Annotated in this window: 106 protein-coding genes, 1 other RNA gene and 1 other annotated feature (2 of these 108 cut by a window edge); of the genes, 53 read left to right on the top strand and 54 right to left on the bottom strand. The window is 71.3% G+C overall.

Going from position 1 to position 112,479, the window contains the following annotated elements:
- A protein-coding gene (locus Aeryth_RS05350) for a lytic transglycosylase domain-containing protein (protein WP_144433683.1) crosses the window boundary here: on the top strand, positions 1-721 show its 3' portion. It extends 77 nt beyond the left edge of the window; 721 of the gene's 798 nt are visible here — the last part of the coding sequence; its start codon lies off the left edge, out of view; the stop codon is at positions 719-721.
- A gap of 13 nt (positions 722-734) precedes the next feature.
- On the opposite strand, the gene Aeryth_RS05345 is transcribed toward Aeryth_RS05350, so the two are convergent.
- Complete coding sequence (locus tag Aeryth_RS05345; protein ID WP_067855625.1) at positions 735-1,568, bottom strand: helix-turn-helix transcriptional regulator; 834 nt, start codon at positions 1,566-1,568, stop codon at positions 735-737.
- A 129-nt stretch (positions 1,569-1,697) separates the two neighbouring features.
- Between Aeryth_RS05345 and Aeryth_RS05340 the strand changes: the two genes are divergently transcribed.
- Complete coding sequence (locus tag Aeryth_RS05340; RefSeq protein WP_067855622.1) at positions 1,698-2,639, top strand: SDR family oxidoreductase; 942 nt, start codon at positions 1,698-1,700, stop codon at positions 2,637-2,639.
- 184 nt (positions 2,640-2,823) lie between these two features.
- Entirely contained in the window at positions 2,824-2,961 is a 138-nt protein-coding gene (locus Aeryth_RS17860; RefSeq protein ID WP_158509181.1) for a hypothetical protein, read from the top strand.
- A gap of 38 nt (positions 2,962-2,999) precedes the next feature.
- Here Aeryth_RS17860 and Aeryth_RS05335 read toward each other — a convergent pair whose 3' ends face one another.
- Complete coding sequence (locus Aeryth_RS05335) at positions 3,000-5,981, bottom strand: Eco57I restriction-modification methylase domain-containing protein (RefSeq protein ID WP_144433682.1); 2,982 nt, start codon at positions 5,979-5,981, stop codon at positions 3,000-3,002.
- Positions 5,982-6,079: 98 nt separating this feature from the next.
- Between Aeryth_RS05335 and Aeryth_RS05330 the strand changes: the two genes are divergently transcribed.
- From Aeryth_RS05330 to Aeryth_RS05310, 4 genes are all read left to right on the top strand, one after another.
- Positions 6,080-7,684 carry an N-6 DNA methylase gene (locus tag Aeryth_RS05330; protein WP_067861379.1) on the top strand — a complete coding sequence of 535 codons (1,605 nt, stop codon included), beginning with the start codon at positions 6,080-6,082 and terminating at the stop codon, positions 7,682-7,684.
- Between the two features lie 58 nt (positions 7,685-7,742).
- The gene (locus Aeryth_RS05325) at positions 7,743-8,105 is read left to right on the top strand and encodes a hypothetical protein (protein ID WP_067855616.1); all 363 of its coding nucleotides are present in this window, start codon (positions 7,743-7,745) and stop codon (positions 8,103-8,105) included.
- Positions 8,106-8,153: 48 nt separating this feature from the next.
- Positions 8,154-9,391 (top strand): IS3 family transposase gene (locus tag Aeryth_RS05315; protein ID WP_144433681.1). Its coding sequence is split into 2 segments (ribosomal slippage): positions 8,154-8,436 and positions 8,436-9,391, totalling 1,239 coding nucleotides; the frame shifts between segments, so codons are not numbered across the junction.
- Positions 8,435-8,563: a sequence feature (AL1L pseudoknot), on the top strand. It overlaps the preceding gene by 129 nt.
- A 131-nt stretch (positions 9,392-9,522) precedes the next feature.
- Positions 9,523-10,365, top strand: coding sequence for a kinetochore Spc7 family protein (locus Aeryth_RS05310; protein ID WP_067855607.1), 843 nt, complete (start codon positions 9,523-9,525; stop codon positions 10,363-10,365).
- A gap of 66 nt (positions 10,366-10,431) precedes the next feature.
- On the opposite strand, the gene ssrA is transcribed toward Aeryth_RS05310, so the two are convergent.
- The 8 genes from ssrA to ftsE form a co-directional block, all read right to left on the bottom strand.
- Positions 10,432-10,802, bottom strand: a transfer-messenger RNA (tmRNA) gene (gene ssrA, locus Aeryth_RS05305).
- Positions 10,803-10,998: 196 nt separating this feature from the next.
- Entirely contained in the window at positions 10,999-11,811 is an 813-nt protein-coding gene (locus Aeryth_RS05300) for an endonuclease I family protein (RefSeq protein ID WP_193786278.1), read from the bottom strand.
- Positions 11,812-11,886: 75 nt separating this feature from the next.
- On the bottom strand, positions 11,887-13,263 hold the full coding sequence (locus tag Aeryth_RS05295; protein WP_067855604.1) for an MFS transporter: 1,377 nt from the start codon (positions 13,261-13,263) through the stop codon (positions 11,887-11,889).
- The gene (locus Aeryth_RS05290; protein ID WP_144433680.1) at positions 13,260-14,165 is read right to left on the bottom strand and encodes an amidohydrolase family protein; all 906 of its coding nucleotides are present in this window, start codon (positions 14,163-14,165) and stop codon (positions 13,260-13,262) included. The genes Aeryth_RS05295 and Aeryth_RS05290 overlap by 4 nt, the downstream gene beginning before the upstream one ends.
- On the bottom strand, positions 14,166-14,642 hold the full coding sequence (gene smpB / locus Aeryth_RS05285; RefSeq protein ID WP_067855602.1) for an SsrA-binding protein SmpB: 477 nt from the start codon (positions 14,640-14,642) through the stop codon (positions 14,166-14,168).
- A gap of 64 nt (positions 14,643-14,706) precedes the next feature.
- Positions 14,707-15,981 (bottom strand): M23 family metallopeptidase, encoded by a 1,275-nt coding sequence (locus Aeryth_RS05280; protein ID WP_067855599.1) that lies wholly within the window; start codon positions 15,979-15,981, stop codon positions 14,707-14,709.
- A 155-nt stretch (positions 15,982-16,136) separates the two neighbouring features.
- Positions 16,137-17,051 carry a permease-like cell division protein FtsX gene (gene ftsX / locus Aeryth_RS05275; RefSeq protein ID WP_067855597.1) on the bottom strand — a complete coding sequence of 305 codons (915 nt, stop codon included), beginning with the start codon at positions 17,049-17,051 and terminating at the stop codon, positions 16,137-16,139.
- A 9-nt stretch (positions 17,052-17,060) separates the two neighbouring features.
- Positions 17,061-17,750, bottom strand: coding sequence for a cell division ATP-binding protein FtsE (ftsE, locus tag Aeryth_RS05270; RefSeq protein ID WP_067855594.1), 690 nt, complete (start codon positions 17,748-17,750; stop codon positions 17,061-17,063).
- 67 nt (positions 17,751-17,817) lie between these two features.
- On the opposite strand from ftsE, the gene Aeryth_RS05265 reads away from it, so the two are divergent.
- From Aeryth_RS05265 to Aeryth_RS05245, 5 genes are all read left to right on the top strand, one after another.
- Positions 17,818-18,348, top strand: coding sequence for a hypothetical protein (locus tag Aeryth_RS05265; RefSeq protein ID WP_067855591.1), 531 nt, complete (start codon positions 17,818-17,820; stop codon positions 18,346-18,348).
- A gap of 4 nt (positions 18,349-18,352) precedes the next feature.
- Entirely contained in the window at positions 18,353-18,877 is a 525-nt protein-coding gene (locus tag Aeryth_RS05260; RefSeq protein WP_067855588.1) for a DinB family protein, read from the top strand.
- Positions 18,878-18,959: 82 nt separating this feature from the next.
- Complete coding sequence (locus Aeryth_RS05255) at positions 18,960-19,793, top strand: ABC transporter ATP-binding protein (protein ID WP_144433679.1); 834 nt, start codon at positions 18,960-18,962, stop codon at positions 19,791-19,793.
- On the top strand, positions 19,790-20,779 hold the full coding sequence (locus Aeryth_RS05250; protein ID WP_236749824.1) for an ABC transporter substrate-binding protein: 990 nt from the start codon (positions 19,790-19,792) through the stop codon (positions 20,777-20,779). Before Aeryth_RS05255 ends, Aeryth_RS05250 begins: the two co-directional genes overlap by 4 nt.
- An 11-nt stretch (positions 20,780-20,790) precedes the next feature.
- Positions 20,791-22,890 (top strand): iron ABC transporter permease, encoded by a 2,100-nt coding sequence (locus Aeryth_RS05245; RefSeq protein ID WP_067855584.1) that lies wholly within the window; start codon positions 20,791-20,793, stop codon positions 22,888-22,890.
- 28 nt (positions 22,891-22,918) lie between these two features.
- On the opposite strand, the gene prfB is transcribed toward Aeryth_RS05245, so the two are convergent.
- Complete coding sequence (prfB, locus tag Aeryth_RS05240) at positions 22,919-24,034, bottom strand: peptide chain release factor 2 (RefSeq protein WP_067855581.1); 1,116 nt, start codon at positions 24,032-24,034, stop codon at positions 22,919-22,921.
- 37 nt (positions 24,035-24,071) lie between these two features.
- Between prfB and Aeryth_RS05235 the strand changes: the two genes are divergently transcribed.
- Together Aeryth_RS05235 and Aeryth_RS05230 are read left to right on the top strand one after the other, a co-directional pair.
- Positions 24,072-24,482, top strand: coding sequence for an HIT family protein (locus Aeryth_RS05235; protein ID WP_067855578.1), 411 nt, complete (start codon positions 24,072-24,074; stop codon positions 24,480-24,482).
- 54 nt (positions 24,483-24,536) lie between these two features.
- Positions 24,537-25,052 (top strand): hypothetical protein, encoded by a 516-nt coding sequence (locus Aeryth_RS05230; protein WP_067855575.1) that lies wholly within the window; start codon positions 24,537-24,539, stop codon positions 25,050-25,052.
- A 101-nt stretch (positions 25,053-25,153) separates the two neighbouring features.
- On the opposite strand, the gene bla is transcribed toward Aeryth_RS05230, so the two are convergent.
- Positions 25,154-26,083 (bottom strand): class A beta-lactamase, encoded by a 930-nt coding sequence (bla, locus tag Aeryth_RS05225; protein WP_083516272.1) that lies wholly within the window; start codon positions 26,081-26,083, stop codon positions 25,154-25,156.
- 114 nt (positions 26,084-26,197) lie between these two features.
- Between bla and Aeryth_RS05220 the strand changes: the two genes are divergently transcribed.
- The 7 genes from Aeryth_RS05220 to Aeryth_RS05195 all read left to right on the top strand — a co-directional run bounded on the left by Aeryth_RS05220 (position 26,198) and on the right by Aeryth_RS05195 (position 32,088).
- Positions 26,198-27,061: a manganese catalase gene (locus Aeryth_RS05220; RefSeq protein ID WP_067855572.1), complete on the top strand. Its 864-nt coding sequence runs from the start codon at positions 26,198-26,200 to the stop codon at positions 27,059-27,061.
- Positions 27,058-27,189 carry a hypothetical protein gene (locus Aeryth_RS18455; RefSeq protein ID WP_257721385.1) on the top strand — a complete coding sequence of 44 codons (132 nt, stop codon included), beginning with the start codon at positions 27,058-27,060 and terminating at the stop codon, positions 27,187-27,189. The genes Aeryth_RS05220 and Aeryth_RS18455 overlap by 4 nt, the downstream gene beginning before the upstream one ends.
- Positions 27,183-27,929 (top strand): MBL fold metallo-hydrolase, encoded by a 747-nt coding sequence (locus Aeryth_RS05215; protein ID WP_067855569.1) that lies wholly within the window; start codon positions 27,183-27,185, stop codon positions 27,927-27,929. The genes Aeryth_RS18455 and Aeryth_RS05215 overlap by 7 nt, the downstream gene beginning before the upstream one ends.
- Before the next feature lie 56 nt (positions 27,930-27,985).
- Entirely contained in the window at positions 27,986-28,468 is a 483-nt protein-coding gene (locus Aeryth_RS05210; RefSeq protein WP_236749823.1) for a DUF4383 domain-containing protein, read from the top strand.
- Between the two features lie 489 nt (positions 28,469-28,957).
- On the top strand, positions 28,958-29,647 hold the full coding sequence (locus Aeryth_RS05205) for a hypothetical protein (protein WP_144433678.1): 690 nt from the start codon (positions 28,958-28,960) through the stop codon (positions 29,645-29,647).
- A 300-nt stretch (positions 29,648-29,947) separates the two neighbouring features.
- Complete coding sequence (locus tag Aeryth_RS05200; protein WP_067855563.1) at positions 29,948-30,958, top strand: C39 family peptidase; 1,011 nt, start codon at positions 29,948-29,950, stop codon at positions 30,956-30,958.
- Complete coding sequence (locus tag Aeryth_RS05195) at positions 30,955-32,088, top strand: hypothetical protein (RefSeq protein ID WP_067855560.1); 1,134 nt, start codon at positions 30,955-30,957, stop codon at positions 32,086-32,088. The genes Aeryth_RS05200 and Aeryth_RS05195 overlap by 4 nt, the downstream gene beginning before the upstream one ends.
- Positions 32,089-32,331: 243 nt before the next feature.
- On the opposite strand, the gene Aeryth_RS17605 is transcribed toward Aeryth_RS05195, so the two are convergent.
- The 8 genes from Aeryth_RS17605 to Aeryth_RS05160 form a co-directional block, all read right to left on the bottom strand.
- Positions 32,332-32,778, bottom strand: a complete 447-nt coding sequence (locus Aeryth_RS17605; RefSeq protein ID WP_144433677.1) for a hypothetical protein — start codon at positions 32,776-32,778, stop codon at positions 32,332-32,334.
- Between the two features lie 208 nt (positions 32,779-32,986).
- Positions 32,987-33,490, bottom strand: a complete 504-nt coding sequence (locus tag Aeryth_RS05190; RefSeq protein ID WP_067855557.1) for a pilus assembly protein TadG-related protein — start codon at positions 33,488-33,490, stop codon at positions 32,987-32,989.
- Positions 33,487-33,909 (bottom strand): hypothetical protein, encoded by a 423-nt coding sequence (locus tag Aeryth_RS05185; protein ID WP_144433676.1) that lies wholly within the window; start codon positions 33,907-33,909, stop codon positions 33,487-33,489. The genes Aeryth_RS05190 and Aeryth_RS05185 overlap by 4 nt, the downstream gene beginning before the upstream one ends.
- 928 nt (positions 33,910-34,837) lie before the next feature.
- On the bottom strand, positions 34,838-35,710 hold the full coding sequence (locus tag Aeryth_RS05180) for a restriction endonuclease subunit S (RefSeq protein WP_202967708.1): 873 nt from the start codon (positions 35,708-35,710) through the stop codon (positions 34,838-34,840).
- Between the two features lie 136 nt (positions 35,711-35,846).
- Positions 35,847-37,727 (bottom strand): HsdM family class I SAM-dependent methyltransferase, encoded by a 1,881-nt coding sequence (locus tag Aeryth_RS05175; RefSeq protein WP_083516271.1) that lies wholly within the window; start codon positions 37,725-37,727, stop codon positions 35,847-35,849.
- Between the two features lie 4 nt (positions 37,728-37,731).
- A complete protein-coding gene (locus Aeryth_RS05170) occupies positions 37,732-38,019 on the bottom strand; it encodes a hypothetical protein (protein WP_067855545.1) in 288 nt (95 codons plus the stop codon).
- The gene (locus Aeryth_RS05165; RefSeq protein ID WP_067855542.1) at positions 38,016-38,663 is read right to left on the bottom strand and encodes a type II secretion system F family protein; all 648 of its coding nucleotides are present in this window, start codon (positions 38,661-38,663) and stop codon (positions 38,016-38,018) included. The genes Aeryth_RS05170 and Aeryth_RS05165 overlap by 4 nt, the downstream gene beginning before the upstream one ends.
- Positions 38,664-38,710: 47 nt before the next feature.
- A complete protein-coding gene (locus Aeryth_RS05160) occupies positions 38,711-39,274 on the bottom strand; it encodes a hypothetical protein (protein WP_144433675.1) in 564 nt (187 codons plus the stop codon).
- 790 nt (positions 39,275-40,064) lie between these two features.
- On the opposite strand from Aeryth_RS05160, the gene Aeryth_RS05155 reads away from it, so the two are divergent.
- On the top strand, positions 40,065-40,901 hold the full coding sequence (locus Aeryth_RS05155) for a hypothetical protein (protein WP_067855536.1): 837 nt from the start codon (positions 40,065-40,067) through the stop codon (positions 40,899-40,901).
- A 401-nt stretch (positions 40,902-41,302) separates the two neighbouring features.
- Here Aeryth_RS05155 and Aeryth_RS05150 read toward each other — a convergent pair whose 3' ends face one another.
- On the bottom strand, positions 41,303-41,752 hold the full coding sequence (locus Aeryth_RS05150; RefSeq protein WP_158509179.1) for a TlpA family protein disulfide reductase: 450 nt from the start codon (positions 41,750-41,752) through the stop codon (positions 41,303-41,305).
- Between the two features lie 395 nt (positions 41,753-42,147).
- Here Aeryth_RS05150 and Aeryth_RS05145 point away from each other — a divergent pair, with 395 nt between their 5' ends.
- The 8 genes from Aeryth_RS05145 to Aeryth_RS05110 all read left to right on the top strand — a co-directional run bounded on the left by Aeryth_RS05145 (position 42,148) and on the right by Aeryth_RS05110 (position 51,395).
- On the top strand, positions 42,148-42,606 hold the full coding sequence (locus Aeryth_RS05145; RefSeq protein WP_144433674.1) for a hypothetical protein: 459 nt from the start codon (positions 42,148-42,150) through the stop codon (positions 42,604-42,606).
- A gap of 77 nt (positions 42,607-42,683) precedes the next feature.
- A complete protein-coding gene (locus tag Aeryth_RS05140) occupies positions 42,684-43,406 on the top strand; it encodes a response regulator transcription factor (RefSeq protein WP_067855528.1) in 723 nt (240 codons plus the stop codon).
- Positions 43,403-44,836 carry a sensor histidine kinase gene (locus Aeryth_RS05135; protein ID WP_067855525.1) on the top strand — a complete coding sequence of 478 codons (1,434 nt, stop codon included), beginning with the start codon at positions 43,403-43,405 and terminating at the stop codon, positions 44,834-44,836. The genes Aeryth_RS05140 and Aeryth_RS05135 overlap by 4 nt, the downstream gene beginning before the upstream one ends.
- A 75-nt stretch (positions 44,837-44,911) precedes the next feature.
- Positions 44,912-47,086, top strand: a complete 2,175-nt coding sequence (locus Aeryth_RS05130) for a glycosyltransferase family 39 protein (protein ID WP_067855522.1) — start codon at positions 44,912-44,914, stop codon at positions 47,084-47,086.
- 8 nt (positions 47,087-47,094) lie between these two features.
- Complete coding sequence (locus Aeryth_RS05125; protein ID WP_067861367.1) at positions 47,095-48,297, top strand: glycosyltransferase; 1,203 nt, start codon at positions 47,095-47,097, stop codon at positions 48,295-48,297.
- Between the two features lie 62 nt (positions 48,298-48,359).
- On the top strand, positions 48,360-50,075 hold the full coding sequence (locus tag Aeryth_RS05120; RefSeq protein WP_144433673.1) for a TPM domain-containing protein: 1,716 nt from the start codon (positions 48,360-48,362) through the stop codon (positions 50,073-50,075).
- 42 nt (positions 50,076-50,117) lie between these two features.
- On the top strand, positions 50,118-50,885 hold the full coding sequence (locus Aeryth_RS05115) for a PspA/IM30 family protein (protein ID WP_067855516.1): 768 nt from the start codon (positions 50,118-50,120) through the stop codon (positions 50,883-50,885).
- 24 nt (positions 50,886-50,909) lie between these two features.
- Positions 50,910-51,395: a DUF2505 domain-containing protein gene (locus Aeryth_RS05110; protein WP_067855513.1), complete on the top strand. Its 486-nt coding sequence runs from the start codon at positions 50,910-50,912 to the stop codon at positions 51,393-51,395.
- A gap of 83 nt (positions 51,396-51,478) precedes the next feature.
- Here Aeryth_RS05110 and Aeryth_RS05105 read toward each other — a convergent pair whose 3' ends face one another.
- The 4 genes from Aeryth_RS05105 to Aeryth_RS05090 form a co-directional block, all read right to left on the bottom strand.
- Positions 51,479-51,787, bottom strand: coding sequence for a hypothetical protein (locus Aeryth_RS05105; protein WP_144433672.1), 309 nt, complete (start codon positions 51,785-51,787; stop codon positions 51,479-51,481).
- On the bottom strand, positions 51,784-53,184 hold the full coding sequence (locus Aeryth_RS05100; RefSeq protein WP_083516270.1) for a WS/DGAT/MGAT family O-acyltransferase: 1,401 nt from the start codon (positions 53,182-53,184) through the stop codon (positions 51,784-51,786). Before Aeryth_RS05100 ends, Aeryth_RS05105 begins: the two co-directional genes overlap by 4 nt.
- Positions 53,185-53,246: 62 nt before the next feature.
- The gene (locus Aeryth_RS05095) at positions 53,247-54,446 is read right to left on the bottom strand and encodes a CpaE/TadZ family protein (protein ID WP_067855505.1); all 1,200 of its coding nucleotides are present in this window, start codon (positions 54,444-54,446) and stop codon (positions 53,247-53,249) included.
- Positions 54,443-55,144 (bottom strand): hypothetical protein, encoded by a 702-nt coding sequence (locus Aeryth_RS05090; protein WP_144433671.1) that lies wholly within the window; start codon positions 55,142-55,144, stop codon positions 54,443-54,445. Before Aeryth_RS05090 ends, Aeryth_RS05095 begins: the two co-directional genes overlap by 4 nt.
- Before the next feature lie 119 nt (positions 55,145-55,263).
- Between Aeryth_RS05090 and Aeryth_RS05085 the strand changes: the two genes are divergently transcribed.
- Positions 55,264-55,494: a helix-turn-helix domain-containing protein gene (locus tag Aeryth_RS05085; RefSeq protein WP_067855500.1), complete on the top strand. Its 231-nt coding sequence runs from the start codon at positions 55,264-55,266 to the stop codon at positions 55,492-55,494.
- 37 nt (positions 55,495-55,531) lie between these two features.
- Here the strand turns inward: Aeryth_RS05085 and Aeryth_RS05080 are convergent, their stop codons facing one another.
- Entirely contained in the window at positions 55,532-56,029 is a 498-nt protein-coding gene (locus Aeryth_RS05080; protein WP_067855497.1) for a hypothetical protein, read from the bottom strand.
- Between the two features lie 115 nt (positions 56,030-56,144).
- Here Aeryth_RS05080 and Aeryth_RS05075 point away from each other — a divergent pair, with 115 nt between their 5' ends.
- Positions 56,145-56,762: a LysM peptidoglycan-binding domain-containing protein gene (locus tag Aeryth_RS05075; protein WP_067855494.1), complete on the top strand. Its 618-nt coding sequence runs from the start codon at positions 56,145-56,147 to the stop codon at positions 56,760-56,762.
- The gene (locus Aeryth_RS05070) at positions 56,759-57,247 is read left to right on the top strand and encodes an Rv3235 family protein (RefSeq protein WP_067855492.1); all 489 of its coding nucleotides are present in this window, start codon (positions 56,759-56,761) and stop codon (positions 57,245-57,247) included. The genes Aeryth_RS05075 and Aeryth_RS05070 overlap by 4 nt, the downstream gene beginning before the upstream one ends.
- Before the next feature lie 72 nt (positions 57,248-57,319).
- On the opposite strand, the gene secA is transcribed toward Aeryth_RS05070, so the two are convergent.
- The 12 genes from secA to Aeryth_RS05015 form a co-directional block, all read right to left on the bottom strand.
- A complete protein-coding gene (gene secA / locus Aeryth_RS05065) occupies positions 57,320-60,037 on the bottom strand; it encodes a preprotein translocase subunit SecA (protein WP_067855489.1) in 2,718 nt (905 codons plus the stop codon).
- An 88-nt stretch (positions 60,038-60,125) separates the two neighbouring features.
- Complete coding sequence (locus Aeryth_RS05060) at positions 60,126-61,331, bottom strand: winged helix-turn-helix domain-containing protein (protein WP_417864300.1); 1,206 nt, start codon at positions 61,329-61,331, stop codon at positions 60,126-60,128.
- 67 nt (positions 61,332-61,398) lie between these two features.
- Positions 61,399-62,064: a response regulator gene (locus Aeryth_RS05055; protein WP_236749822.1), complete on the bottom strand. Its 666-nt coding sequence runs from the start codon at positions 62,062-62,064 to the stop codon at positions 61,399-61,401.
- A 32-nt stretch (positions 62,065-62,096) separates the two neighbouring features.
- Positions 62,097-62,753 (bottom strand): ribosome hibernation-promoting factor, HPF/YfiA family, encoded by a 657-nt coding sequence (hpf, locus tag Aeryth_RS05050; RefSeq protein WP_067855481.1) that lies wholly within the window; start codon positions 62,751-62,753, stop codon positions 62,097-62,099.
- Positions 62,754-62,853: 100 nt separating this feature from the next.
- A complete protein-coding gene (locus Aeryth_RS05045; RefSeq protein WP_067855478.1) occupies positions 62,854-63,516 on the bottom strand; it encodes a ComF family protein in 663 nt (220 codons plus the stop codon).
- Between the two features lie 83 nt (positions 63,517-63,599).
- Positions 63,600-65,306, bottom strand: coding sequence for an LpqB family beta-propeller domain-containing protein (locus Aeryth_RS05040; protein ID WP_067855475.1), 1,707 nt, complete (start codon positions 65,304-65,306; stop codon positions 63,600-63,602).
- A complete protein-coding gene (gene mtrB / locus Aeryth_RS05035) occupies positions 65,303-66,847 on the bottom strand; it encodes an MtrAB system histidine kinase MtrB (RefSeq protein WP_067855472.1) in 1,545 nt (514 codons plus the stop codon). Before mtrB ends, Aeryth_RS05040 begins: the two co-directional genes overlap by 4 nt.
- Before the next feature lie 13 nt (positions 66,848-66,860).
- Positions 66,861-67,580, bottom strand: a complete 720-nt coding sequence (mtrA, locus tag Aeryth_RS05030; RefSeq protein ID WP_067855469.1) for an MtrAB system response regulator MtrA — start codon at positions 67,578-67,580, stop codon at positions 66,861-66,863.
- Between the two features lie 52 nt (positions 67,581-67,632).
- The gene (gene ahcY, locus Aeryth_RS05025) at positions 67,633-69,075 is read right to left on the bottom strand and encodes an adenosylhomocysteinase (protein ID WP_193786277.1); all 1,443 of its coding nucleotides are present in this window, start codon (positions 69,073-69,075) and stop codon (positions 67,633-67,635) included.
- Positions 69,076-69,117: 42 nt separating this feature from the next.
- Positions 69,118-69,288 carry a Trm112 family protein gene (locus Aeryth_RS17300; RefSeq protein ID WP_083516268.1) on the bottom strand — a complete coding sequence of 57 codons (171 nt, stop codon included), beginning with the start codon at positions 69,286-69,288 and terminating at the stop codon, positions 69,118-69,120.
- A gap of 20 nt (positions 69,289-69,308) precedes the next feature.
- A complete protein-coding gene (locus Aeryth_RS05020; protein ID WP_067855463.1) occupies positions 69,309-70,670 on the bottom strand; it encodes a phosphomannomutase/phosphoglucomutase in 1,362 nt (453 codons plus the stop codon).
- Entirely contained in the window at positions 70,671-71,006 is a 336-nt protein-coding gene (locus Aeryth_RS05015; RefSeq protein WP_067861366.1) for a DUF3499 domain-containing protein, read from the bottom strand. It lies immediately after the preceding gene.
- A 48-nt stretch (positions 71,007-71,054) separates the two neighbouring features.
- On the opposite strand from Aeryth_RS05015, the gene Aeryth_RS05010 reads away from it, so the two are divergent.
- Complete coding sequence (locus Aeryth_RS05010) at positions 71,055-71,504, top strand: metallopeptidase family protein (protein ID WP_144433670.1); 450 nt, start codon at positions 71,055-71,057, stop codon at positions 71,502-71,504.
- A 12-nt stretch (positions 71,505-71,516) separates the two neighbouring features.
- On the opposite strand, the gene Aeryth_RS17855 is transcribed toward Aeryth_RS05010, so the two are convergent.
- The 3 genes from Aeryth_RS17855 to Aeryth_RS04995 are packed head-to-tail and all read right to left on the bottom strand — an operon-like array spanning position 71,517 to position 76,177.
- On the bottom strand, positions 71,517-72,986 hold the full coding sequence (locus tag Aeryth_RS17855; protein ID WP_067855459.1) for a DUF5719 family protein: 1,470 nt from the start codon (positions 72,984-72,986) through the stop codon (positions 71,517-71,519).
- Positions 72,983-75,871, bottom strand: coding sequence for a glycosyltransferase family 2 protein (locus Aeryth_RS05000; RefSeq protein WP_067855455.1), 2,889 nt, complete (start codon positions 75,869-75,871; stop codon positions 72,983-72,985). The genes Aeryth_RS17855 and Aeryth_RS05000 overlap by 4 nt, the downstream gene beginning before the upstream one ends.
- A gap of 51 nt (positions 75,872-75,922) precedes the next feature.
- A complete protein-coding gene (locus tag Aeryth_RS04995) occupies positions 75,923-76,177 on the bottom strand; it encodes a WhiB family transcriptional regulator (RefSeq protein ID WP_067855452.1) in 255 nt (84 codons plus the stop codon).
- Between the two features lie 156 nt (positions 76,178-76,333).
- Between Aeryth_RS04995 and Aeryth_RS04990 the strand changes: the two genes are divergently transcribed.
- From Aeryth_RS04990 to Aeryth_RS04980, 3 genes are all read left to right on the top strand, one after another.
- Positions 76,334-77,005 (top strand): TIGR03089 family protein, encoded by a 672-nt coding sequence (locus Aeryth_RS04990; RefSeq protein ID WP_067855450.1) that lies wholly within the window; start codon positions 76,334-76,336, stop codon positions 77,003-77,005.
- A 77-nt stretch (positions 77,006-77,082) separates the two neighbouring features.
- The gene (locus tag Aeryth_RS04985) at positions 77,083-77,955 is read left to right on the top strand and encodes an ABC transporter permease (protein ID WP_067855448.1); all 873 of its coding nucleotides are present in this window, start codon (positions 77,083-77,085) and stop codon (positions 77,953-77,955) included.
- Positions 77,939-78,733: an ABC transporter ATP-binding protein gene (locus Aeryth_RS04980; protein ID WP_067855445.1), complete on the top strand. Its 795-nt coding sequence runs from the start codon at positions 77,939-77,941 to the stop codon at positions 78,731-78,733. Before Aeryth_RS04985 ends, Aeryth_RS04980 begins: the two co-directional genes overlap by 17 nt.
- A 29-nt stretch (positions 78,734-78,762) precedes the next feature.
- Here the strand turns inward: Aeryth_RS04980 and Aeryth_RS04975 are convergent, their stop codons facing one another.
- Positions 78,763-80,271 carry an LCP family protein gene (locus tag Aeryth_RS04975; protein WP_067855442.1) on the bottom strand — a complete coding sequence of 503 codons (1,509 nt, stop codon included), beginning with the start codon at positions 80,269-80,271 and terminating at the stop codon, positions 78,763-78,765.
- Positions 80,272-80,348: 77 nt separating this feature from the next.
- Entirely contained in the window at positions 80,349-81,848 is a 1,500-nt protein-coding gene (locus Aeryth_RS04970) for an LCP family protein (protein WP_067855439.1), read from the bottom strand.
- Between the two features lie 187 nt (positions 81,849-82,035).
- On the opposite strand from Aeryth_RS04970, the gene Aeryth_RS04965 reads away from it, so the two are divergent.
- Positions 82,036-83,181 carry an LCP family protein gene (locus tag Aeryth_RS04965; protein ID WP_067855436.1) on the top strand — a complete coding sequence of 382 codons (1,146 nt, stop codon included), beginning with the start codon at positions 82,036-82,038 and terminating at the stop codon, positions 83,179-83,181.
- A gap of 25 nt (positions 83,182-83,206) precedes the next feature.
- On the opposite strand, the gene Aeryth_RS04960 is transcribed toward Aeryth_RS04965, so the two are convergent.
- Positions 83,207-83,758 carry a flavin reductase family protein gene (locus Aeryth_RS04960; RefSeq protein WP_202967707.1) on the bottom strand — a complete coding sequence of 184 codons (552 nt, stop codon included), beginning with the start codon at positions 83,756-83,758 and terminating at the stop codon, positions 83,207-83,209.
- Positions 83,759-83,966: 208 nt separating this feature from the next.
- Here Aeryth_RS04960 and Aeryth_RS04955 point away from each other — a divergent pair, with 208 nt between their 5' ends.
- The gene (locus Aeryth_RS04955) at positions 83,967-86,387 is read left to right on the top strand and encodes a hypothetical protein (protein ID WP_067855433.1); all 2,421 of its coding nucleotides are present in this window, start codon (positions 83,967-83,969) and stop codon (positions 86,385-86,387) included.
- Positions 86,388-86,471: 84 nt separating this feature from the next.
- On the opposite strand, the gene Aeryth_RS04950 is transcribed toward Aeryth_RS04955, so the two are convergent.
- Complete coding sequence (locus tag Aeryth_RS04950) at positions 86,472-87,623, bottom strand: acyl-CoA dehydrogenase family protein (RefSeq protein WP_067861363.1); 1,152 nt, start codon at positions 87,621-87,623, stop codon at positions 86,472-86,474.
- 131 nt (positions 87,624-87,754) lie between these two features.
- Here Aeryth_RS04950 and Aeryth_RS04945 point away from each other — a divergent pair, with 131 nt between their 5' ends.
- The 3 genes from Aeryth_RS04945 to Aeryth_RS04935 all read left to right on the top strand — a co-directional run bounded on the left by Aeryth_RS04945 (position 87,755) and on the right by Aeryth_RS04935 (position 90,706).
- On the top strand, positions 87,755-88,345 hold the full coding sequence (locus Aeryth_RS04945; RefSeq protein ID WP_067855430.1) for a hypothetical protein: 591 nt from the start codon (positions 87,755-87,757) through the stop codon (positions 88,343-88,345).
- Between the two features lie 51 nt (positions 88,346-88,396).
- A complete protein-coding gene (locus tag Aeryth_RS04940; protein WP_067861362.1) occupies positions 88,397-89,026 on the top strand; it encodes an MSMEG_1061 family FMN-dependent PPOX-type flavoprotein in 630 nt (209 codons plus the stop codon).
- Between the two features lie 162 nt (positions 89,027-89,188).
- Positions 89,189-90,706, top strand: a complete 1,518-nt coding sequence (locus tag Aeryth_RS04935) for a malate:quinone oxidoreductase (protein ID WP_067855426.1) — start codon at positions 89,189-89,191, stop codon at positions 90,704-90,706.
- Between the two features lie 51 nt (positions 90,707-90,757).
- Here Aeryth_RS04935 and purE read toward each other — a convergent pair whose 3' ends face one another.
- From purE to Aeryth_RS04910, 5 genes are all read right to left on the bottom strand, one after another.
- On the bottom strand, positions 90,758-91,252 hold the full coding sequence (gene purE / locus Aeryth_RS04930; protein WP_067855423.1) for a 5-(carboxyamino)imidazole ribonucleotide mutase: 495 nt from the start codon (positions 91,250-91,252) through the stop codon (positions 90,758-90,760).
- Positions 91,253-92,124: 872 nt separating this feature from the next.
- Positions 92,125-93,270 carry a 5-(carboxyamino)imidazole ribonucleotide synthase gene (locus Aeryth_RS04925; RefSeq protein WP_067855420.1) on the bottom strand — a complete coding sequence of 382 codons (1,146 nt, stop codon included), beginning with the start codon at positions 93,268-93,270 and terminating at the stop codon, positions 92,125-92,127.
- Positions 93,271-93,301: 31 nt separating this feature from the next.
- On the bottom strand, positions 93,302-94,309 hold the full coding sequence (locus tag Aeryth_RS04920; RefSeq protein ID WP_067855418.1) for an adenylate/guanylate cyclase domain-containing protein: 1,008 nt from the start codon (positions 94,307-94,309) through the stop codon (positions 93,302-93,304).
- Entirely contained in the window at positions 94,296-94,802 is a 507-nt protein-coding gene (locus tag Aeryth_RS04915) for a PH domain-containing protein (RefSeq protein WP_067855415.1), read from the bottom strand. Before Aeryth_RS04915 ends, Aeryth_RS04920 begins: the two co-directional genes overlap by 14 nt.
- Positions 94,803-94,874: 72 nt before the next feature.
- Positions 94,875-95,720, bottom strand: coding sequence for a biotin--[acetyl-CoA-carboxylase] ligase (locus tag Aeryth_RS04910; RefSeq protein WP_067855412.1), 846 nt, complete (start codon positions 95,718-95,720; stop codon positions 94,875-94,877).
- Positions 95,721-95,771: 51 nt separating this feature from the next.
- Here Aeryth_RS04910 and Aeryth_RS04905 point away from each other — a divergent pair, with 51 nt between their 5' ends.
- From Aeryth_RS04905 to Aeryth_RS04885, 5 genes are all read left to right on the top strand, one after another.
- Positions 95,772-97,364, top strand: a complete 1,593-nt coding sequence (locus Aeryth_RS04905) for an acyl-CoA carboxylase subunit beta (protein ID WP_067855409.1) — start codon at positions 95,772-95,774, stop codon at positions 97,362-97,364.
- Positions 97,364-97,633: an acyl-CoA carboxylase subunit epsilon gene (locus tag Aeryth_RS04900; RefSeq protein WP_083516265.1), complete on the top strand. Its 270-nt coding sequence runs from the start codon at positions 97,364-97,366 to the stop codon at positions 97,631-97,633. The genes Aeryth_RS04905 and Aeryth_RS04900 overlap by 1 nt, the downstream gene beginning before the upstream one ends.
- A gap of 10 nt (positions 97,634-97,643) precedes the next feature.
- Entirely contained in the window at positions 97,644-98,291 is a 648-nt protein-coding gene (locus tag Aeryth_RS04895) for a hypothetical protein (RefSeq protein ID WP_067855406.1), read from the top strand.
- A gap of 144 nt (positions 98,292-98,435) precedes the next feature.
- Positions 98,436-99,035, top strand: a complete 600-nt coding sequence (locus Aeryth_RS04890; protein WP_067855402.1) for a Maf family protein — start codon at positions 98,436-98,438, stop codon at positions 99,033-99,035.
- Between the two features lie 52 nt (positions 99,036-99,087).
- The gene (locus Aeryth_RS04885; protein ID WP_067855399.1) at positions 99,088-99,300 is read left to right on the top strand and encodes a hypothetical protein; all 213 of its coding nucleotides are present in this window, start codon (positions 99,088-99,090) and stop codon (positions 99,298-99,300) included.
- A gap of 18 nt (positions 99,301-99,318) precedes the next feature.
- Here Aeryth_RS04885 and Aeryth_RS04880 read toward each other — a convergent pair whose 3' ends face one another.
- The gene (locus Aeryth_RS04880) at positions 99,319-100,497 is read right to left on the bottom strand and encodes an acyl-CoA dehydrogenase family protein (protein ID WP_236749821.1); all 1,179 of its coding nucleotides are present in this window, start codon (positions 100,495-100,497) and stop codon (positions 99,319-99,321) included.
- A gap of 154 nt (positions 100,498-100,651) precedes the next feature.
- On the opposite strand from Aeryth_RS04880, the gene Aeryth_RS04875 reads away from it, so the two are divergent.
- Positions 100,652-102,454, top strand: a complete 1,803-nt coding sequence (locus Aeryth_RS04875) for an acetyl/propionyl/methylcrotonyl-CoA carboxylase subunit alpha (protein ID WP_144433669.1) — start codon at positions 100,652-100,654, stop codon at positions 102,452-102,454.
- 101 nt (positions 102,455-102,555) lie between these two features.
- Here Aeryth_RS04875 and Aeryth_RS04870 read toward each other — a convergent pair whose 3' ends face one another.
- From Aeryth_RS04870 to Aeryth_RS04860, 3 genes are all read right to left on the bottom strand, one after another.
- On the bottom strand, positions 102,556-102,942 hold the full coding sequence (locus tag Aeryth_RS04870; RefSeq protein ID WP_067855397.1) for a phage holin family protein: 387 nt from the start codon (positions 102,940-102,942) through the stop codon (positions 102,556-102,558).
- Positions 102,943-103,031: 89 nt separating this feature from the next.
- Entirely contained in the window at positions 103,032-105,965 is a 2,934-nt protein-coding gene (locus Aeryth_RS04865) for a SpoIID/LytB domain-containing protein (protein ID WP_158509178.1), read from the bottom strand.
- Positions 105,966-106,060: 95 nt separating this feature from the next.
- On the bottom strand, positions 106,061-107,449 hold the full coding sequence (locus tag Aeryth_RS04860) for an NAD(P)H-quinone dehydrogenase (protein WP_067855390.1): 1,389 nt from the start codon (positions 107,447-107,449) through the stop codon (positions 106,061-106,063).
- Positions 107,450-107,624: 175 nt separating this feature from the next.
- On the opposite strand from Aeryth_RS04860, the gene Aeryth_RS04855 reads away from it, so the two are divergent.
- The 5 genes in view from Aeryth_RS04855 to Aeryth_RS04835 are tightly spaced (each overlapping or abutting the next) and all read left to right on the top strand, a layout consistent with a single transcriptional unit that may run on beyond the window.
- Positions 107,625-108,779: a heme/hemin ABC transporter substrate-binding protein gene (locus tag Aeryth_RS04855; RefSeq protein ID WP_169795967.1), complete on the top strand. Its 1,155-nt coding sequence runs from the start codon at positions 107,625-107,627 to the stop codon at positions 108,777-108,779.
- Positions 108,776-109,891: a FecCD family ABC transporter permease gene (locus Aeryth_RS04850; RefSeq protein WP_067855384.1), complete on the top strand. Its 1,116-nt coding sequence runs from the start codon at positions 108,776-108,778 to the stop codon at positions 109,889-109,891. Before Aeryth_RS04855 ends, Aeryth_RS04850 begins: the two co-directional genes overlap by 4 nt.
- Positions 109,888-110,673, top strand: coding sequence for a heme ABC transporter ATP-binding protein (locus Aeryth_RS04845; RefSeq protein ID WP_083516264.1), 786 nt, complete (start codon positions 109,888-109,890; stop codon positions 110,671-110,673). Before Aeryth_RS04850 ends, Aeryth_RS04845 begins: the two co-directional genes overlap by 4 nt.
- Positions 110,667-111,842 (top strand): hypothetical protein, encoded by a 1,176-nt coding sequence (locus Aeryth_RS04840; RefSeq protein ID WP_067855381.1) that lies wholly within the window; start codon positions 110,667-110,669, stop codon positions 111,840-111,842. The genes Aeryth_RS04845 and Aeryth_RS04840 overlap by 7 nt, the downstream gene beginning before the upstream one ends.
- Positions 111,823-112,479 carry the 5' portion of a hypothetical protein gene (locus Aeryth_RS04835; protein ID WP_067855378.1) on the top strand. It continues 609 nt past the right edge of the window, so 657 of the gene's 1,266 nt are visible here — the first part of the coding sequence; its start codon is at positions 111,823-111,825; its stop codon lies off the right edge, out of view. Before Aeryth_RS04840 ends, Aeryth_RS04835 begins: the two co-directional genes overlap by 20 nt.

Here is a 112,479-nt window from a genome sequence, read left to right as displayed (position 1 = left end):
CGGGCTGCTCGGCGTCGCGCTGCTGGTCGTCGCGGTCGTCCTGCCCGACGGCAGCGGCTCGCAGGCACCGGCTGCAGCGCGTTCGACGACGTCGGCCGCACCACAGGCGGTGGCGTCGCGGACCGCCGAGCCCGACCCGGCTCAGGTGCCCGTGGCCCAGCTGCCCGACGGCGCCTGGATCGACGCGACGGCCGCGTCGACCGGTGTCGAGGCACGGGTGCTGCGCGCGTACGCCGGTGCAGCCCTGCGCCTGGAGCGTGAGCAGCCCGGCTGCCGACTCGGGTGGAACACGCTCGCGGCAATCGGCGCGGTCGAGTCCGAGCACGGCACCATCGACGGCTCCGTCGTCACCGACGACGGCGTCGCCGACCCGCCGATCGTCGGCGTGGCGCTCGACGGCGGCGACGTGCGCGCCCTCAGGGACACCGACGACGGCGAGGTCGACGGCGACGACCGCTGGGACCGCGCGGTCGGCCCGATGCAGTTCCTGCCCTCGACCTGGGAGCGGTGGGGCGCGGACGGCGACGGCGACGGTCGCGCCGACCCGCAGCACGTCGACGACGCCGCCCTCGCCGCCGCCCGGTACCTGTGCCACGGCGAGCGCGACCTGACCCACGGCCCCGACTGGGTGGCCGCGATCTCCTCCTACAACGAGGGCAGCGAGTACCACGCCCGGGTCCTCGAGCAGGCGCGTTCCTTGGCGTCGCTGGCGGCGCGCTGACGAGCCAGCGACGTCAGCTGCCGGCCCCGACCACCGACAACAGCTGGAGTCGTTCGTAGCTGTCCGAGCCGGGCGCCGCGGTGTAGACGAGCAGCATGTGGCTCTGCTCCGGGTCGAGGAGCGTGTGGCAGTTCAGCTCCAGAAGTCCGACGGTCGGGTGCTGGTAGCGCTTCACGCTGCGGGGTCGGATGCCCACCTGGTGCTCGCTCCACAGCGCACGGAACTCCTCGTTCGAGTCGGTGAGGAGGTCGACCAGCTGCTGGGCGCGCGAGCCGGGACCGCGCAAGGTCGCGATCTCCCGCAGGCCCGAGACGTACATGCGCGAGTAGAAGTCGTGGTCCTCCGGCGGGTGGAGGTCGCGCGCCGCCGGCTCGGTGAACCACCGGTAGCCGATGCTGCGGGCGGGACCCACCCGCTGGCTCAGGTCGCCGACCAGCGCGACGTCGAGCGGCGTCTGCCGCAGCGACTCCCCCAGCTCCGTGACGATCTCGGCGGCGGTGTCGACGAGGCGGTCGAAGATGCGCAGCATCCCTGGGCCGACGTGGTGGCTCTCCGCGCCTCGCAGGGGTGCCCGGTGGCCAGCGAGCCGGAAGAGGTGGTCGCGCTCCTCGAGGGTCAGGTGCAGTCCCTGGGCGATCGAGGCCACCATCTGCTCGGACGGCTGCGGCCCGCGCTCCTGCTCCAGGCGCGCGTAGTAGTCGGTCGACATGTGGCACAGCACGGCGACCTCCTCGCGGCGCAGCCCCCTGGTGCGACGCCGCGGCCCGTGGGGCAGGCCGACGTCCTCCGGCTGCAGCGACTCCCGCCGGAGCCGCAGGAACTCCGCGAGTCCCGACCGATCGATCATGCGTCCATCCTGACCGACCAGGCGCTCCCGATCCACGGACCGACAGTCCCTGGATGTCCGTCGGCGGATGCCGCACGGTGGGGACGTGCCCCGAGACCGGGGCCGCAGGACGCACCGAGGAGCGAGCCCATGCCGCGCAGGACCCCCGATATCACCCTTCCCGACCTCACCGGGCGTCGCGCCGTGGTCACCGGCGCGAGCGACGGCATCGGCCTCGGCATCGCCGGGCGACTGGCCGGCGCCGGCGCCGAGCTGGTCCTCCCGGTCCGCAACGCGGACAAGGGCGAGCGGGCTGCCGAGCGGCTGCGGAGCGAGCACCCCGGCGCGAAGGTGACGACCCACCCCATGGACCTGTCGTCGCTGGCCTCCGTGGCGGACTTCGGCGGGCTGATGCGCGCCCAGGGCGCGCCGGTCCACCTCCTCGTCAACAACGCCGGCGTCATGACCCCGCCGGAGCGCCGGACGACCGCCGACGGCTTCGAGCTCCAGCTCGGCACCAACCACCTCGGCCACGTCGCGCTGACGGCGCACCTGCTGCCGCTGCTCGTGGCCGGCCGGGCCCGCGTGACCTCCCAGACGAGCGTCGTCGCACGCTCCGGCGCCATCCAGTGGGACGACCTGGACGGTGAGCAGGACTACGACGCCATGCAGTTGTACCGGCAGTCGAAGATCGCCGTCGGCCTGTTCGGGCTCGAGCTCGACCGGGTCAGCCGCCGGGAGGGCTGGGGCATCACCAGCACCGTCGCCCATCCCGGCGTCGCCCCGACCAGCCTGCTCGCCGCCCGCCCGGAGATGGGTCGCCCCTCGGACACGCGCGAGGTGCGGCTCATCCGCTGGCTGTCACGACGCGGGGTCCTGGTGGGCACCGTCGACAGCGCCGGCCTCCCCTGCCTCATGGCCGCGACCTCCCCGACCTCCGACGGCGGACACTTCTACGGACCCCAGGGCCTCGGCGGCACCTCCGGCCGCCCGGGCCCCCAGAAGCTCTGGAAGCCGCTCGACGACGCCGAGGCCGCCCGACGTCTGTGGACCTGGTCCGAGGAGGCGGCGAGGGTCACGTTCGCCCCCTGACCGCCGGCGCCCTCGCTCGATACACCCAGGATGGAGCTGCCGTGATCCCTCCGACGGCCGCTCCGCGGCGCAGGGGTCTGCCCCGAGTTTGGTTGACACTCGGGGCAGACCCGAACGTGGCAATGGGTGGCCTGACGCGGATCAATGTTGACGCGTTGCCCGACTGCATCTCGAAAGTGACAAAGTGTTCGACGACGCATGCCGCTACATCGACGGCCACTCTCAGCCGCTCGCAACGCCTGCGGCGGCGCCCACGCTCGACGGCTTGAAAGCCGATTGGGAAACGCTGCAAGCGTGCAAGAAGGATTACGACAAAGCATAGGTCGGTGTATCCCGAATGTCGAAGCAGCCTGAAAGGCCTCAGTCGCCCTCGATGGCTGCAACATCTTCCGCAGCGAGCCCGTACGCCGCAGAGATGGCGTCGTTGACCTTGGTGCGCAGCACCTCGAATCGTCCTGTGAGTGTGGTCAGGATCGCCGCATCTTGCTCGGTGCGGCGCTGCACCACGATGTCTTGCATCTCGGTGACGGCCGTCTCGATTTCCTGCTGCTCGGTGGTATCCAGGTCGGGCACGGGGACAGCCTCCATAAATGCCTTGCGGTGCACCACATAGGACCCGCGATACAACCGGCCCCTCGAAGCCACGAAGGCATCGACTGCTGGATGCGACAGGATCGCTTGCACAACATGGATCGAGTACGGACAGGCCGCGTCTGGACGAGCGAGGTAATAGGGTCCGCCGTCGCCGCCACCTGGGGTGACCAGCCCATCGGTGTCGAGCATGTACTGCGGCGCCAGCGACAGCACGCGCACGACGAGCTTGGGCTCATCGAGCTTCCACAATGACTGCGATCGGCCATACGCCCAGAAGTTGGGACCGGGGTCAGGAGTCACAGAGCGACCTTGAAGGGCTGCGCGATGCGTCGTGAGGTAGTCGAGCGCTTTCGGGAAGCGTGCTCGCATCGTCGCCTCGTCATAGACGTGGGCAGTTCCTCGCTTGTGTCCCTGCGCGGGTGGCTGCACGTCATACGGGAAGATCGCGAAGGCATCCGGCACGGGAGCACGCCCATATGGCTCAAGCGTCCGGTCGCGGACGGCCGGGCGAAGGATCGACTGCTCGACCTCATGCAACACGCCAGTGGAATCGGTGAAGCGCGCTACCAGATTGTCCGAGCGGTTCGGGTCTGGCTTTACGAAGAAGACGTCATCGGCCGAGGTCTGCACGCCGACGAAGAAACTGATCCAGCCGTCGTCGCCCAGCTTGGCAATGCCAGCGGCCACCATCTTCTCGAACACCTTGGTGCGGGCCTCGTTCGCAATGGGCCAAGCCTCACCGGTTAAATCAGCGCGGTCGACGTGGACCACGGATGACGCGCCTGTCTCGCGCCAAGCAGCCAGATTGTTCACGATTTCGAACTCGGCGGGATCTGTCGACGCAGGTCCTGCGACGACCAGCGCCGTGTACGTCTGGCGACCCTCGAATACCTGCTGCTCACCGAAGTGCACCAGCCGGCCGAGGCGCGGCCCGAGCACTCGCCGCATGGTCGTGGCCGGGAGCAGATTCGTGAACCGGTTGGGCACGATGTATGCGAGATAGCCGTCGGCCGACAGGAACTGGAACGCCCGCTCGACAAACAACTGGTAGACATCGAAGTTGTGCGATTGAGCCGACTCGAAGTGGCTCCGTCCATCCTGGAAGTACGCAAGCTGGTCGGGCATGAACTCGGAGAGGACCTGGATGCGCACGTAGGGCGGGTTGCCGACGATGAGGTTGAAGCCGCCCTCTTGGATGACTCTGGCGAAGGTCCGAGCCAGATCAAGCGGAGCGACGGCTGCACGACGCTCAGGAATCGCGGCCGCTACGGGAACGACAGAGTCGAAGTTCGACTCCACCAGGGAATTCCCAACCAGCAGGTTGTTCGACAGGTCGGGCAGCAAATTGCGCGCTCTGGAGGTGTCGATCACCTCGTCGCCGAGGACGGCCAATAAGAGGCTGAGCTTGGCGACCTCGACCGCTGCGCCATCGATGTCGACGCCATGCAGGTGTGCCTTCACCAGGGCTGCCCGCTCGGCTAGTCCGACCGTCCGACCCGCGCGCTCTTCGACCTCGATGAGGCGTTCCAAGACCTCAATGAGGAATGGACCTGAGCCCATCGAGAGATCCAGCACTCGGAAGTCATCGGGCACTGGTTGACCAGTAACGAGTTGCGGCTCAAGTCCGCCAGCCACCAGGTTGGTGACGACCCAACCAGGAGTCGGCACGATGCCGCCAGCGTGAGTCAGTTCTGGCTTTGGCCTGAGCGCAGCTCTCCGAGCGCCATCCACCTCGACACGATCTGCGAGGTACTGCTCGTAGACCGCCGCAAGGATGTCGGGCCGAAGTACACCGAAGGCGAACTGGCTCCGGGGCCAGTACATCTCGCGGACTACGGTTCGGAGAACCGAAGAGGTCAGCGTGGTGGACGTCAGCACATCGAAAAGACCCGCATTGAACGATCGGTCGGCTGCACGGAAGGCATCCAAGAGCTTGTCGTCTTCTGCGGACTTCAGCAGGGCTTCGTACTGCCCGATGTTGCGGTCCTCGCAAACACGGAGGAAGAGCAGCGCGTTCAGGAGGCGCTGCGTCCGACGACCAACCTCAGCTTCTGGGAGGGCAGGGTTCTGTGACGCGATGTTACTTGCCAGCAAGAGGCGCCACCTCTTGAACTGGGCCAGGAAAGCGTTGTCGAACGGCGACGTGCCACGAGGGGGCTCGGTGTAGGAGTACAGGTCGAAGTACGTCGCGCTGGTAACTGACTCGTAGGACAGGCGCTCCCAGAGGTCGTCGAAGCGCGCGACGTAATCATTGACGGTGAATCGACCACCCGGGACGACCGCGACATCCGGTCCGTCTCCGTCCATCGGAGCCACGGTCGTGTCGAAGACCACCGTCTGGGCGACGTTGGTGAGCACTGCTGCAGGCAGCGACAACGACCAGCCATAGGACCGGGCCTGCCGGGCTGGACCTGTCGCAGTGGACAACCTGACCGATGGCTTCTTCGCTTCGACCGGCAGTCGATCGCGTCCGCTCACCCTGAGCCGGTAGTCAGGGCGGCCGCCTTCATCGCTTTCGCTCAGCTCGCGTTCGAGGACCACGTCCCGGAGCACCTGAGGCTGGCTGTCCTCATTGCCGACGTCCCAGCCGAGGATACGCAGGAAGCGGTCGATGTACTCGCTTCGTGCCTCCAGCTCGGTGTAGGGCGAGTTTGACGCCTCAAGGTCCGCTGCGTGCCGCTGGTAGTCCGCGACGAAGATGGTCATCGCGAGACGGGCTTCTTGTTTCGTGAAACGGACGAACGGCACGGTCCAACCCTAGGGTTGGTGACCGACAGTTCTTTCCCGGGCGCGCCATGCGGCCCCGTTGTTCGCTCTTGTCGGTCCCGTGAGCGAAGATGGGCCGCATGGCGAAGTTTGCAGCGAAGGCGGCCCCCGAGGGCGACAAACTTCGAGGCGGCTACTACACCCCGCAGCCCATTGCCCGATTCGTTGCCGAGTGGGCTGCACAGGCCGGGCCGCGGATTCTGGAGCCGTCGTGTGGGGACGGAGCCATCCTGCAGGAGCTGGCCTCCGTGGTGTCGTCAGATGCTCTGACCGCTGTCGAACTGCTTCGGGTAGAGGCCGCCAAGGCATCGAAGCGGTCGGGCGTGAAGGTGCGGGTTTCGGACTTCTTCGGCTGGTTCACTCCCAAGCAACAGGGCACCTTCGATGCGGTGGCCGGGAACCCGCCATACATCCGATTCGGATCATGGGACGAGGCGTCGCGTGAGCCTGCTCTCGACCTGATGCGTCAACAAGGGATGCGTCCGACGAAGCTGACCAACGCCTGGGTCCCGTTCGTCGTAGCGTCAGTGCTGGCGGTGCGTCCTGGTGGTCGCGTGGCACTCGTACTTCCGGCTGAATTACTCCAGGTTGGCTACGCGGCTGCACTCCGCTCATATCTGGTGGACAACTGCTCGTCGGTGACCATCGTCTCGTTCCAGCGACTCGTCTTTCCGGGCATCCTGCAGGAGGTCGTCCTGCTGCTCGCCGAGCGCGGCCAAGGACCGGCCGAGATCCGTACCGTTGAGGTTTCCAACGCTTCGCACCTCGATGCGTTTCACTCGGCTGATGCCCCGGCTGCCCGGGCGCGTCTACATGAATCGGAGAAGTGGACCAAGTACTACCTCGATACGGACACCATCGCGCTCCTACGAAAGGTCCGCACCGACGGTCGGCTGCTTCCGATGGAGCGCTTTGCAGGAGTCGACGTCGGCGTCGTGACGGGTCGCAACTCCTTCTTCTGTCTCACGGCCAGCGAGGCTCGCGACAGGAAACTCACGCCATTCACCATGCCGCTCGTGTCACGGAGCATGCAGGTGCCGGCCCTGAGCTTCACCCCAGATGACCTTGAGAAGCAAGAGGTCACGGAGGCTCGAACTCGGCTGTTGGCAGTGTCGTCAGACGTCGACCCACGGCGCAAGAAGGCTCTCGCCAGTTACCTGTCCGAGGGTGAGGCTGACGGTGTCCCTGACGGCTACAAGTGCCGCATCCGGCGCAATTGGTGGGAGGTGCCCTCGACCTGGGTGCCGGATGGCTTCATGTTGCGTCAGATCAGCACACACCCCAGGCTCATGTCCAACTCGGCAGGGGCGACCAGCACAGACACTGTCCACCGGGTGCGAGTGGAGCCCGGCGTGGATATGGAGCGACTCGCCGCGGGCGCCTTCAACTCGGTGACGTTCGCGCTAGCTGAGATCCTTGGTCGCAGTTACGGCGGGGGAATCCTCGAACTTGAGCCAAGCGAGGCCGGCCACCTCCCGATGCCCGACCCAGCTCTGGTACCCGGCACTCTCCATCGCAAAGTGGATGAACTGGTGCGTGAGCGTCGCGTCGAGGACGCGCTTGACCTCGTTGACCGCGTGGTTCTGATGGAAACCCTCGGCTTCACGGAGGACGACGTCCTCACCCTCCGCGGCGCCTGGATGAAACTGCGTGACCGCCGCACAGGGCGTTCCAGGCGGAAGTAGTCCGGCGGCACCACAATTGTTCCCGTCGTCGTCGGAGGATGCCTCTAGATTCAGTCACATGCCCAGTGTCCGGATCAGCGCTGCCAGGTTTGCGAGCCTGCTCGCGAATCGGAACATGATGCCCGACACCGTCTTGCAGCGAGTTACCACCGTCGTGCGGCCACATGACCTCGTCGCCTCCGATCAGGAGATTGACTTTGCAGACCTTCTGAAACTGGACAAAGTGTTCTCGCATCCGTGGTCGTCGTTGCTCATCGATGAGCCGGAGGTGCTGCGACGCGGTAGCGACAACCGCACCTTCGTCAACCAGAGAGTCGATTTTTCGCCGCAGCTCATCGCGGAGCTGCGGCTTGCGGACCTCATGCTCGAATCAGCGGCTGAGTTGTTCCCGGGTGGCGGCTACGAGATCCCGTCCGTCTGAACCGCCCCGGGATGTCCGGAGAGCTGATTCGTTGGAAGGATCACTCTCATGGCACGACCGAGCGAGTACCCGACCGAGCTGCGTGAGCGCGCGGTGCGGATGGTGATCGAGTGCAGGCAGGACTACCCGCACGAGTCGGCCGCGATCAGGTCGGTGGCGTCCAAGCTGGGCATCACCTCGACGGAGTCGCTGCGCAAGTGGCTGCGTCAGGCTGAGATCGACGGCGGCATCGGGGCAGGCAAGACCAGCGAGGAGATCGCCGAGATCAGGGCATTGAAGAAGAAAGTCGCGGAGTTGCGCAGGGCGAACGAGATCCTGAAGAGCGCGTCGGCTTTCTTCACGGCGGAGCTCGACCGCCCCTACCGGTCCTGATCGACTACATCCAGACCCACCAGCAGGAGTTCGGGGTCGAGCCGATCTGCCGCGTCCTGAGCGACGCTGGCGTCAAGATCGCTCCGAGCACCTACTCCGAGGCCCGGAATCGGCGCCCGTCCAAACGCGCTGAACGCGATGGGCAGATCGTCGCGTTGATCGAGGCCGAGCACGAGCGGCAGAAGCTGACGCGCAGGTTCGGTGCTCGCAAGATGTGGCTCCACCTGCGCCGGCAGAGACACGACGTCGCCCGATGCACGATCGAGCGACTCTTCCGCGAGCAGGGCTGGGAAGGCGCCCGCAGGCGCAAGAAGTTCCGCGTCGCCGCCGGTGACGGGACCGATCGCCCGAACGATCTAGTCGACCGCCAGTTCTGGGCCTCGCGCCCGGACCAACTGTGGGTCGCTGACTTCACCTACGTCGCGACCTGGTCCGGGATGGTCTACGTCGCCTTCATCTTCGACGTCTTCTCCCGGCGCATCGTGGGCTGGCGGGCAGCGACCCAGATGACGACCGACCTCGTGCTCGACACCCTCGAGCACGCGATCTGGACCCGCTCGGTCGAGGGCGTGACAGACCTCGCCGGCCTGGTCCATCACACCGACGCAGGCTCTCAATACGTCAGCTTCGCCTTCACCGAACGCCTCATCGAGGCCGGCGTCGACGCCTCAGTCGGCTCCGTCGGAGACGCCTACGACAACGCCCTGGCCGAGTCCCAGATCGGCCTGTTCAAGACGGAGGTCATCCGCACCGAAGGCCCCTGGCGCGGCGTCGAGCACGTCGAGCTCGAGACCCTCAACTGGGTCACCTGGTTCAACCACGAGCGCCCCCACGAAGCCCTGGACGACCTCACGCCCGTCGCCGCCGAAGAACTTCACTACGCTGCAAGAAACGAGCTCACGCCAACCGGCTGAGCCAACAAACAAGGCCTCCGGAAACTCCGGGGCGGTTCAATCAACAACTCTTCGACGGTGTCCAAGACGTTCTCGAGGCCCACTCGAATCGGGGTGTTCATCACCAAGAGCACCATCACTACCTCAAAGGGTTGCTCTTCTGCTCGCGCTGCCACGACGCGGGCCGCACACGTCGGCTCATCTACACCGAAGCCAAAGGACGGAATGGAAACCTCTACCCCTTCTACGTATGCCGTGGCCGCCAACTCGATGGCTGCAACCTGCCGCACCTGCGCGCAGAGACCCTCGAGCGGAAGATCGAGGACCACTACTCGACGCTCAGCCTGACCCCAGCACACGCCGACCAGCTCAACACCGCCTTCCAGCAAGCAATCACCAACGAGCTGCAGCTCATACATGACCTCGCCGCCGAGCTTAGGAGGGAGCTGGCCAAGCTCGACGAGCAAGAGAACCGCCTCCTCGACGTCCTGAGCGACGGGGACTTCCCGCGAGAGAAGATTCGTGAACGACTCAGCACCATCACACGTCGGAGCGCCGCTGTCGCAGAACGACTCGCCAACAACCGGACTGAACTCGGCTCCGGCCTGGCTGCGCTCACCGACCTCATCGATTCCATGACGAGCCTGCAGGACTTCTATCGCTGGGCGACAAACGACGCCAGGCAGAGGATCAACCAGTCCCTCCTCGATACCGCCTTCGTCGACGAAACCTCGACCGTCATCAGGACGCAGGGCACAGCAGCTCTTGAACTCCTTCGAGACGTCGAGGGGGCCGTCCAGCCCGACACCACCTCGGTTCAGGCGATCCTGGACCGCCCAACCCGCCACGCACCCGAAGACGACGAAACCCCCGGCCAAAAAATGGCCGGGGGTTCGAAGACTCACCTTCTGGTGGAGCTGCCGGGATCCCTCCGACAGCCGCTCCGCGGCACAGGGTGGGGCCCACTCGATTCACAGTGTCTAATTCACCCATGAACGAGGACCCCGCACAGACGACGAGGACCCCGCACCTTCACTAGAAGGTATGGGGTCCTCGTGCATGGGTGGAGCTGCCGGGAATCGAACCCGGGTCCTCTGGCGCTGAGTCAGGACTTCTCCGGGTGCAGTGCGTCATGTCGCTTTTCTCAGCCCCGGTGCTCGGACGAACACGTCACCGACAGGCTCAGTCACGAAAAAGTCCCGACCGCGTCACGTGACGCTACGCGGCCAGCAAGTCCCCTAGATGAGACAGACGATCCGGGACGGGGACGCTCCCGGGTCTGCCCTTCACCAGTCGCTGTCAGGCAGCGAGAGCGAAGTCAGTGCGCTTGGAATCGGCACTTATGGGTTGCGACGAACGTTAAAGAGATGACGTCGCGTTCTCTACCCGCTTCTCCTGAGTCGAACGACCAAAGTCGAAACCGATCAGCCCCTCTTGAGTTGTCAACCACGCCCACCCTCGCGGGCACGGCGTCTCACCACTGTACAACCCACGGCCCCCGTCGAAGATTCCCGACGCCCGACGTCGGTGGCCAGGCACCCGCAGCAGCGCCGCTCAGGATGCCCAGCCACCGACACGCCGTCCCAGCGGCGCTGAGGTTGCCCAGCCACCGATGGAGGGCGGGACGGTCAGCCGAACACCGACTGCGCCCACTCCGGGTGGTCGATGAACGGGTTGCGGTTGCCCTGGTACTGGGAGTCGATGATGTCGTTGCGACGCTGCTCGGCCGCCGACGGCGGGTCCTGCGCGTGCCACTGCAGCAGCACCGAGATCTTCCCCAGGTACGGCGTGCTGCCGTTGACCTGGTTGTTGGCCTCCAGGTCGGCGAAGCCGTCGCCGCCCTCGTAGCGCACCGCCATGTACATGACCATCCGCGCGACGTCGCCCTTCACCGCGTTCGGCGGCTCGAAGGAGTCACCGTCGGTCAGGCAGGACGAGCAGTTGCTCACCGTCGACCCGCCGGTGTCGAAGTCCTTGTTGCTGCGCGTGCCGTTGACCTGCACGTCCTCCGGTCGCAGGTGGTGCAGGTCGGTGCCCGGCCCGGCGGAGGTGCCGAAGTTGCCGTGCGACTGCGGCCACACGTGCTCGCGGTTCCACTGGCCGGTGTTGCCGCCGTTCGCGGACTTCGCGCGCGAGACCTGCGAGTAGAACAGCCGCACGTTGCTGCTGTTGTTCGGGTCCTGGTCGGTCACCTTGAGCGCCTCCCAGACGGCGGAGTAGGAGATCGTCCGCTGCACCGAGATGATGTCGTGCAGCTCGTCCTTCAACGCCTCCCCGCTGAGCCCCTGGGCGCTGTCGTAGTAGCCGTCCCGCGGTGCGGCGTCCGCGGCGCGCGGCACCACGGTCAGGACGAGCGTGAGCATGATGGTCAGGCCGGCGTACCGGGTCGTGCGCCGGCTCGTGGCCGCGCACCCCCGTCCGGCTCCCCCGAGTCGGTTCATGGGCACACCCCACACCATCGGCGACACGACGCGCCAGAGGGCGCGCCGGAGTTCACCGGATGGTCACACAAGCCGTCACGGCGTGGCCGGGGCCTGCTCCGGGTCGGCCGAGCGTCCGTGCACGAGGGCGGCCGCACACGCCGCCGCGACGACCAGCAGCCCGACGCACATCAGCGTGCCGGTCCGGAACCCCGGCCCGAACACGTCCGGCGACGCGAAGTCGGCGCCGGCGATGCCGGCCAGCGGCGGGATCGCCGCCACCGCGAGCAGGCCGGCCGTGCGCGAGACCGCGTTGTTGATGCCCGACGCGATCCCGGCCTGCTCGTCCGGTGCCGCTGCGAGGACGGCGGTCGTCAGCGGCGCCACGAGGAGCGTGATCCCCAGACCCAGCAGCGTCGCGCCCGGCAGCACGTCGACCCAGAAGCTCGCGTCGGCGCCGACCCGCAGGAGCAGCAGCAGCCCGGCCGCCGACACGAGCGGCCCGACGGTCATCGGGATCCGCGGTCCGAGCCGCTGGCCGAGCGCGCCTGCCCGCGACGACAGCAGCAGCATGAGCACCGTCAGCGGCAGCGTCGCGAGACCCGCCTCGAGCGGCGTGTAGCCGGCCACGTACTGCAGCTGCAGCACCAGCAGGAACATCGTGCCGCTCAACGCCGCGTAGATCGCGAACGTGCAGATGTTGGCGGCCGTGAAGACCCGGTCGGCGAACAGCGACAGCGGGACGAGCGCGTGCGGCGAGCGCGCCTGGTGCACGACGAACGCCACGAGCAGCACCACGCCGAACAGCGCCGGCCACCAGGTCTGCTCGACCAGCCCGTAGGTGAGGAACGCGAGCGTGCCCACGGTGAGTGCAGCCCCCTCGACGTCGAGCCGGGTCTGCGCGCCCCGTGACTCCGGCACGTGCCGCACCGTCACCCACACCACCGCCACGGCGAGCGGCACGTTGATCCAGAACACCGAGCGCCAGCCGACCGCGTCGACGAGCGTGCCGCCGACGAGCGGGCCCAGCGCGGTCGTGACGCCCGCCAGGCCCGACCACAGCCCGATCGCCCGACCGCGGTCCTCCGGACGGATCGACGCCGAGATGATCGCCAGGCTCCCCGGCGTCAGCAGCGCTCCCCCGACCCCCTGCAACCCGCGCGCCGCCACCAGGACCTCGATCGTGGGGGCCACCGCGCAGAGCACCGACGCCGTGCCGAACCAGACGACCCCGATCACGAACATCCGTCGTCGGCCGTAGCGGTCGCCCAGGGACCCGCCCACGAGGATGAGCGCGGCGAGCGCGAGCGTGTAGGCGTTGACGGTCCACTGCAGCCCGGCGACACCGGCCTGCAGGTCGTCGTCGACCGCCGGCAGCGCCAGGGTGACGATCGACCCGTCGAGGAACGCCATGCCCGTGCCCAGCACCATCGCCGCCACGAGCCAGCGACCCGCCGCGGAGTCGAGCCTCACGACTCCCGCCCGAACAGCGCGGCCCCGTTGTGCCACAGCACCCGGCGCAGCCAGTCGTCGCCGAGGTCGAGCCGCTGCAGCACCTCCACCTGGTGCGCGTAGGCGTAGGGGATGTTCGGGTAGTCGGTGCCGAACAGCACGCGGTCGCCGAGGTCTGCCAGACGGGGTCGTAGCGCCGTCGCGAGCTCGTGCGAGCCCTCCCAGAAGTCGACGAGCACCATGGTGGTGTCGAGGCGGACCTCGGCGAAGCGGTCGGCGAGGTCGAGGAACGCCTCGTACTCCGGCATCCCGAGGTGGGCGACCACGATCCGCAGCCCCGGGAAGCGCTCGAGCACACGCGCGACGCCGTCCGGACCAGTGTGCGTGCCGGGCGCCGGACCCGACCCGGCGTGCAGCACGACAGGCGTGCCGCTCTCGGCGAGCGTGCCCCACACCGGGTCGAGCAGCGGGTCGTCGGCAGCGAAGTCGCCCACCTGCAGGTGCGCCTTGAACACCTCAACCCCCGACGCCACCAGCGCCGGCACGTAGGTCGCGGCCTCCGGCTCGGGGTAGAACGTCGCCGAGCGCAGCGCCTCGGGCACGCGTCGGGCGAAGTCGAGCGTCCAGTCGTTCATGAACGTCGCGACGCCAGGGCGGTGGGCGTACGAGAGCGCCGAGAAGTGCCGGACGCCCATGTCGCGCAGGTGCGCGACGCGTTCTTCGTCGCTGCCGCGGTACGTGATCGGCCAGGGACGGCCCAGCAGCGGGCCAGCGGAGTCGAAGTAGGTCCAGACCTTCGCCAGCACCTTCGGGTGCATGAAGTGCACGTGCACGTCGAACAGTCCGGGAAGGTCGAGCGACGCCGTGAGCGACGGCAGGTCGGCGTCGGCCAGCCCGGGGCGGTCGGCGTCCGCCGAGGTCATCTAGCGGATGCCCTTGATCTTGCGACCGATCTCGCGCTGCGCGTCGGCCTTGGCCTGGCGCTCGGCGATGGCGTGCCGCTTGTCGTACTGCTTCTTGCCGCGGGCGAGCGCGATCTCGACCTTCGCGCGACCGTCCTTGAAGTACAGCGCGAGCGGCACGATCGTCAGGCCCTTGGCCTGGATGCGCTGCTCGATCTTGTCGATCTCCTGGCGGTTCAGCAGCATCTTGCGACGCCGCCGCGTCTCGTGGTTCGTCCACGTGCCCTGGCTGTACTCGGGGATGTGCACCTGAATCAGCCAGGCCTCGCCGTTCGCGATCTCGCCGAAGCCGTCGACCAGGGACGCCCGACCGGCACGCAACGACTTCACCTCGGTGCCCGTGAGGACCAGGCCGGCCTCGTAGGTGTCCTCGATGTGGTAGTCGTGGCGCGCCTTCTTGTTCTGCGCGATGAGCTTGCGCCCGGTCTCCTTGGCCACCGATCCATCCTAGTGCGTCGAGCCACGCGGGCCCGGGCCGGACCGGCCGGTCGCGGCCGTCTCGTCAGAGCCAGCCCATCGGGTTCACGGTGACGCCGTTGGCGATGACCATGAAGTGCAGGTGGCAGCCGGTGGAGTAGCCCGTGCTGCCGACGTAGCCGATCACCTCGCCGCGCGAGACCCGGGCGCCGGCGCTGCGGGCGAACCCGGACAGGTGGTTGTACGTCGTCACGATGCTCTGGCCGCGCTTGATCCCGTTCGCGAGGATGACGCGGTTGCCGTAGCCAGCGTTGTAGTACTGCTGGATGATCGTGCCGCTCGCGGCGGCGTGGATCGGGGTACCGCAGCCGACGCCGAAGTCGGTGCCGTCGTGCAGCTTGTACACGCCGGTGACGGGGTGCACGCGCATGCCGTAGGGCGACGTGATCGGGCCGTTGACGGGGTAGGACAGCGCACCGTTGTCGTCGCCGCCGGAGAGGCCGCCGTTGTTGCCGCTGCCCCCACGACCGGCGCGCTCGCGGGCGCGCTGGCGCTCCAGCTCGCGACGGGCGAGCTCGGCGAGCTCGTTGTTGAGGCGGTTCCGCTCGGCCTCGTAGGCGGCGAGCAGACGCTCGTCCTCGACCTTCGCGGCGCGCGCCTTGCCGCTGGCGTCGGCGCGGGCGTCGACGAGCTTGCCGACCTCGGCGGTCTGCGCCTCGGCGGCGGCCTCGAGCTCGGTCATCTTCTGCAGGTTGGCGGCGGCGGCCTGGCGGGCCACGGCGACCTGGTCGCGCAGCTTCTCGACCTTGTCGCGGTTGAGGCGCAGGATGACCTTGGCGGCCGCGAGCTTCTGCATGCGCGAGACCTGCGCGTCGCCGACGGAGGCGTTGAGGCTCATCCGGTCGGTGAACGTCGAGGGGCTCTCGCCGCCGAGCAGCTCACCGAACGCCTTCATCCCGCGGTCGCCCTCCTGCACGGTCTGGACGGTGAACGCCTTCACCTCGTCCTCGGACGCCTTGAGCCGCCGCTCCCCCTTCTTCAGGTCGGCGACGGCCTTGTCGAGGGCGGCCTGGCTGCGGTCGAGCTCGGCCTGCATGCGGGCGTCCTCGGCCTGCGACACGGCCAGCTGGCCGCGGGTTCTGCCGAGCGTCGCACGCGCCGACGAGAGCTTGGCCTGCGCGGCGTCGAGCGCCTTCGCGGCCTTCGCGTAGGCGGCGCTGGAGGAGTCGAGCGACTTCTGGGCGCCGTCGATCTTGCCGTTGACCCCCTGGCGCTGACGCTGGAGGTCGTCCTTCTTGTCGGCCAGGACCGGGTTGGTCAGCCCGACCACGAGCGCGCAGGTCGCGAGGAGCGCGAGCACGCCCCGCCCCGCGTGACGACGCGTGGCGGTTCGATGCGGACGGGACGACGTGCGGTGGGACATGGGACCTCGGCCTTGGGGAAGGAGAACTGCGAGGCGACCCGCCGCGAGGCGGGTGGTGCAGGTGTTACTGGTGTGACTCTAAGCCATCACGGTCACACGTCAAGGTACTTGCGGGTCATCACGAGTGTCGGGACGAGCGCGAGGAGCATGGCGAGGACGGTCGTGTAGCCCATGACGGCAGCCGCCTCCTGCCACCTAATCCAGGTGGTCAGCTCCCCCAGCTGCGTGCGCAGGTAGCCGTAGACGACGAACGACATGAACGCGGCCAGGCCTCCTGCCGCCAATGCCGCCGACACCAGCGCCGCGAGCAGCGACTCGAGCACGAACGGCAGCTGGATGTGCCAGCTGGAGGCGCCGACCAGACGCATGATGCCGATCTCGCGACGCCGGGCGTAGGCCGTCATGCGGATGGTGTTCGACACCTGCAGGATCGCCGCGACGATGAGCAGCAGCGACGTGGCCAGCGCGGCCCACCGCATCTTGTCGAGGATCTCGAACAGCGGTCCGAGCAGCTTCTTCAGCGACTGCACGTTGCCGACGCCGTCCATGCCCGAGACCTGGCTGACGAGACCGTCGAACTGCTGCGGATCCTTCAGGGTGACGAAGTAGGACTCGGGGAAGTCCGACGGCTCGACGGTGTCGAGCTGGGCCTTGCCGGAGTCGGTCTGGCCGAGCAGCTCACGGGCCTTGTCGTAGTTCTCCTGCGGGCTGCGGACGTCGTAGGACTTGACCTCGGGGTTCGTCGACAGCGCCTCACGGACGGCTGCGGTCTGGTCCTTCGTCGCGGCACCGCCGACGCACGTGGGCGCCGTGGAGTTGTCGGTGCACAGGTTGACCTGCACCTGCAGCCGGTCGCCGTAGAACTGCTCGGTGCGGTCGGCCTGGCTCTGCAGCAGCAGGCCGAGCGCCGCCAGCAGCAGCGAGACGGTCATCGTGACGACCAACGAGATGGTCATGGACGTGTTGCGGGACAGGCTCGCGCGGAGCTCGCTCAGGATGGTGCGCACAGGATCGCCTCAGGACTGGTAGCCGTAGATGCCGCGGGCCTCGTCGCGCACGACGCGCCCCTCGTCGAGCTCGATGACGCGCTTGCGCATCTGGTCGACGATCGAGGAGTCGTGGGTGGCCATGACGACGGTGGTGTCGGTGCGGTTGATGCGGTCGAGCAGCTTCATGATGCCGACGCTGGTGGTGGGGTCGAGGTTGCCGGTGGGCTCGTCGGCGATGAGGATCATCGGCCGGTTGACGAACGCGCGGGCGATGGCGACGCGCTGCTGCTCGCCGCCGGACAGCTCGTCGGGCATGCGGTGGCCCTTGCCCTCCAGCCCCACCATCTCGAGCGTCTCGGGCACCAGCTGGTCGATCTCGGAGCGCGAGCGGCCGATGACCTGCAGCGCGAACGCGACGTTCTCGTGGACGGTCTTGTTGGGCAGGAGGCGGAAGTCCTGGAAGACCGTGCCCACCTGGCGGCGCAGCTTCGGCACCTTCCAGGACGAGAGCTTGTTGATCTCCTTGCCGGCCACGTGCACGCGCCCTGACGTCGGCCGCGCCTCGCGCAGGACGAGACGCAGGAACGTCGACTTGCCCGACCCCGAGGATCCGACGAGGAAGACGAACTCCCCCTTCTCGATCTCCAGGTCGACGGCGTCCAGCGCAGGACGCTTCTGGCCCGGGTAGGTCTTGGTGACCTTGTCGAAGCGAATCACCCGACGAGTCTAGGCACGCGGGTCCACGTCCCCGTGCAGACTCGCCCGCGCTCGGTAGCGTGACGGCATGCTCCCCCGCCTGCCCGACCCGCGCCGTCTGCCGGACCTGGTCGAGGCGGCCGCCTCGCTGCTGCCGCGGGCCGTGGGACTGCTCGACTCGGCCGAGGACCTGGTGCGCCGCGCGCACCGGCTGGTCGACGACATCGACGCCACCCGCAAGGCGGCGGACGCCGTCGTCGTGCGCACCGCGGGCACGGTGGCCAGCGTCGAGCCGACCCTCGCGCGGGCGCAGGGCCTGCTCGACACGTTCGGACCGATCCTCGACGACCTCGGTCCGTCGATCGAGCGGCTGGCCCCCACGCTGCAGCGCATCTCCGAGACCACGTCGCCCGACGAGATCGAGGCGCTGGTGGGCCTCATCGACCACCTGCCGATGCTCGTGGAGAAGCTCGAGACCGACATCGTCCCGATCCTGGAGGACATGAAGAACGTCGGACCCGACATCCACGCGCTCCTCGACACCGCGACGGACCTCGCGGGCATGCTCGAGAAGGTGCCCGGCCTGAACCGACGTCGCAGCAAGACTCGACCCGACTGACGCGCTGCGCTGGAAGGTGGAGGGTCTCGACGAGCTCGACGCCCGCCGCAGCCTCACACCCACCGGCCTGAGCCTGCTCGGGCTGGTGCACCACACAGCCGTGTGCGCGTGCGAGTACTTCGGGGTGGTGTTCGACCGTCCGTTCCCCGAGCCGACGCCCGACGTCGACGCCGACCCCCACGCCGACTTCGTGGTGCCGGCCGAGGTCAGCCTCGCGGAGGCGCTCGGCTACGTGGACCGCGCGTGGGCGCACGCCGACGCGACGATCGACGCGCTCGACCTCGACGCGACCGGGGTCGTGCCATGGTGGACCGCCCCGCGCGACGTGGTGACGCTGCGGCGCGTGCTGGTGCACATGGTCGCCGAGGCGCACCGACACGCCGGTCACGCCGACGTGCTCCGCGAGCGCCTCGACGGTCTGGCCGGGCTGCGGCCCGACGCCACGAACCTGCCCGACGACGTCACCTGGCACCATCACGTGGCGCGCGTCGACCGTACGGCACGCGAGGCCGCCGAACGATCCGCCTGAGGCGCGAGACCTCCTGGACCGCGGGGCGTCACGACGCACCCGCCGGGGGACGAGAAGGTAGGTATGCCTTACCTTGATCGCCATGGTCGATCCCTCCGCCCCGCAGCTGCGCGGCACCGGCGTCGTCGCCGGGTACCGACGCGCGACGGTGGTGCACGGCGTCGACGTGACGTTGCGCGCCGGGTGCGTCACCGCCCTGATCGGCCCGAACGGGTCCGGCAAGTCGACGCTGCTGCGTTCCCTGGCACATCTGCACACCCCCGCAGCGGGTCATGTCGAGCTCGGTGACGGCACCCGCCTCGCCGACCTCTCCGGCCGCGAGGTGGCGCAGCGACTGACGCTGCTGTCCCAGTCGCGCAGCGTGCCCGGCGGCGTGTCGGTGCGCGAGGTCGTCGAGTACGGCCGGCACCCGCACCGCGGACGCTGGGGTGCGGGCGACCCCGACGGACCCGCCGTCGTGGAGCGCGTGATGGCCCTGTGCGGCGTCGACGAGCTCGCCGACCGCGCCGTCGACACCCTCTCCGGCGGACAGCTGCAGCGCGTCTGGCTCGCCAGCTGCCTCGCCCAGGACACACCGGTGCTCCTGCTCGATGAACCCACCACGTTCCTCGACCTGCGCTACCAGGTCGAGCTGCTCGACACCGTGCGTGACCTGGCCGACCAGCACGGCATCGCGGTCGGCATCGTCCTGCACGACCTCGACCAGGCCGCCGCCATCGCCGACGAGGTCGTGCTGCTCGTCGACGGTCGCGTCGCCGCCTCCGGCCCCCCGGCCGAGGTGCTCACCGCCGAGCGGCTCACCACCGCCTACGGCATCCGGGTCGACGTCCACGTCGACCCGTCCACCGGCCACGTCCGCACCCGCGCCGTCGCCCGCCACCACTCCCGCACCCTCACCCCCCAGGAGATCCCGTGACGTCCATCCGCCTGCCCCTCGTGGCAGCCACTGCGATCCTCGCTACCGCCCTCGCCGCCTGCGGCACCACCGAGGAGGCGTCCGACGGCTCTTCGGAGTCGACCGGCGCGACCATCACCCTCACCGACTCGCGCGGCAAGGAGATCACCCTCGACGGTCCGGCCAAGCGCGTCGCCGCGACCGAGTGGAACGCCGCCGAGTACCTCGTCTCCCTCGGCGTCGAGCCGGTCGGCGTCGCCGACGTGAAGGGCTTCGAGACCTGGGACAGCGCCGTGGAGCTGCCCGAGGACGTCACCGACATCGGCACGCGCGGCGAGCCGAGCCTCGACACGCTCGCGTCGCTCGACCTCGACGCGCTGATCGTCACCGACGGCCTCACCGGCGACGCCGTGAAGCAGATCGAGAAGACGATCCCCGTCATCGTGCTGCCCGGCGGCAAGGCCGGCGAGCAGATCGACCAGATGTTCGCCAACGTCGACCTCGTCGCGAAGGCCACCGGCACCGAGGACGAGGCCAAGAAGCTCCGCGAGGACTTCGACGACAAGCTCGCCGAGACCAAGGAGGCCGTGGCCGACTCCGACCTCGCCGGCACCACCGTCGCGCTCGCCGACGCCTACGAGAACGGTGGCTCGGTGACGGTCCGCCCGTACACGCCGACGTCGCAGCTCGGCACCATCGTGGGCGAGCTCGGCCTCAAGAACGCGTGGGCCGACGTGCAGGGGCTGGAGCCCGACGCCGCCTACGGCCTCGCGCAGACCGACGTCGAGGGTCTCACGAAGCTGCCCGACGACGTGCGCTTCTGGTACTTCTCCAACGACACCGAGACCGACCCCTTCCGCGTCACGCTGAAGGACAACACGGTCTGGACGTCGCTGCCGTTCGTCGAGGGCGGCGACGTCACCCGTCTGCCCGACCGCATCTGGATGTTCGGCGGACCGGCCTCGATGGACCAGTTCCTCGACGCCGTGCAGGACCTGGCCGGCTGACCCCCGCCCACATGACCCTCACCACCGAGCGTCCCGGCGTCGAGGAGCAGGGCTCCTCGGCGCCGGTGGCGGCACCGATGTCCGCGGTGCGGCTCACCGCCGTCAGCGCGACGCTGCTGCTCCTCATCGCCCTCGTGGCGGCGGTGCACGTGGTGCAGGGCACAGCCGCCGTGGGCCCGGCCGAGCTGTGGGGCTGGCTGACCGGGTCGACCGACGGCCAGGCCGCCGCCGTGGTCGTCGAGTCGCGGCTTCCTCGGCTCGCGGCGGGTGTCGTCGTCGGGCTGAGCCTCGGCGTGGCCGGAGCGGTCATGCAGTCCGTGGCCCGCAACGTGCTGGCCTCACCCGACACCCTCGCGGTGAACTCCGGGGCGTTCCTCGCGGTCACCGTGGGCGCGACCGTCGGCCTGCCGTCGGCGCTCGGCGGCGACCTCGTGCTCGCGTTCGTCGGCGGGCTGCTCGCCGCGCTGCTCGTGTTCGCGCTGGCCGGCACCGAGTACGGCACGGTGCGCCTGGTGCTCGCCGGCACCGTCATCTCGATGGGCCTCGCGTCGATCTCGACGATGCTCATCATCCTCAACCCGATCGAGGGCGTCGGGCTCCAGGCGTGGGAGGCCGGAACCCTCACGCAGAACGGCCTCAGCACGGTGCGCCTGATGACGCCGCTCGTGGCCGTCGTGCTGGCGCTGGTGCTGCTGCACGCGCGGCGACTCGACCTCATGGCCCTCGGCGACGACGAGGCGCGCTCCCTCGGCGTGCCGGTGCGGCGCACCCAGCTGACGGTGCTGCTGCTCGCCGTGCTGCTGTCCGCGGTGGCCGTGACCCTCGTCGGCCCGATCGGGTTCGTGGGTCTCGTGGCACCCGCGCTGGTGCGCCTCGGCACGTCCCGCGTCGCCGGTCTGCACCGCCACCGGGCCCTCGTCCCGCTCTCGGGGCTCACTGGTGTGCTCGTGGTGCTCGGCGCCGACGTGGCAGTGCGTGCCGTGATGGGCTCTCAGCGGGCCGTACAGGTGCCCACCGGCGTGGCGACGACGCTGCTCGGTGCCGCCGTGCTGCTGGGCTTCGCACTGCGGCTGCGCGCCTCGCGACTCGACGAGGGCGGCAACGCGCTCGACGTCCGCGGTCTCGGCGTGCGCCGCCCGCTGCTGCTCGTCGGCGCGCTGGTCGTGATGCTGGCCGTGGTCGCCGGTGCGTCGATGCTCGTCGGCGACCGGATGTTCCTCGTGGGCGACCTGATCAACTGGCTTGCCGGGCGCGGCGGCCCGGTGACGTCGAGCGTCATGGACGCCCGCGCACCGCGCGTGCTGGCCGCTGCCCTCGCCGGGGTCGCGCTCGCCGTGTCCGGCGCGATCATCCAGGGCGTCACCCGCAACCCCCTCGCCGACCCGACGCTGCTCGGGGTCTCCGGCGGCGCCTCCGTCGGCGCCGTGCTGGTGGTCACCGCTGCGCCGGCGGCGAGCTACTGGGCCATCTCCGGCGCCAGCGCCGTCGGTGCGGTCGTGGCGGCGACGCTCGTGTTCGGACTCGCTGCGCGCAGCGGGTTCGCGACCGACCGGCTGGTGCTGCTCGGCGTGGGGGTGGCGTATGGAGCGATCGCCCTGGTGACCGTGCTCATCGTCGCGACCGACCCGTTCAACGCTTCCAAGGCCCTCACCTGGCTGTCGGGCTCCACCTACGGCCGGGCGTACGAGCACCTCGTGCCGCTCGTCGTCGCCTGCGCCGTGCTGCTGCCGGTGTGCGTCGCCGGCGCACGGCGCCTCGACCTGCTCTCCGTCGACGAGGACACGCCGCGCGTGCTGGGCGTCGACCCCGCCCGCTCCCGCCTGCTGCTGCTCGGCTGCGGCACGCTGCTCGCCGCCGCGGCGGTCTCGGTGATCGGCGTGGTCGGGTTCGTCGGGCTGGTGGCACCGCACGCGGCCCGCGCCCTCGTGGGCCGGCGGCACCGCCTGGTGCTGCCGGTCGCGGCCCTGCTCGGTGCCGTGCTGCTGAGCCTGTCAGACCTGCTGGGACGCACGGTCATCGCCCCGACGCAGCTGTCGGCCAGCCTGCTCACGGCCGCCATCGGCACGCCGTACTTCCTGTACCTGCTGCACCGCTCGCGCCGCAGCGGATGAACCGGCCTGGCCGACCCGTCAGGGTCGGTCAGGCGGTGGCCTCGGCCTCCTGGCCGCGGCGCCAGCGGATGCCCGCCTCGATGAAGTCGTCGATCTCGCCGTCGAGCACGGCCTGGGTCTGGCCCGTCTCGTGCTCGGTGCGCAGGTCCTTGACCATCTGGTACGGGTTGAGCACGTAGTTGCGCATCTGGTCGCCCCACGTGGCCTGCACGTCGCCGCGCAGCGAGTCGAGGTGGGCGCGCTCCTCGGCCTTCTTGAGGGCGAGCAGCTTGGCCTTGAGGATCACCATGGCGCTGGCCTTGTTCTGCAGCTGGCTCTTCTCGTTCTGGCAGCTGACCACGACGCCCGTCGGGATGTGCGTCAGTCGCACGGCGGAGTCGGTCGTGTTGACGCTCTGGCCGCCGGGACCCGACGAGCGGTACACGTCGACGCGGATCTCCTCGTCGGGCACGTCGATCTCGTCGGTCTGCTCCAGCACGGGCACGACCTCGATCGCCGCGAACGACGTCTGGCGCCGGCCCTGGTTGTCGAACGGGGAGATGCGCACGAGGCGGTGGGTACCCGACTCCACCGACAGCGTGCCGTAGGCGTAGGGCGCCTTGACGGCAAACGTCGTCGACTTGATGCCGGCCTCCTCGGCGTAGGAGGTGTCGTAGACCTCCACTGGGTAGCCGTGGCGCTCGGCCCAGCGCGTGTACATGCGCTGCAGCATCATCGCGAAGTCGGCCGCGTCGACGCCGCCGGCACCGGAGCGGATGGTCACGAGGGCCTCGCGCTCGTCGTACTCGCCCGACAGCAGCGTGCGGACCTCGAGCGACTCGACGGCCTGCTGCAGCTTGGTCAGCTCGGACTCCGCCTCGGCGAGGGAGTCGGCGTCGCCCTCCTCCTGTGCGAGCTCGACGAGGACCTCGAGGTCCTCGATCCGGCCGCGCAGCCCCTGCACGCGCTCCAGCTGCGCCTGCAGCGTCGACAGACGACCGGTGACGCGCTGCGCGTTCGCCTGATCGTCCCAGAGGTCCGGCGCGCCGACCTGCTCCTGGAGCTCGTCGATCTCGCGCTGCATCGCGTCGAGGTCGAGCACCTTCTCGATGGAGGTCAGGGTCGCGCCGAGCTCCTTGATCTGCTCGGGGAAGTCGGTGGCCACCTGTCGAGGTTACCGGCCCTGTGGTGGGATCGAGACCGTGGCGTGCCTGTTCTGCAAGATCGTCGCCGGCGACGAGCCGGCCGAGGTGGTGCTGGAGGACGAGCACGTGCTCGGCTTCCTCGACGTGCGGCCCGTGTTCAAGGGGCACACGCTGCTCGTGCCGCGCGAGCACGTGGACACCCTGCTCGAGCTGCCGGAGCCGATGACCGTGCCGCTGTTCGCGGCGGCCCGCCGGGCTGCCGCCGCGATGTCGAGCGAGCTGGGCGCGCAGGGCACGTTCGTGGCGATGAACAACGTGGTCTCCCAGAGCGTGCCGCACCTGCACGTGCACGTCGTGCCGCGCACGAAGGGCGACGGCCTGCGCGGCTTCTTCTGGCCGCGCACCCGCTACGCCGACGGCGAGGCGCGCGAGTACCGCGACCGCCTGCGTCACGCGCTCGTCGACTGATCGTCACCGCCGGGGGCTTGCGTCACGACGCCGACTCGGGTTGGCATGGGACCCATGAACACATCGGGGAACCAGAAAGCACCTGTCCTGCGACGGCTCGTCGTCCTCCTGACCGGCGCCCTGCTCGGGCTCGGCAGCGTGGTCGGCGTCGCGTCGTCCGCCTCGGCCGTGACCCAGGCGCAGGCCGAGTCGGCCTTCCGCTCCGCCGGCATCACGTGGTCGTCGTCGGGAGGCTGCACCACCCGCAGCAACCCGTCGTGCACGTCGTTCGAGGGCCTGCGCCAGACCAGCGTCGACGGTGCACGCACGCTCAAGTCGGCCAGCGGCTGCGCGCTCAACATCACGGGCGGCACCGAGGTCGGCCACGCGTCCGGGACGTACTCGCACTACAACGGCTACAAGCTCGACTTCAGCCTGTCGAGCTGCCTCACGTCGTACGTGACGAACACGTTCACGTACGTCGGCACCCGCAGCGACGGCGCGCAGCTGTACCGCTCCGCCTCGGGCAACGAGTACGCGAAGGAAGGCAGCCACTGGGACGTCACCTTCTTCACCTGCGGCGGCTGCTGACGTCGCACCGACCCGTCCACCTCACGACGACGCCCACCCCGAGGTCGGGGTGGGCGTCGTCGTGTCTGCGTCGGTCGGTCGCCGGGGCCCGGTCGACGAGCTCAGTCGTTCGAGACGCCGAACCCGGCGACGGCGACGCGCGTGGCGTCGGCGACGAGGTCGTCGTCGGCCTCGGCGTCCTGGTCGTCCTTGGACGACATGATGGCGATGACGATCGGGGCGCCCTCCGCGCGGCGCAGGATCGCGATGTCGTTGCGGGTGCCGTACTTGGCCGCCCCGGTCTTGTCGGCGACCTCCCACGTGTCGGGGACGCCCGCGCGGATGAGGTCGTCGCCGGTGGTGTTGCGCACCATGAGGTCGGTGAGGAAGGCGCGCGCGTAGCCGTCGTTCACGTCCTTCTCGCCGTCGGCCGCCGGGAGCGTGAGCCGGCGCAGGTCGGTGGCGAGCGCCTCGGGCGTGGTGGTGTCGCGGTCGTCGCCGGGCGTGGCCTCGTTGAGGTCGGGCTCGATGCGCGACACCTTCGTCGTGCGGTCGCCGATCTCGCGCAGCACGCCCTGCAGCTCCTCAGGACCGCCGAGCAGGTCGAACAGCAGGTTGCCGGCGGTGTTGTCGCTGTACCGGACGGCCGCGTCGGCGACCTCGCGCACGGTGAGCTCGGTCTGCCCGGCCTCGAGCGCCTTCTCGACCTGCGGGGAGAAGTCGACGAGGTCGTCCTCGCTGATCTGCACGGTCTGGTCGAGCACGGAGCGGGGCTTCTCGTGCATGAGCGCGCCGACCGCGATCGCCTTGATCGTCGACGCGTACGCGAACCGCTCCCCCGCCCGGTGCTCCACGACCTGGCCGGTGCCGGTGTCGATCGCGTAGACGCCGAGCCGCGCGTCGTACTCCTGCTCCAGGTCGGCGAAGTCGGCCGAGAAGGTGGGCGACGCGGTGGGCGTGGAGGTGGCGCCGGGGTCGGCGCTGCTCCCTCCGCCGGTGCACCCGGCGAGCAGCAGGGCGGTGGCGACCACGGGCAGCAGCAGGCGACGCATGGCCCCTATTCGACCATCCCCGTCCACACGGAGGTGTCTGGGTGGCCCGCGGCGGGTACGCCTCCGGCCACCACGACGTGCGGCACCGCGCGTCGGGACCCACGAGGAGCCGCCATGTTCACCCACCAGAAGCCGTTGCAGTTCACGGCCCGCCCCGACGCACCCGATCCCGCGTTCGCCCGCCGCTTCCAGGAGGTGCTGGGCGGCAAGTGGGGCGAGATGACCGTCGCCATGCAGTACCTCTACCAGGGCTGGAACTGTCGGCTGCCCGGCAAGTACAAGGACATGCTGATGTCGATCGGCACCGAGGAGCTGAGCCACGTCGAGATGATCACGACGATGATCGACCAGCTGCTCGACAAGGCGCCGCCGATGGCGCCGGACGACACGACGGGCTCGACGCAGGCGAGCGAGTTCGGGCAGCAGAACCCGCAGCAGACGATCGTCAACGGCGGCGGCGCCTACCCGCACGACAGCAACGGCGTGCCGTGGTCGGGTGCGTTCGTCACGGCGAGCGGCAACCTGATGGCCGACTTCCACCTGAACGTGACGGCCGAGATGCAGGGTCGCCTGCAGGTGGCGCGCCTGTTCCACATGACCGACGACCAGGGCGTGAAGGACCTGATCCGCTTCCTGGTGACGCGCGACCACATGCACCAGATGCAGTGGCTCTCGGCGATCGAGGAGCTGAAGGCCGACGGGCTCGACGGCGTGCCGACACCCGAGGCGTTCCCGCTGGAGGAGGAGTTCGACGAGTTCTCGCACACCTTCATCCAGGCGAGCGACGGCGAGGCGGCGACGGAGGGGTCGTGGGCCTCGGGTCCTGCACCCGACGGTCGGGGCGACTTCCGCTCAGCGCTGATCGAGGCGCACGGGCAGATCCCCGAGCTGGCTCCGGGCGACCCGCGTCTGTACGGGACGCAGGAGCTGCAGGAGACGAAGGGGCTCATCGACAAGGCGAAGGACGCGCTGTCGTGAGCCCGGTCGCGTACGCACGGCAGGTGCCGACCGCGCCCGCGGTGTCGCGCGGCGTCGCCCGCCTCGTCGTCTTCGTGGCGGCGTGGTGGGCGGTGCTGGCGGTCACGGCGGCGGGAGGTCGATGGTGATCACGCTCGACGTCGCACCCGGTGTCCACCGGGTGGAGCACGCGTCGACCTGCTGCTACCTCGTCGAGGACGACACCCACCGGGGTGGCGTCCTCGTCGACGGCGGCCTGCCCGGGTGCCGGCCGCTGGTCGAGCAGCTGCTCTGGCAGCGCAGGATGAGCTGGGAGTCGCTGGAGGCCGTGGTGCTCACGCACGCGCACTTCGACCACCTGGGCGTGTGCGCCGCGGCCGAGCGGCGCGGCGTGCACACGTGGGTGCACACGGGTGACGGGCCGATCGCGCAGCGCCCGTACCGCTACCGCCCGGGGAGGCCGCGGCTGCTCTACCCGGTGCTGCACCCCGGCTCGTGGCGCCACCTGGCCGCGATGGTGCGGGCGGGTGCCCTGAACGTCGAGGGGCTCGACAGTCCTGTGCTCGTCCAGGACGAGCACACGCTGCTCCCGGGCGGTCTGTGCGCGGTGCCCACGCCGGGCCACACCGACGGCCACGTGGCCTTCCACCTGCCCGACCGTGGCGTCGTGCTCACCGGCGACGCCCTGGTGACCCTCGACCCGTACACCGGACGTCGCGGGCCGCGCGTCGTCGCGCGCGCCGGCACCCGTGACCGCGACCGTGCGCTCGCCTCGCTCGACGCCATCGCCGAGACCGACGCCGACGTCGTGCTGCCCGGCCACGGCGAGCCCTTCGTCGACGGCGCCCGCGCCGCGGCCTCGATGGCCCGCATCGCCGGTGCCGCCTGACCCGCACGCCCTGACCTGCCCTGTCCTGCCCCTGACCAGCACCGAGAGGTACCACCGTGTCCGAGAACCACCATCTGTCCAGCACCGGCCCGCGCCCCGACGAGGACCCCGTCGTCCTCGCCCGCGGGGCAGCCCTCCTCTTCGGTGCCGTGTTCCTCCTCGTCGGCGTCCTGGGCTTCGTCCCGGGCGTCACGACCGACCTCGACCAGCTGAGCGGCAGCGGCCACCACAGCGGCGCGGAGCTGTTCGGTGTGTTCCAGGTGTCGGTGCTGCACAACCTCGTGCACGTGCTGTTCGGCCTGCTCGGCCTCGCGGCGGCCCTCCGCCCCCGCCTCGCTCCCGCCTACCTCGTGGGCAGCGGCATCGTCTACGCCGCGTTGACGGTCTACGGCCTCATGGTCGACCACACGTCCGACGCCAACGTCGTCCCGCTCGACACCGCCGACACCTGGCTGCACGCCATCCTCGCCGCCGCCCTGCTGCTCATCGGCTTCGCCGTCGGCTCGGCGCTGCGGCGGAAGGGGCAGTACACGCGCTGAGAGCCGTCAGCGTCTGACTTTCGACGCCCCTCCCCCTCACCACGCGTTCATGTCGAGGTGAGGTCGAGGTGGGACCCAGCGTCTCTGCCTCGTCGGACATCCACCGGTGCGCACGACGAAGTGCTCGGACGGAGTCGGGGATGTACCGGCGCGTCGCCCGGCTCTCGTCCGTCCGTATGGCCGCAGCGCGGAATCACGCGGTGCCTCGACGTGGCGTCCTTCCCTACCTCTAGCGTGCACAACACGAGACCCGGACGCATCGCGACTACGGCAGCATCAGCTCGGCTGGCGGCGATGCGGGCGTCTGGTCCGCAGCACGAGAGGTCCAGACCGCTTCGAAGGGCACGGCGCATGCATGGATGGGGATCGGACCCACGATCTGAAGGCGCCAGGCGTGGAGGCCCAGCCCCACGGATCTCATCCACACCTTTCCGGACGACTCGCATTCGCCTTCGCCTCCAGCGACTCGATCATCGACAGGGCCGTGGCGTGAGAGTGATCCTGACTGCGGGCACCTTGCTGCTCGCGTCCATGGCGCTCGCGTCGTGCACGAACGCCAGGTCTCCCACCACTTCTGACGGAGCCAGCGCCTCGAGGAGCTCCCAGACACGTCCCGAGCTCGGAGCAGCCGAACCGCTCAGCAAGCCGATCACGTCGACTCAGGTGTCAAAGGCGCTCTTCGGAACCGCGTCCAGGGAGAAGGTCGAACGTGCCGCGAGGACCGCTAGCAACGACCACGTCTCCGCCGAAGAATTCGCCCTGGCGCTGAGCCAGTCCGTCATGGACGTGCGTGACGCCGTGGACATGCGTTCCCTTCTCGCAGACGTCGGATGCGACGCGTTGAGTGTGCGGACGCGTAGCGCCCTGATCGGCGAGGTCGAGGAGCAACAACGGTCCGGCCTCGGTCGCTACTGGTCAACCGATCAGACCATGTGGGTCAGGAGCCAGGCCGAGGATCCGGGTTTCGCAGTGGAGATCGCCGGCGTCGTGCACATCGCCGACGGTTCGTACACAGGCTGGAACACGTACCGCGTGGACGTCGAGCGATCGCCCGGGGGATGGTGCGTGTCGGAGGTCTCCGCGCAGCCCATCTTGCCGAAATACCCGGCTGCGCCCCGGGAGAAAGCCGATCTGAGGGAAGCGCTGGTGGGCGACGGCTGGCGAGCCGTTCGGCCATGACGTGACGTTCTCACCTGAAAGTCATGCTCCTCAGCGTTCTCACCGCCTACCTGCAAGTCGCGCATCCGTGACGTGCTGAGCACGCTCCAGCTCCGTCTCGCTCGGACCCGGTCGATGGCACAGGTGCGCCCGACCATCTGGACTGTTGGAGAGCGGTACACCGAAGCGCCGCTGTCTCGGCTCACCTCAGCGGCCGGATGTCAAGCCGTCTTCAGAAGATCGTTCGAACGCTTCTGCCCGCGGCTCCTCCCATGGGTTGATCGACGCACACACCGTCGACGCTCCCAGGGGGGACACATCATGTTCAGTTCGCGACGCCGCCGCAGGCAACGCACCACCACCGGTCTCGGCCTCGCCGCTCTGTCAGCCGTCACGATCGCCGCGCTGCTCGCGGCGGCTCCGGCGTCCGCCGCGGACGAGCCGGCCACGCCCGAGGGTCGGGGCATCGCGTTGCCCAACGGGTACGAGTCGCTCGGGGACCTGCCGTCGGTGCAGGCCGAGAAGCCGCTCAACGACGCCCTCGACGCCCTGCACGCGCTCTACGCCGAGAAGTACCTCGCCGGTGGAGCCGGCGCCGCGACCGCGCGGGCGGACGGTGAGCCGTCGCTCGACGAGCGGATCGTCGCGGCACGCGCGGAGGTCGAGCGCGTCGCCGGGCGCCCGTACTCGGAGATCGAGCCCGAGCCCGACTTCTCCGCCGACGCGTCGACCACGTCCGACTCCGGTGCCAGCGTGATGGCAGCGGCGACGCAGAAGGCGCTCCCCGTGCGCCACTCCACCCAGCGCACCTCCTACTACTGCGGGCCGGCGTCCGTCGCGATGGCGATCCGCGCGTCGTGCAGCGCCTGCGAGCGGAGCCGCTACAACTCCTCCGACACCATCTCCCAGACGACGCTGGCCTCGTCCCGCTACCTCGCGACCACCACGAGCGGCACGAACATGTCGCGCATCCCGCTCACGCTCAACCGGTGGGCCGGCTTCGCGTCCCGCCTCGTCTCGAGCCCGTCAGCGGCCTCGATCAAGAGCGGCGTCGTGAACTCGATCGGCGTCTACAACCGCGCCGTCGTGTACGGGACGCGGGAGCTGGCCGGGGCGGGCAACCCGCACTACAACTACCACTACACGACCTTCACGATCGACCACCTGATCATGGGCTACGGCTACTCCGGCTCGGGCGACAGGCTCGCCTACGCGGACCCGGTCGCAGGCCGGTGGACGAACACAGGCCAGTCGAAGGCTCCGCAGAAGACCAACGCGATGCGGAACACGAGCATGCGCATCTTCACCCAGCCGTGGGGCGTCGTCCTGTGACCTCTGCGCGCAAGGCCGCCGCCATCGCCTCGGCGATGGCGGCGGTCGTACTCGGCACGACGTCCTGCACGACGACGAAGGAGCCCGAGCCCCAGCGTCAGTTCGCGCTCTCTCCCGCGCCACCGTCGTTCACGGAGGGCGACGACTACACCGTGAGCTCGCGCATCCCGACGGTCCTGGACGGACAGCAGGTTGTCTACTTCGACCGCACCGATGGTCGGCTGATCATGTCCCTCTCGGGAACCTCCAAGTCGGGTCAGCCCTCCGAGGACGACCCTCGCGGAGGTGCACTGATATCCGTCGACCCAAAGACCAACGAGGTCACAGAGCTTGCCCGTCACGGGAAGCCGGGGGCCCCGCGCTACATCGTCGACGTCGCCGTTGCCGGCAAGACCGTGGTCTGGGTCGAGACCACGCAGGGAAACTATGACGCCATGCCGTGGCGGTTGTACGCGCTGAATCTCGAGACGGGAGAGGAGAAGGAGCTCGCGTCCTACCAGCAGCTCGGCATCAAGGACCCGCCCTGGCCGTCACCCGACGCCATCCGGCCGCAGGTCGTGGGCGACGACGTCTACGTCGTCGCGGTCGATCGGGTGGACGACCAGCAGAACGTCGTCCAGACCTCCGCCTACCGCGTCCCGCTGACGGGCGGCAGGCTCGAGAAGGTCGTGCCGAAGGCGACCGGTGCCTGGGCCGCGGGACGCCAGCTCGACGTCCTCCTCGACAGCACGCTCGCACGCTGGGACCCGGACCGTGGATCCTCCGGAGAGGTCACCGACGCAGGGATGCCGGCGGACTGCGGCGCCTTCGCCACGAAGGGTGTCCGCGTCGCCTGCACGACGGCCGACGGCCGCCGCCGTCTGACGGTCGAGTCGACCGAGCACGGTCGCTTCACCGTGAACCTCGGCAAGAACACGGTCGGCTACCTCAACGGCACCAGCGACTGGATCAGCTTCTCCACCGGCGACCGCGCCTTCCTCCTCGACCTGCGACGCGGGAAGCTGTTCTCCCTCCCGGGCAGCAACGACACCGGCTCGAACCGTCTCAGTGGCAGCAGCTTCATCTACGTCAAGCAGACGTCCAGCCCGGACGCCATGCGGCTGGTGACGCTCGTGAACGGAGACCGTTAAATGGGTTTCGACCTCTTGACGCACCCTCAGGAGCGCAGGCAACCGAGCGCAGACGCAGCCGCGGTGGTCTTCTTCCCATGCAAAGACAAGGCCGACGTATCCCTCCGCTGCAGTACGGCGGGCGCCGTCGTGCCATTGATTCACTCGAGGTTGTGACTCTCGCGCGGAAGGCGGAGACCTGAGAAACGGCGAGCGGCGGGCACCATCTATCGATATCCCGCCGCTCACCGTTTCGAGTACCTGTCACTCGGGCGCAACAGCCGGGATTCCTTCCCAGATGTACTTCGTGCTCGACCGACTAGCGGAGTAGAGCCGCTTCTTGAAGGTGGCTGAGACGACGACCTTCAACTTGGCGTTGCCGTACTTCCTGGGAATCGACCAGCGCCAGACGTTCTCAGTCGTGTTTCTCGCCGTGATGGTCCGAGAGTAGATCTGGGAGTACTTGTTGGCCCCTGTCTGCGCCAGGACTCTCCCGGTCGCGGTGATGGTTCGCATCTGAGAGTTGGACTTTGCGGCGAAGGTGATGCTCTTCGCGTAGTTCGTGCACGCCGGTGGGGTGTAGCACTTCTGGGCACGCGTGTGGCTCGAATTTGTCCATGTTTTGATAGCTGCTTCAGCGGGAACTGTGGTCCCTACAGCAAGGAGGATCGAAGCCAACGCAATCACGCAGAACTTGAATGTCTTACTCATACCTCGACGTTAAGCACAGGTCCCGAGCCTCGACAAGAGTCAGGTGCGACTCTTCGGAGGCATGAACCACATCGCCACCGCACCCGCAGCGCACACGCCCGCTATTGATGCTTCCCTCTGCGCTACAGCGATGACGGCGCCGACGATGCACATGCCTATGACGATACGCCGCACGCGCGCCGCGTCCCAGGTCTTCACGAAGTCCACACTAACTGAGCAGACATCGATTTTTCCGCTGCTGACTGAGCTCGGTGGTGCGTTCACGCCAGCCTGACAGAGGTCGCCGCTTGAACGCTGTTCGATCCCACTCCGCCAACTCGCGCACCTGCGACGACGCCTCCGCCGACACGCGCGTGCGGGCGGGCCAGCCGGGTGGGGTGAGGGGAAGGGCGACGACGCGCTCCAGGCGCACCGTGACCGTCCCGTCCACGACACCCACCTGCACGGCGGACACCTCCTCGCCTGCCAGATAGTCACCGACCAGCGCCCGCGCCGACGCCGCGTCGAGCTCGACCCGCTGCTCGGCGTAGAAGGCAGCCTCGTCGAGACCGTCGGCTGCGGCCAGCGCAGCACCGTCAGCCAGGTTCGCCACCTCCTGACGCTGCAGGTAGGCCGCCGTCGCATTCACCACCACCGCCAGCAGCAGCGCGACCAGCACCAGGAACCCGATCGTCATCACCGTCACGCTGCCCCGCTCGTCCGCACGCGTCATCGACCCTCCCGGAACGACCCGTACGGCTCGACGTGGGAGGACTCGACCGCGACCCCACCCACCTGGTCCCCCAGCACCGACGGCGTCAGCGGCAGCGGCTGCACCGTGCTCACCGAGACCCGCACCGACGAACCCGGCTGCAGGCACGACGACGGCGTTGGCAGGCACACCACCTCCACGTCGGCACGGACCCGCTGGTCGCCCAACGCCACGGCTGCCGCGCGCTGCGCCCGCTGAGCCGCCGTCACCGTGTCCGGCGCCTGCACGTACGCCCGCGCCGCCGCCTTGCTCGCCGACGACACCGCGTACGCGGCCCGCTGCGCGTCGGACACCGCGATCATCACGTACACGAACGGCACCAGCAGCAGAATCGTCAGCCACACCAGCTCCACCGGCGCCGACCCCCGCTCGTCCCTCACGGCTCCGCCTGCACCAGCGCCCGCCCGCGCATGTCGAGCGGCGGCCCCGAGTGCCGTCGAAGTGGCGCGTTGGACGCCGGGCGGCGCTTCGCCTGGACCACGTTCTATCGACAGATGCGACCTCGCACGAACAGCGATCGACGCGGGCGAGGCGTATCCGATAGCGCACCCGACAGTGATCCGCGGTGCCTTGCGCGGCTCCGCTCGGTTGTGTGGATGCTCTTCTCCCCCGACTCTTCGCTCGAGCGCCAGCAGCGCGGTCTTCGGGCCGGACACGAGTCGCACAGGCGCTACGCGCAGTATCTCAACTCCGGGCCGCCCGGTGCGGACGCTGTCACGCTCGCGATTGCCTTAACGGAGATGACAAGCCGCCGCGACGCGATCCACGCTCAATGGCGGGCGACGGTCGACATGACGGCTCGTGAGGTTCCTTCGGAAACGAAGATCGTCGACTCGGCCATCGACTACACGTTCGGCGACCCAGCGAAGATCGAGTCCGCCAAGGCCATCTGGCGAACCCATAGTGGCGACGCACACGGACTAGCCTGGCCGATGTTCCCTCGGCTGTCCACAACGACTCTCTCCATCGGAAAAGTTGTAGGCGCTCTCCCGGACCGATGGCCGGAAACACATCGGGAGGCGACCTATAGGAGGTGGCTGAGTCATACATCGCTTGCTACCAACTGCTCCGCCGTGGATGGAGTCGTTTCGATCAACGAGCCGAAGCGCCTTAATGACCGGAAACAATTCGACCACCCCTGTGCAGCCAGACCAGCTCAGTACGAATTCTCACGAAGAGCCTCTCGGCGAAGGCCACCCCGAGGAACTCCGCGAGTTCGCAAGCTCGGTCCAGCTCGTCCAGTCGAGATAACGTCCGGCCACGTGCGCGCTAGCCGGCAACGGCTAGCGCGCACGCGGCCGGCACCAATCAGCTGGCAGACTTTTCGACATCCGCGTTGACTAATTCATGAACGGTCATCTCCGGGCGTAGTGCCGCCGAGAATTGCAGCCCCTGCACGTAGCGCTCCATGAAATCCCAGTCAGGCTCGCCGCCAGTAGCCACGGGCAACCGAATCACGGTCCGCTTCATACGGGCCAAGGTCCACTTGTATCCATAAGTGAAGCGGCTGCGCTGATGCTTGATGATGCTCGCGACGAAGAGTTGCACCCACCGGTTCATCGGCACCTTGGGATAAAGCACGTTCACGTCGTCTGACGCAACAAACGGCTCCGGCTGGTAGAAGGCATAACCCACACTGTTTCCGTTGTATACCACCGTCATGACTCCGGCCGGGTGCAAAGGGTCAAGGTCGCAGTAGTCAGTGATGCCGTTGTTTTTTTCAGACGCGCCGACGAACGGCGTATCTCCGGGCACCCGGGAAGCCTTCGTGAAGCGCTTCCCCTTTTTCACATCAAAAAGCGCATCAAGTCGAAAATCAGCCCAGCCGGTGCCAGTCGGGTCCGTAAGAGTTACCGACGCACCCGCAGCCCTCGCCAAACCTTCGTGCGTTGGCACCTTCAACGTGTGCACCCAATCTGGCAGCGTGGCCGGGACCTCAAGACTTGCGAGCGTTCGGTTCGCCTGCCTGCCGTAGGAGAATCGGTAACGGTTCTCCCAGATACAGCGCGCCCACCAGAGTTTCTCAACTGTACTCATGGCCGCGTCCTTCGGCGACAGAATCATGACGTGGAAGCCGGTCACGAATTCTTCGGGCTGGACGAAGGTTGAGAGGACGCCGTTTCCTGAGAGTGCGACAGTCAACTCCCCCACTTTGCCGAGGTCATTGCCCGCATAGGCCACGCGAGCAGTAACCCCATTGTTCCCCATGGCCCGCGATACGAAATTGACTCCCTCGGGGGAATGGACGTGCTTTAGACCATTCAACTCGAGAGAATGTCCATACCGCATGTCAAAAATGTTGTCGAGTCGCTGAGTGCTAATCGTCATCGGCGGTTTCCGCGGGCTGAGAGCCCTTGAGTACGAAGAGAGCGTGGTCAAGCAGAACGCGCTCGAGGTCGCGCTGACTAAGGTTCGAGTAGTCCGTCTCCATGAATGCCTCGGCCACCCACTCATCTTTCGCCGTGACCGTCGCCGTTACGGACTCTCCTGGGTGCACTTCACGATTTCGCCAGGAACTAATCCAGCGGTCACGAATACCCGGCCACGTGTGATGGCGGTCGACTCGACCCAAGTTCTTGATTTTAACAAACCCGTCTTCTCGCCAGTAGCCAAACCAGGATTTCTTGTTAGCGACGTTGTGCGGCACTCCGGCGGTGAATACCATGATGCACGCAATGGCACCGACCGGCGTGAACAATTCGGGTGGCATCGACATTACGGCTTCAAGCGTGTGCTTGTTCAGAATGGTTTGTTTCTCGACCGACGCAGCCGTCGCACAGGAGACCGGCACGATCGCGACACCTGTCCCACCCTTCTCCAACATGTCCAGCATGTTGTCAACGAAGCGAAGTTCGGACAGGTCGGCCTTGGACTTCGCGTATGGCGGATTGATTAGACCGACATTCGGACGAAGAATCCTCCCGGATGAATCCTTGTGCTTCTTTACGGCGTTTATGTTGGGCGTGTCGAAACACGAGCCCTGATAGAGATTTGCCTTCCCGTCGCCTCGAAGAATCATATTCGAGACAGCCAGAGCGTACATGCTCGGACGCTGCTCAATACCAATGAGACGGTCCTTCTTGATGGAGGTGATCTCCGCCTCCGTCGTCGCGGTTTTCGTCATCTGCATCATCGCCGAGATGAGAAACGAGCCAGTTCCTGCGCACGGGTCAACTACGACCGAGTTCTTGTTGACGTTGGCGATGAGAGCAAATAGTTCGGCAACGTGCTTTGGCGTCAGCACAATGCCGAGTTTCCCGTCACCACCGCTATACTTCAGGAATTCCCCATAAAACCGACCGACAACGTCGTAGTCGTGATACACGGTCATGAATGGAAGGACGCGGTCGGCCAAGAGACGAACGATCTCCGACAACAAGCCCTTAGGATATGCGTGCGTGGACTTGGAGAGTTCGGGCTGTACCTCAATTGCCGTGAATGGCTGAGTCATATTGTTGACTTTGGACACCGGAATCTTCGCCTTCGATACTTCATCCTTAATGGTCCGCATCCAGAAATCGGGCAGGTCCCTGGCCGGGTAAGCATCGTATGTCCTCGCAAACACATCGTTGCTGAGCGCGATGAGAGTGCCAGCGACGGCGAGCGGCTTCTCTTGCTCGCTCATCTCGGCCTCGTTGCGCATGAACTCATGCATCTGTTGGGAGAAAAGGATGAGGTCGCGCTCGCGTCGCTGATGAACCATCGGGTCGAACGATGCCGCGCGAATGAGGTCGTCCATGGGGATGAGCGAGTCGACCTCTGCGCCGGACGGAGCTACGAGCACCTTGGGCTGGGTCTCTCCCTTGGGCATCAGGAAGAAGGACCACAAGTTGCTGCTGCGAGTGCCCGAGACGGCGATCGCAATAACCGTGTAGCGGGGAGACAGAAAACGGGCGTAGTGCAGGACGCCGTCGACAGCGAAATCGACGGGCTTGTCACGGTTGGCGGACTCGTGCTTGGCGGTGTCGGCCTTGCACTCGACAAGAACGACGATGTCCGGCGTGTCGGGAGAGGTAACGATGAACTCCGGGTATCCGGCCCGTCCCTTCCCGGTCTTTGACGCCTTGGACAGAGCCTCCCGGATAGCCTTCACGACGGACTGCTGCTTCTCGACAACGATCGCGTCTTCGTCGTCGTAGTAGCCGAGCGCCCGCATTGCCGCATCGACCATGTCCTCTGTAACCCGCTCATTCGCCACTCGCTTACCTTTTCACGCGTCCGCCGGACGCTGCAGGCTGCCCCGCCGGTCTCCCGCCGCCAGACAAAGCCTCCTGTTTGGGCCGGGCAGGACGAGGGAGATGACGGGGATCCTGAATGATGATCTCCTTGCGACCGCCGGACTTCAGCAGCTGGCGGCGGGCGGACGCCCCCACGTCCGCAGCCTGCGCGCGCAGCACGCGCAGCACCCGATCGAGCCCGGCCACGACGACCAGCAGCAGCCCGACCGCCGCCGCGGCTCCCGCTGCCGCTCCGAGGAGAGTGGCCGTCATGCCAGCACCCGCCGTTCCTCCGGCAGCCGACCGAGCCACAGCATGAGCCGGTAGGCCACGACGCACACCACCGCGCCGCCCACCAGCACGAGCGCGCCCGTGCCCGTCGCGTACCGCGCGACGACCTCCGGCTGCAGACTCATCGCGGCCAGCACCACCCACGGGGCCGCGACGGCGAGGCGGGCTGCGTTGACCGTCCACGACTGGCGCGCCTCCAGCTCGCCCCGCGTCCGACCCTCCTCGCGCAGGAAGCCGGACAGCGCGCGCAGCATCCGGCCGAGGTCGCCACCGCCCACGTCGCGAGCGATCCGCAACGCCTCCACGACGCGGTCGCCGGTGGGATCGGCCAGACGCTGCTTCAACCGGTCGAGCGCGATGTCGAAGCGCCCCGTCGACTGGTAGTCGCGGCCGAACCGCGCGAACGGCTCGCGCAGACCCTCCGGCCCCCGCTCCCCCAGCTGCACGACCGCCTCGGGCAGCGAGAGCCCCGCCCGCACGGCCGACGCGAGGTTGTCGACGGCGTCGGGCCACAGGTCGGCGTGCTCGCGTGCCCGACGTCGGGCGCGTCCCCGCAGCGTCGCCACGGGCAGCAGCGCCGCGAGCGTCCCGAGGACGAGACCGATGACCAGTACCCGCATCACCATCTACCCCATCGGTCCGGGCAACGCCCGCGCTTACGACCCAGAATCCGTCACGATCGCATGCGATTCTCGCTGACCGCATACTCGTCTTCGGTCTCCGAATCGAACGCAACTTCGTCGGGGAACTCAAAGCCGGGCTCGAGCGCGGGATACCTCTCCAAGAAGTCGAATGGAGCGGTCTTCGATTGGCGTGCCGCGTCCATGGCGTCGATCGTCGGGGACGTAACCTCTTTGGCTACTAGCGCTCCCCACGTCTTCTGCGAAGATTCAGCGATCCGCCGGAAGCCGTCGCGAGCCAGAAAGGGCGGCAACACGAGCAAGGTCAGCGCCAGAGGGGACCAGTTCCAACCAAGCAGGGCGATGAAGAGAGTCAGCGGCCAAAAGATCGAGAGACGGAACTCGCCCTCCACCTTCAGGCGGTCAATCTCCGCGTAAAGCTCGGGGTGCCGCATCTGGATTCGCGTCTCCACCGCCGGTTGTTCCCGCAGCACTTCGTTTACGAACGCTTCGGCCAGCATGTTCACGGTCTCATTGCCTTCGTAGAGACTCGGAGTGCGCCCGTCGCCCGCGATCGAGCTCGCGAGACAGTAACCCTCGAAGCCGGTCGGCGTCATGCAACCACCCAGGAAGGAGCGCATGACCGGCGCTCGGCCGCGCTCCATCTCAGACTGGAACTCGTTCCGCAACCACCCCTCAACTGCACTTGGGAATTCTTGACCCGCGACGCACCGATGGATGGTCGCCTTGAACCATGAAGGACACAGCCGCCACAGGATCCAAATTGGCCGATGCCGCCACCTTGCCGGCTTTGTTGAGACTTGGACGCGTTCCAGCTTGGACTTCAGCCACTTGTGAATCAACTCACCGCGTCGTCCGAAGGGGGACGTCCTGACCAGGAGCAAACTGCCTAGAAGATAGGCGACCAGAGTGGCCGCGCCAACCCAGATAGAAGGAGGCAACTCCAACTCCCCCAGGCCGAGATCAGAGACGAACTCCCGCGTGGACTGGCTCTCCAAAACGGAGCTTCCGAACAGGAGCCACGCGCACGCGGCGTACAGCAGACCAGTGACCAAGGGCGTTCGGAACTCACGAACACCAGGTAGGAGAGCTGAAAGCACGGCACCACACTATCCGCCGCGACTGACAGCACGTCGAGCTAGAACCCGTCCTCGTGAACAGGACGGATCACATTCATCTACGCGCTATCGGAGTGCGGCGAGGTAGTCGTCCCGCAGAGCTGAGGGCGCTCGGGAAGAAGGCTCGGATGCCAAGTCACTTCGTCTGTCTGGCCGACGTGGCAATGGCCAACCGCAAACTCTACGATCCCGAATCGATCCAACTACGCTTGGCAAGAATAGGAGTTAAAACCCCGTCACGGGCCCCGCACCCGCCCTACAATCTGGCATGGCGTCTCTGACACAAAAGCAGATGGAGAGCGCGGCCAACAAGTTCGTCGACGACAGTCAACCGGCGCGCACGGTGGCAAGCAGCATCACCAGCAGCGATGCCGATCGATCGGAAAAGTGTCGCGAAGCGCAGAACGCTCTGAGGTCGGCGGTACAGTCAGCCGACAGCGCGCTGCTCACCGGTGCCGTCATCAACCGTCTGAACAAGGTCTCCCAGGGCAAACGGGTAACCGGCGTCTGGGCTACAGAAGCGCAAGACAGCCTTCGCGCGTCTGTCCTTTTCGGGGGCGCAGGGCTGGACAGAGCGTTGAAGGGACTTGTCGAGGACACTATCCCGGAACTGATGACCTTCGACCCTGCGGTGAGCAAGAAGCTCCGAGACCACAGTGCGAATTCGATCACTGTCGGCCAGTCCGTGGATCCTAACCAGTTGATCGATCTGCTCCTCCACGAAGGCACCTCCCCCCGTGACGTGCTGATGAAGGGATGGATTTCCTCCCTAACCTCCTCAAGCGCTCAGTCTGCGGAGCGGGTCGAAGAACTAGCCAGCGCTCTCGGCGTTACTGACGCGACTCTTCGCCAACGCATCGCGCCTGCGAAGAAGGGTGGCCGTAAGACTCCACTGCAACTCGCTTTTGCCGCGCGCAACCAGATCGCTCACGAACTGGACATCACTCAGCCCGAGGCCGAGATCCGCAGACCCCTAGAACAGATCCGGAGACGCCGCGCCGGTGCGGAGATGACCGACCACGTGATCGAGATGCTCGACGTCGCTCAATTGATAATCAACGACGTCGCGACCCGCCTCTCGAAACACACAGGTGCGGTGACCTGAGTCCTCGCGGAGGCCAAGGCGATCACATCGCACCAACTTTCTCGCTGATCGTCTCGACCCACCTCGGACTTGTCTTCGTCGTGATTTCGTACGAAACTCCTCGACCTTCGGGTCGTCGAGGCACCGCTGCAACGATCCAAGCCCGGCCACGTCGGCCACGATCCCGCCGACCACCCGGTCGGGCTCCTCCAACGAGCGCACCGCACCAGTCAGCGACCGTCGCTCGTGCTCGGCCACCACCTCGTGCGCCACCTCGCGCACCGCGTCGACGTCCGTCTGCGGGTCGAGCCGCCGAGAAGTCGCGTCGATGACCAGGACCATGACAAGAACGGAGCGATCTGTGCCGGGGCCGCCCGCCGAAACTGTGGACAAGTGGGACGGATGGACGGTCGCAACCCGCGTCAGGAGCCCCGCACCTCGTCGACGACGTCGCGGAGCAACGTCGGGGTGACCTCGGCCGACGCGATCCGCGCGGCCAGCCGTCCGCGGGTGTCGAGCACCCACGTACCCGGGACGGCCTGGACAGGGAGCACCTGGCTGAACCGCAGGGCAAGACGACTGTCGCGGTCGACCAAGGTCGGGTACCGGACCCCGAAACGCTCGTTGAAGGCTCGCGCAGCGGCAGGCGAGTCCCGCGCGAGAAGACCGATGAAGGCCACGTCCGACGGCGCCTCATCGGACACTCTTGCGAAGACCGGGGCCTCCTTGCGACAAGGAGCGCACCACGAGCCCCACCAGTTCACGACGACGACCTTGCCGCGGTAGCTGTCCAGGTCGACCGGTGCACCGTCGAGCGACTTCCCCTCGACGCCGTGGAGCACCTCGCGCTCGCTCGGGCGGAGGATGGTCACCCCCGCGCTCGCATCCCCGCTCTCAGCGCCCGCACAGCCCGACAGGAGCAGCGCGCACGCCATCACCGCCACGACACTCGCCTTCACCTGCAACCTCCAGAAGGACGTCGACCCTGCTCCGCACGTTCGCTCACCGTCACAGGGACTCTGCCAGCGAAGACTGCACGGCGACACACACCGCTCGCGAGGTGGTGTGTCCGCCCCAGGAGCGGATCGTGCTTCGGACGCTGATGCCGGCGCCGCCCCGGTCGTCACGTCGTGCAATCACGGCTGGTCAAGCGTGTCATCGCTCACGTACAGTGGAAGTCGGACTGCGAAAATGACCCGTTCGGGCTAGAGCGCAGGTGATCGCGGTCCGGGAGCATGTCCTCTGGGAGTGGGGAGAAGTGGAAGACATGGTGACGACCACACGCGTGGTGCAGCCGTCGTTCGACGACGACGCCCTCGTTCCGCACGCCTACCTGCGCAGCCTCCTCAGCGAGGCCGCCACCCTCGCCCCGCGCGAAGGCCTCGCCGACGTGCTCACGCTCGTCACCGCAGCCGTCGAGGACTGCGCGCTCACGCCCGACGTCGCGTTCTCGCTCGGCCAGCAGCTGCGCCTCGTCATCGGCGCCCACCCCGCCGACGGCGACCTCGACGCCCACCTGCTGCTCCACGCCCTGCTCTCGGAGCTGATCGAGGTCACCAGCCTCGTCGACGGCGTGCACCTCGACGACCTCGAGCCGCTCGTGCAGCACCTCGTCTCCATCGGCGACCTCGCCGAGGCGCAGCGCACCACCCGCCTCGCCGACGCCACGCGCGCCCGCGTCCGCGCGCTCGAGAGCAGCATCGCCGCCGACCTCGGCGCCGCCTGACCCGCACGCAGCCCGCTCACAGGAACCACACAGGTTCCGCACGGACAGGCGACGGACAGGCCCTCCACACTGGACCCATGACCGCGCCCCTCACCCGCGCCGACGGCACGCCCCTGCGCGTCCTCGTCGTCGACGACGAGCCCAACATCGCCGAGCTGCTCATGATGGCGCTGCGCTACGAGGGCTGGGACGTGCGCACCGCCGCCACCGGACGCGACGCCGTGTCCACCGCCCGCGAGCATGCCCCCGACGTGATCGTCCTCGACTGGATGCTGCCCGACGTCGACGGCCTCGAGGTCCTGCGACGCGTCCGCCAGCACGACGACCGCGTCCCCGTCCTCTTCCTCACCGCGCGCGACGCCGTCGAGGACCGCGTGGCCGGGCTCACCGCCGGCGGCGACGACTACGTGACCAAGCCGTTCAGCCTCGAGGAGGTCGTCGCCCGCGTCCGCGCCCTCGTGCGACGCACCGGCGTGCTCGAGCAGCGCTCCGACCACGTCGTCACCGTCGGCGACCTCACCCTCGACGAGGACAGCCGCGACGTCACCCGCGCCGGCACCCCCATCGAGCTCACCGCGACCGAGTTCGAGCTGCTGCGCTACCTCATGCGCAACCAGCGTCGCGTGCTCAGCAAGGCGCAGATCCTCGACCGCGTGTGGAACTACGACTTCGGCGGCCAGGCCAACGTCGTCGAGCTCTACATCTCCTACCTGCGCAAGAAGATCGATGCCGGCCGCGAGCCGATGATCCACACCAAGCGCGGCGCCGGCTACGTGCTCAAGCCCGCCGAGACCTCATGAGCCTCACCCGGCGGCTCGTCCTCACCGTCGTGGTGCTCGTGGCCACCGCGAGCCTGCTGGTCGCCGCGGCCGCGACGCTGCTCATGCGCAGCTCGCTCACCGACCGCCTCGACGCCCAGCTCGCGCAAGCCATGGACCGCGCCAGTACCGAGGCGCGCGGCAACCCGCTCGGACCCGGCGGCGGGACGGGTGGGCCCGGCGGACGCGTCGACGTCGTGTGCGGCGAACGTCCCCGACCACCCCTCGGGCAGGCCGCCGGCAGCCTCACCGCCGTGTACACCGCCGACTGCGCCAGCGGTGTACAGATCACGTCGAGCGGGAGCCTGCGCGGGCTCTCCACCACCGCGCTGCAGCGCCTCGGCGGCGTCGACGCCGACGAGACGCCCCGCACCGTCGACCTCCCCGGCCTCGGGTCGGTGCGCGTCGCCGCCACCACCACGCCCGACGGCACCGTCGTCGTGCAGGGGCTGCCCACCGACGACGTCGACCAGACCCTCACCCAGCTGCTGTGGTGGGAGGTGCTGCTCACCGTCGCCGGCGCCGCCGTCGCCGCCGGGGTCGGGGCGGCCCTCGTGCGCCGCCAGCTGCGCCCGCTGCGCGACGTCGCCGCCACCGCCCACGAGGTCTCGGCACTCCCCCTCGACTCCGGCGAGGTCGGCCGCACCGCCCGGGTGCCAGACGCCCTCACCGACCCCGGCACGGAGGTCGGTCAGGTCGGCGAGGCGCTCAACCGGCTGCTCGGGCACGTCGAGGGCGCGCTCGACGCGCGGCACGAGAGCGAGCAGCAGGTGCGCCAGTTCCTCGCCGACGCGTCGCACGAGCTGCGCACCCCGCTCGCCACCATCCGCGGCTACGCCGAGCTCGGTCGACGCACCGGCACCGACCAGCTCGCCAAGGTCGAGGAGGAGGCCCAGCGCATGTCGACCCTCGTCGACGACATGCTGCTGCTCGCCCGCCTCGACGCCGGACGCCCGCTGGAGCGGGAGCCGGTCGACGTGAGCCGGCTCGTCGCCGAGGCCGTCGCCGACGCGCAGGTCGTCGACCGCGAGCGACGCTGGCGGCTCGCGCTGCCCGACGTCGCCGTGGAGGTGCCCGGCGACGCCATGCGGCTGCACCAGGCCGTCACGAACCTGCTGCGCAACGCCACCCGGCACACCCCGCCCGGCACCGAGGTGACCGCACGGGTCGACGTCGACGACGCCACCGTGCGGATCGAGGTGCACGACGACGGTCCTGGCCTCTCCCCCGACCTGCTGCCCGTGGTGTTCGAGCGGTTCACGCGCGGCGACTCCTCGCGAACCCGCGCGTCCGGCGGCGCCGGCCTCGGGACGTCGCTCGTCCGGGCGATCGCGGAGGCCCACGGCGGCGGGGTCGAGGTCGAGAGCCGCCCCGGCAGCACCACGTTCCGCATCACGCTGCCTCGCTCCTGAGTCGCGACACCACTCACAGACGACCCACAGCGCGACGAGACGAGCACCCCAGCGGGGCCGCCCAGCATCGACGTCATGCACCCGACGACGACGCTCCGCGCGGCATCACGACCCGCCGAGCCACCCCACGCCCCTACCCAGCGCGACACCGCCACCCGGCCCCTCACCCGCCTCTGGCGCGGACGCCCGGAGGACCACCCCGCGGCCCGCCCCGCCCTGCTGCTCCTGCTCGCAGCGACGGCAGCGCTCTACCTGTGGGGCCTCGGCGCCTCCGGGTGGGCCAACTCGTTCTACTCCGCCGCCGCGCAGGCCGGCTCCGCGTCGTGGAAGGCGATGTTCTTCGCCTCCTCCGACGCCGCCAGCTCGATCACGGTCGACAAGACACCGATGTCGCTGTGGGTGATGGCCCTGTCGGTGCGCCTCTTCGGCCTGTCGTCGTGGAGCATCCTCGTGCCCCAGGCGCTCATGGGTGTCGCGACGGTGTGGCTGCTGCACGGGACGGTGCGCCGGACCACCGGCAACGCCTGGGCCGGTCTCGCCGCCGGTCTCGTCCTCGCCCTCACCCCGGTCGCGACGCTGATGTTCCGCTTCAACAACCCCGACGCCCTGCTCGTGCTCCTCCTCGTGGGCGCGACGGCCGCGACGCTGCGCGCCCTGCAGGACCCGGCCCGCGCGGTGCGCTGGCTCGTGCTCGCAGGCGCCCTCGTCGGGTTCGGCTTCCTGACGAAGATGCTGCAGGCCTTCCTCGTCCTGCCGGCGCTCGGCGGCGTCTACCTGCTCGCGGCCACTGTGCCGTTCTGGCGTCGCGTCGGGCACCTGCTCGTCGCGTTCGCGTCGATGGTCGTCGCGGGCGGCTGGTGGGTGCTGGCCGTCGAGCTGTGGCCCGCGTCGAGCCGACCGTGGATCGGCGGCTCGCAGCACAACTCGATCCTCGAGCTGACGCTCGGCTACAACGGCCTCGGACGGCTGAACGGCGACGAGGTCGGCTCCGTCGGCGGCGGCGGTGGTGGCGCCGGCGGTGGCATGTGGGGCCAGACCGGCCTCACGCGGCTGTTCGACGCCGAGATCGGCGGCCAGGTGGCGTGGCTGCTGCCGGCAGCGCTGCTGCTGCTCGGGCTCGGCCTCTGGTTCACGGTGCGCTCCGGCCGGGGCTGGCGGTCCGCGCCCCACACGGCGGGCCTCGTCGCCTGGGGTCTCTGGCTGCTGGTCACGGGCCTGACGTTCAGCCTCATGGCCGGCATCTTCCACGCCTACTACACGGTGGCCCTGGCTCCCGCGATCGGCGCGGTCATCGGCATCGGCGGTCACCTGCTCTGGCGCCACCGCACCGAGCTGGTGGCGGTCGTCGGCGCCGCGGTCGTGCTCCTCGCGACCACGGCCATGGCGGTCGTCCTGCTGCGCCGTGCCGACGGGTTCCTGCCATGGCTCGCGCCCACCGTCGCGGTCGCCGGCGTGCTCGTCACCGGCGCGCTCGTCGCGCTGCCGGTCGTCCGGCGTCGACTCCCCTACCGCGCCGCACGGCGCCTCGGTCTCGGCCTGGCGGGCGCCGCCGTCGTGACCATGCTCGCCGGACCTGCCGTCTACGCGGTCGACACCGCCGCCTCGCCGCACACCGGCTCGATCCCGACCGCCGGCCCCGACACCGGTCGCGGTGGACCTGGCGGCTTCGGCGGCGGACGTCCTCCGGGCGGCTTCCCCGGAGGTCGCCCCGGCGCGACCGGCAAGCAGGGTGCGCCGCAGGGCGCGCCGCAAGGACAGGGCTTCCCCCAGGGTCAGGGCTTCCCGCAGGGCCAGGGCACCACCCAGGGACAGAGCTCGGCGCAGGGCCAGACCGGCACCGGGCAGAACGGCCCGACCGGCGGAGCGGGCGCCGGTGGCCTGCTCGAGGGCTCGACCTCGTCGGCCGAGGTCGACGCGCTGCTCACCCAGGACGCCGACTCCTACACCTGGGTCGCCGCCGCCGTGGGCTCCAACAGCGCCGCCGGCTTCCAGCTGTCCACCGAGGAACCCGTCATGGCGATCGGCGGCTTCAACGGCTCCGACCCGTCGCCCACGCTGAGCGAGTTCAAGCAGCTCGTGGCCGACGGGGAGATCCACTGGTTCATCGCCGGCGGCGGCGGTGGCGGACGTGGCGGGCCGGGCGCGAGCGGCAGCACGAGCACCGAGATCCAGGAGTGGGTCGAGGCGACGTTCACCGCCACCACCGTCGACAACACCACGCTGTACGACCTGTCGGGCGGCGTGCAGTGAGCGCCGTGATGGAGCCGACCACGTCGCCGGCGCGTCGGCTCGGCACGCTCGACGTGGTGATCCCGGTGTTCAACGAGGAGCGCAGCCTCGTGGCGTCGGTCGAGGCGGTCGTCGCGCACCTGGATGACCTGCCCCTCGTCTCGACGGTGACGGTGGCCGACAACGCCAGCACCGACCGCACCGGCACGCTCGCCGACCAGCTGGCCACCCGGCACCCCGGCGTGCGGGTCGTGCACCTGGAGGAGAAGGGGCGGGGTCGCGCGCTGAAGGCGGCGTGGTCGAGCTCGGACGCCGACGTCCTCGTCTACATGGACGTCGACCTCTCGACCGACCTGAACGCGCTGCTGCCCCTCGTGGCGCCGCTGCTCACCGGCCACTCCGACCTGGCCATCGGCAGTCGGCTCGCCCGGACGTCGCGCACGGTGCGCGGACCTCGGCGCGAGATCGTCTCGCGCGGGTACAACTACCTGCTGCGCGGTGCGATGCGGGCCCGGTTCAGCGACGCGCAGTGCGGCTTCAAGGCGATCCGTCGCGACGTCGCCGACCGGCTCCTGCCCCTCGTGCACGACGACGCCTGGTTCTTCGACACCGAGCTCCTCGTGGTCGCCGAGCGGTCGGGGCTGCGCATCCACGAGGTGCCGGTCGACTGGGTCGACGACCCCGACAGCAGCGTCGACGTGCTCCGCACCGCGCTCGACGACCTGCGTGGCATGGCACGGCTCGGCTGGTCGCTCGTCCGCGGCCGCGTGCCCGTGGGCGAGGTCGCCGCAGAGCTCGGCCGCGTCTCGCGCCAGGGTGCGGCCGGCGGGCTCTCCGCCCAGCTGGCCGGGTTCGCGGTGGTCGGCGTCCTCTCGACCCTCGCCTTCGCCGTCCTCTATCTCGGGCTGCGCGGACCCCTCGGCGCACAGGGCGCCAACGTGGTGGCCCTGCTGCTCACGACGGTCGCGAACACCGCCGCGAACCGGCGCTTCACGTTCGGCGTCCGTGGTCCGGGCGGTGCCGCCGTCCACCAGCTGCAGGGCCTGGTGGTGCTCGGAGCCGGTATCGCCGTCACGAGCGGCGCCTTGGCGCTGCTGCACCAGCTGGCCGGCACGCAGCACCGTGGGCTCGAGGTGGTGGTGCTCACCGCGGCGAACCTGCTCGTCACCGTGGGCCGGTTCGTGCTCATGCGCGGGTGGATGTTCCGGCGAGGCGCGGCCAGGACCGGGTGAGCCGACACGCCCCGGCGCGCGCGGTTGTCCCGCAACCAGCGATCCGCAAGGATCGACGTGTGATGCCGCGCTTCGTCCGCCGTGCCCTGGCCGTGACCTCGGCCCTGCTCGCTCTCGGGGTCGTGGGCGTCGTCGGGGTCGAGCCGGCCGCCGCGGAGGAGCCCGTCGACGTCAGCGGCCAGATCACCGACCGTGCCGACGCCCTCGGCGCCGACCGTCCGCAGGTCCAGGCCGCGCTCGACCGCTACTACCGCGACACCGGCCGTCAGCTGTTCGTCGTGTACGTGCGCACGTTCGACGGGCTGACGGGCGCGGAGTGGGCGACGCGCACCGCCGAGCGGTCGGGCCTCGGCCGCACCGACGTGCTGCTGGCCGTCGCGCTGGAGTCGCGGTCCTACGGCTACGACGCCGACAGCGACGAGCTCTCCGACGCCGACCTGGAGAAGGTCGACCGCGAGTACATCCTCCCGGCCCTGCGGCAGGACGACTGGGCCGGTGCAGCCACCGGCGCCGCCCGGGGGCTCACCGACGTGGACCGCGACACCGGCATCCCGTGGGGCTGGGTCGTCGGCGGCACGGCTGTCGTGGCCGCCGGTGCTGCTTACGGGGTCCACCGCTCCCGTCGACGCTTCGACCACACGCACCCGGTGGTCGACGAGCACGGCCAGCCGGTCGACCCGGCGGCGATCCTCGACGACGACGAGCTCGAGGCCGCCGTCGCGGAGGCGCTCGTGGTGGTCGACGATGCGCTGCAGACCGCCGACCAGGAGGTCGGCTTCGCCGAAGCCCAGTTCGGCGAGGCCGCCGCAGCCGACTTCCGGCGCACGGTCGTGGAGGGGCGGGCCACGTTGCGCGAGGCGTTCACGCTGCGCCAACGGCTCGACGACGCCGAGCCCGAGACCGACGCCGAACGTCGCGTGCTGCTGTCACGGGTGCTGCACCTCTGCGACACGGTCGACGACGCGCTCGATGCCCAGGTCGAGCGCCTCGACGCGCTGCGCGACCTGCAGACCCGCGCGCCCGAGGTGGCCGACACGCTGCAGCAGCGCCTCGATGCCGTCGTCGCGCGGCTGGCGCCCACCGCCGAGACTCTCCGCGCGCTCCAGTCCGAGCACGCCGGCAGTGCGCTCGCCGCCGTCTCCGGCAACGTCATCCGCGCGGAGTCGCTCACGCGCAGCGCCACCGAGCAGCTCAGCCAGGCCCGCGCGGCGCTCGGCGGGTCCGACCACGCGACCGCGGCCGTGCGGCTGCGCACCGCTGAGGAGGCCACGGGCCAGGCCGTCGCCCTGCTCGACGCGGTCGACACCGCACGCGACGACCTCGCCCACGCCGCCGACGCGGCCGACGACCTGCTGGCCCAGGTGACGGCCACCGTCTCCGCGGTCTCCACCTACGTCGAGACGCACCGTGGCGCCGTCGGCAGCACCGCCCGCACGCGGCTCTCGGAGGCAGGCCGCCTGCTCGATGCCGGACGCCAGGCCGTCGACAGCGACCCCGAGGAGGCGACGCGCACGCTGGAGCGCGCCGCCGGGCTCGTGAAGGAGGCGCAGACGAGTGCCGAGGCCGACGTGGCCGCCTGGCGCGCGTCGTCGGCGCCGAGCGACGACCTCTCCCTGGGCGGGATCCTCGGCGGCCTGGCCATGGGGTCGGGCAGCCGTGGACGCGTCCGACGCTCCGGCCGGACGACCCGCTCGAGCCGCCGCACCGCCAGCCGCCGCACCCGCAGTCCCCGCTCCACCAGCAGACGGAGCCGTCGCAGCGGCGGCGGACGGTTCTGACCCCCGACCCCACCCGCACGTCCCACCGGAAGAGAGAGCACCATGGCCCAGAAGCAGTCGATCCTCGGTCGTATCGCCCAGCTGACCCGCGCGAACGTGAACGCGATGCTGGACAAGGCCGAGGACCCCGAGAAGATGCTGGACCAGCTGGTCCGCGACTACACCAACAGCATCGCCGAGGCCGAGGACACCGTGGCCCAGACCATCGGCAACCTGCGGCTCGCCGAGGCCGACCACGCCGAGGACGTCGCCGCCGCCAAGGAGTGGGGCGCGAAGGCGATCGCCGCGTCGCAGAAGGCCGACGCCCTGCGCACCGCCGGCCAGCCGTCGGAGGCCGACCGCTTCGACCAGCTCGCCAAGGTCGCGCTCGGCAAGCAGATCGGCTTCGAGAACGAGGCCAAGACGGCCGCCCCCGCGATCGCCCAGCAGAACGAGACGGTCGAGAAGCTCAAGACCGGGCTCGTCACCATGCGCAGCCGGCTCGACGACCTCAAGACCCGTCGCGACCAGCTCGTCGCACGACAGAAGACGGCCGCCGCGCAGGCCCAGGTGCAGCAGGCCGTCGGCTCCATCAACGTCCTCGACCCCACGAGCGAGCTGTCCCGCTTCGAGGAGAAGGTGCGCCGCGAGGAGGCCCGCGTGGCCGGGCACGCCGAGCTGCAGGCCTCGAGCCTCGACGCGCAGTTCGAGGAGCTGGAGGCCGACACCACCCAGCTCGAGATCGAGGCGCGGCTCGCGGAGCTCAAGGGCCAGCTCGGCACGTCGTCGGCGCCCCAGGTCGAGTCCGCGCCCGAACAGCCCGCCTCCTGAGCGCAGAACTGCAAGGATGACGCCATGAAGATCAACGAGACCCACTCCTACGGCGACGCCGACGTCGAGGCCGTGTTCGGCCTCATCTCCAGCGAGGCGTTCCGCACCGAGGCTGCCGAGGACGCCGGCGCGAGCGACATCGACGTCGACGTCACCGAGTCCGGCGGGGCCGTGACGATCACGATCGTGCGCACCCAGCCCGCCGAGATGCCCGACTTCGTCAAGAAGCTCACCGGCGACACCGTGAAGGTCAAGCAGACCGAGAAGTGGAGCCCGCCGGAGTCCGACGGCAGCCGCAAGGCCGACGTGAAGGTCAGCATCATCGGCCAGCCCGCCGAGATGCTGGGCACGGCCGTCCTGGAGGCCAAGGGTGGTGGCACCTCGTTCACCGTCGCCGGCGACGTGACGGTGAAGATCCCGTTCATCGGCAAGAAGATCGAGCCCGAGGTCGCCAAGGCGATCAAGGGGTCGCTCAAGCACGAGGTCGAGCTGGGCAAGACCCGCCTCTGACCCCCGCGGGACCGCCCCGCCCGCGGTCCACGCACGAGGGCCCCCGACCGTGCAGGTCGGGGCCCTGCTGCGTGGTGCGCGGCTCAGCCGAGCAGGCCGAGGACCGTCTCGAGCTCCTGCGGGGCGTACCAGGCGAGGTTGCCGCTGCCGTCGGCGTCGACGTGCAGGGCCTCGACGTCGGCGAGGGTCACGTCGGCGGTCGACCCGTCGGCCGACTGCGCCACCTCGGCCACGACCACGACCGGACCGTCCTCCGCCGCGGCCTCCAGCGCCTCGAGCTCGTGCTGCTCGTCGTCGGACTCCGCCGCGACGACCTCACCGTCGAGCGGGCTGCCGTCGCGCAGGGCGCGCAGCCGCTCGGCGTCCACCCCGACCCACACCCGAACGCTCATGCCTTCCTCGGCTTCTGCCGGCCCCGCGGGGCCCGACCCCGCCGGGGTCCGACGGTCTCCACCAGCTCCTCCAGGGCCTCCTCGATGCACTGCCCCAGGACGTCGACGTCGGGCACGGCCTCGCGGTCGGCGACGATCCCGAAGAACACGCCCCCGTGGTACGACGTGACACCGATGGACACGACGCGCTGGTCGATGAGCGGGATCGCCGGGTACACCTCGGCCACCTGCTCCCCCGCCATGTAGACGGGCTCCTGCGGGCCGGGCACGTTGGTGATCGTCAGGTGGTGCCCGCGCGACGTCTCGGTCGCGGCGACGCGTGCGCCGACCGCGTGGAACGTCGACGTGGCGAAGCCCGGCAGGCTCGCCAGCTGGTTGGCGGCGACGGCGGAGCCGGTCTCGCGGTGGTCCTTCAGCGCGTACGACACCTGGTGCAGGCGCACGACCGGGTTCGTCTCGCCCACCGGGAGCGAGAGCAGGTGCCCGCGCACCTTCGAGCCGAGCGAGGTCGGCAGGCCGTCGTCGGCCGCGACCGACATCGGCACCATCGCGCGGAAGCTCGTCTTCGCGGTGACCGGCTCGGCGCGCGTCAGCATCCAGCCGCGGATGCCGCCGGTGATGACGGCGAGCACGACGTCGTTGACCGTGCCACCGTGCTGGTCGCGCACCCGGCGGTACTCCTCGAGGCAGGTCGAGACGGTCGTGAACCGGCGGTGGCGCGACAGCGTGCCCGAGAGGACGCCGCGCTGCGACGGCGCGCCCGCACCGATGACCGGCAGGTGGCGCGCGACGCGTCCGACGTTCATCTCGGCGATCCGCAACGCCTCGCCCGGGTGGCGCACGTTGCGCTCCAGCGTGGCGGCGACGACGCCGAGCGGACCCGGCCGCGGGTGCGGGTTCCAGTCCTCGTGCGGGATGTCGCGGACCCGGTCGGTCTCCTCCAGCAGCACCTGCGCGAGGTCGATCGTCTCCGAGCCGTCGACGAGCGCCTGGTGCGCCTTGAACAGCAGCGCCACGCTGCCGTCCTCCAGGCCCTCGATGAGGTAGAGCTCCCAGAGCGGGCGGTCGAGGTCGAGGCGACGGGCCACGAGCCGACCGACCAGCTCGTGGAGCGCGTCGCGCGTGCCCGGGCGGGGCAGCGCGGACCGGCGGACGTGCAGGGAGATGTCGAAGTCCTCGTCGTCGGTCCACAGGGGCGTGCCGAGCGCGCCCGGGACCTTGCGCGGCACCTGGCGGTAGCGCGGGACGATGTCGAGCCGTTCGTTGATGACGCCGATGAGTCGGTCGTAGGTGAGCGAGCCCCCGGGCTCCAGGATCGCCAGCGAGGCGATCTGGCGGGGCACGTCCGGGCTGTCCAGGTTCAGGAACATCGCGTCCAGAGGACTCAGGCGCTGCATCTCACTCCTCGCAGATCCCGACGAACCTACCACCGGTATCGACGTCCGGCGTGCGGCGTGGTTCACGTCGTGGGTGCGGCGAGCGTCACGGGACGGACGCGGGTCACGAGCGTCGCCAGCGTCTGGACGGAGGCGACCAGCGCCGACCTCGGGTCGACCTCGGCAAGGGTCGCCCCGCGCAGCGCGGCGGTGTCGACCGTGGGCCCGTCCTGCGGCAGCGCGGCGAGCGGGCGGACGCCGGCGAGCCGGTGGACCGTCGAGGCCAGCTGCTCCACGCTCCACCCGATCGAGTCACGCACCTGGTTGAGCACCACGACCGGCTCGTCGGGCACCAGGTCGCGCAGGTCGTGCAGTCCCCGGACCAGACGGGTGAGCCCGACGGGGTCGGCCCGACCCACCACGACGACGACGTCGGCGACCTGGAGCGCGGTGACGGTGGCCTGGTCGCGACCACCGCCCGGCCCATCGGGCGCCTCGAGGCAGGACGCGACGTCGACGACGACCGCGTCGTGCGTGTCAGCCAGCCGTCGCAGCACGCGCTCGAGGGGCGCCGCCCGCACGTGCACCCACATGTCGGGGCGAGGCAGCCCGGTGAGCACGGCGAAGCCGTCCCGGACGACCTGCAGGTGCTCCTCGACCTGCTCCTCGTGGCCCTGGTTCGCCACGCGACAGGCCGCCATGAGGCCCGACACCTCGTCGAGCAGCCCGAGCTGCTGCGCCTGGGCGCCGCCGCTGGTGTCGGCGTCGACGAGCACGCAGCGCCGGCCGGTGCGCGCCATCGCGTCGGCCAGCGCGAGGGCCACGGTGCTGCGCCCGGGCGCGCCCTGCGGCCCCCACACGGCCACGACCAGGCCGTCACGCGGCGGCTCCGCCGCGTCGCGCGTCCCTCCGGGCGGCTCGTCCGCGGCGGGTCCGTCGTCGGCGCGCAGCCGGACCGTCCGCAGCGCCGAGACGACGTCGTCGCTCGCGCCCACGGCGTCGGCGCCCAGGGCCGACGCGCGGTCGGCGGGTCCGAGCCCGACGACCCGCACGCCGGCGGCGCGGACGGCGCGCACGGTCTCGACGTCGAGCCCCGGCACCGACAGGTCGACCGCGGCCACGGCGACGTCGCCCGTCTGCGCCACCGCGACGAGCTCCGCGACGTCGACGCACCGACGCACGAGCTGCAGGTCGGGCGCGGCCTCGACGGCCCGTACCGCTGCCGCCTCCCAGCCTGCACCGGCGGCCGCCAGCACGACCCGTCGCGGCGGGGAGGAGGTCACGAGCGCCGCACGATCGTCACGTGGCCGGACGTCAACCGGGCCAGCGTGGCGCCGTCGAGGTCGGGGCCGACGTCGACGAGCACGGTGCGCGCACCCCCGGACGCCCCGACGGCCCCGGCCCGCACGACGGCGACGCCCTCGAGCAGCAGCCGCGCCGGACCGGAGTCGGTCGCGACGGGGTCGCCGTCGGGCGACGGACCGACCCAGACGTCGACCCGCTCCCCCGCGCGCAGGTCGTCGGGCGCAGCCCCGAGCGCGACGGACAGCGGCAGCTCGGCGGTGGCCGTCGCGCCGTCGGCGACGAGGTCGGCACGGCCGACGAGGGCACCCTCGGCACCGGCCCGCGACCACTGCAGCGCCTCGAGCCGACCCGGAAGCGCCTGGTCGGTGCGCAGCAGAGCACCGGCGGCGTCGCCGTCGACCCGGGCGCGGGTCTCGACGAGGTCGCCGCGCCGGACCGGGTCGCCCGCCTCCACGTCACGGGCCAGCGCCCAGTACGCCTCGGTGTCGTCGGCGGCCGCGACCACGGACGCGCCGAGCACCGTCGCGCCGAGCACGAGCAGCACCCCGAGGACCAGCCGCGGGTCCGTCCAGGGCTGCTGCCTCAGCCGCGCGGCGGGCCCGCCCGACGCCCCCACCGGTACCGCACCGCTCCTGCTGCCGTCGCCACCTGGCCGTGGCCCCCGCCCGATCGCCATGGCCCGTTTCTACTGCGATGGCAGCGATGTCGTCCAGCACGGGGGTGTGGATCGGGACGTCCGTCCACAGCCCCGAGACGGTCACGGCCGGTGACACCAGGCCGTGGGAGCATGGGCCCATGTCCGATGCGACTCCTCGGTTCCTCACCCTCGCCGACGTGGCCGAGGTGCTGAACGTGACGGTGCGCCAGGTGTACGCGTTGGTGCGCTCGGGCGAGCTGAAGGGCATCCAGATCGGCGGACGGAACCAGTGGCGGGTCGAGAACGACCAGCTCGAGGACTACATCCGCCGCCAGTACGCCCGCGCCGAGCAGGCCGTCGCCGACCAGCCCGACGACGTCACGCGCTGACGGCGACCAGCCCCGGCAGGCTCATCGGCCCACCAGCTCACCGGCCCAGCGTGACCACGGCGAGGGCGCGCAGGGGCACGAGCAGGTCACGCTCGGCCGTGCGCAGCACGACGCCACCGTCGACGACCCGCACCACCTGCGCGCGCAGCGTCGCGCCGTCGGTCCTGACCACCCGGACCTCGTCGCCGTCGTCGCGCAGCCGGCGGAGCACGTGCGGCCAGCCCAGCCGGGCGTCGACCGTGGACGGTGCCGGAGCGCGGCCGTCGGTGCGCACGCCGGTCACCGCGTCGATCGCGACCACGTGCTCGACGCTGCCGGCGTCGAGGCGCACGAGCCGGTCGTTCGCGAACCGGACCTCGCCGGCCAGCCGACCGGCGCCCAGCAGCTCCAGCTCCACGTGACCGCCGAGCAGCGAGCGCCACGGCGTCCGTGACCACTCCTCGTCGCGCAGCTCCGCGACCAGGGCGTCGCGCTCGAGGAGGGCGTCGTCGTCGAGCGACGCCTCGAGCTCGGCGAACAGACGCTCCCAGCGCATGCCAGCACCGTACCCCCGTCCCATCCCCGGCCTCACCTGTGCACGAGGCCTTGACCTCATGCGTCTTCCGACCTTCGATGTCATCAAACGTCGTCAAACGTCAGGAAACAGCATCATGCGTCTTCGGTGGTCCGGTCACCTGTGCTGGCTCGTCTCGGTCCTGGTGCTCCTCGTGCGGGTTCCGTCCGTGGAGCGCACCGTCGCGGGCCTGGGAGCATCGTCGTTCCCGACGGCGCTCACCTCCCTGCTCGAGCTCGTCCTCCTCACGATCGCGGCCTGGGCCGCCGTCGCGCTCGGCCTCGGTCTCGTCGGCGGCCGCGCGGCGGTCGTCGCGGCGCGGCTGCTGCCCCGTGCCGTCCGCGGCGCGCTGGTCGCCGGCGTCGTCACCACGCTGTCGGTCGGCACGGCGCACGCCGCTACGTCGCCGTCGCCCGACCCGAGTCCCGCCGCATCGACGCTCGACGGCCTCGTGCTCCCCGACCGCCCCGCGTCGGAGGTCCACGACACCCCGCCGGTGGGACCGCCGACGCAGCCGGCCCCCGACACCGTGGTGGTGGCTCCAGGCGACTCGCTCTGGAACATCGCCGCGTCACGTTCAGGCCCCCGCGCGAGCGTCGCCGACGTGGCCACGTCGACGGAGCAGTGGCACCAGGAGAACCGCGAGGTGGTCGGGCCCGACCCGGACCTGCTCCAGCCAGGACAACGCCTCACGGCACCGCGGGAGCCGGCATGAGGACGTCGACGGAGCTCCGCTCCCCCGCCCGGTTCGTCACCGACGAGGACGCCCTGCCGGCGCAGCTCCCGCTGCCGCTGCCCGGCTCGCCCACCTCGGTCGTGCCGGTGCCGCAGACCCGCGACGGGGAGGAGCTGGCCCGACAGCTGCGAGCACCGCTGGCCCGGTTCATGCAGGGCGTGACCGAGGTGCTGTGCGGCGGACGTCCCGCCCGGCAGCTGTCGGCGTGGATGACGCCCGACGCGTACCGCGCGCTGGTGACGGCGCTCGTGCGGCAGGGTCGCGTCCCGACGCGTCAGGACCGTCGACCCGCGGGCGGTCGACTCGCGTCGGTGCACCTGTCGGTCGTGAGCGAGCGCGCCGTCGAGGTCACGGGCCGCATGGTGCACCGCGGACGTTCGCACGCGATCGCCGTCCGGCTCGAGCTCGTCACCTCGCCGCGCGGTCGCGCGGTGTGGACCTGCACCGCGCTCGAGTGGGCCTGACCCCACCGGGCGACACGACGAAGGGCCCGCACCGTCGAGACGGTGCGGGCCCTTCCACGTCGGCGAGGCCGGTCAGCGGTTGCGCTTGCGCGACTGGCGCGCCGCCTTCGACTTCTGCCGTGCCTTCGACTTCTGGTTGGCCTGGCGCTGCTTGTCGCCGGCCGGCTCCTCGGTGTCGCTGTGCACCTCGACGTCGCCGTCCTCCGACGGGGCGGAGTAGGACAGCTTCTGCTCGCCCTTCGGCTCCAGGCCCTTGGCCTGCAGGTGCGGGTGCTCCTCGTCGTCGGCCGGGGTCTCCTCGACCTGGACGTCGAGGTTGAACAGGAAGCCGACGGACTCCTCGGCGATGCCGTCCATCATGGCGCTGAACAGCTCGTAGCCCTCGCGCTGGTACTCCACGAGCGGGTCGCGCTGGGAGTAGGCGCGCAGGCCGATGCCCTCGCGCAGGTAGTCCATCTCGTAGAGGTGCTCACGCCACTTGCGGTCGAGGACGCTGAGCACCACACGACGCTCCAGCTCGCGGGTGACCGGGGCGCCGAGCTCCTCCTCGCGACGGTCGTACGCCGTCAGCGCGTCGGCGGTGATCGTCTCGACGAGCGACTCGCGCGAGAGCGCCTCACGGCCGCCCGCCTCGTCCTCGACCTCCTCGATCGTCAACGACACCGGGTAGAGCGTGCGCAGCGCGGTCCACAGCTGCTCGAGGTCCCACTGCTCGGGGAAGCCCTCGGTGGCACCGTTCACGTAGCCCGTGACGGTGTCGGTGATCATCGTGCGCACCTGGTCCTCCAGGTCGGCGCCCTCGAGCACCTTGCGCCGCTCGCCGTAGATGACCTCGCGCTGGCGGCTCATCACGTCGTCGTACTTGAGGATGTTCTTGCGGGTCTCGAAGTTCTGCGCCTCGACCTGCGTCTGGGCCGACGCGATCGCGTTCGTGACGCGCTTGTTCTCGATCGGGACGTCGTCGGGGATCTTCATCGTCTGCAGGACCCAGTTGACCCAGTCGGCCTTGAACAGGCGCATGAGGTCGTCCTCGAGCGACAGGTAGAAGCGGGTCTCGCCCGGGTCACCCTGACGGCCGGACCGACCACGCAGCTGGTTGTCGATGCGGCGCGACTCGTGGCGCTCGGTGCCGATGACGGCGAGGCCGCCGGCTGCCTGCACCGCCTCCTTCTCCTCGGCGACCTGCGCCTCGATGCGCTCCAGCGTCGCCGGCCAGGCCGCCGAGTACTCCTCGGCGTTCTCGAGCGGGTCGAGACCCTGCTTGCGCAGCTCGGCGTCGGCCAGGAACTCGACGCTGCCGCCGAGCATGATGTCGGTGCCTCGACCGGCCATGTTGGTGGCGACGGTGACGGCGCCGCGGTGACCGGCGACGGCGACGATCGCGGCCTCGCGCTCGTGCTGCTTGGCGTTGAGCACCTCGTGCGGGATGCCGCGCTTCTTCAGCAGCTTGGACAGCCGCTCGCTCTTCTCGACGCTCGTGGTGCCGACGAGGATCGGCTGGCCCGTGGCGTGGCGCTCCTCGATGTCGGCGACGACGGCGTCGAACTTGGCGGCCTCCGTGCGGTAGACGAGGTCGGGCTGGTCGATGCGCGAGACCGGCTTGTTGGTCGGGATCGGGACGACGCCGAGCTTGTAGGTCTTGTCGAACTCGCTCGCCTCGGTCATGGCCGTACCGGTCATGCCGCCGAGCTTGTCGTAGAGGCGGAAGTAGTTCTGCAGCGTGATGGTGGCGAGCGTCTGGTACTCCTCGCGGATGCGCACGCCCTCCTTGGCCTCGATCGCCTGGTGCAGGCCCTCGTTGTAGCGACGTCCGTCGAGGATGCGTCCGGTGTGCTCGTCGACGATGATCACGTTGCCGTCGATGACGACGTAGTCCTTGTCGCGCTTGAACAGCTCCTTGGCCTTGATGGCGTTGTTGAGGAAGCTGATCAGCGGGGTGTTGACCGCGTCGTAGAGGTTGTCGATGCCGAGCTGGTCCTCGACCTTGTCGATGCCCTCCTCGGTGACGGAGACGGTGCGCTTCTTCTCGTCGACCTCGTAGTGGGTGTCGATGCTCATCGCGCCGACGATCCGCGCGAACTCGCCGTACCACTTGACCTCGTCCTCGGTGGGGCCCGAGATGATGAGCGGCGTGCGCGCCTCGTCGATGAGGATGGAGTCGACCTCGTCGACGATGGCGAAGTTGTGGCCGCGCTGGACGCAGGCCGCGATGTCGTCGGCCATGTTGTCGCGCAGGTAGTCGAAGCCGAACTCGTTGTTCGTGCCGTAGGTGATGTCGCACGCGTAGGCGTCGCGACGCTCTGGCGGCGTCATGTTCGGCAGGATCATGCCGACGCTGAGGCCGAGGTAGGTGTAGACGCGGCCCATCCACTCCGCGTGGTAGCGCGCCAGGTAGTCGTTGACGGTGATGACGTGGACGCCCTTGCCCGACAGTGCGTTGAGGTAGCTGGGCAGGGTCGCGACGAGGGTCTTGCCCTCACCGGTCTTCATCTCGGCGATGTTCCCGAGGTGCAGCGCGGCACCGCCCTGGACCTGCACGTCGAAGTGCCGCTGGCCGAGCACGCGGCTGGCCGCCTCGCGCACCGTCGCGAACGCCTCGGGCATGAGGTCGTCGAGGGTCTCGCCCTGGTCGAGCCGCTCCCGGAACTCGGCGGTCATGCCGCGGAGCTCGTCCTCGCTCATGGCGCGGAACTCGTCCTCGAGGGCGTTGACCTGCTTCGAGATCGCGGCGAGCTGACGAAGGATCTTGCCTTCGCCGGCGCGGAGGATCTTGTCGATGACCTTGGGCACGGTGGACGCACTCCTGAGTTGGTGAGACGGACCTCTCGCAGTGTATGCCGCGGGACCAGCACCGCGGGCACGGGTGGCGCGCTGGGGGCTACACGAGCGTGCGGACGTCCGCCGCGAGGTCGCCCCGCTCGCCGACCTCGATGGCGCCGAGCGCCAGCCAGCGTGCCATGGTCCGCAGCTCCTCGGCCAGCTCGACCGCGGTGTCGGCCGGGGCGCCGGGCTCGGACCAGGCCCCGTGGACGACGAGCGTGCCGCGGGCGCGGTCCGCCTTGAGGTCGACCCGCGCGACGATCGCGTCGCCGAGCAGGAACGGCAGCACGTAGTAGCCGTACTCGCGCTGCGCCTCGGGGACGTAGATCTCGATGCGGTAGCGGAAGCCGAAGAGGCGCTCGGTGCGCTCGCGCTCGAAGACGAGCGGGTCGAAGGGGCTGAGGAGCGTCCGGGCGCGCACGGCGCGGGGGCGCGCGGCCTCGTGGTGCAGCCACGCCGGTCGGTCCCAGCCCTGCACGCGCACGGGCAGCAGCACACCCGCGTCGGCGAGGTCCTCGACGGCGGCCCGGGTCGGCTCCGGAGCCGAGCGGAAGTAGTCGCGCAGGCACGGGAGGGTCGCGACGCCGTGCGCCCGGGCGGCGTGCTCGACCATCACGCGGTGCGCCTCGGCCTCGTCGAGGGCGGGGCGCGCGAGGACGTCGGCGGGGATGACCCGTTCGGGGAGGTCGTACTCGCGCTCGAACTGCGCCGTGCGGCGCGCCGACGTCAGGCGTCCACCGTGGAACAGGAACTCGAGGGCGTTCTTCGTGGCCGTCCAGTTCCAGCCCCAGTGCGAGCGGTCGCGCTCGCGCTCCTCCCCGAGCGCCGCGTCGACCTGGCGCGCGGTGAGCGGACCGTGCTCGGCGACGTGCGCCAGCACGGCGTCGACGAGCTCCGGCTGCTCCCGGGCGATGCGGTCGGGCCCGCCCCACAGCCCGCGCCGGGACGCCATCCGGTGCTGCATGGCGGGCCACAGGTCGACGTCGACGAAGGTGGCCACGTGCGCCCAGTACTCGAACATGAGCCGCGGCGACCGGCCGGCCGCCCGGTGGAACAGCTCGAGGTCGTAGGGTCCGCACCGCGAGTACAGCGGCAGGTGGTGGGCCCGCTGGAGCACGTTGACCGAGTCGATCTGGAAGAAGCCGAGGCGGCGCAGCGTGCTGCGCAGGTGGGGCCTTCCGACGGTGGTCGGTCGGGCGCGGGTGAACCCCTGCGCAGCGAGCGCGACCCGACGGGCCTGCAGCGTGGTGAGACGTTCGGTCACGTCGAGCATCCTGCCGGGCGGCACCGACACCGGCGCCGCGGCCCCGCGCGAGGAGGCTGGGGCGCGCTCAGACCGGGTCGTCGAGCAGGTTGCTGCGCACGGCGTACATGGCGGCCTCCATGCGCGACTTCATCTGCAGCTTCTCGAGCATGTTGCGGATGTGGTTCTTGACCGTGTTCTCGCTGATGAACAGCTCCTCGGCGATCTCGCGGTTGCTGAGCCCCTTGGCGACGAGCCGCAGGACCTGCAGCTCGCGGGCGGTCAGCTGCGCGGTGGCCGGGGCCGGGCTGCGCGACATCTGCACGAACTCGTCGAGGAGCTTCGTGGCCATGCTCGGGCTGATCAGCGACTGGCCGGCCGCCACGAGGCGCACGGCCTCGGCGACCTGGTCGTAGGTCGAGCCGTCCTTCAACAGGTAGCCGGACGCACCGCTGCGGATCGACTCGTAGAGGTCGGACTCCTCGTCGCTCGCGGTGAGCATGATGATGCCCGTCGACGGCGAGATCGACTTGATGGTCTTGCAGACCTCGACGCCGGAGCGCCCCGGCATCCGCACGTCGAGGAGCACCACGTCGGCGGGTGTCTCCTCGACGGCCGCGATGGCCTGGTCGCCGTCACCGACCTCGACGAGCTCGAGGTCGGCATCGGCGCCCAGGACCATCGACACGCCGCGCCGGAAGAGCTCCTGGTCGTCGACGAGCAGCACGCGGATGCGGGGCGCCCGAGAAGTCACCCGTGCATCATGCCACGCACGAGCGGCATCCGTCAGGGGGCGACGTCGCCCGACAGGTCGCCGGACTCGTCGACGTCGAGGTGGATGACTCCGTAGTCGTAGCCCTTGCGGAGGTACACGACGCTGGGTCGCATCGAGTCCTTCTCGAGGAACAGGTAGAAGTCGTGACCGACGAGCTCCATCTCGTAGAGCGCCTGCTCGAGGGTCATGGGGACGCCCTGGTGGGTCTTCTCGCGCACCACGAGCGGGCAGTCGCCCTGCACCTGCACGCCGGCGATCGTGGTCGTCTCGACGTCGGTGTCGTCGCCGGACCCGTCGAGCAGGCCCAAGGGCACCTCGGCGGGCATCTCCGCGATGGAGACGGGCCGGCGCTTGCCGTGGCTGATGCGCTTGCGGTCGGCGGCGCGACGCAGCCGGGCCTCGAGCTTGTCGATGGCCGCGTCGAGCGCGGAGTGCTGGTCGGTCGAGCTGGCCTCGGCCCGGACCGCCGGGCCTCGTGACCGGAGGGTCATCTCCACGCGCGCGGCCTGCTCGTGCTGCCGCGGGTTCTTCTCGTGGGTGACCTCGACCTCGACGCGGTTGATCTTCTGGCGCTGGTCGTACTTCTCGACCCGGTGCAGCTTCTCCTCGACGTGCTGGCGGAACCGGTCGGAGATCTCGCTGTTGCGGCCGTTGACGACGATTTCCATGGGGGCCTCCCTGCGCTCGGTCGTGCGATGTTTACATGCCACCGAACTTAGACCGACCGGCGCGCGGACACCAGAGGAACACGGAGTTCCTCGACGACCTTCAGGAACGAGCCGTCGTGGGGGCGGGTCGCGCGGCGGCGACGGCCGCGCCGAGGACGCTGGTGCCAGCGGCCGCGAGCACCCGCACCGCCTCGGCGAGCGTCGCGCCGGTGGTGACGACGTCGTCGACGAGCACGACGTCGTCGGTCCCCGGCACCGCGCGGCGCGACCGACGCAGCGCGCCGTCGAGGTTGGCCCGACGGTCGCGCGCGCCCAGCCCCACCTGGTCGCGCGGCTGCCGCTCGATGGCGAGGGCGGGCACGACCACGGCAGGCAGGCCGACGTCGCCCAGCACCTGCGCGGCGTGCCGGGCCGCCTGGCCGACGAGGTCGCCCCCGCGCCGCCGACGGCTGCGCCGGGTGGTCGGCACGGGCACGAGGACGACGCGGTCGCCCGGGCCGAGCGCGCACACGGACGCGGCGAGGAGCGCCCCGAGCACGGGGGTCAGCCGCGTGTGACCCCGTCGCTTCCAGGCGAGCACGACCTCGCGCAGCACGCCGTCGTGCTCGCCCGCCGCCACGACGGGCACCGGCGCGCCGACGACGCGTCGCGGGTCGGGCCGCAGCGCCGCGCGGCACCGGGGACACAGGTCGAGCGCGACCCGCCCGCACCCGGCGCACGCGGCCCCGAGGGCGAGGTCGGCCGCGGCGAGCCAGGAGTCCATGCGGCCAGGGTGGACCGCTCGGCGCACGGTCCGCCGACCCTGTCACGTGCCTGTGGACGCGGCCGTGGTGGAGCCGGTGCCGCTCAGCCGCCTGGGGACAGCGACGCGACCCGGGTGATGCCGAGCCGGGTCCAGGTCGAGTCCGGGCCGAGGTACCAGAGCCGGTCGCGCCGGTCGACCGCCCAGCGACGCTCCCCCTCCACGACGAGCGTCCGCGGTGCGACGTCGGGCAGGATCGGCGCCCCGCCGGCGGCGCCTCCCTCGAGGGACGTGCCGTCGACGAGGCCCTCGAAGACCTGGCGCCCCAGCTCGGTGTCGCCGAAGAACGCGAGCCGCACGCCGTCGACGAACCCGACCGACGACGGCCGCCCCACCTGCCAGGGCAGGGCGCGGCTGGGCCCGAGCCCGACCAGGGCGTCGTCGCCCGAGCGCCGGACCGCACCCACCCGCACACGACCGTCGACGCCGCCCGTGGTCACCGCGTACCGGGCGCCGTCGGGAGAGATCGCGAAGGAGGTGACGTCAAGGCCCGCCAGGCCCCCGAGCGGGAGCATGCGCGTGGCCTGCGGCTCGACGACCCGGACCCGCGGACCGCCGCCGGGGCGGTCGACGACGACGAGGGTGTCGCCGGTGGTCCACCAGGCCGAGACGAGCCGGTCGACGGCCACCTCGACGCGGTCGGTCCCCGTCGTGCGGCGCACGAGCAGCCGCTCACGGTCGCGCGAGAGGGTCGCGAGTCGCTGCGGTCCGACCACCAGCTCGGCGGTCTCGTCGGGGTCGACGTCCCAGACGGCAGGCAGGTCACGCAGACGGCGGCCGTCGAGCTCGGCCGCCTCGCGACGTCGTCCGTCGACCACGACGTACGGCTCGCCCTGCTCGCGGGGGCCGTAGCGCGACCACGAGCCCATCGACTGCACGGCACCGCCGGTCGGGGTCAGGGTGGTCGTGCCGGCGCCGACCCGCACGCCCTTGACGTCGGACACCTGGCGCAACGTCCAGACCAGCTGGGCCGACAGCCGTCCCTGGTCGAGGGGCGAGAGGTCGGCGGCGGAGGCACCGAGGTCGACCTCGGCCACGCCGTCGCGGTCGACCGGCACCGCAGGGCGCAGGTCGCCCAGCCCGGGCAGGTAGGTGCGCTGCTGCGCCCCGGGGTCGGAGGGTCCGCGGGCGAGGGAGGCGACGAGGGCGGTGGCCAGCTGCTCCCCCGCCGGGAGGTGGACGGCCGACGCCACGAGCCGCGAGCCCGTCGGGTCGAAGAAGTACACCTGGAAGGCCCGGTAGTAGTCGGTGTAGAACTTCTCGGTCACCAGCAGGCCGGGCGGCGGCTCGGAGATCCGCCACTCGCCGTCGACCCGCTGCAGGGCGAGGTCCCAGCTCGCCGGGCCGGCCCCGTCGGCGACCCGCCCCGACGGGTTCAGCCGCAGCTCGCGCTGCGTCGTGAGCCGGACCCGCGCCGACGTGCTGCCCGTCCGCAGCTCCGCGACCGAGGGGTCGCGGTACACCTGCGTGCCGGCAGCGGGGTTCCAGCGCCGCGCCGCGTCCTCCGTCAGGTACCGCTCGGCGACACCGGTGGAGGGCGGGAACGCCAGCATCGCGTCGAGGTAGCCCGCCACGACCTGCTGCGGCGTGGCACCCGGGCTCGGCGGCGCGGGCGCGTAGAGCGCCGTGCTCTGCTCGAAGCCCTCGTTCTCGCGCACCTGCCGCACGGGTCCGCCGGTGGGGATCGCCGAGCACGCGGACACGACCGCGAGCAGCGCCACGACGACGGTGGTGCGGACGGCGCGCGTCACGCGAACACCCGCTGGACGACCGGGGCGGGCGCCGTGCTGCGGCGGGCGGGGTCGACGACGCGCGGCAGCGTCAGCACGAACTCGCTGCCCTCCCCGGGGCGCCCCCACGCCTGCAGCGTGCCTCCGTGCAGCACCGCGTCCTCGCGCGCGATCGCCAGCCCGAGCCCGGTGCCACCCTGGGTGCGGGCCGGGTCGGCGCGCCAGAACCGGTCGAAGACCCGCAGGTTCTCGTCGCCGCGCAGACCGACGCCGAAGTCGCGCACCGCGATGGACACGGCGAAGCCGTCCTGGGCCACCTCGATCTCCACCACGTCGGAGCCGCTGTACTTCACCGCGTTCGCGAGGAGGTTGCGCACCACCCGGTCGATGCGGCGGATGTCGGCCTGCACGACCGCCGGACGGTCGGCCCCGACCGTGCGGCCGATGATGCCGGCGCGCTCCAGCAGCGGGTCGGCCGCCGCCGCCCGCGCCACGCGCGCCAGGTCGACGTCGGCGAGGTCGAGCCGCGCGGCTCCCGCGTCGAAGCGGCTCAGGTCGAGCAGCTGGGTGAGCAGCTCCTCGAAGCGGTCGAGCTCACGCTTGAGCAGCTCGGCCGAGCGCGCGCTCTGCGGGTCGAACCGGTCGCGCGCGTCGAAGAGCAGCTCGCTGGCCATCTGCACCGTCGTGAGCGGGGTCCGGAGCTCGTGGGACACGTCGGACACGAACCGCTGCTGCAGCCGCGAGAGGTCCTCCAGGCGCCGGATCTGGCTCTGCAGGCTCGCCGCCATCTGGTTGAACGACGTGGAGAGCCGCGCGATGTCGTCCTCGCCGCTCACGTGCATGCGCTGCTCGAGGCTGCCGGCGGCGTAGCGCTCGGCGATGCGGCGGGCCAGCCGCACGGGCGTCAGCACCTGGCGCGACACGATGAACGCCACGCCGCCGACCATGACCACCATCGCCAGCCCGCCGACCAGGAGGGCGTTGCGCACCAGGCTGAGGGTCTGCTGCTGCTCGGTGAGCGGGAAGAGGTAGAAGAGCGCGTAGGTGTCGCCGGTGCCGGGCGCCCGCAGCCGGCTGCCGACGACCACGGCGGGACGCGAGCCCGACCCGATGAGCGAGAGCTCGGAGTAGCGCCAGAAGACCCCCGGTCGCTCGATCACCTGGCTGCGCAGGTCCGGCGGCAGCGAGCCGGGCGCGAGCCGCCCGGACGCGCGGACCGGCGGCGCGCCGCTGCCCGAGCGGAGCGGTCCCTCGAGCACCAGCTCGTAGGACCGGCTGCCGCTGTCGGTCTCGGTGACCGCGTCGACGAGCTGGGTCAGGGTGGCGGCCTGGGCCTGCGGCTGGGTCTCGACCGCGACGTCGAGCTCGGCCTGCGCCTTCTCGAACCCGCTGCGCGCCTCGGCGACCGCGCTCGCCGTGCGGCTGCTCGTGAGCCCGTCGGCGATCTGCTGCAGCAGCGCCCAGCCGACGAGCCCGACGACGATGGCCACGAGCAGCACGGTGCTCGTGACCACCCGGGCCTGCAGTGAACGACGCCACAGCCCGGTGACCCGCCGGATCACGCCGGCCGGCCCGTCATGGGGCCGGTTCGTCGACGAGTGGCGTGGGCGCGATGGCCTGGTAGCCGACGCCGCGCACCGTCCGGATCACCTGCGGCGACTCGGCGTCGTCCTCGATCTTGGAGCGCAGACGGGTCATGTGCACGTTCACGAGCTTGGTGTCGCCGGGGTGGTGGTAGCCCCAGACCCGCTGCAGCAGCACCTCGCGCGTGAACACCTGGTCGGGGTTGGACAGCAGGCAGGCGAGCAGGTCGAACTCCAGCGGCGTCAGGTCGAGCGCCCGCCCCGCGCGGCTGACCGTGTGCGCCCCGGGGTCGAGCTCGATGTCGCCGAAGACGAGCGGCTCGCCGACGGCGTCGTTGCGCCGCAACCGGGCCCGCACCCGCGCCACGAGCTCGGTGTTCTTGAAGGGCTTCGTGATGTAGTCGTCGGCCCCGGCCTCCAGGCCGCGCACCACGTCGAGGGTGTCCGACTTCGCGGTGAGCATGATGATCGGCACCCCCGACGTCGCGCGGATGCGACGGCAGACCTTCATGCCGTCCTGCCCGGGGAGCATGAGGTCGAGCAGCACGACGTCGGGCTTGAAGGACGTGAACACGTCCATGACCTCATCGCCCGTGCGGCAGACCGAGGTGGTGAGCCCCTCGGCCTGGAGCACGATGGTCAGCATCTCGGCGAGCGAGGCGTCGTCGTCGACGACGAGGACGCGGTCGCGCTTGCTGCGTCGGTAGCTCATCGCGACCCGCCCCTCACCTGGTGCCGGACCATCGTGCTCCGCCCGGTCGTGCTCAGTAGCGGTAGTGGTCCGACTTGTACGGACCGGCGACGTCGACGCCGAGGTAGGCGGCCTGCTCCTTGCTGAGCTCGGTCAGCTCGACGCCGAGGGCGTCGAGGTGCAGGCGGGCGACCTCCTCGTCGAGGTGCTTCGGCAGCACGTGGACGCCGAGCTCGTACTGGTCGGCCTTCGTGAACAGCTCGACCTGCGCCAGCACCTGGTTGGTGAAGGAGTTGCTCATGACGAACGACGGGTGACCGGTCGCGTTGCCGAGGTTCATGAGGCGGCCCTCGGAGAGCACGATGATCTTCTTGCCCGGCTGGCCGTCCTCGCCCGGGAAGATCCACTGGTGGACCTGGGGCTTGATCTCGTCCTTGACGATGCCGGGGATCTTGGCCAGGCCGGCCATGTTGATCTCGTTGTCGAAGTGGCCGATGTTGGCGACGATCGCCTGGTTCTTCATCGCCTCGAAGTGCTCGACGCGGATGATGTCGAAGTTGCCGGTCGTAGTGATGAAGATGTCGGCGTAGTCGACGACGCTCTCGAGGCGCTTGACCTCGTAGCCGTCCATGGCGGCCTGCAGGGCGCAGATCGGGTCGATCTCGGTGATGATGACACGGGCACCCTGGCCGCGCAGCGACTCCGCCGAGCCCTTGCCGACGTCGCCGTAGCCGCAGACCACGGCGACCTTGCCGCCGATCATGACGTCGGTGGCGCGGTTCAGGCCGTCGACGAGGGAGTGGCGGCAGCCGTACTTGTTGTCGAACTTGCTCTTGGTGACGGAGTCGTTGACGTTGATCGCGGGGAACAGCAGCGTGTTCTCCTTGAAGCGCTCGTACAGACGCAGCACGCCGGTGGTGGTCTCCTCCGAGACGCCCTTGATCATCGGGGCACGCTTCGTCCAGCGCTGCGGGTCGGCCTCGAGCGAGCGGGCCAGCACGCGCAGCACCTCCTTGAACTCCTCGTTGTCCGTGGAGTCCAGCGGCGGCACGGCGCCGACCTTCTCGTACTCGACGCCCAGGTGCAGCAGCATGGTGATGTCGCCACCGTCGTCGAGGAGCATGTTCGGGCCGCCCTCGGCAAAATCGAAGACCTTCTCGGCCTCGTCCCAGTACTCGGCGAGCGTCTCGCCCTTCCAGGCGAACACCGGGACGCCCTGCGGGTCCTCGGGGGTGCCGTGCGGGCCGACGACGACGGCCGCGGCGGCGTGGTCCTGGGTGGAGAAGATGTTGCAGGTCGCCCAGCGGATGTCGGCACCGAGCGCCGCGAGCGTCTCGATCAGCACGGCCGTCTGCACCGTCATGTGCAGCGAACCGGCGATGCGGGCGCCCTTCAGGGGCTGGTCGGCGCCGAAACGCTCGCGCATGGCCATGAGGCCGGGCATCTCGTGCTCGGCGAGCTCGATCTCCTTGCGCCCGAACTCGGCGAGCGACAGGTCAGCGACGTTGAAATCCATGGCCCCCATGCTACCCGGCCCGACGAGGGGTCGGGGACCGAGTCACGCCAACGCGCGCGCCTCCTCGACGAGCATCACCGGGATGCCGTCGCGCACCGGGTAGGCGAGCCGGCAGGCCTGGCACACGAGCTCGGACGCGTCCTGGTCGACGAACAGCGACGACCGGCACTGCGGGCAGACGAGGATCTCCAGGAGCGCGGGGTCGAGGAACATGCTGCGCAGTCTACGGCCGGTCAGGCTCGCACGACCGCCAGCACCTCGTCGCGCACGCGCTCCATGGTGGCGTCGTCGGCGCCCTCGACGTTCAGCCGCAGGAGGGGCTCGGTGTTGGAGGCCCGCACGTTGAACCACCAGTCGTCGGTGGTGACGGTCAGGCCGTCGAGCCGGTCCTGGTGGTGGTCGGCGTACTGGCGCGAGAGCCGTTCGAGGACGGCGTCGGTGTCGTCGACGCGGCTGTTGATCTCGCCGGAGGCGCTGTAGCGCGAGTACTCCTCCATGAGGGCGCTGACGGTGGTCTCGGTCTCCGCGAGCGCGGCGAGCACGTGCAGCGCGGCGAGCATGCCGGAGTCGGCGAGGTAGAACTCGCGGAAGTAGAAGTGTCCGGAGTGCTCGCCGCCGAAGACCGCGCCGGTCCGGGCCATCTCGGCCTTGATGAGCGAGTGCCCGACGGGGGTCCGCACCGGCACGCCGCCGCGCTCGCTGACGATCTCGGGGACGGCGCGCGAGCAGATGACGTTGTGCAGGATCGTCGCGCCGGGCTCCTGGAGCAGGTGCCGGGCGGCCACCAGCGCCGTGATCGTCGACGGCGCCACCACGTCGCCGTGCTCGTCGACGACGAAGCAGCGGTCGGCGTCGCCGTCGAAGGCGAGCCCGAGGTCGGCACCGTGCTCGCGCACGGCGGCCTGCAGGTCCACCAGCGTGCTGTGGTCGAGCGGGTTGGCCTCGTGGTTCGGGAAGGTGCCGTCGAGCTCGAGGTAGAGCCCGATCACCTCGAGGTCGAGGCGGCCGAGCACGGCGGGCACGGTGTGGCCGGCCATGCCGTTGCCGGCGTCGACGACGACCTTCAGGCGACGTCCCTCGACGGGCGCGAGGCCGAGCAGCGTGTCGGCGTAGGTCTGCAGGAACTCCAGGGACTCCAGGGTGCCGGTGGGCTCCGGCACGTCGGCGGGGTCGCGGTCGAGCAGCGGGCTGGCCGCCTCTGCCATGGCGGCCAGGCCGGACGACAGCCCGATCGGGCGCGCGCCGGCTCGGCAGAGCTTGAGCCCGTTGTCGGCGGCCGGGTTGTGGCTGGCCGTGACCATCACGCCGGGCACGTCGAGCACGCCGGAGGCGCAGTAGAGCATGTCGGTGGAGGCGAGGCCGATCTCGACGACGTCGCCGCCGCGCGCGCGGATGCCGTCGGCGACGGCTCCTGCGACCTCCGGCGACGACGCGCGCATGTCGCGGCCGACGACGGCCCGACCACGGCCCTCGGAGATGCCGACCTCGTCGGCGAACGCCTCCCCGAGCGCCCGCGCGATCGCCGGGTCGAGCTGGTCGGGCACCCGACCGCGGACGTCGTAGGCCTTGACGACAGGGCGCAGCCGTGCGTGCATTCAGTCTTCCTTCGGTGGTGGGACGAGCGTGAGTCCGGGAGGTCCTGCTGCGGGGCGAGGACGACGACGTCCGACCTCGCGCACCGCGTCGGCGAGGGCGAGGAGGTCGTCGTGGCTCGGGCGCACCGTCGACGGGTCGGGCGCGAGCCGCAGCACGCTCCACCCGTTCGGCGCGGACAGCCGGCGGCTGTGCTCCTCGCAGAGGTCGTAGGTGTGCGGCTCGGCCGCGGTGGCCAGCGGGCCGAGCACGGCCGTCTGGTCGGCGTAGACGTACGTCAGCGTCGCCACGGCCGGCTGGGAGCACGCGGACCGCGTGCAGCGTCGAACAGCACCCACGGGCCGAGCGTAGCCCGCCGAGGGGTGCGGTGCGGTTAGGCTCACCGCGTGACCCGACGTCTGCAGCACCTCGACGGGACCGTGAGCGGGCCCCGGCCCGGACGGATGCGGACCCGCCGGCGCGACGCACGCGGTCCGCTGGCGCTGCCGGGGCCCTTGTCGCCGCGCAGCGTGCCGGCGCACCGGACGCCGCGCGAGGCGTTCGACCACCTCGTCGCGGGCGTGCTCGCTCCGCTGGCGAAGCACTTCGACGCCGAGCCCGACCAGGTCGAGGTCGTCGTCGAGGACGTGCCGCTGCTGCCGCCGGAGTGGTCCGAGGACGTGCCGCTCAGCAGCGTCGCGCGTCGCGGCGACGTGACGCTCGTGGTGCTCTACCGACGGCCGCTGACCGAGCGGTCCGGCGGGCGGGTCGACCTCGAGGAGCAGGTGTGGGACGTCGTGCTCCACCGGCTCGCCGAGGTCTGGCAGGTCTCCCCCGACGACCTCGACCCGCGCTAGCCGTTCGCCCTGTCAGGGAGCGGGCCGCACGCGGGGCGTGAGCACGTCGACCGGCGCGGCCTGCAGCGCGAGGCTCGCCTGGCGTCCCCCGGCCGTGTACTGCGCCGCGCCGACGACACCGCCGTCGGAGCGGACCAGCACCGAGGACACGCCGTCGAGGTCGAGCACGCGGCCGAGGTCGACCCGCACGGTCGAGCCCGCCGGCACGGACACCTCGGCGCGGTCACGGCGGGCGAGGTCGGGGCCACGGCCCTCCACCACGACGGTGCGGCCGGCGTCGCCGGGCGCCGTGAGGAGGAGGTCGGGCTCGCCGACCGCGCCGCCGACCGGGACGAGCGCCCCGCCCGTCCAGTCGCCGACGTCCTCGAGCACCGAGAGGTCGCCGTCGGACGCGACCGACGCCGACGCCACGACCGGCTCGTCGGAGACGACGCGCAGCGCCGCAGGGCCGTCGCCGACGCTGCCCGGCAGGCTCACCCGCGTGACGCTGCCGGGCCGCACCCGGACCTCGTCGAGACCCTCCGGCGCGAACGTCCCGTCGGGCCCCAGCACCTCCACGCGAGCGCGTGCCGTCGTCTCCCCCGGGTTGAGCACGCTGAGCGTCCGGGTGCCGCGGCCCACGAGGCCGGCGAGCACCACGCGACGCGAGGGCGAGGCCATGGGGCTGACCAGCTCCGAGCCCTGGGCGCTGCCCGTCGAGGTGTCGAGCGCGGCGACCGCGACGGCGCCGCGACGCCGCGCCACGTGCACGCCGAGGACGTCCTCGCCGGCGGCGAGGTCGGAGAGCCGGACGGTGCGGGTCGAGCCGGCCTCGACGACGAGACCCTCGCCCCCCACGGCGTCGACCGGACCCTCGGGCGACCAGAGCGTGACGTCGAGGACGGCGGGCGTCTGCGACAGGTTGGTCAGGACGAGGACGCCGAGGTGACGCTGCGCGGACCCGAGTCCGGCGTACCAGGCGTCGTCGACGACCCCCGGACAACGTCCGACGACCAGTCCGTCGCCGCGGGCCGCCCCGAGGACGCCGGTGACGAACCCGACCCCGCCGGAACCCTCGCCGCGCTGGGTCACGACGAGCGACCGGTCGCCCCGGCCGAGGGCCCGGGCGAGGTCCGAGCGGACCCAGCGGGCCGGGTCGACGACGTCGGCGACCTCGTCGCCGCCGGGCGACAGCCTGGCGGACGCGGAGCGGCCGGCCTCGACCTGTCCCGTGACGAGTCCGGGGCCTCCGGCACACGCGTACCGCGTCTCCTGCACGGGCACGGCGCGGGGGGCCTCGCCGGGGTCGTCGGAGGTGCCGACCAGCGCGGCCAGCAGCACCAGGAGCGCGGCGAGCGCGGGCAGCAGGGCGGGCAGCCCGGACCGTCGACCGCCCGTGCGCGGACGGCGGCGGGCGGCGTCCCCGGCGGCACTGGACCTGCGGCCGGGCGCTCGGCGGGGCCCGCGGCTGGGCTGGCGCTCGACGCGCCTTCCCCCGCTCACGAGCCCACCTCGTCCGTGCGGACACGACGACCGCCGCCGGACGTCACGTCACCGGAGGGCGTGTCGTCCGGGGTCGACGGTCGGCGGCGCACCGGCGCGGTCAGCACGACGGCGACGAGCCAGAGCAGCACCTGGCCCGCGGCCAGGAACGGCCGCCACGCCGGCGCCTCGGGGCGCGCCGGCTGCGTCGGCTCGGCGAGCGTCCAGACCCGCGACGTGGGCGACTCGCTGCCCGACGGCTCGAGCCCGGGCGCGGCGTCGAGGGCGCGCGCGACCTCGGTGTCGACGTCGGGCGCGTAGACGGCGCCGACGCCGAGGTCGGACAGGCTGCTCACGGCCTGCGTGCCCGGCGCCGACACCAGTCGCTCCACGGCGTCGACCAGGGCACGACGCGACGCCTCGGGCGGACGCAGGCCCTCGGCGCCGACGAGCGGCCCCTCGCCGCGCACGACCTCGACCTCGAGGCCGCGTCCGGTCGTGCCGGTGACGACGACGGTGTCGGCGCCCCGGTCGGTCAGGAACGCCGGCACGGTGTCGGGCCGGCCGCGCTCGAGCGGGTCGTCGACGCCGCGCACGACCCACCAGGCGGCCGTGCCGACCGGCAGCAGCAGGGCCAGGACCAAGGCCGACCCCACCCAGGCGCGTCCTCGTCCCTCGACGAGCGGTGGCACGCCGACGAGTGCAGCGGTCCCGAGCGCGAGCGCGACGGCACCGGCCGGGACGCCCACCCACGCGCGCACGTCGACGGACGTCCCCGGGACGCCGCCCGGCAGCACGACGCCGAGCACGGCGACGCCGAGGGCGAGGAGGGCGAGGGTCCAGCAGACGACCACGACGGCGCGCGCGGCGCGGGACGCCAGGGCGAGCACGGCGAGCACCACGAGACCGACGCCGAGCCAGACCGGGGCCTGCTCGGGCACGCCTGCGCGACCGACGACGAGACCCAGGGCGGTCCGCCAGCCCGGGTCGCCCCCGGCGAGCGGCGACCCGCTCTCCCACCACCACAGCCCCGGGTGGAGGAGGCGGCCGACCACCCACGGACCGAGCAGCAGGACGGCCACGGCGACACCGAGGAGGAGCCGGCGGACGAGGCGGGGGTCGAGCGCCGCGACCACGAGCGCACCGAGGAGCGCGAGCGGCAGGACGACGGGCGCGAAGGCGGCGCCGACGGCCACCCACACCCCCCACCGCACGGCGGTCCGCCACGAGGCGCGCTGCGAGAGCGGGTCGACACCCGCGACCTGCAGCGTGGTCACGACGACGACGGGCAGCACGACGAGGGCGACGACCGTGCCGAGCCGGCCCTGGGCCACCGCACCGGAGGCGGCGACGGTGAGGCCGTACCCGACGGCCCAGACGATCCGCAGCCGACGGTGGTCGGTCAGCCTGCGACCGAGGCGGTGGGCCGTCAGCGCGGCGAGCGGCACCGAGAGCAGGAGCAGCACGGCCACCAGCAGACCAGGCGACGGCCAGATCGGTGTGGCCGCCACGGCCAGCAGGAGCACCGCCGGGGACACGAGGCCGGTGCCGCCGAGACCGATCTCGTGGGACCGCTCGAACCACAGGCGCCACCAGTCGCCGGCCGAGCCGGGCGTGACGCCCAGGGCGCCGCCGGTCAGGATGCTGTCGCCCGCCCCGGTCAGCAGCGAGCGCCCGGCCACGAGCGAGAGCACGACGAGCACCCCCACGGTGACCAGCCAGGGTCGACGCACCCAGAGGGGCGGCCCGTCGTCCAGCGTGACGACGGCGTCGCCGTCGTCGTCGAGGGTCGACCGTCGGCCCGTGGTCTCGACCGCCTCGGGCCGCACCAGGGCGGCGGCGACGTCGCGTGCGGTGTCGAAGCCGTGCCGGTACGGCAGCCAGAACGGTGCGAACAGGTGACGGACGGCGCGGTCGTCGCGCCGGGCCGTGGCCGCCCGCCGGCGTCGTGCCGCGCGGAGCCGGCCCGGCCGTCCGTAGACCGACGCGACGGCCTGCAGCTGGTCACCGGCCGCCTCGGGGTGGGCGGAGAGCACGAGCCCCAGGGTCCGCAGCAGCGAGCCGACGAGCAGCCGCACGTACTGCCACCAGAAGCGGGGGCCCGAGGTGTTGGCGAGCATCGTGTGCAGCGCGGCGCGCCGCTGCTCGGCGGGCTCGACGTCGCCGGCCGCACGTCGGCGGATCCCGCGGCGCGAGGCCTCGGCGTGGAAGATCACCGCACGCGGGGCGATCCGGGTGCGGTACCCGGCCCGCGCCACGCGCCAGCCGAGGTCGATGTCGTCGAAGTACAACGGCAGGTCCGGGGACAGCCCGTCGAGCTCGTCCCACACGTCGCGGCGCACGAGCATGCCCGCCGTGTCGACGGCGAGCACGTCCTTCGGCCAGTCGTGCTGGCCCGCGTCGGGCTCCCCCGTCTCCAGGCCGGTCTCGCGGACACCGGTCGAGGTGACCGTCAGCCCGACCTCGAGCAGGCGCCGCAGCGACGGCCACTCACGGATCTTGGGGCCGGCCACGGCGACGTCGTCGGCCGCGGTGGCCTCGTCGAGGAGGGCGGCCAGCGCCCCCGGCTCGACGATCGCGTCGTCGTGCAGCAGCCACAGCCAGTCGGTGCGGGGCATCGTGTCGACCGCGAGCCGCACGGCGGCACCGAAGCCCGTGCCGGCCGGGGCGTAGGTCACGCGGTCGGGGCCGAACGCCTCGCGCACGAGCTCGGGGCCGTCGTCGGTCGAGCTGACGTCGACCACGCGCCAGCTGGTGGGGGCGTGCTCCAGCGCCGAGAACGACGCGAGCACCTGCGGCAGCCAGCGTCCGCCGTCGTGGGTCACGAGGACCGCGCCCACCGTGGGCGGCGCCGAGCGCCAGGCCGGGAGGGCGGGTGCGTCCTCGTCGGTCACGCGCTCGTCCATGCCCGCCAACCTAGCGGGGCGCGAAAGGGCCCGCCGTCCCGGCGGGGCGGCTCAGGCGCGCTTCTTCAGCTTGCGCCGCTCACGCTCGGAGAGACCGCCCCAGATGCCGAACCGCTCGTCGTGGGCGAGGGCGTAGTCGAGGCACTCGCCGCGCACGTCGCACGTCAGGCAGACCCGCTTCGCCTCGCGCGTGGACCCGCCCTTCTCGGGGAAGAAGGCCTCCGGGTCGGTCTGGGCACAGAGCGCACGCTCCTGCCACATGAGCTCCTCTTCGGGGGACAGTGGCAGACCCAGATCGAATGACATGTCCGTAATTACACGCCTGGCGCTGCCATACGTCAAGCCGAATTGCACGATCCGCGCCGTCTCCGGCGTGTCGCGCCGCGTGGCAGGGGTCCGGACGGCACGCCAGGGGCCGGGACGGGGCACTCGACCGGCGGCGGTCCCTGCGAGGATGGCGCCGTGACGACCCTCGCCGACCTCCTCCCCGCCGTGCGCGAGCCCGGCCGCCCGCTCCTCACCTGGGACGACCGCGGCACCGGCGAACGGGTGGAGCTCAGCGCCACCACGACGGCCAACTGGGTCGCGAAGACGTCGTCGCTGCTGGTCGACGAGCTCGACGTCGAGCCGGGGACGCGGGTGCGCGTGGGCCTGCCGACGCACTGGCTGCGCTTCGTCTGGCTGCTGTCGTGCTGGAGCGTCGGCGCGGTCGTCGTGGAGCACGACGCCGCGGTCGGCGTGAGCGGCCCGGAGCTCCAGGGCGACGAGCCCGTCCGGCTGGCGGCGTCGCTGCGTCCGCTCGGCGGACGGTTCCTCGAGCCGCCCGTCGGCTTCGTCGACCTCGCCACGGTCGTGCCGGGCCAGCCCGACGTCTTCGTGCCGCTCGACCCGCCGACGCCCTCCTCCCCCGCCGTCGACCTCGCGGCCACGGGCGCGCTCGACCACGCCGCCCTCCTCGCCACGAGCCCGCCCGACCCACGGCGCCTGGCGGTGCGGCCCGGGTCGCTCGAGCGCGACGTGAGAGTGCTCGTCTCCGCTCTGCGCGGCGGGGGCTCGGTCGTGGTCGTCGCCGGAGCCGACGACGACGTGCTGGCCCGCGTGGCGGAGCAGGAGCGCGCCGAGGTCGTCGCCTGAGCGGATCCTCTACACTTTCGACGGCCGCTCGCAGGTCCCCTCCCCGCTGCCAGACCACAGGAAGGCCCTCCGCCCGGATGAGCCGACAGCGCGTGAACACCAGCCCGCCCTCCGCCGTCCCCGGGCTCACCAAGGTCGGCGGCCGCCCGCCCCTCGGCGCCTACCTCGCCGACGTCCTGCGCCACCGCGAGTTCATCCAGGCGCTGGCCCGCTTCCGGATCGAGGCCGACAACGGCCGGAACCGGCTCGGCATGGCGTGGGTGGTCCTGCGCCCGCTGCTCAACGCCGGCGTCTACGGGCTCGTGTTCGGGTTCGTGCTCCAGACCAGCCGCGGTGTCGAGGACTTCGTCGCGTTCCTCGTCATCGGCGTCCTGATGTTCGAGTACTTCTCGACCTCCTTCTCGACCGGGGCGAAGTCGATCACCACCAACGCGGCCCTCGTGCAGAGCCTGGCCTTCCCCCGCATGGCGCTGCCCCTGGCGCTGGTGGCCGAGCGGTTCCTGCAGTTCGTGCCGATGGTCGGCGTCATGGCCGCCTTCGCCATCGGCTACGGCAACCTCCCCGACCTGGAGTGGCTGCTGCTGGTCCCCCTGGTCGCGCTGTTCACGGTCTTCAACACGGGTCTGGCGCTGATCACGGCGCGGCTCACCGTGCACTTCCGCGACCTGACCAACCTGCTGCCGTTCATCTCGCGGATGTTCTTCTACACCTCGGGCATCTTCTACAGCATCGACCAGCGCTTCGACCCCGGGACGACGTTCCGCACCGTGGCCGACGCGCAGCCCATCCACGAGTTCCTCTCGCTGGGCCGGGCCGTGCTGCTGGACGGCCCCGACTACGCGATGCCGTGGCACTTCTGGGGCTACGCCGCGGCGTGGTCGGTGGCGGTGCTGGTCCTCGGCACGATCTTCTTCTGGGCGGCGGAGGAGCGGTATGGCCGGACCGACTGAGTCCCCTCTCGACGACCAGCCCGGAGCCGCGGAGCCGCGCCGTCCGGTCGTGGTCGTCGACGACGTGCACGTGGAGTACAAGGTGCTCTCCACCGGCAAGCGCGCCGGGCCCGCGGAGACCGGACGCCGTCTGCTGCAGCGCACCGGCGGCACCCGGACCGTCCACGCGCTGAAGGGCGTGTCGTTCACGGCGTACGAGAACGACAGCATCGGCGTCATCGGCTCGAACGGCTCCGGCAAGTCGACGCTCATGCGCGCCATCACCGGCCTGACGCCCACGTCGCAGGGCAGCATCCACGCGGCGTCACGACCCAGCATGCTGGGCGTCGGAGCAGCCCTGATCAAGGACCTGTCGGGCGAGCGCAACGTCATCCTCGGCGGTCTCGCCCTCGGGCTCAGCCGGGCCGAGATCGAGGCGAAGTACGAGGAGATCGTCGACTTCTCCGGCATCCGCGACTTCATCGATCTGCCCATGCGGACCTACTCCTCGGGCATGACGGCACGGCTGAAGTTCGCCATCGCCACGGCCCGCGACCACGAGATCCTCATCGTCGACGAGGCGCTGGCCGTCGGCGACCAGGCGTTCCGCGAGCGCAGCGAGGCCCGCATCCGCGCGATCCGTGACGACGCAGGCACCGTGTTCCTCGTCAGCCACTCGATGCGCTCGATCCGCGACACGTGCAACCGGGTGCTGTGGATCGACCGCGGCGTGCTGGTCATGGACGGCCCCACGGACGAGGTCGTCGACGCCTACGAGCAGTCGCGCGCGACGCCGTAGTCCCCGTAGCCCCGTCGTCCCCGCCCAGCTCAGCAGGCTGCTGCGAGGTCCTCGACGTTGTTCGCCTGCGCGCCGCTCTCGTCGGGCGTGGCGGTGGGGCTCGGCGTCGGGACCGACGGCGTCGTGGGCGTGGGCGTCGTGGGGCTCGCGCCCGGCGTCGGCGTCGTGGCGTCGGCGCTGGGGCTGGAACTGGGGCTGGGGCTGGGCGAGGCGCCGACCGAGCGCTCGCTGGCCCGGATCGCGTTCTTGATCAGCCCGTGGATCTGGGCGTAGTCGGGGTCGACGACCGAGATCAGCGGCGGCACGAGCGAGACGGTGCGGATCTTGGTCGACCGCGCCTTGAGCGCGAGGTCGGCGAACTCGCCCAGCTCCTCCGACGGCATGTTCGTGGAGATGAGCTGCGCACCCGACTTCGCGAGGTCGGTGGCGTTGAGCAGCACCTTCTGCGGGCTGAGCTGGTCGAGCATGGCGCTCATGAGGCACTTCTGGCGGCCCATGCGCGTGAAGTCGTCGGACTGGACCCGGCTGCGCGCGTACCAGAGCGCCTCGTTGCCGTCGAGACGTTGCAGCCCCGGCTCGATGTAGCGCTGCTGGTCGAGGTCGTCGTGGCCGAACATCGCCAGCCGCGTCCTGACGTCGATCTCGACCCCGCCGACGGCGTCGACGAGGGAGCTGAAGCCGCGCAGGTTGATCATGACGTAGTAGTTGATCGGCAGGTCGGTCACGCCCTCGACGGCGTCGATCGTCGCCTCCAGACCCGGGTCCTTGGCGCCCGGGTAGAGGTCGGTGCGGCCCTCGGCCTCGGTGTGCACCGCGTTGAGCAGGCACTCCGAGCCGCAGTTGTAGCCGTACGGGTAGAGCTGACGCATGGGCGAGCCTTCGCGGAAGGGCACGTCCTCCAGGTTGCGCGGCAGGGACACCAGGACGGTGCTGCCGGTCGAGGCGTCGATGCTGACGACCGTCATCGAGTCCGGACGGATGCCCGTGCGGCCCTTCCCGGAGTCCGAGCCGATCAGCAGGATGTTGTAGCGACCTTGCAACGGCGGGCTCGTCGTCGTGGCGGTGAACACCTCCTGCACGGCCTGCCGGCCGGCGTTGCTGACCTGCGACGCGTAGAGCGCGACGCCGAGCACCCCGGCCACGAGGGCCGTGTTGACCACGAGCACGACCGCCGCCCGCGCCCGGGTCAGCTGCAACGGTCGCGCCAGGCGCCAGGCGTCGACGAAGAGAGCCGTCCACGCGACCGCCACCGCGGCGACGCCGAAGCGGAACACCTGGAGGACGTCGGGGTCGGTGACCAGGCCGATCAGGCCCGCCCGGTCGTCGCGGTAGGACAGTGCGAGCCATCCGAGGGCGACGAGCCCGAGCGCGTAGAGACCGAGCGCGACCCGTCCCACCCACCGGTTGCCGACGGCGAGCTGCGCGGAGCCGGGCGCGACGGCGGACAGCAGGCACAGGCGCAGTGCTCGACGGAACCGGGCCCTGGGGGGAAGCTCGTCGGTGCTCGTGCTGAGCACCTTCGCTCGACGACGGGTCATGGTTCCTCGCGGCTGGGGGTCCTGGCGAAGACCCATGATCCCCCACGGGTCCAAGCCCTACCGATCAGCACGTCGGCTCAGCAGGTCGCGTCGACGTCGTCGGTCTGGTTCGCCCGCGTCGGGTCCTTGGCCGGGGCGCCGGTCCCGGTCCCGGCCGAGGTCGCGGTGGAGCTCGCGGCGGGCGCCTGCGGCGTCAGGGTCGTGAGCGACGCGGCGAGGATGCCGTCGGTCGCCGGGCGTCCGCCGTGTCCCTCGGAGGTGGCGATGGCCCGGCTGATGAGCGTGCGGACCTTGTCGTAGTCGGGGTTGCCGGTGTAGATCACCGGCGGCACGAGCGAGACCGAGGAGACCGGCTGCGACTTCGCCTTCAGCGCGAGCTCCATGAACACGTTGAGGTCGCGTGCCGGGATGTCGGTGTCGAGCAGCGTCTTGCTGGAGTCAGCGATCTTCTCGACGTTCATGAGCACCTTGCGCGGGCTGAGCTCGCGCAGCATGGCGGTCATGACGCACTTCTGGCGTCCCATGCGGGAGAAGTCGTTGTTCAGCACGCGGCTGCGGGCGTACCAGAGCGCCTGCTCGCCGTTGAGCTTGCGGCGTCCGGCCTCCACGTACTGCTGCTTCCAGGCGTCGTCGTGGCCGAACATCGGCGTGCGCTCCTGGACGTCGACCGTGACCCCGCCGACGGCGTCGACGAGCTTGGCGAAGCCGGCCATGTTGACCAGGGCGTAGTAGTTGAGCCGCAGCCCGGTGATCTCCTCGACGGCGTCGATCGTCGCCTGGATGCCGGGCGTGCGCTCGCCGACCTTCTTCACGCCGAGCTCCTGCGCGTGGTCCTCGGCCCAGGTGTTGACGGCGTTGAGGTAGCAGCCCTCGCAGTCGAAGGTCTTCGGGAACTCCTTCTTCATGAAGGAGTCCGACGGGAACGGGACGTCCTCGAGGTTGCGGGGCAGCCCGATGATCACGGTCCGGCCGGTCTTGGCGTCGATGCTGGCCACGTTGAGCGAGTCCGGACGCATGCCGGTGCGGTCGGCGCCAGAGTCCGAGCCCATGAGCAGCACGTTGTAGCGGCCGTCGGCCGGCTTCGACGTGGTGGTGGCGGCGAAGACGGTGTCGATCACGCCGGTGCTCACGCTGACGAGGTGCGCCGCGAACACGAGCGCCCCGGCCGTGACCAGGCAGAGCGCGCCGTTGAGGCCCGCGACCCACGGGCGGTGGCGACGCGCGAGCCGCAGCGGCTGGCCGAGCCGCCAGGCGTCCACGATGAGCACCGCCCAGAAGACGGCGCCGGCGAGCAGCAGGAAGCGCAGCAGGGTCAGCAGGCGGGCGTCGGTCATGAGCCCCATGAGGCTGGTGCGCGCGAAGAGCGCGAGGAGAAGAAGCACAGCGCCGGCGACGAGGCAGGCGATCCACACGCGCAGCGCCACCCGACCGAGTCGCTTGTTCCCGGCCGCCACCTGGGCCGAGCCGGGCACGACGAGCGTCATCAGCGTGAGCGTCAGCGCCCGGCGCAGCTGGATGCGCTCGGACGCGGTCCGGGTCGTCGAGGTACGGGATGAGGTCGGGCGGTCGTCGTGCATGTCGTCCTCGGGGTCGCTGCCAGGGGGAAGAGCAGGGCGAGCAGGTCCCGACGATGGTCACACAAAGTCTCGACCTCGAGTCGAGGGCGCGCCGAGCGATCTGCGTTTCCCGAGCCGCACCTGCTTTTCGGCTGAGGATCGGCGTGAACACGTCGTGCGCGGTCCCCGCTCGGCTAGGTTCTGTGCCATGGCACAGGAGCGTCCGGAGGACCGTTACGACTGGCTCTACGGTTCCGACGGCGGCCGCGGGGAGCCCGCACCCACGCGGCAGCAGCCCGCGGCGTCGCGACGCCGGGGCGACGACCTGCCGCCGCCCAACCTGCCGCCGCCGGGCGGCGGACGGACCGAGCGCGGACGTGACCGCTCGGGCGGCGGGCGACGGCGCGGCAAGGCGCGATGGGTGCTCCTGCTACTGGTGGCGTGGCTCGTCTTCCTCGTGGGCACGCCGCTGTACGCGTACTCGACGTCGACGAAGGTGCCCTTCGAGCCCGAGGGCGACCGACCCGGCGAGCAGCCCGGCACGACGTTCCTGCTGGTGGGCTCCGACAGTCGCGCCGGCCTGAGCGCCCAGGAGCAGCGCGAGCTCGCGACGGGCGGCGACGGCGGCGGACGGGGTCGCACCGACACGATCATGCTGCTGCACACGGGGGCCGGACCGTCGACGCTCGTCTCCATCCCGCGCGACTCGATGGTGCAGGTGCCGGGCTACGGCACCACGAAGATCAACGCCGCCTACGCCTACGGCGGGCCGGCCCTGCTGACGCAGACGATCGAGCAGAACACCGGCATCCGGGTCGACGACTACGTCGAGATCGGGTTCGGCGGCCTGGTCAAGGTCGTGGACGCCCTCGGCGGTGTCGAGATCTGCCCGAAGGAGGCGATCAAGGACCGCGACTCCGGGCTGAACGTGAAGGCGGGCTGCCAGGAGGCCGACGGGCGGACCGCCCTCGCGTACTCCCGCAACCGGCACAGCTACGCGACGCAGGACATCCAGCGGGTACAGAGCCAGCGCGAGGTCATCGCCGGCATCGCGAGCAAGGCCGCGTCGCCGTGGACGGTCGTCAACCCGGTCCGCTACTGGGGCGTGAGCACCGGCGCCGCGTCGGCCGTGCAGATCGGCGAGGGAACCGGCCCGTACGCGTTGCTCAAGTTCGCCCTCGGGCTGCGCTCGGCGATGGGCGACGGCGGCCAGAGCTGCACGGTGCCGCTCGCGGACTTCTCGGTGCGCTGGGACCCCGAGCGCAGCAAGCAGCTCTTCGACCTGATCGCCGCCGATCGCACGGGCAGCATCGGCAGGCTCTGCACGCCCGACGGGCTGCCCCCGAAGAGCTGACGACGGCGCCGGGGTCGAGCGCGGCTCAGACCTCTCGGCCCACCGTGCGGTAGGTGCGGTCGTGGTAGACGAGCGGCTCCCCGACGGGCCCGAGGCGCACGTCGCGCACCTCGGCGACGACGACCACGGCCTCCCCCACCGGGACGGTCGTGATCGGGACGCAGCGCAGCGACGCGACGGCCCCCGGCAGCGTCGTCCCGTCCTCGTCGACCACCCAGCCCTGCGCCGGGGTAAAGCGCTCCCCTGCCGACCGCCCGTAGGCGTCGGCGACGTCGACCAGGTCGGCGGGCAGCAGGTGCACGTCGATCACGTCGGCGGCGGCGACCACCTGGGCGGTCCGGCTGCTGGTGAGCACCGAGAACGAGAGGGCCGGCGGGTGGGCGGACACGGAGGCCACGCTCGAGGCCGTGAGCCCGACGGGACCGTCCGGTCCGAGTGCCGTCACGACGGCCACGCCGGTCGCGTGCCGTCGGAACGCGGCCTTCAGCAGCTCCGCCCGGCCGTCGCCGTCGGTGCTGCTGGTCACCGAGCGGCCGTCGGCGGCGTCGGGGCGTCGTGCTGCGTCTCGCGTGTCCACGCTCTCGACGATAGGACCTCGAGCGCACTCGAGGTCAATCGAGGACGCCCCATCCACTCCCGCGCGATGTCGTCGGCTGCCCGGCGACCCTGGCCGGAAGGGGCCACGCGACCTAGTCCTTCGGGATGATCTTCGGCGCGTCCACCGCCGGAGGGTCCGCGGGCTCGTTGAACAAGTTCCGCGCACCTTCACCCCGTAGAGGACCACCATGCCCCTGCACCTCCGACGGCCGACCGCGGCCCTCGCCGCCCTGGTCCTGCCAGGTCTCCTCGCCCTGGCTGCACCAGCGACCGCCGCCCCTGCACCACAGGCCACCGGCCAGCTCGTCGGGGAGCTTGCCACCGGCCGGACGCTGACGGTCGACCCGTCGGCCGCGCCGGCGCCCGCCGGTGACGCGCCCGTGTACCGCGGGGTGTTCCGCTTCAGCTCGAGCACCTGCTCGGGCGGCGGCGAGCGCCGCGCCGCCGCCGACGCGACGACCGTGACGGTGCCGCAGGACGCGCTGTTCACGTCCGACGTGGGCGCCTACTACGCCCTCAGCTGGGACGTCGCGGGGTCGCCGGTCTCCGGCCAGTGCTACGGCCCGGTGCAGCGCGGCTTCTCCTCCCTGAGTGTCGACTACTCCCCCGCGCAGCCCGCGCAGGGCGTCGAGCTGACCGCGACGGGCTCCGTCAGCCCCGACACCGACCTGAACGGGACGACGAGGCGCAGCTACGCCTGGTTCCTCGACGGCCGCCAGGCCGGTACCGGGCCCACGTTCACGCCGACCGCCGACGCGGCCGGCCAGGAGCTGGTGCTGACCGTCACCGCGACGCGCTCCGGCTACGCGGACCAGACCGCCTCGACCGAGCCCCGTCGGGTCCCCCAGAGGGTCATCGGCGCCCCGGCGCCGACGATCGACGACACGACGCCGGCCGTCGGGCAGCTGCTGACGGCCTCCGACGGCTTCGGCGCGGCACCCCGTCCCGACGGCCTGTCGACCACCTACCGCTGGGGCACCGTCGCCGACGACGCCACCTGCACGGTCGCGGGCGCCGCGTCGCCCACCCACCGGGTCGTGCGCGCCGAGCTCGGCCGCCGCCTGTGCGTCGTCTCCTCGCTGAGCGCACCGGGTCACGACCCGGAGTCGCACACCTCGGCGCCCACCGAGGCGGTCGCCGCCGGCACCTTCACCGTCCGCCCGACCATCGACGACACGACGCCGGTGGTCGGCCAGAAGCTCACCGCGAGCCCCGGCACGGACGACGCGGGCGTGAGCGTCACCTACCGCTGGGGTCGCGACGACGCTGGCGAGTGCAACCTCCTCGACGACGGCTCCGCCGGCGCCACCTACACCGTGCGGGCCGCCGACCTCGCCAGCCGGCTCTGCGTGCGCGGCTCCTACAGCTCGACCGGCTACGAGCCGGCCACGCGCACCTCGGACCCGACGGCAGCGGTCGCCCGAGGCACCCTCGTCCCCGCGACCCCGACCATCGACGACACGACGCCGACGTTCGGCGACGTGCTGACCGCCACCCAGCCGCGTGACGGCCTGCCCGCCGAGGCTCAGGCCTCGTTCCGCTGGGGCACCGTGTCGGACACGGGCGCGTCGGCCACCTGCACGACGGCGGGCGACCCGGGCGTCCAGCACACCGTCACGGCCGGCGAGGTCGGAGCGCGCCTGTGCGTCGTCTCCACCGTGTCCGCCGACGGCTACACGTCGGGCACCGCGACGTCGGCGCCGACGTCGGTGGCCGTCGAGGCCTCCCTCGACGCGCCGACGCCGACCGTCGTCAACACGTCCCGCACGAACGGCGCACCGCGGATCGACGACGTCCTCGAGGCGCGCACCGACACGACGGGTCTCCCGGCGGGCACCCGCGTCGACCTCGCGTGGGGTCGCCTGACCGGCACCGGCGCGAACGCCACCTGCACGCCGACGAGCGCGGCCGGGTCGACCGGCGCGAAGTACACCGTGACCGCCGCCGACGGCGGGTCGTCCGTGTGCGTGGTCGCGACCGCGAGCCGCACGGGCCACACCACCGACCGCGCGTCGTCCGCCGGCACCCCCGTCGTGCTGAAGCGCGTCGGCGCCCTGACCACCCCGATGGTCACCGGCGGCTCGAGCGCGCCGCGTCCGGGCGAGCTCCTGCAGGTCGCGCGACCGGCGACGGCCCCGCAGGACGCGACCGTCACCGTCGCCTGGGGCCGGGTGCGCGGCGGCGCGTGCGTGGCCAACGGGGCCACCGGCTCGAGCTACCGGGTCACGGTCGCCGACCTCGGCAGGTCGCTGTGCGCGACGACGACGGTCGGCGGACCGGCGTACGAGAAGGACGTCAGCGTCGTCTCGACCCGCCAGGCGCTCGTGACCGAGCGGGCGCGGCTCGCCGTCGACGACCGCACCGTCGTCGGACGCCAGAAGGTCGCGGTGCGCGGCTACGGCCTGCGTCCCGGCCAGACCTACCGGCTGCTCGCCCTCGGCCGCGTCGTCGAGCGGGGCACGGTCGCGGCGAACGGCCGCTACGTCGGGACCTACCGGTTCCCGTCGAGCACCACGAGCCACCCGGGCCGTGCGATCCGGCTCGTCGTCTCCGACGCGTCCGGTCGCCGGACGTTCGACGCGACGGTGAAGGTCACCTACCGCCGCTGAGCACGACGAGGGGGCGTCCACCGCACAGTGGGCGCCCCCTCGGCACGTCCCGGTCCGGGCGTCGGCCCGGCCGCGGAGCCCGAGTCAGAGCGTCGACTGCACGCCCGCGAGGAGCTGGCGGGCCATGACGATCCGCTGGACCTGGTTCGTGCCCTCGTAGATCTGGGTGATCTTCGCGTCGCGCATCATCCGCTCGACGGGGTAGTCGCGCGTGTACCCGTAGCCGCCGAGCAGCTGCACGGCGTCGAGGGTCACCTGCATGGCGGTGTCGGACGCGAACGCCTTGGCGGCGGCACCGAAGAAGGTCAGGTCGTCGTCGCCGCGCTCGGAGCGGCCCGCCGCCGCGTACGTGAGCTGACGGGCGGCCTCGACCTTCATGCCCATGTCGGCGAGCATGAACTGCACGCCCTGGAAGTCGCTGATCGGCTTGCCGAACTGCTGGCGCTCCTGCACGTACCCGAGCGCGTAGTCGAGCGCACCCTGCGCGACGCCGACCGCCTGCGCGGCGATCGTGATGCGGGTGTGGTCGAGCGTCTGCATCGCGAGCGCGAAGCCCTGGCCGACGTCGCCGATGATGCGGTCCTCGGGGATGCGCACGGCGTCGAGGTAGACCTCGCGGGTGGGCGATCCCTTGATGCCGAGCTTCTTCTCGGGCGCCCCGAAGGAGACGCCCTCGTCGGTCGCCTCGACGACGAAGGCGGTGATGCCCTTGCTGCGCTGGGCCGGGTCGACCTGCGCGAGGACCGTGTAGAACGCCGACTCGCCGGCGTTGCTGATCCACCGCTTGGTGCCGTCGAGCACCCAGTGGTCGCCGTCGCGGACGGCACGGGTCTTCTGGTTGGCGGCGTCGGAGCCCGCGTCGGGCTCGGACAGGCAGTAGCTGAAGCCCTCACCGGCCGCGAGCCGCGACAGGTAGTTCTTCTTGAGGGTCTCGTCGCCGCCGAGGATGACCGGCAGCGAGCCGAGCTTGTTCACGGCGGGGATCAGCGAGCTCGAGACGCAGACCCGCGCGACCTCCTCGATGACGAGGACGGTGGCGAGCGCGTCGGCGCCGGCTCCCCCGTACTCCTCGGGCACGTGCGGGGCGTGGAAGTCCGCGGCGACGAGCGCGTCGTGCGCCTCGCGCGGGTAGCGGGCCTCCTCGTCGACCTGCGCGGCGTACGGCGCGACCTTCGCCTCGGCGACGGCGCGGACGGCCTCGCGGATGGCCTGGTGCTCCTCGGACAGCACGAACATGTCGGTCACGGCTACGGCTCCGAATCCCTGGGTGAGACAACGCTCATGTTTAGTTGGACGACCTACTAATCGTACGTCGGCGTGCCACGACCCAGGCTGCCGGGTCCGGTGGGGTCGCCCACACTGGTGCCGTGACCACCCAGCGCTTCGACGGACACATCACCGGCCTCGGCACCGCGAGCGGCACCCGCGTCGTCGTGGGCATCTGGGACCACAGCCCCTACGGTGCCTTCGCCGACGCGATGGTCGAGCGGCCCGACGGCCACCGCGTCCTGCTCGCGCCGGACGAACGGATCGCCGACCTCGTCTCGGCCACCTACACCTTCGACGACGTCCGGATCGTGCCCGTCGCCGTCGACGGCTGGGGCATCCTCGCCGGTCCGCTGGAGGCGCACTGGACCCCGGGCGTGCGCGCGCCCATCGGCTGGCTCCTGCAGGCCGTGCCCGGGCCGCTCGGACGGCTCGAGGCGTGGGCCCGGCTCTGCGACCCGATCGCCCGGCGGGTCATGCCGGGCGTGCGCACCCACGGCACCGCGGGCCAGGGCCGGACGGAGTGGTACGCCGCCTCCGACGCGTGGCGCGTCGAGGCCGCGACGATCACCTGGGACGGCAAGGACCTCGGCCCGCTCGCCCCCGTCGACCCGCCGGTCCGCTTCGGCTTCGGCTCGGCGCCCCGCACGCCCACGCTCACCCGCGTCACGTCCTTCATCCGCGACCACTGAGTCGCGCGAGCGGCTCCTGGACCGGCCCCCGGTCGTCCTAGGGTGGCCGGCATGGGACGCATCCACGACGTCGACGAGCTGCGCGCCGTTCTCGGCGCACCGATGCCGCGCGCGGCCGCGAAGGACCGCCAGCGGCTCCACCCCGAGCACGTCGCCTGGCTGGAGGCGTCGCCGTTCTGCCTGCTCGCGACCTCCGGCGCCGACGGCACCTGCGACGTCTCGCCCAAGGGCGACCCCGCCGGGTCGCTGGTGCACGTCGTCGACAAGCACACCCTGGCGATCGCGGAGCGACCTGGGAACCGCCGGGCCGACGGGTACGTGAACGTGCTCGCGAACCCGCACGTCGGGCTGCTGTCGGTCGTGCCGGGACGCGGCGACACGCTGCGCGTCAACGGCACCGCCCGGCTGCTGCGCACCGACGACGACCCGCCGGCCTACGTCGACGCCCTCGTCGTGCGCGGGCACCGGCCGGTGCTGGTCTGCGAGGTCAGCGTCGAGCAGGTGTTCTTCCACTGCTCGAAGGCGTTCCTGCGCTCCCACCTCTGGGAGCCGGACACCTGGCACCCCGACGCCGTGCCGTCGCGCTCGGAGATCGCGCACGCGCTCGAGCGCTCGGACCAGACGCTCGAGGAGGTCCGCGCCTACTACGAGGGTCCCGGCTACCAGGCGCAGCTCTACTGACACCTCCGCCGCACCACGCGGACCGCGGGAGCGACGAAGATCACACCCGATCACGACCATGTCACACCGTTTCGACTCGCCCCGTACCCCCGGTACGAGAGACCCTGGAAGGCGCTGCAGACGTCGACCACGTCGGTGCCCCTGACACCAGGAGACCTTGCGTTGAACTCGCCCACCCCCGCCACCCGCCCGTCCGCCACCCCCGAGCGCATCACGACCGACGTGCTCCTCGTGGGCGCCGGGATCATGAGCGCCACGCTCGGCTCGCTGCTGAAGTCGCTGCAGCCCGACTGGTCGATGACGCTGCTAGAGCGGCTGGACCAGCCCGGCCTGGAGAGCTCCGGCCCGTGGAACAACGCCGGCACCGGCCACTCCGCGCTCTGCGAGCTCAACTACACGCCGAAGACCGCCGACGGCGGCGTCGACGTCTCCAAGGCCATCACGGTCAACGAGCAGTTCCAGCTCTCGCGCCAGTTCTGGGCCCACGGGGTCGACAACGGTCTGCTCAAGGACCCGTCGTCGTTCATCAACCCCGTCCCCCACGTCAGCTTCGTGCGCGGCACGGAGAACGTCGACTACCTGCGCAAGCGCTACGACGCACTCGCCGGCCACCCGCTCTTCGCGGGCCTGGAGTGGGTGCACGACCACGACGAGTTCGCCCGCCGCCTCCCGCTGATGGCCGAGGGTCGCGACCCGTCCGAGGACGTCGCGGTCAGCTGGACCGACCACGGCACCGACGTCGACTTCGGCTCGCTCACCGCGCAGCTGCTCGGGAACCTGTCGAGCCAGGGCGCGGACATCCGCTACCGCCACCAGGTCAAGGGCCTCAAGCGCGACACCGACGGCACGTGGCGCGTCAAGGTCAAGGACCTCGACGACGGTCGCACGATCTGGATCTCGGCGAAGTTCGTCTTCGTCGGCGCCGGCGGTGGCGCCATCCAGCTGCTGCAGAAGGCGGGCATCGAGGAGATCAAGGGCTTCGCCGGCTTCCCCGTCAGCGGCGAGTTCATCCGCTGCCTCGACGAGACGGTCACCGCCAAGCACGAGGCGAAGGTCTACGGCATGGCCGCCGTCGGCGCGCCGCCGATGTCGGTGCCGCACCTCGACACGCGCGTGATCGGCGGGCAGCGCTCGCTGTTGTTCGGCCCGTACGCCGGCTGGACGCCCAAGTTCCTCAAGGAGGGCTCCTTCACCGACCTTCCGCTGTCGGTGCGCCCGCACAACCTGATGCCGATGGCCGCCGTCGGCGTGACGTCGTGGGGCCTCATCAAGTACCTGGTGCTCGAGCTCGCGAAGTCGCGCGGTCGCAAGGTCCAGGACCTGCAGGTCTTCGCCCCGCTCGCCGAGGAGGGCGACTGGGAGCTGATCACGGCCGGCCAGCGCGTGCAGGTGGTCCGCAAGAAGGGTCGCTTCGGCGGCTCGCTCGAGTTCGGCACGACGGTCGTCAACGCCTCCGACGGCACCATTGCGGGTCTGCTGGGTGCATCGCCCGGCGCGTCGACCGCCGTCGCGGCCATGCTCGACGTGCTCGAGCGCTGCTTCCCCGGCCAGATCGACGGCTGGCGCCCGCAGCTCAAGGAGATCGTGCCGTCGTACGGGGTGTCGCTGGGCGACAACCCGACGCTCTACTCGGACCTGAAGACCTGGACGGACCGCTCGCTGGGCCTCGCCCAGGCCTGAGCCCCTCCGGCCGTCCCCGCGTCTCATGACGAGACGGGGGGACGAGCCGGGTCAGCGGTCGCGGATGGCGGCACCCTTGGCGCGCGCGGCCTCCGCGAGGGCGTCCTGGAAGTCGAGCACGCGCTGCGTGAGCTCGGGGTCGCCGACCGCGAGGATACGTGCGGCCAGCAGGCCCGCGTTGCGGGCGTTGCCGATCGAGACGGTCGCGACGGGCACGCCGGCGGGCATCTGGACGATCGACAGCAGGGAGTCCATGCCGTCGAGGTAGCGCAGCGGCACCGGGACGCCGATGACGGGCAGCGGCGTGACGGCGGCCAGCATGCCGGGCAGGTGCGCGGCGCCGCCGGCACCGGCCACGATCACCTCGAGGCCGCGGGTGTGGGCATCGCGCCCGTAGGCCAGCATCTCGTCGGGCATGCGGTGCGCCGAGACCACGTCGGCCTCGTAGGCGATCCCCATCTCCTGGCAGGCGAGGGCCGCGGCCTCCATGACCGGCCAGTCCGAGTCCGACCCCATGACGATGCCCACGCGGGGCTGAGCGCTCATGACGCCGACCCTACCGCCGAGCCTCCTCCCCCCTCGAGGTGACTTCTCCACCGAACGGGGCCGGCGGTGCGTGGTCCGTCGGTCTCGTCCTGCTGCTGCACTGCCGCAGGGGGCCTGGGCTCGGTGCTGCGCGGCCGCAGGGGGCTGGGCTTGCTGCTGCGCGGCCGCAGGGGGTCCGGACCTGCTGCTGCGCTGCCGCAGGGGGTCCGGGCTTGCTGGTGCGCTGCCGCAGGGGGTCTGGACCTGCTGCTGCGCTGCCGCAGGGAGTCCGGGCTCGCTGGTGCGCTGCCTCGGCCTTCGCTGTGTCTGGTTTCCGAAAGGGCCTCGACCGGGCGGCTGGCGGCGGCGCTGGTCTGGGGTCTCGGGCTGTGGGTTGGGCACGGGGTGGACCCACGATGCTGCGTTCGTGCACTGGGGTTCGAGGATGCTGCGCTTGTTACGGGATCCCGTCGTGAACGCAGAAGCGTTCGACCTTCGGCGTCGAAAGGCAGAATCTTGGGCGCCCTTTGCGTTGGGGCGACGCAAGATTCTGCGTTCGTGTCGCCAGGGCGACACGAACGCAGAGACTTTCGCGCCGCCAGCCCACTATCGGTGGATCTTCAACCGCAGAACGGCTCCTGCGGTTGCAGATCCACCGATAGGACGCGCGAACGCAGAACGGTGGGTCAAGAACGCAGAAACGAAGAACCTTGCGTCGAGGGCAAGCTCAGACCAGACCCCGAGACCCGAAGCCGCCCCCAGGCCCGCTGCCGGTCGAGGCCCTTTCGGAAACCGACTCCAGCACCAGCCGAGGCAGCGCACCAGCAACCACAAGCCTCGGCAGGCTGCGCATCAGCAAACCCAGACCCCCTGCGGCAGCCGGACCGAAGGACTCAGCCGTCCTGGAGGAGGGCGCCGGCGCGGCGGGCGTCGGCGAGGACGGTGTCGAGGTGGTCGCCGGTGACGGTGACGTGCCCGACCTTGCGCCCGGGCTTCACGCCCTTGCCGTAGAGATGCACCTTGGCGTGCGGGACGGCGCTGAGCACGACGGCCTCCTGGGCCTCGAGGTCCTGCACGGCGCCGCCGAGCACGTTGACCATGACCGTCCACGCGTGGTGCGGGGTCGTGGGGCCGAGGGGCAGGTCGAGCACGGCCCGCAGGTGGTTCTCGAACTGGCTCGTGGCGGCACCGTCGATGCTCCAGTGGCCGGTGTTGTGCGGACGCATCGCCAGCTCGTTGACGAGCACGCGTCCGTCGGCGGTCTCGAACAGCTCGACGGCGAGCATGCCCGTGACGCCGAGCTGCTCCGCCACGCGGACGGCGACGTCGGTGGCCTCCTGCGCGAGCGCGGGATCGAGGTCGGGCGCCGGTGCGACGACCTCCTTGCAGATGCCGTCGACCTGGGTCGACTGCACGACGGGGTAGGCGACGACGTCACCCGACGGGGTGCGGGCCACCTGGGCGCTGAGTTCGCGGCGGAAGTCGACGAGCTCCTCGGCCAGGATCTCCCGTCCCTCGGCGAACGCCGTGGCGAGGACCTCGGCCGCGTCGTCGGCGCTGCGCACCACCCACACGCCCTTGCCGTCGTACCCGCCGCGGGTCGTCTTCAGCACGGCCGGGTAGCCGAAGTCCGCGAGCTCCTCGAGGGCCTCCTCGACGTCGCCGGGGAGGAGCAGGAAGAGCGGGCACGGCAGCCCGAGGACGCTCAGCCGCACGCGCATCTCGCCCTTGTCCTGCGCGTAGAGCAGGGCGTCGGGCCCGGGCCGCGGCGCGTGACCTTCGGCCTCGAGCGCCCGCAGGTGCTCCGGCGGGACGTGCTCGTGGTCGAACGTGACGACCGGGCTGCCCGCGCAGACGGCGCGCAGGTCGTCGAGGTCGGTGTGGTCGCCGACGAGGTGGTCGGGCACCACCTGGGCTGCGGAGACGTCGGGGCCCTCGGCCAGCAGCCGGATCCGCAGGCCCAGCGCGACGGCCGGGACCTGCATCATGCGGGCGAGCTGGCCGCCCCCGACGACGGCGAGGTGCGGTGTCAGCGACATGCCCGCAGGATATCGACCGTCGGACGCGGTCCTACCAGCGCCTGACGGTGCGGGGCCGGAACGCGCGACGCCGGCTGACGGTGATCGGCGAGACGTTCCCGAACCCGCGCAGCGGCCGTGGCGGCAGGGTCCGCATCTCGAACTCCTCGTCGGTCAGGTCGGCCGCCGTGGCGTCGTCGACGAGGACCCGGTTGCTTCGCGCGACGTGCGACAGCCGCGCAGCGAGGTTGACGGGCGGGCCGAACACGTCGCCCAGGCGGCTGATGACCGAGCCGGTCGCGAGGCCCACCCGGACGTCGGGCAGGTCGTCGCGCGACCCGATGTTCGCCACCAGCTCCAGGGCGGTGAGCGTCGCCTCGCGCGGGTCGGGGTTGACGAAGAGGACGGCGTCACCGAGCGCCTTGATGACACGACCGTCCCGCGACGTGACGACGTCGGTGCACCGGGTCTCGAAGTTCTCGACCAGCTCACCGAGGCGTACGTCGCTCAGCGTGTTGGTCATGGCCGTGAACCTGGAGAGGTCGGCGAAGCCGATGCTCATGGTGGTCGACAGCAGCTCCGCGTCGACCGCGCCGAGCGCCTCGAGCCGGCCGGCGGCCGCCGCGAGGTGGCGCCGCCACGCGTAGAGCAGCAGCCGGTCGAAGCCGGGGGCGACGTGCTCGGCGATCGCGACCGCGCTCTCGAGCCGGCTGCTCGCGCGACCGGCGTCGACGTCGGCCTCGACCTGGTCGACGATCGTCTGCACCTCCCAGTCCGCGAGTCGGGCGAGCGTCTGGCCGAGCGCTCGCGTCATGCGGAAGATGGTGCGCTCCTCGAGCAACCCCTCGTCGAACGCGGCGGCGACGAGGCGCGCGGCCGCGACGTCGTGCTCGCCGTAGGCGGGGACGTCGCCGCTGTCGGCGAAGCCGAGCGAGCGCCAGAGCCGCTCGGCGCGGTCGAGGTCGAGCCCCGCCTGCTCGGCGACCTGCTCGCCGGTGAGGTCCATCCCCTCGTGGAGGATCAGCCGGGCGAGCTCGTCACGCAGGTCAGACCGACTCATCGCTCCCCCGGTGCGCGGCGAACACGAGGTCGCTGACCTGGCGGTGGAAGGACTCGACGTGCGGGATGTCGCGCAGCTCGAGGCCGGCCTCCTCGCTCGCGTTGTGGATGATGAGCGTGCCGCAGCCGAGGATCCGGTCGTTGAGGTTCTTCTCGTAGGAGACGTCGTTGATCCGGCTGAGCGGGATGACCCGACCCTCGCGGGTGAGGATGCCCTTCTGCTCGACGAGGCGCTGCGTGGTGAGGCTGTAGGTCCACGACAGCCAGCGCAGGAACGGCAGCACGCTCCCCCACAGCACGACGACGACCGCGATCGCCACGACGGCCCACCGGACGTAGCCGTCGCCGGAGCCGCCCGCCCTGGCCGCGAGGAAGCTGCCCGCGAACGCGACGGCGAGCAGGATGACCAGCGGGACGAACAGGACCTTGACGTGGGTGCGCGTCGTGGTGACGACCTGTTCGCCGTCCATCATGAACTTGCGGGAGAGCGCCATGCCCGAATCCTCCCACGGCGGGCCCGGGCACCGGGAGGGATCACGGCTCCTGACGGGCGGGTCTCCGGCCGCTCAGGGCGCGGGCCGCACGTGCGTGACGTCGCCGGCGCTGATCGCACGTCCGGCGACCACCAGACGACCCAGGGGGTCGACGTCGTCGGCTCGTCCCCGCAGCACGGACCCGTCGGGCAGGTCCACCTGGACGGTCGAGCCGAGCGTGACGCAGCGCTCGAGGTAGTCGGCGCGCAGCAGGGTCGGGTCGCCGGCACCGGCGACCCAGCGCCGGTAGAGACGCTCCAGGTGGCCGAGCAGGATCTGCAGCACCACGCCGCGGTCGGTGGTGGCCGCGCCCGCGAGCGCGAAGGACGTGGCCGTCGGCACGGGCAGCTCCTCCCGCGTCAGGGTCAGGTTGATTCCGATGCCGAGCACGGCGGCGGCGCCGGCGGGCCCCTCCGCCCGCTCGACGAGGATCCCGCAGAGCTTGCGCCCGTCGACGAGCACGTCGTTGGGCCACTTCAGCCCCGACGCGACCCCGCAGTCGCGGGCCGTGAGGTCGACAGCGATGCCCGCGAGCAGCGGCAGCCACGTCCACTGCGGCAGCGCCACGGCGTCGGGGCGCAGCAGGACGGAGACCACCAGGCCCGAGCGCGGGGGCGCCTCCCAGCGTCGGTCGAGCCGGCCGCGCCCGGCCGTCTGGTGCTCCGTGGTGACGACGAGACCCTCGGGCGCACCCTCGGCGACGGCGGCGACCACGTCGGCGTTGGTGCTCGCGGTGGTGCTCGACACCTCGACCGCGGTCCACAGCCCGCCGCCGACGAGCAGCGCACGCCGCAGCTCCTCGACGTCGAGCAGGGGCCGGTCGGGGGTCGGCGTGCCGGCAGCCGAGGCAGGAGTCGGGGCGGAGGTCGAGGCGTCCATGCGGCAAGCCTCACACAACGCGGAAGGCCGTCCCTCGCTACTCTGACCCTCGTGAGCGAAGCAGAGATCGAAGAGCGTCCGGAGCTGCACACGACCGCGGGCAAGCTGGAGGACTTCCGGCGACGCCGTCACGAGGCCACCGTCGAGGTCGCCGAGCGGGCTGCGGAGAAGCAGCACGCCAAGGGCCGTCAGAGCGCGCGCGAGCGCATCGAGCAGCTCTTCGACGAGGGCTCGTTCGTCGAGCTCGACGCCCTCGCGCGTCACCGCTCCACCAAGTTCGGCCTGGAGAACAACCGTCCGCTCGGCGACGGCGTCATCACCGGCTACGGCACGATCGACGGCCGCCAGGTGTGCGTCTTCAGCCAGGACTTCTCGATCTTCGGCGGCAGCCTCGGCGAGGTGTACGGCGAGAAGATCACGAAGGTCATGGACCTCGCCATCAAGACGGGCTGCCCGATCATCGGCATCAACGAGGGTGCCGGCGCCCGCATCCAGGAGGGCGTCGTCTCGCTCGGCCTCTACGGCGAGATCTTCACGCGCAACGTGCACGCCTCGGGCGTCATCCCCCAGATCTCGATGATCATGGGCACGTGCGCCGGCGGCCACGTGTACTCCCCCGCCGTCACCGACTTCACGATCATGGTCGATGAGAAGTCGAACATGTTCATCACCGGCCCGGACATCATCAAGACGGTCACCGGCGAGGACGTCACGATGGAGGAGCTGGGCGGCGCGCGCACCCACAACACGCGCAGCGGCAACGCCCACTACCTCGCCTCCGACGAGGAGGACGCGATCGAGTACGTGAAGGCGCTCATCTCCTTCCTCCCGCAGAACAACATGGAGGAGGCGCCCGTCTACGACGAGGTGGCCGACCTCGAGCCGACCGAGACCGACCTGGCGCTCGACACGCTCATCCCCGACTCGGCCAACCAGCCGTACGACATCCGCACCGTCATGGAGGCCGTCCTCGACGACGGCGACTTCCTCGAGGTCCAGCCGCTGTTCGCCCCGAACCTCGTCATCGGCTACGGCCGGGTCGAGGGGCGCGCGGTCGGCGTCGTGGGCAACCAGCCCATGCAGCTGGCCGGCTGCCTCGACATCGACGCGTCCGAGAAGGCCGCGCGCTTCGTGCGCACGTGCGACGCCTTCAACATCCCGGTGCTGACGTTCGTCGACGTGCCCGGCTTCCTGCCCGGCACGGAGCAGGAGTGGAACGGCATCATCCGCCGCGGCGCGAAGCTCATCTACGCCTACGCGGAGGCCACCGTCCCGCTCGTCACGATCATCACGCGCAAGGCCTACGGCGGCGCCTACGACGTCATGGGCTCCAAGCACCTCGGCGCCGACGTCAACCTGTCGTGGCCCACCGGCCAGATCGCCGTCGTCGGCGCCTCGGGCGCGGTCAACATCCTGTACCGCCGCGAGGTGGCGGCGGCCGACGACCCCGAGGCCAAGCGCGCCGAGCTGATGACCGAGTACGAGGACACGCTCTGCAACCCGTACGTGGCGGCCGAGCGCGGCTACATCGACGGCGTCATCGAGCCCTCGCAGACCCGCGCGGAGGTCGTGAAGGCCCTGCGTCTGCTGCGCACCAAGCGCGAGACGCTGCCGCCCAAGAAGCACGGGAACATCCCCCTGTGATGGCCGGCGAGACGACCCCCGAGGACGAGGGGACCGAGACCACCGCCGCACCGGTCACGCCGGTGCTGCGGGTGGTCCGCGGTGACCTGACGCCCGAGGAGCTCGCCGCCCTGGTGGCGGTCGTCGCGGCGCGCAACGCCGCCGCGGCGCACGCGGCCGCGAGTGCAGCGGGCCCGAAGCCGCGCAGCGAGTGGGGCCACCCCTCCCGCGCGGCGCGCACGCCGCTGCGCGTGGGGCCCGACGCCTGGCGACGCTCCGCCTGGGCCTGACGGCCGTCGCATGACCCTGCGCCACGAGACCGACGTGTCCGTGGCGGACTGGATCGTGCGCGCCGACGCGCCCTGGGAGGTGCTGGCCACGCAGGGCCCGCCGGGCCTCCCCGCGTACGCCACGGTCCACTTCGACGGCGAGGACGCCGACCCCTACCGCCCCGACCCGGACGTCGTGGCGCTCGTGACCCGCCTCGGCGCCGAGCACACCACGACGCCGGAGCGGTGCTGGTTCGCCCTGTGGGAGGGCTGGGGCGAGCTGGAGGGCGGCGGGAGGGTCTACGCCGAGATGGACCCGCACCGCCTGTTCGGCCGGCTGTTCCGTCAGCCGCCTCCGTTGGAGGTCGCGCCGGCCTTCGAGCGCTCCGTGCTCGACGCGCCGCGCGCCGACCTCGCGGGCGAGCGCGCCTACCTGCTGTTCATCGGCGAGGCCGCCGACGTCGGCGTCTGGGGCGCCCGACCACCACGACCGGGCTGGCCCGCCGACCTGCCGCAGGCGTCGCTCACCTGGCCCGCCGACCACGCCTGGTGCATCGCCTCCGACGTCGACCCGTCGTGGTTCACCGTGGGCGGGTCCCCCGGGCTCGTCGAGGCCGTGCTCGCCCACCCGGACCTGTGCGCGGAGCCCGCCACGTACGGCTCTCCTCCCCCCGCCTGACCGGCGCCCCCTCACCGTCATCGGTGGACCGGCAACCACAGGGGGGCTGCAGACGTCCCCCAGCCACCGATGCCGCCCCGTCGCGGCGCTGATGTTGCGCATCCACCGATGGGGGGCGGGCGTCGGGCCTGCCACGATGGGCGCATGGTGCGCATGGTCCTGGCCTCCCAGTCCCCCGCCCGGCTCGCGACGCTGCGGGCGGCGGGCATCGAGCCGGAGGTGGTGGTCTCCGGGGTCGACGAGTCGCAGGTGACCACCCACGACGCCGCCAACCTCGCGGCCGCGCTCGCCCAGCTGAAGTGCCGTGCGGTCGCGTCCGGCGTCGACGACCCCGACGCGCTCGTCGTGGGCTGCGACTCCGTGCTGGCCTTCGAGGGCGAGATCCTGGGCAAGCCGGGCGACGCCGACACCGCGCGGGCCCGCTGGCGGCGCCTGCGCGGACGCTCGGGCGTGCTGCACACCGGGCACTGCGTGCGCCGCGGCGGGCGCGAGGTCGTCGACAGCGCGTCGACCGTCGTGCACTTCGCCGACGTCAGCGACGCCGAGATCGACGCCTACGTGGCCACCGGGGAGCCCCTCCACGTCGCCGGGGCCTTCACCATCGACGGCCTCGGCGGGGCCTTCATCCGCGGTATCGAGGGCGACCACCACTGCGTCGTCGGGATCAGCCTGCCGCTGCTGCGCGACCTCGTCGCCGACCTCGACGTCGTCTGGACCGACCTCTGGAACCGTCCCGCGGCCTGACCAGGTGGCGCGATCCGGCCCTCGACGAGGCGCGTACGTGGGACCATGGGTGATGCCCACCTCGCGCCGCCACCACGCGTCCAGCCCCTTCGAGCGTCCCGTCGAGGTGCCGGACGAGGTCTACGAGGTCGACGCGCGCGTCAGCCACGACAGCTGGGGCCTGGGCCGCATCGTCAGCCTGCAGGGCACCCGCTCGGCGCAGGTCGACTTCGGCGACCAGGTGCGGCACGTGCCGCTGCCGTGCCGCGCGCTCGTCACCCTCTGACGCCGCCGCGGCCCGCCGTCACTCGACGGGCAGGCCCAGACCGCGCGCGATGAGCATGCGCTGCACCTCGCTCGTGCCCTCGCCGATCTCCAGGATCTTGGCGTCGCGGTAGAAGCGCGCCACCGGGTACTCCTCCATGAACCCGTACCCGCCGAAGACCTGCGTGGCGATCCGGGTGCCGGTGACCGCCGCCTCCGTCGAGTACAGCTTCGCCACGGAGGCGGCCTGCTTGACCACCGCGTACGGCGCCCCGGCGTCCTTGAGGCCGGCCGCCCGGTAGGTGAGGGCGCGCGCCCCCTCCAGCAGCACGGCGAGGTCGGCCACCTGGAACGCGACGCCCTGCTTCGCCCCGATCGGGACGCCGAACGTCTGGCGCTCGCCCGCGTACTGCACGCACAGGTCGAGGCAGGCCTGCAGGCAGCCGACCGACAGCGCGGAGATCGCGATGCGTCCGTCGTCGAGGGTGGCCAGGAACTGCGCGTAGCCGCGTCCGCGCTCCCCCAGCAGGTGGTCGGCCGGCACGCGGGCCCCGGTGAACGTCAGCGGGTGGGTGTCGGAGATGTGCCAGCCGAGCTTGTCGTAGGCCGGCTCGGCGACGAAGCCCGGCGTCCCGGCCGGGAGCATGATCGCCGAGATCTCGGGCCGTCCGTCGGGACGCTCCCCCGTACGTGCGGTGACCGTGACGACGGACGTCAGCTCGTTGCCGGAGTTGGTGATGAACTGCTTCGCGCCGTCGACCACCCACGTGTCGCCGTCGAGCACGGCCCGCGTGCGGGTGGCGCCGGCGTCGGAGCCCGCGCCGGGCTCGGTGAGCCCGAAGCCGGCGAGCGTGCGCCCGGCCACCAGGTCGGGCAGCCAGCGCTCCTGCTGCTCGGGCGTGCCGTAGGCGACGATCGGGTTGATGCCGAGACCGACCCCCGCCTGCAGCGTGATGCCCAGGGACTGGTCGACCCGACCCAGCTCCTCGATCGCGACGCACAGGCTCGTGAAGTCGCCGTCGGCGCCGCCGACGGCCTCCGGGGCCGTGAGGCCGAACAGCCCGAGGTCGCCCATCGCGCGCACGACGTCGACCGGGAAGTGGTGGTCGCGGTCCCACTGCGCCACGTGGGGCGCGATCTCGGCCTCCGCGAACTCCCGGACGGTGCGGCGGAAGTCCTCGTGCTCGCGGGAGAGACCTGTCATCGATGCAGCGACCATGGCGCGAGCCTAGCACCGCGGGTTAACGGTCGTTAACCTGTACGAGAGGGGACGCGCGACCGGCGTGACGTACCTCATCCGGCCACGACCGCCCACTCCCCCTAGACTCAGCACGCGGTGCGGCCCCCCGCCCAGCCTGTCCATCCCGAGGAGAGTGTTCGTGAGCAAGCCCCTGCAGAAGGTCCTGATCGCCAACCGTGGCGAGATCGCGGTCCGCGTCATCCGAGCCTGCAAGGACGCCGGCATCGGCAGCGTCGCCGTCTACGCCGAGCCCGACCGCGACGCGATCTACGTGCGCATGGCCGACGAGGCCTACTCGCTCGAGGGCGCGACCCCGGGCGACTCCTACCTCTCGATCGAGAAGATCATCGCCGTCGCGAAGCGCTCCGGCGCCGACAGCGTCCACCCCGGCTACGGCTTCCTCGCCGAGAACGCCGACTTCGCCCAGGCCGTCATCGACGCCGACCTCGTCTGGATCGGCCCGCCGCCCTCGGCCATCGACGCCCTCGGCGACAAGGCCAAGGCCAAGCAGATCGCCGAGCGCGCCAACGCACCGCTCGCGCCCGGCACCAAGGAGCCCGCGAAGGACGCCGACGAGATCATCGCCTTCGCCGAGGAGCACGGCCTGCCCGTCGCGATCAAGGCCGTCTTCGGCGGCGGCGGACGCGGCCTCAAGGTCGCCCGCACGATCGAGGAGATCCCCGAGCTCTTCGAGTCGGCCACCCGCGAGGCGGTCGCCGCCTTCGGCCGCGGCGAGTGTCTCGTCGAGAAGTTCCTCGACAAGCCGCGCCACGTCGAGACCCAGTGCATCGCCGACCAGCACGGCAACGTCGTCGTGGTCTCCACGCGCGACTGCTCGCTGCAGCGCCGCCACCAGAAGCTCGTCGAGGAGGCGCCCGCGCCGTTCCTGTCCGACGACCAGCTGAAGCGCCTCTACGACTCCTCGAAGGCCATCCTGAAGGAGGCCGGCTACTACGGCGCCGGCACCTGCGAGTTCCTCGTCGCCCGCGACGGCACCATCAGCTTCCTCGAGGTCAACACCCGTCTCCAGGTCGAGCACTGCGTCTCCGAGGAGGTCACCGGCATCGACCTCGTCCGCGAGATGTTCCGCGTCGCCGCCGGCGAGGAGCTCGGCTACGGCGACCCCGAGATCATCGGGCACTCCATCGAGTTCCGCATCAACGCCGAGGACGGCGGCCGCGGGTTCCTGCCCGCTCCCGGCACCCTCACGAAGTGGGCTCCCCCGTCGGGCCCCGGCGTCCGCCTCGACGGCGGCTACGAGGAGGGCCAGACCGTCCCCGGCGCCTTCGACTCGCTCGTCGCCAAGCTCATCGTCACCGGCCGCACCCGCGAGCAGGCGATCGAGCGCTCGCGCCGCGCGCTCGATGAGTTCGTCGTCGAGGGCATGCCGACCGTCATCCCCTTCCACCGCGACGTGCTCGACAACCCGGCCTACAACGCCACCCAGCCCGACGGCACCCCCGGCTCCTTCGACGTGTACACCACGTGGATCGAGACCGACTACGACAACCAGCTCGAGCCCTACAGCGGCCCGTCCGAGACCGCCGAGCCCGGCGAGCGCGAGCGCGTCGTCGTCGAGGTCGCCGGCAAGCGCGTCGAGGTCGTCCTCCCTGGCGGCCTCGGTGCCGTCGCCGCCTCCGGTGCGGCGGGCGGCGCCAAGAAGCCGAAGCGCGCGGGCGGCAAGTCCGCCGGTGCCGCCGTCTCCGGCGACTCGCTCACCTCGCCCATGCAGGGCACGGTCGTCAAGGTCTCCGTCGAGGAGGGCCAGGAGGTCGCCGCCGGCGACACCATCCTCGTCATCGAGGCCATGAAGATGGAGCAGCCCATCACCGCGCACAAGGCCGGCACCGTCACCGGCCTGTCCGCCGAGATCGGCGCCACCATCGGCGCCGGCGAGGTCGTCGCCACCATCGCCGACGCACCCGCCACCGAGTAGCACCGCACCACCACCCGGCGCCGGTGGCCTGCCCCTACGGGCGGGTCACCGGCGCTGTGTCATTCCGCCGCGCACTCGCGCCGGAGTAGTCCTGCCGGCCGTCAGGAGGCGACGGGCGGGACCTCGGCCGGCGCCTGGGTGTCCACCTCGCCGTACGCCACGCCGGCGGCCCACACCAGCAGCACCGTCACGACCCAGGCCACCGGGCCGTGCAGGTCGAAGCCGTCGCCGGGCACGAGCGCGTCGGTGAGCACCAGGGCCACCGCCGTGAGCACCAGGCCGCCGAGCACCGCCGACGGGCGCGCGAGCCGCGGCGCGAGGGTCGCGGTCGCCCGACGCAGCGCCACGGCCAGGACCGTGAACACGAGCACCGCCACGAGCAGCCCACCGAGCCGGACGGAGAACCCGTCGAGCAGGGCCGCGGCGAGACCGAGCGACGCGACGTTCGCCAGCGCCGCGAAGCCGAGGGACCGGAGGATCGACAGCATGTCGAGCAGTATCGCCGACCCGCTCCGACGCCTCGGAGCCGGTGTCCCGCCGTCGTCACCTGCGAGCGACGACGGCGGGGCAGCCGGGCTCAGCCGAGCCGGAAGTAGTGCGACTTCAGGCCGAGCGCGAAGCGCAGGTCGGGTCCGGAGACCGTCTGCGTGCCCTTCGAGCCTGTGAGCCGGATCGAGACGACCCGACCCTTCCAGTCGCCCGTCCCGTCGCGCTGCGTGACCGTCAGGCTGCGCAGCGTGCCGACCTTCGGGAACGCCCGCTCGATGGTCGAGGCCTTCACCACGACGCGCCACGACCGGTTCGCGTTGCCCGACCAGCCGTCGAACGGGTCGAGGTGGGCCTTCAGGTACGGCGCGCTACCGGGTGCCGACGCGCCGCCCGAGGAGGACGAGTACTGCGTCAGCGCCGGCTTGCCCTGGTAGGTGAGGATCGAGCCGCGCGTCGCCGCGACGGCCTTGTCGGTGTTGGCGGTCTCCCCGCTCAGGCCCTTGAACACCTGGCAGGAGGTCGTGTCGCACACGTCGTAGTACCGCGACGGCATGAGCGTGCGCACCGCGTAGGTCCGCGCGGCGACGGCCTGCGCCTTCAGGGCCTCCTGCTGCCAGCTCGACGGCATCTCCGAGGCCACGACCCCGCGCGTGTAGTCGTCGAGCGACAGCACGTTGACCGTCTTGCGCTCCTTCGAGCCCGACGCCGGCAGCGCCGACCGGATCGCCGTGCGGTACTCGCGCACCGAGCCGTTCGGCAGGACGAGTCCGAGCGACGGCGCCTGGAACTGGGCGGAGCCGCGCCAGATCCGGTCGCGGAAGACCCGCCAGCGCGAGCCCGCTCGGTACTCCAGCACCGACTTCGTCGCGTCGGCCGTGCTGACGCGGATGCGCCAGTTGGTGATCGGCGTGCCCGACGACGACGTCGGCAGCGTGGTGCCGGTGCTGGAGGCGAGCGTGCGGAAGACCAGGCCGGACCGCGCCCGGACCGTGACCGTCGACGACGTCGCGTCGCCCACGAGCACGCGGATCGAGCCGCTGCGCTGCGCCAGGGACGTGCCCGGGTAGTAGGACGCGAGGATCTGCTTGAACGTCTTGCCCTGACGCGCCGCGCCCTGGGCGCCGTACTGGCTCATGCCGATCCCGTGGCCGAAGCCGCGACCGTTGATGACGACCGACCGGTCGCTCGGCACGGTCAGCTGGTCCGGGCTCGAGCCGTTCTTGTACCAGGTGCTCACGGCGCGCGAGCCCTCCGAGTACTCCATGTACCCCTTCGCGAACGTCACCCGCTGGTAGCCGGTGCGGTCGCGCAGCACGGTCGAGGTCGGGGCGCCGAGCGGGCCCGAGGTGCCCTTGACGGTCTTGTAGGACTCGAAGATCGGGCCGTAGATGGCGTAGGCCTTCGTCGCCGAGCCGGTGCCGACGATGTAGACGCTGCCCTTCTGGAAGCGCTGGTACTTGACGTTGGCGTCACCGGTGCTGCTGCGGCTGCTGATCGGGAAGCCGAGGCGTCCGCCCTGCTCGCCCGTGCGGTGCCACTCGCGGCGCACGACGCTGGTCACCGAGAACGCACCGGCGGCCTTCGTCCAGAGCAGGTCCATGTTCTGGTAGATCGCCCGACGCTGGACCGAGTTGCCCCACTCCTTCTTGACGAGCTTGCCGAGCTTCTCGCTGCCGATCGCGGCGGCGAGGGACTTGATGTCCTTGCCCGACGTCGGCGTGGTCGTGGGCGGCGTCGGGGTGCTCGGCGTCGCGGACGACCCGGCGAGACGTCGGGCCACCTCCTGGCGCAGACCGGTCGAGCCGGACGACGTCACCCACGCGTACGCGGCGGCGCCCGGGCACTCGGTCGACAGGACGTCGCGGTGGCCCACGATGCGGTTCAGCCGCAGGCCGCCGAGCGTGTAGGTGCCCGTGGCCTTGAGCTTGGCGAGCGAGAAGCGCCACGCGACGAGGTCGGCGACGGCCTTCTTCGTGGCGGCGGTCGGCGCGACCTTGGAGTAGGTGCCCATCATCGAGATGCCGATGGTGCGCTCGTTGACCGGGCCGTTGCCGGAGTGGGCGGCACGGACCTGCTTGGCGATGCCGCCGCGACGCCCCTCGAAGATCTGGCCGTACTTGTCGACCAGGAAGTTGTAGCCGATGTCGCACCAGCCGCGCGCACCCGTGTGGTACGCCTGCGTCGCCCGGACGATGCCGGCCGACTGGGCCTTGGTGTAGTCGTTGTTGCCCGCCGTGTGGTGGATGACCGCACCCAGCGTCGAGGCGCCGTAGACCGGCGCGGAGCACTCGTTGCCCTTCGTCGGGCCCTTCGCGCCCCAGGAGGAGCGCGAGATGATCTTCGGCTGCCCGACGGTCGCGGCGGCCGGGGCGACGTCGCTGCCGCGACCCGGGTCGATGGTGGCGACCTTCAGGTCCGCCGGACGCTGGCCGCTGGGCGACGTGACGCGCACGGCGACGCCGTCGGCGGACCCGACCCACAGCGGGTCCGTCCCGGCGCGACCGACCTCGGGGCCGGCGTCGGCCTCGGCGTCACGGTCGATGTCGAGCGTCTGGAACGCGCCCCACGTGCCGTTCTTGCGCAGCGCGACCTTCACGTCGAAGTCCTCGCCGCCGCGTGCCCAGGTGACACCGACCATCGAGAACGGGCGCACGGTCGTGCGCGGCAGGGTGGCGACCTCGTCGGTCCCGTTCTTCCCGGGCGCAGACTTTTCAGGCGCGGTCGTCGCCGGCGGGACGGCCTGTTGGCGGACCTCGCTGCGCTCGGGCGCGGAGGGGCTGGGCGACGGCGTCACCGCCGGTGCCGCGGAGGCGGCGGGGACGTCGGGGGCCGGCGTCGCCGGGACGTCGAGCTCGTGCAGCGTGGCCGGTCGCGGAGCCGCCGCCTGCGACGTCTGGGTCGGGGCGGTGTCGGGCGTGGCGATGAGGGCGGACACCGCGACGGCGGTGACGACGGCGAACGGGAAGGCTCGCCGGACCAGGGTCCAGAAGCGCATGTGGGGAAGTCCGATCCTGTGACTCATGGGACAGATGTGACGATGTTGCTGGGACACTGCATCACACATCCGGCGCGATATCCACCGGAGTCGGCGAACTACACGCCTGTCATTTCCGCAGGTCAGCGCGGGTGCAGGCTGCGTGCAGCCTCGGCCACCGACCCCGACATCGACGGGTACACCGTGAACGCGTCGGCGACCTGGTCGACGGTCAGCGAGGCGGACACCGCGAGCGACACGGCGTGGATCAGCTCGCTGGCCCGCGGGCCGACGACGACGCCACCGACGACCACGCCCATCCCCCGGCGCGAGAACAGCTTCACGAAGCCGTGCCGCACTCCCTGCATCTTGGCGCGGGCGTTCGTCGCCAGCGGCAGCATGACGACGTCGACGTGCAGCCCGGCCTCGTCGATGGCGCGCTGCGACAGGCCGACGGTGGCGATCTCCGGGGACGTGAAGATGTTGCTCGAGACCTTCTGCAGGTCGAGCGGGTGCACGGCGTCACCGAGCAGGTGGGCGACGGCGATCCGGCCCTGCTGCGCCGCGACGGAGGCCAGCATGAGCACGCCCGTGCAGTCACCGGCCGCGTAGACGCCCGGCACGCTCGTGCGCGAGACGCGGTCGACGCGCACGAAGCCGGCGTCGTCGAGCGCGACGCCGACGTCCTCCAGGCCGAGGTCGGCGGTGTTCGGGATGGATCCGAGCGCCAGCAGGCAGTGCGACCCGACGACCTCGCGGCCGTCGGTGAGCGTGACGACCACCTGGTCGCCCTCGCGACGCACCGAGGCCATGCGCGACTGGCCCATGACGGTCATGCCGCGCTCGCGGAAGACGTCCTCGATGAGCTCCGCGGCATCCTCGTCCTCCCCCGGGAGCACGCGGTCGCGGCTCGAGACGAGCGTGACGTGGGCGTCGAGGCCGTTGTAGGCGCTGGCGAACTCGGCCCCGGTGACGCCGGAGCCGACGACGATCATGTGCTCAGGGATCTCGCGCAGGGCGTAGACCTGCTCCCACGTGAGGATGCGCTCGCCGTCGGGGAGGGCGTCGGGACTGACGCGCGGGTGCGCGCCCGTCGCGAGGATGACGGCGTCGGCCTCGACGACGCGGCTCGGGCCGCTCGCGTCCTCGTCCGACGTCGTCTCGACGACCTCCACCTCGCGGGCCGAGCGCAGGCGGGCGGTGCCGCGGACGACCTCGATGCCCTCGCGGTCGAGCCGGCCGGCGATGTCGGCCGACTGCGCCAGCGCGAGTCGCAGCACGCGGTCGTTCACCGCCGCGAGGTCGGCGCGCACGTCGCGGGGCACCTCGACGCCGAGCTCGGCGGACGACTCGACCTCGGTGAGGAGGTCGGACGTCGCGATGAGGGTCTTGCTGGGCACGCAGTCGGTGAGGACGGTCGAGCCGCCGAGCCCGTCGCGCTCGACCACGGTGACCTGCGCCCCGAGTCGCGCGGCGACGAGAGCCGCCTCGTAGCCGCCAGGTCCGCCTCCGATGATCACCACGTGCGTCACCTCGCCATCCTCTCACCGCGGGGGCCCCGGACGGCAGCCGGGCGCGGCGGCCGCGTGACGTGCGCGCCCCCCCTGGTGAAAGTGAGGTGAGCCTTACTATGCTGAGGCAACCCTGAGTAAGCCAAGCCTTGCCTCATGAACATCGAGACGGGCGCGATCGAGAGGTGTGCCCCCGGTGCCCCAGCCCCACCCGACCGCGAACCCTGCGACGACCGCACCGGCGACCCGCCGGTCCCTCCTGGTGCTCGCCGCCGTCGCCCTCCTGCTGTCGTCATGCGGGCTCCGACCGGGTGGCCACGCCGACGCGGGCGGCGACGTCGCGACGCCGCCGCTCAGCGAGGCGAAGGTGCTCGACGACCCGCGCTCGTGGGAGGGGGCGGTGCACGCGGGGCTGCCCGACGAGCCGGTCGACCCGGTGGCGGACTCCCCCACCCAGACGCTGCCGGTCACCCTCACCGACTCCCAGGGCACCCGCGTCACGGTCACCGACACCAGCCGCGTGCTCGCCCTCGACATCTACGGCACACTCTCGCGCACCGTCTACGAGCTCGGCCTGGGCGACGCGCTCGTCGGCCGCGACATCTCGACCCAGTTCGACGAGGCCAAGAACCTGCCGCTCGTCACCAGCAACGGCCACGACCTCAACGCCGAGGCGATCCTGGAGCTCGACCCGACGCTGATCATCACCGACACCTCGCTCGGACCGTGGGACGTGGTGCTGCAGATGCGCGACGCGGGGATCCCCGTGGTCGTTGTCGACAGCACCCGCAGCGTCGACAACGTCGGCAGCCTCACCCAGGAGGTGGCGCGTGCGCTCGGCGTCCCCGACGTCGGGCGCCGGCTCGCGGACCGCCTGGAGAAGCAGACCCGCTCGACCCTGGCCGAGATCGCCGCCGTGGCGCCGAAGCGGGTCCAGGACAAGCCCCGCATGGTCTTCCTCTACGTCCGCGGCCAGGCCGGCGTCTACTACATGTTCGGCGAGGGCTCCGGCGCCGACACCCTGATCACGGCGCTGGGCGGCTACGACGTGGCCGGCGAGATCGGCTGGAACGGCATGAAGCCCGTGACCGACGAGGGCATCATCGACGCGCAGCCCGACGTCGTCCTCATGATGACCAAGGGCCTGGAGTCCGTCGACGGCGTCGACGGGCTCCTCGAGCGCCTGCCCGCGCTGGCGCAGACACCGGCCGGCCAGAAGCGCCGGATCGTCGACATGTCCGACGCCCAGATCCTCGGCTACGGCCCGCGGACGGCCGCCGTGCTGGAGGCGCTCGCCGTGGCCGTCTACGCACCCGGCTCCGCCGCACCGTCGGCCGGGGAGCACCGATGACCGCCGTCGCCGGGCGGCACCGCCTCCCCGACGTGGGGGCGGCCGAGGAGTCGCCCGCGCCGTCGCTGCCCCCGGCGCGCCGGGGCCGTGCCGGGCTGCTGCTCGGCGCGCTCGGCGCGGGCGTCGTCGTGTCGACCCTCGTCTCGGCCGGGCAAGGACAGCTCGACGTCCCGGCCGACCAGGTGCTCGGGTCGGTCCTGCACCGCGTGGGCCTCGACGTCCTGCCCCTGCCGACGCACCCGCAAGGCGACAACACCCTCTGGCAGGTCCGCTTCCCGCGGGTCGCGCTGGCGCTGCTGGTGGGCGCGGCGCTGGCGACGGCCGGGGCGCTGATGCAGGGCGTGTTCGGCAACCCGCTCGCGGAGCCCGGGGTGGTCGGCGTGTCCGTGGGCGCCGCCCTCGCCGCCGCGTTCGTCATCGTCTTCCAGGTGACCCTGCTCGGCGCGTGGACCGTGCCGGCGTTCGCCTTCGTGGGGGGCCTGGTCACCACCCTCACGGTCTACGCCCTGTCCCGGGCCGACGGACGCACCGAGGTGGTCACCCTCGTGCTCACCGGCATCGCCGTCAACGCGGTGTGCAGCGCGGGCCTGGCGCTCATGCTGTTCCTCGGCGACACGTCGGCGCGCGAGGAGATCGTGTTCTGGCAGCTCGGCAGCCTCAACGGCACCCGCTGGGCGCACGTGGCCGTGGTGGCACCGTGCGTCGGGATCGGGCTGCTGGGCGCGCTGGCACTCTCCCGGCGACTCGACGTGCTGGCCCTCGGCGACCGTGCCGCCCGCCACGTCGGCGTCGACGTCGAGCGCGTACGCGTGGCGGCGATCGTGCTGGTCGCGCTGCTCACGGCGGCGGCCGTCTCCTTCGCCGGGATCATCGCCTTCGTCGGCCTGGTCGTGCCCCACCTGGTCCGGATGGTCGTCGGTCCCGGCCACCGGGTGCTCGTGCCGGCCAGTGCGCTCGGTGGCGCACTGCTGCTGCTGTGGGCCGACCTGTTCGCCCGCACCGCCGTCGCCTACGCCGACCTGCCGATCGGCATGCTGACCTCGCTGGTCGGCGGGCCGTTCTTCTTCTGGCTGCTGCGCCGCACGCGTCGGACCGCGGGAGGCTGGGCGTGAACGCCCCCCTGGTGGCCTCCGGCATCGGCGTGGAGCTGGGTGGCTCCCCCGTCCTCCACGACGTCGACCTCGAGGTGCGCCTGGGCGAGCTGCTCGTGCTCGTCGGGCCGAACGGTGCCGGCAAGTCCACGCTCCTCGGCGTCCTCTCCGGCGACCAGGTCCCCCAGCGCGGCACGGTGACGCTCGACGGCCGCCGCGTCGCGAGCCTGCGCGCCGGCGAGCTCGCCCGCCGACGTGCCGTGCTGCCGCAAGAGAACCGCCTCGCGTTCGGGTTCCGCGTCGTCGACGTCGTCCGCATGGGGCGGGCGGCGTGGGCCGGACGTCCTGAGGAGGACCGTGACGACGTCGTCGTCGCCGGGGCGCTGCGCCGCAGCGACGTCGCGCACCTCGCCGAGCGCGTCTACCCCACCCTGTCCGGCGGCGAGCGCGCTCGCACCTCGCTGGCGCGCGTGCTCGCGCAGGAGACCGCCCTCGTGCTGCTCGACGAGCCCACCGCGGCGCTCGACGTGCGCCACGTCGAGCTGGTCATGGCCCAGGCCCGCGAGCTGGCCGTCGCCGGTCATGCGGTCGTGGCCGTGCTGCACGACCTGACCCTCGCCGCCGCGCACGCCGACCGGGTCTGCGTCCTCGCCGACGGTCGCGTCCGCGCCGTCGGGGCACCACGTGCGGTCCTGACCGCCGAGCTCCTCTCCACCGTGTACGAGCACCCGCTCGAGGTCGTCGACCTCGACGGTCGGCTGCTCGTCCTGCCCCAACGACACCCCCAGGAGGCCCCGTGCTGACCGGACCGTCCCCCGCTGCTCCCGTCCTCCCTCGACGCACGACCGCGGCCCTCGTCGCGCTCTCGCTCGCGCTCGCCGGGCTCGTCGCCGTGGTCACGGCACCCCCTGCCGCGGCCGAGTCCCGCGTCGGCGTGGCCAACGCCCAGGGAGCGGCCGTGGTCGACCCGACGTTCGCCACGACCCTCACCCTGCGCGGCCAGGGCTTCCAGTCGATCAAGAACGGCCACGGCGGTATCTACGTCTTCTTCGGCACGGTCTCCGGGACCTGGCGTCCGTCGCAGGGCGGCCAGACCGGGCGCGACCTGCTGTACGTCCCCGACAGCGAGACGAAGGACAACCAGGGCTTCCAGAAGTTCGTGGCCTTCCCCGGCAGCGACACCGCGTCGGCCGCGAACGGCGGGACGCTGGCCGCCGACGGCTCGTGGTCGACGCGGATCGTCGTCCCGGGCGCGGTGTTCAAGGCGCGCGACCGCAGCAACAAGGTCACGACGGTCGACTGCCGCCGGGTCCGGTGCGGCATCATCACGATCGGCGCGCACGGTGTGAAGAACGCCCGCAACGAGACCTTCACACCCGTGTCGGTGGCCGACCTGACCGCCGCGGCCCGCGGTGGCGCCGCGACGTCGTCGCCCTCGTCGTCGGACGGCGACGGCGCCGCCGCGGCTGGTGGCGACACCCCGACCGCCGAGGCGCAGGGGGCCGAGGGCACCGCGGCGAGGACGGCGACGCGACGGACCAGGCCCGTGCTCGCCGTCGACCGCGAGACGGCCGTGGCCGGCCACGTGCTCTCCTTCAGTGCCACCGACCTGCAGCCCGGGGAGCAGGTGACCGCGACCCTCGACGACGGCGTGGCCGCCGTGGGGCCGCTCACGGCGGGCACCGGCGGCCAGCTGGCCGGTGCGCTGCAGCTGCCGGCCGACGTCGGCGTGGGCACCCACGAGCTGCGGCTCAGCGGCGGCACGGCGACCCCGAGCGTCTCCTTCCCCGTCGCCGCACCGCCGCCCTCGGCCGCGTCGGCCGACGACTCGTCGGGCGGCGTGCCGTCCTGGCTGCCGATGGCCGCCGCGGGCCTCGCCCTCCTCCTGCTGCTCGGCGCCGTGGTGTTCGCCGTGCGACGCCTGGTCACCTCCCGCCGGAAGGAGGAGCCTCGTGCTGCGGCCCTGGCGTGACCTCGCTGCCGTCGGCCTGGTGCTCGGGCTGGCGCTCCTGCCGTCGGCCGCCCTCGCCGAGCAGCCCGGCACGGCCGACCCCGCCGCCGCGCAGGAGTCCTCCGGACCGCGCGCCGTCGACGACGCCGTCCTGCGCTGGGGACTGAACGACGAGTCCAACAACCGGGCCTTCGCACCGGGCACGATCAACTTCCTCTCGGCCGGCAAGGTGCCGGACCCCGGACGGGGCGGCACGATCATGCCGGCGTCGGGCTGGTCGGCACGCACGGGCGACGTCGCCGTCGAGAAGTGGGACGGCTCCGCCTACCGGCCCGCCACCTGGGCGGGCCTGCGCACCGACGCGACCGGCGCGGCCATCGGCGGGGGCCGGTTCTCGGGCCACCAGCTCGTGTTCTCGGGCGGCGAGGGCACGATCGACGCCGCCGCCGGCGACGCGACGATCCGCTGGGACGGCGACGCGAGCGTCGTCTACTACTCCGGCATGGCGTTCTTCTACCTCAGCGACCCGGAGCTCACGGTCGACGACGGCGTGGGGCAGGTGACGGCCGAGCTCGGCGGCTTCGCCTCGTCCATGGAGGACCTCACGGCGTGGGGACCGGTCGCGCCGCAGCGTGTCATCGTCGCCGACCTGGGCCCC

The organism is Aeromicrobium erythreum (assembly GCF_001509405.1).
Classification (GTDB): Bacteria; Actinomycetota; Actinomycetes; order Propionibacteriales; family Nocardioidaceae; genus Aeromicrobium; species Aeromicrobium erythreum.
This window is presented reverse-complemented; position numbering and strand designations above follow the sequence as displayed.

What these genes read in the sequence shown, in the direction of transcription:
- Aeryth_RS04870 (WP_067855397.1), bottom strand. Translation starts at nt 102,942, where the DNA reads ATGCTGTCGATCCTCCGGTCCCTCGGCTTCGCGGCGCTGGCGAACGTC.
- Aeryth_RS05160 (WP_144433675.1), bottom strand. Translation starts at nt 39,274, where the DNA reads ATGACGCCGACCGGCTTCGAGGGTTACTGTCTCGCGAGCTCGATCGCG.
- Aeryth_RS05140 (WP_067855528.1), top strand. Translation starts at nt 42,684, where the DNA reads ATGACCGCGCCCCTCACCCGCGCCGACGGCACGCCCCTGCGCGTCCTC.
- Aeryth_RS05245 (WP_067855584.1), top strand. Translation starts at nt 20,791, where the DNA reads ATGACCCTCACCACCGAGCGTCCCGGCGTCGAGGAGCAGGGCTCCTCG.
- Aeryth_RS05220 (WP_067855572.1), top strand. Translation starts at nt 26,198, where the DNA reads ATGTTCACCCACCAGAAGCCGTTGCAGTTCACGGCCCGCCCCGACGCA.
- Aeryth_RS04880 (WP_236749821.1), bottom strand. Translation starts at nt 100,497, where the DNA reads ATGGTCGCTGCATCGATGACAGGTCTCTCCCGCGAGCACGAGGACTTC.
- Aeryth_RS05080 (WP_067855497.1), bottom strand. Translation starts at nt 56,029, where the DNA reads ATGCGCTGGGAGCGTCTGTTCGCCGAGCTCGAGGCGTCGCTCGACGAC.
- Aeryth_RS05110 (WP_067855513.1), top strand. Translation starts at nt 50,910, where the DNA reads ATGAAGATCAACGAGACCCACTCCTACGGCGACGCCGACGTCGAGGCC.
- Aeryth_RS05120 (WP_144433673.1), top strand. Translation starts at nt 48,360, where the DNA reads ATGCCGCGCTTCGTCCGCCGTGCCCTGGCCGTGACCTCGGCCCTGCTC.
- Aeryth_RS05170 (WP_067855545.1), bottom strand. Translation starts at nt 38,019, where the DNA reads ATGACGGCCACTCTCCTCGGAGCGGCAGCGGGAGCCGCGGCGGCGGTC.
- Aeryth_RS05075 (WP_067855494.1), top strand. Translation starts at nt 56,145, where the DNA reads ATGCGTCTTCGGTGGTCCGGTCACCTGTGCTGGCTCGTCTCGGTCCTG.
- Aeryth_RS05190 (WP_067855557.1), bottom strand. Translation starts at nt 33,490, where the DNA reads ATGACGCGTGCGGACGAGCGGGGCAGCGTGACGGTGATGACGATCGGG.
- Aeryth_RS04955 (WP_067855433.1), top strand. Translation starts at nt 83,967, where the DNA reads ATGCCCCTGCACCTCCGACGGCCGACCGCGGCCCTCGCCGCCCTGGTC.
- Aeryth_RS05000 (WP_067855455.1), bottom strand. Translation starts at nt 75,871, where the DNA reads ATGGACGAGCGCGTGACCGACGAGGACGCACCCGCCCTCCCGGCCTGG.
- Aeryth_RS04985 (WP_067855448.1), top strand. Translation starts at nt 77,083, where the DNA reads ATGAGCCGACAGCGCGTGAACACCAGCCCGCCCTCCGCCGTCCCCGGG.
- Aeryth_RS05155 (WP_067855536.1), top strand. Translation starts at nt 40,065, where the DNA reads ATGGCGTCTCTGACACAAAAGCAGATGGAGAGCGCGGCCAACAAGTTC.
- Aeryth_RS05045 (WP_067855478.1), bottom strand. Translation starts at nt 63,516, where the DNA reads ATGGACTCCTGGCTCGCCGCGGCCGACCTCGCCCTCGGGGCCGCGTGC.
- Aeryth_RS05230 (WP_067855575.1), top strand. Translation starts at nt 24,537, where the DNA reads ATGAACACATCGGGGAACCAGAAAGCACCTGTCCTGCGACGGCTCGTC.
- Aeryth_RS04950 (WP_067861363.1), bottom strand. Translation starts at nt 87,623, where the DNA reads ATGTTCGTGCTGTCCGAGGAGCACCAGGCCATCCGCGAGGCCGTCCGC.
- Aeryth_RS04910 (WP_067855412.1), bottom strand. Translation starts at nt 95,720, where the DNA reads ATGGACGCCTCGACCTCCGCCCCGACTCCTGCCTCGGCTGCCGGCACG.
- Aeryth_RS05255 (WP_144433679.1), top strand. Translation starts at nt 18,960, where the DNA reads ATGGTCGATCCCTCCGCCCCGCAGCTGCGCGGCACCGGCGTCGTCGCC.
- Aeryth_RS04885 (WP_067855399.1), top strand. Translation starts at nt 99,088, where the DNA reads ATGCCCACCTCGCGCCGCCACCACGCGTCCAGCCCCTTCGAGCGTCCC.
- Aeryth_RS05325 (WP_067855616.1), top strand. Translation starts at nt 7,743, where the DNA reads ATGCCCAGTGTCCGGATCAGCGCTGCCAGGTTTGCGAGCCTGCTCGCG.
- Aeryth_RS05115 (WP_067855516.1), top strand. Translation starts at nt 50,118, where the DNA reads ATGGCCCAGAAGCAGTCGATCCTCGGTCGTATCGCCCAGCTGACCCGC.
- Aeryth_RS05340 (WP_067855622.1), top strand. Translation starts at nt 1,698, where the DNA reads ATGCCGCGCAGGACCCCCGATATCACCCTTCCCGACCTCACCGGGCGT.
- Aeryth_RS05215 (WP_067855569.1), top strand. Translation starts at nt 27,183, where the DNA reads ATGGTGATCACGCTCGACGTCGCACCCGGTGTCCACCGGGTGGAGCAC.
- Aeryth_RS05105 (WP_144433672.1), bottom strand. Translation starts at nt 51,787, where the DNA reads ATGAGCGTTCGGGTGTGGGTCGGGGTGGACGCCGAGCGGCTGCGCGCC.
- Aeryth_RS04900 (WP_083516265.1), top strand. Translation starts at nt 97,364, where the DNA reads ATGGCCGGCGAGACGACCCCCGAGGACGAGGGGACCGAGACCACCGCC.
- hpf (WP_067855481.1), bottom strand. Translation starts at nt 62,753, where the DNA reads ATGGAAATCGTCGTCAACGGCCGCAACAGCGAGATCTCCGACCGGTTC.
- Aeryth_RS05145 (WP_144433674.1), top strand. Translation starts at nt 42,148, where the DNA reads ATGGTGACGACCACACGCGTGGTGCAGCCGTCGTTCGACGACGACGCC.
- Aeryth_RS04895 (WP_067855406.1), top strand. Translation starts at nt 97,644, where the DNA reads ATGACCCTGCGCCACGAGACCGACGTGTCCGTGGCGGACTGGATCGTG.
- mtrA (WP_067855469.1), bottom strand. Translation starts at nt 67,580, where the DNA reads ATGAGCTACCGACGCAGCAAGCGCGACCGCGTCCTCGTCGTCGACGAC.
- Aeryth_RS04975 (WP_067855442.1), bottom strand. Translation starts at nt 80,271, where the DNA reads ATGACCCGTCGTCGAGCGAAGGTGCTCAGCACGAGCACCGACGAGCTT.
- Aeryth_RS05345 (WP_067855625.1), bottom strand. Translation starts at nt 1,568, where the DNA reads ATGATCGATCGGTCGGGACTCGCGGAGTTCCTGCGGCTCCGGCGGGAG.
- Aeryth_RS05085 (WP_067855500.1), top strand. Translation starts at nt 55,264, where the DNA reads ATGTCCGATGCGACTCCTCGGTTCCTCACCCTCGCCGACGTGGCCGAG.
- Aeryth_RS04890 (WP_067855402.1), top strand. Translation starts at nt 98,436, where the DNA reads ATGGTGCGCATGGTCCTGGCCTCCCAGTCCCCCGCCCGGCTCGCGACG.
- Aeryth_RS04995 (WP_067855452.1), bottom strand. Translation starts at nt 76,177, where the DNA reads ATGTCATTCGATCTGGGTCTGCCACTGTCCCCCGAAGAGGAGCTCATG.
- Aeryth_RS05330 (WP_067861379.1), top strand. Translation starts at nt 6,080, where the DNA reads ATGGCGAAGTTTGCAGCGAAGGCGGCCCCCGAGGGCGACAAACTTCGA.
- Aeryth_RS05020 (WP_067855463.1), bottom strand. Translation starts at nt 70,670, where the DNA reads ATGCACGCACGGCTGCGCCCTGTCGTCAAGGCCTACGACGTCCGCGGT.
- Aeryth_RS04925 (WP_067855420.1), bottom strand. Translation starts at nt 93,270, where the DNA reads ATGTCGCTGACACCGCACCTCGCCGTCGTCGGGGGCGGCCAGCTCGCC.
- Aeryth_RS05165 (WP_067855542.1), bottom strand. Translation starts at nt 38,663, where the DNA reads ATGGTGATGCGGGTACTGGTCATCGGTCTCGTCCTCGGGACGCTCGCG.
- Aeryth_RS04850 (WP_067855384.1), top strand. Translation starts at nt 108,776, where the DNA reads ATGACCGCCGTCGCCGGGCGGCACCGCCTCCCCGACGTGGGGGCGGCC.
- Aeryth_RS04980 (WP_067855445.1), top strand. Translation starts at nt 77,939, where the DNA reads ATGGCCGGACCGACTGAGTCCCCTCTCGACGACCAGCCCGGAGCCGCG.
- Aeryth_RS05290 (WP_144433680.1), bottom strand. Translation starts at nt 14,165, where the DNA reads ATGACCTCGGCGGACGCCGACCGCCCCGGGCTGGCCGACGCCGACCTG.
- bla (WP_083516272.1), bottom strand. Translation starts at nt 26,083, where the DNA reads ATGCGTCGCCTGCTGCTGCCCGTGGTCGCCACCGCCCTGCTGCTCGCC.
- Aeryth_RS05125 (WP_067861367.1), top strand. Translation starts at nt 47,095, where the DNA reads ATGGAGCCGACCACGTCGCCGGCGCGTCGGCTCGGCACGCTCGACGTG.
- Aeryth_RS04970 (WP_067855439.1), bottom strand. Translation starts at nt 81,848, where the DNA reads ATGCACGACGACCGCCCGACCTCATCCCGTACCTCGACGACCCGGACC.
- Aeryth_RS04940 (WP_067861362.1), top strand. Translation starts at nt 88,397, where the DNA reads ATGGGACGCATCCACGACGTCGACGAGCTGCGCGCCGTTCTCGGCGCA.
- purE (WP_067855423.1), bottom strand. Translation starts at nt 91,252, where the DNA reads ATGAGCGCTCAGCCCCGCGTGGGCATCGTCATGGGGTCGGACTCGGAC.
- Aeryth_RS05200 (WP_067855563.1), top strand. Translation starts at nt 29,948, where the DNA reads ATGTTCAGTTCGCGACGCCGCCGCAGGCAACGCACCACCACCGGTCTC.
- Aeryth_RS04920 (WP_067855418.1), bottom strand. Translation starts at nt 94,309, where the DNA reads ATGAGTCGGTCTGACCTGCGTGACGAGCTCGCCCGGCTGATCCTCCAC.
- Aeryth_RS05130 (WP_067855522.1), top strand. Translation starts at nt 44,912, where the DNA reads ATGCACCCGACGACGACGCTCCGCGCGGCATCACGACCCGCCGAGCCA.
- Aeryth_RS05135 (WP_067855525.1), top strand. Translation starts at nt 43,403, where the DNA reads ATGAGCCTCACCCGGCGGCTCGTCCTCACCGTCGTGGTGCTCGTGGCC.
- Aeryth_RS05090 (WP_144433671.1), bottom strand. Translation starts at nt 55,144, where the DNA reads ATGGCGATCGGGCGGGGGCCACGGCCAGGTGGCGACGGCAGCAGGAGC.
- Aeryth_RS05100 (WP_083516270.1), bottom strand. Translation starts at nt 53,184, where the DNA reads ATGCAGCGCCTGAGTCCTCTGGACGCGATGTTCCTGAACCTGGACAGC.
- Aeryth_RS17300 (WP_083516268.1), bottom strand. Translation starts at nt 69,288, where the DNA reads ATGTTCCTCGACCCCGCGCTCCTGGAGATCCTCGTCTGCCCGCAGTGC.
- Aeryth_RS05265 (WP_067855591.1), top strand. Translation starts at nt 17,818, where the DNA reads ATGCTCCCCCGCCTGCCCGACCCGCGCCGTCTGCCGGACCTGGTCGAG.
- Aeryth_RS04965 (WP_067855436.1), top strand. Translation starts at nt 82,036, where the DNA reads ATGGCACAGGAGCGTCCGGAGGACCGTTACGACTGGCTCTACGGTTCC.
- Aeryth_RS04915 (WP_067855415.1), bottom strand. Translation starts at nt 94,802, where the DNA reads ATGGCGCTCTCCCGCAAGTTCATGATGGACGGCGAACAGGTCGTCACC.
- Aeryth_RS17605 (WP_144433677.1), bottom strand. Translation starts at nt 32,778, where the DNA reads ATGAGTAAGACATTCAAGTTCTGCGTGATTGCGTTGGCTTCGATCCTC.
- ahcY (WP_193786277.1), bottom strand. Translation starts at nt 69,075, where the DNA reads ATGGATTTCAACGTCGCTGACCTGTCGCTCGCCGAGTTCGGGCGCAAG.
- Aeryth_RS05300 (WP_193786278.1), bottom strand. Translation starts at nt 11,811, where the DNA reads ATGAACCGACTCGGGGGAGCCGGACGGGGGTGCGCGGCCACGAGCCGG.
- Aeryth_RS05070 (WP_067855492.1), top strand. Translation starts at nt 56,759, where the DNA reads ATGAGGACGTCGACGGAGCTCCGCTCCCCCGCCCGGTTCGTCACCGAC.
- Aeryth_RS04865 (WP_158509178.1), bottom strand. Translation starts at nt 105,965, where the DNA reads ATGAGTCACAGGATCGGACTTCCCCACATGCGCTTCTGGACCCTGGTC.